At 53.9% G+C, this 114369-nt stretch carries 99 protein-coding genes and 1 pseudogene (1 of these 100 only partly in view); 62 read left to right on the top strand and 38 right to left on the bottom strand.

Going from position 1 to position 114369, the window contains the following annotated elements; translation table 11 throughout:
• Both ACO2Q8_RS11750 and ACO2Q8_RS11745 read left to right on the top strand, forming a co-directional pair.
• A protein-coding gene (locus ACO2Q8_RS11750) for a YjjG family noncanonical pyrimidine nucleotidase (protein ID WP_423345003.1) crosses the window boundary here: on the top strand, window positions 1-136 show its final stretch. It extends 557 nt beyond the left edge of the window; 136 of the gene's 693 nt are visible here — the last part of the coding sequence; the start codon falls outside the window, past its left edge; the stop codon is at window positions 134-136.
• A gap of 8 nt (window positions 137-144) precedes the next feature.
• The gene (locus ACO2Q8_RS11745; protein WP_423345002.1) at window positions 145-924 is read left to right on the top strand and encodes a 3-hydroxyacyl-CoA dehydrogenase; all 780 of its coding nucleotides are present in this window, start codon (window positions 145-147) and stop codon (window positions 922-924) included.
• On the opposite strand, the gene ACO2Q8_RS11740 is transcribed toward ACO2Q8_RS11745, so the two are convergent.
• The 3 genes from ACO2Q8_RS11740 to ACO2Q8_RS11730 all read right to left on the bottom strand — a co-directional run bounded on the left by ACO2Q8_RS11740 (window position 902) and on the right by ACO2Q8_RS11730 (window position 3176).
• The gene (locus ACO2Q8_RS11740; protein WP_423345001.1) at window positions 902-1618 is read right to left on the bottom strand and encodes a DUF3291 domain-containing protein; all 717 of its coding nucleotides are present in this window, start codon (window positions 1616-1618) and stop codon (window positions 902-904) included. The genes ACO2Q8_RS11745 and ACO2Q8_RS11740 overlap by 23 nt on opposite strands.
• Window positions 1619-1867: 249 nt before the next feature.
• Window positions 1868-2389: a hypothetical protein gene (locus ACO2Q8_RS11735; RefSeq protein ID WP_423345000.1), complete on the bottom strand. Its 522-nt coding sequence runs from the start codon at window positions 2387-2389 to the stop codon at window positions 1868-1870.
• Window positions 2390-2546: 157 nt separating this feature from the next.
• On the bottom strand, window positions 2547-3176 hold the full coding sequence (locus tag ACO2Q8_RS11730) for a thioredoxin family protein (RefSeq protein ID WP_423344999.1): 630 nt from the start codon (window positions 3174-3176) through the stop codon (window positions 2547-2549).
• A gap of 280 nt (window positions 3177-3456) precedes the next feature.
• On the opposite strand from ACO2Q8_RS11730, the gene rplU reads away from it, so the two are divergent.
• From rplU to ACO2Q8_RS11705, 5 genes are all read left to right on the top strand, one after another.
• Entirely contained in the window at window positions 3457-3768 is a 312-nt protein-coding gene (gene rplU, locus ACO2Q8_RS11725) for a 50S ribosomal protein L21 (protein ID WP_111626617.1), read from the top strand.
• Window positions 3769-3883: 115 nt separating this feature from the next.
• Window positions 3884-4192, top strand: a complete 309-nt coding sequence (gene rpmA, locus ACO2Q8_RS11720) for a 50S ribosomal protein L27 (RefSeq protein ID WP_423344998.1) — start codon at window positions 3884-3886, stop codon at window positions 4190-4192.
• Between the two features lie 136 nt (window positions 4193-4328).
• Complete coding sequence (locus ACO2Q8_RS11715) at window positions 4329-4931, top strand: NifU family protein (protein ID WP_423344997.1); 603 nt, start codon at window positions 4329-4331, stop codon at window positions 4929-4931.
• Between the two features lie 126 nt (window positions 4932-5057).
• A complete protein-coding gene (locus tag ACO2Q8_RS11710) occupies window positions 5058-6497 on the top strand; it encodes a DUF5723 family protein (protein ID WP_423344996.1) in 1440 nt (479 codons plus the stop codon).
• An 11-nt stretch (window positions 6498-6508) separates the two neighbouring features.
• On the top strand, window positions 6509-7690 hold the full coding sequence (locus tag ACO2Q8_RS11705) for an OmpA family protein (RefSeq protein ID WP_423344995.1): 1182 nt from the start codon (window positions 6509-6511) through the stop codon (window positions 7688-7690).
• Window position 7691: 1 nt separating this feature from the next.
• Here the strand turns inward: ACO2Q8_RS11705 and ACO2Q8_RS11700 are convergent, their stop codons facing one another.
• Together ACO2Q8_RS11700 and ACO2Q8_RS11695 are read right to left on the bottom strand one after the other, a co-directional pair.
• Window positions 7692-8141 carry a response regulator gene (locus tag ACO2Q8_RS11700; protein ID WP_423344994.1) on the bottom strand — a complete coding sequence of 150 codons (450 nt, stop codon included), beginning with the start codon at window positions 8139-8141 and terminating at the stop codon, window positions 7692-7694.
• A 305-nt stretch (window positions 8142-8446) separates the two neighbouring features.
• The gene (locus ACO2Q8_RS11695) at window positions 8447-10846 is read right to left on the bottom strand and encodes a gliding motility-associated C-terminal domain-containing protein (protein WP_423344993.1); all 2400 of its coding nucleotides are present in this window, start codon (window positions 10844-10846) and stop codon (window positions 8447-8449) included.
• A gap of 236 nt (window positions 10847-11082) precedes the next feature.
• Here ACO2Q8_RS11695 and recG point away from each other — a divergent pair, with 236 nt between their 5' ends.
• Window positions 11083-13185 carry an ATP-dependent DNA helicase RecG gene (gene recG / locus ACO2Q8_RS11690; protein ID WP_423344992.1) on the top strand — a complete coding sequence of 701 codons (2103 nt, stop codon included), beginning with the start codon at window positions 11083-11085 and terminating at the stop codon, window positions 13183-13185.
• A gap of 12 nt (window positions 13186-13197) precedes the next feature.
• On the top strand, window positions 13198-14130 hold the full coding sequence (locus ACO2Q8_RS11685) for a sugar phosphate isomerase/epimerase family protein (RefSeq protein WP_423344991.1): 933 nt from the start codon (window positions 13198-13200) through the stop codon (window positions 14128-14130).
• A 6-nt stretch (window positions 14131-14136) separates the two neighbouring features.
• Here the strand turns inward: ACO2Q8_RS11685 and ACO2Q8_RS11680 are convergent, their stop codons facing one another.
• Entirely contained in the window at window positions 14137-14808 is a 672-nt protein-coding gene (locus ACO2Q8_RS11680; RefSeq protein WP_423344990.1) for a DUF4369 domain-containing protein, read from the bottom strand.
• Between the two features lie 198 nt (window positions 14809-15006).
• On the opposite strand from ACO2Q8_RS11680, the gene ACO2Q8_RS11675 reads away from it, so the two are divergent.
• Entirely contained in the window at window positions 15007-16356 is a 1350-nt protein-coding gene (locus ACO2Q8_RS11675) for a DUF418 domain-containing protein (protein ID WP_423344989.1), read from the top strand.
• Window positions 16357-16442: 86 nt separating this feature from the next.
• On the opposite strand, the gene blaOXA is transcribed toward ACO2Q8_RS11675, so the two are convergent.
• Both blaOXA and ACO2Q8_RS11665 read right to left on the bottom strand, forming a co-directional pair.
• Window positions 16443-17237: a class D beta-lactamase gene (blaOXA, locus tag ACO2Q8_RS11670; protein ID WP_423344988.1), complete on the bottom strand. Its 795-nt coding sequence runs from the start codon at window positions 17235-17237 to the stop codon at window positions 16443-16445.
• Window positions 17238-17248: 11 nt separating this feature from the next.
• The gene (locus tag ACO2Q8_RS11665) at window positions 17249-18721 is read right to left on the bottom strand and encodes a hypothetical protein (protein WP_423344987.1); all 1473 of its coding nucleotides are present in this window, start codon (window positions 18719-18721) and stop codon (window positions 17249-17251) included.
• Between the two features lie 145 nt (window positions 18722-18866).
• On the opposite strand from ACO2Q8_RS11665, the gene ACO2Q8_RS11660 reads away from it, so the two are divergent.
• Both ACO2Q8_RS11660 and carB read left to right on the top strand, forming a co-directional pair.
• Window positions 18867-19700, top strand: coding sequence for a methyltransferase domain-containing protein (locus tag ACO2Q8_RS11660; protein WP_423344986.1), 834 nt, complete (start codon window positions 18867-18869; stop codon window positions 19698-19700).
• 283 nt (window positions 19701-19983) lie between these two features.
• The gene (gene carB / locus ACO2Q8_RS11655) at window positions 19984-22878 is read left to right on the top strand and encodes a carbamoyl-phosphate synthase large subunit (protein WP_423344985.1); all 2895 of its coding nucleotides are present in this window, start codon (window positions 19984-19986) and stop codon (window positions 22876-22878) included.
• 86 nt (window positions 22879-22964) lie between these two features.
• Here the strand turns inward: carB and ACO2Q8_RS11650 are convergent, their stop codons facing one another.
• Complete coding sequence (locus ACO2Q8_RS11650) at window positions 22965-24035, bottom strand: winged helix DNA-binding domain-containing protein (RefSeq protein ID WP_423344984.1); 1071 nt, start codon at window positions 24033-24035, stop codon at window positions 22965-22967.
• 292 nt (window positions 24036-24327) lie between these two features.
• Here ACO2Q8_RS11650 and ACO2Q8_RS11645 point away from each other — a divergent pair, with 292 nt between their 5' ends.
• A complete protein-coding gene (locus ACO2Q8_RS11645) occupies window positions 24328-25212 on the top strand; it encodes an arylamine N-acetyltransferase family protein (protein ID WP_423344983.1) in 885 nt (294 codons plus the stop codon).
• Between the two features lie 118 nt (window positions 25213-25330).
• Complete coding sequence (locus ACO2Q8_RS11640; RefSeq protein ID WP_423344982.1) at window positions 25331-25972, top strand: carbonic anhydrase; 642 nt, start codon at window positions 25331-25333, stop codon at window positions 25970-25972.
• 60 nt (window positions 25973-26032) lie between these two features.
• Here the strand turns inward: ACO2Q8_RS11640 and ACO2Q8_RS11635 are convergent, their stop codons facing one another.
• On the bottom strand, window positions 26033-26731 hold the full coding sequence (locus tag ACO2Q8_RS11635) for a hypothetical protein (protein ID WP_423344981.1): 699 nt from the start codon (window positions 26729-26731) through the stop codon (window positions 26033-26035).
• 268 nt (window positions 26732-26999) lie between these two features.
• Between ACO2Q8_RS11635 and ACO2Q8_RS11630 the strand changes: the two genes are divergently transcribed.
• Window positions 27000-31229, top strand: coding sequence for a two-component regulator propeller domain-containing protein (locus ACO2Q8_RS11630; protein WP_423344980.1), 4230 nt, complete (start codon window positions 27000-27002; stop codon window positions 31227-31229).
• A 304-nt stretch (window positions 31230-31533) separates the two neighbouring features.
• On the opposite strand, the gene ACO2Q8_RS11625 is transcribed toward ACO2Q8_RS11630, so the two are convergent.
• Window positions 31534-32790 carry an asparagine synthetase B gene (locus ACO2Q8_RS11625; RefSeq protein WP_423344979.1) on the bottom strand — a complete coding sequence of 419 codons (1257 nt, stop codon included), beginning with the start codon at window positions 32788-32790 and terminating at the stop codon, window positions 31534-31536.
• Window positions 32791-33029: 239 nt separating this feature from the next.
• Here ACO2Q8_RS11625 and ACO2Q8_RS11620 point away from each other — a divergent pair, with 239 nt between their 5' ends.
• Together ACO2Q8_RS11620 and ACO2Q8_RS11615 are read left to right on the top strand one after the other, a co-directional pair.
• A complete protein-coding gene (locus ACO2Q8_RS11620; protein WP_423344978.1) occupies window positions 33030-34031 on the top strand; it encodes an ankyrin repeat domain-containing protein in 1002 nt (333 codons plus the stop codon).
• Window positions 34028-34591: a hypothetical protein gene (locus tag ACO2Q8_RS11615; protein WP_423344977.1), complete on the top strand. Its 564-nt coding sequence runs from the start codon at window positions 34028-34030 to the stop codon at window positions 34589-34591. The genes ACO2Q8_RS11620 and ACO2Q8_RS11615 overlap by 4 nt, the downstream gene beginning before the upstream one ends.
• A gap of 76 nt (window positions 34592-34667) precedes the next feature.
• Here ACO2Q8_RS11615 and ACO2Q8_RS11610 read toward each other — a convergent pair whose 3' ends face one another.
• From ACO2Q8_RS11610 to ACO2Q8_RS11595, 4 genes are all read right to left on the bottom strand, one after another.
• Entirely contained in the window at window positions 34668-34904 is a 237-nt protein-coding gene (locus ACO2Q8_RS11610) for a PspC domain-containing protein (RefSeq protein ID WP_423344976.1), read from the bottom strand.
• A gap of 142 nt (window positions 34905-35046) precedes the next feature.
• Window positions 35047-37197: an FUSC family membrane protein gene (locus ACO2Q8_RS11605; RefSeq protein ID WP_423344975.1), complete on the bottom strand. Its 2151-nt coding sequence runs from the start codon at window positions 37195-37197 to the stop codon at window positions 35047-35049.
• Between the two features lie 73 nt (window positions 37198-37270).
• Entirely contained in the window at window positions 37271-37495 is a 225-nt protein-coding gene (locus tag ACO2Q8_RS11600; RefSeq protein WP_423344974.1) for a hypothetical protein, read from the bottom strand.
• A gap of 498 nt (window positions 37496-37993) precedes the next feature.
• The gene (locus tag ACO2Q8_RS11595; protein WP_423344973.1) at window positions 37994-38350 is read right to left on the bottom strand and encodes a DoxX family protein; all 357 of its coding nucleotides are present in this window, start codon (window positions 38348-38350) and stop codon (window positions 37994-37996) included.
• Window positions 38351-38444: 94 nt separating this feature from the next.
• Here ACO2Q8_RS11595 and ACO2Q8_RS11590 point away from each other — a divergent pair, with 94 nt between their 5' ends.
• From ACO2Q8_RS11590 to ACO2Q8_RS11575, 4 genes are all read left to right on the top strand, one after another.
• Complete coding sequence (locus ACO2Q8_RS11590) at window positions 38445-38792, top strand: winged helix-turn-helix transcriptional regulator (protein WP_423344972.1); 348 nt, start codon at window positions 38445-38447, stop codon at window positions 38790-38792.
• Between the two features lie 79 nt (window positions 38793-38871).
• Window positions 38872-39138: a type II toxin-antitoxin system RelE/ParE family toxin gene (locus ACO2Q8_RS11585; RefSeq protein ID WP_423344971.1), complete on the top strand. Its 267-nt coding sequence runs from the start codon at window positions 38872-38874 to the stop codon at window positions 39136-39138.
• A gap of 9 nt (window positions 39139-39147) precedes the next feature.
• A complete protein-coding gene (locus tag ACO2Q8_RS11580) occupies window positions 39148-39462 on the top strand; it encodes a HigA family addiction module antitoxin (RefSeq protein WP_423344970.1) in 315 nt (104 codons plus the stop codon).
• Between the two features lie 28 nt (window positions 39463-39490).
• Window positions 39491-40333 carry a hypothetical protein gene (locus tag ACO2Q8_RS11575; protein WP_423344969.1) on the top strand — a complete coding sequence of 281 codons (843 nt, stop codon included), beginning with the start codon at window positions 39491-39493 and terminating at the stop codon, window positions 40331-40333.
• Window positions 40334-40392: 59 nt separating this feature from the next.
• Here the strand turns inward: ACO2Q8_RS11575 and ACO2Q8_RS11570 are convergent, their stop codons facing one another.
• On the bottom strand, window positions 40393-40797 hold the full coding sequence (locus tag ACO2Q8_RS11570; protein ID WP_423344968.1) for a hypothetical protein: 405 nt from the start codon (window positions 40795-40797) through the stop codon (window positions 40393-40395).
• Between the two features lie 132 nt (window positions 40798-40929).
• Here ACO2Q8_RS11570 and ACO2Q8_RS11565 point away from each other — a divergent pair, with 132 nt between their 5' ends.
• The 3 genes from ACO2Q8_RS11565 (at window position 40930) to ACO2Q8_RS11555 (ending at window position 44358) form a co-directional block, all read left to right on the top strand.
• A complete protein-coding gene (locus ACO2Q8_RS11565) occupies window positions 40930-41943 on the top strand; it encodes an AraC family transcriptional regulator ligand-binding domain-containing protein (protein WP_423344967.1) in 1014 nt (337 codons plus the stop codon).
• 153 nt (window positions 41944-42096) lie between these two features.
• Complete coding sequence (locus ACO2Q8_RS11560; protein WP_423344966.1) at window positions 42097-43203, top strand: AI-2E family transporter; 1107 nt, start codon at window positions 42097-42099, stop codon at window positions 43201-43203.
• A gap of 30 nt (window positions 43204-43233) precedes the next feature.
• Window positions 43234-44358 (top strand): P1 family peptidase, encoded by a 1125-nt coding sequence (locus ACO2Q8_RS11555; protein WP_423344965.1) that lies wholly within the window; start codon window positions 43234-43236, stop codon window positions 44356-44358.
• A gap of 3 nt (window positions 44359-44361) precedes the next feature.
• Here the strand turns inward: ACO2Q8_RS11555 and ACO2Q8_RS11550 are convergent, their stop codons facing one another.
• Both ACO2Q8_RS11550 and ACO2Q8_RS11545 read right to left on the bottom strand, forming a co-directional pair.
• Window positions 44362-45414, bottom strand: a complete 1053-nt coding sequence (locus ACO2Q8_RS11550) for a methyltransferase (protein ID WP_423344964.1) — start codon at window positions 45412-45414, stop codon at window positions 44362-44364.
• A 79-nt stretch (window positions 45415-45493) separates the two neighbouring features.
• Window positions 45494-46039 (bottom strand): DUF4833 domain-containing protein, encoded by a 546-nt coding sequence (locus ACO2Q8_RS11545; protein WP_423344963.1) that lies wholly within the window; start codon window positions 46037-46039, stop codon window positions 45494-45496.
• Window positions 46040-46192: 153 nt separating this feature from the next.
• On the opposite strand from ACO2Q8_RS11545, the gene gldG reads away from it, so the two are divergent.
• From gldG to ACO2Q8_RS11530, 3 genes are all read left to right on the top strand, one after another.
• On the top strand, window positions 46193-47848 hold the full coding sequence (gene gldG / locus ACO2Q8_RS11540; RefSeq protein ID WP_423344962.1) for a gliding motility-associated ABC transporter substrate-binding protein GldG: 1656 nt from the start codon (window positions 46193-46195) through the stop codon (window positions 47846-47848).
• Between the two features lie 172 nt (window positions 47849-48020).
• On the top strand, window positions 48021-49142 hold the full coding sequence (dnaN, locus tag ACO2Q8_RS11535; RefSeq protein ID WP_423344961.1) for a DNA polymerase III subunit beta: 1122 nt from the start codon (window positions 48021-48023) through the stop codon (window positions 49140-49142).
• A gap of 320 nt (window positions 49143-49462) precedes the next feature.
• Entirely contained in the window at window positions 49463-52468 is a 3006-nt protein-coding gene (locus ACO2Q8_RS11530) for a DEAD/DEAH box helicase (RefSeq protein WP_423344960.1), read from the top strand.
• 3 nt (window positions 52469-52471) lie between these two features.
• Here ACO2Q8_RS11530 and ACO2Q8_RS11525 read toward each other — a convergent pair whose 3' ends face one another.
• Window positions 52472-52960, bottom strand: coding sequence for a GtrA family protein (locus ACO2Q8_RS11525; RefSeq protein ID WP_423344959.1), 489 nt, complete (start codon window positions 52958-52960; stop codon window positions 52472-52474).
• 245 nt (window positions 52961-53205) lie between these two features.
• Between ACO2Q8_RS11525 and ACO2Q8_RS11520 the strand changes: the two genes are divergently transcribed.
• The 4 genes from ACO2Q8_RS11520 (at window position 53206) to ACO2Q8_RS11505 (ending at window position 56217) form a co-directional block, all read left to right on the top strand.
• Window positions 53206-54303 (top strand): 5-(carboxyamino)imidazole ribonucleotide synthase, encoded by a 1098-nt coding sequence (locus ACO2Q8_RS11520; protein WP_423345275.1) that lies wholly within the window; start codon window positions 53206-53208, stop codon window positions 54301-54303.
• Window positions 54304-54395: 92 nt separating this feature from the next.
• Window positions 54396-54878, top strand: coding sequence for a 5-(carboxyamino)imidazole ribonucleotide mutase (gene purE / locus ACO2Q8_RS11515; RefSeq protein ID WP_423344958.1), 483 nt, complete (start codon window positions 54396-54398; stop codon window positions 54876-54878).
• A 101-nt stretch (window positions 54879-54979) separates the two neighbouring features.
• Window positions 54980-55756 (top strand): LysM peptidoglycan-binding domain-containing protein, encoded by a 777-nt coding sequence (locus ACO2Q8_RS11510; RefSeq protein WP_423344957.1) that lies wholly within the window; start codon window positions 54980-54982, stop codon window positions 55754-55756.
• A gap of 74 nt (window positions 55757-55830) precedes the next feature.
• On the top strand, window positions 55831-56217 hold the full coding sequence (locus ACO2Q8_RS11505) for a Dabb family protein (protein WP_423344956.1): 387 nt from the start codon (window positions 55831-55833) through the stop codon (window positions 56215-56217).
• A 69-nt stretch (window positions 56218-56286) separates the two neighbouring features.
• Here ACO2Q8_RS11505 and ACO2Q8_RS11500 read toward each other — a convergent pair whose 3' ends face one another.
• The gene (locus ACO2Q8_RS11500; RefSeq protein ID WP_423344955.1) at window positions 56287-56868 is read right to left on the bottom strand and encodes a YcxB family protein; all 582 of its coding nucleotides are present in this window, start codon (window positions 56866-56868) and stop codon (window positions 56287-56289) included.
• A 180-nt stretch (window positions 56869-57048) separates the two neighbouring features.
• On the opposite strand from ACO2Q8_RS11500, the gene ACO2Q8_RS11495 reads away from it, so the two are divergent.
• The 3 genes from ACO2Q8_RS11495 (at window position 57049) to ACO2Q8_RS11485 (ending at window position 61505) form a co-directional block, all read left to right on the top strand.
• A complete protein-coding gene (locus tag ACO2Q8_RS11495) occupies window positions 57049-57558 on the top strand; it encodes a phosphoribosyltransferase family protein (RefSeq protein WP_423344954.1) in 510 nt (169 codons plus the stop codon).
• 29 nt (window positions 57559-57587) lie between these two features.
• On the top strand, window positions 57588-58523 hold the full coding sequence (locus ACO2Q8_RS11490) for a sugar phosphate isomerase/epimerase family protein (protein WP_423344953.1): 936 nt from the start codon (window positions 57588-57590) through the stop codon (window positions 58521-58523).
• Window positions 58524-58610: 87 nt separating this feature from the next.
• Window positions 58611-61505: a gliding motility-associated C-terminal domain-containing protein gene (locus ACO2Q8_RS11485; protein WP_423344952.1), complete on the top strand. Its 2895-nt coding sequence runs from the start codon at window positions 58611-58613 to the stop codon at window positions 61503-61505.
• A 69-nt stretch (window positions 61506-61574) separates the two neighbouring features.
• Here ACO2Q8_RS11485 and ACO2Q8_RS11480 read toward each other — a convergent pair whose 3' ends face one another.
• Window positions 61575-62816 (bottom strand): ABC transporter permease, encoded by a 1242-nt coding sequence (locus ACO2Q8_RS11480; protein WP_423344951.1) that lies wholly within the window; start codon window positions 62814-62816, stop codon window positions 61575-61577.
• A 199-nt stretch (window positions 62817-63015) separates the two neighbouring features.
• Window positions 63016-63642, bottom strand: coding sequence for an ABC transporter ATP-binding protein (locus ACO2Q8_RS11475; RefSeq protein ID WP_423344950.1), 627 nt, complete (start codon window positions 63640-63642; stop codon window positions 63016-63018).
• A 74-nt stretch (window positions 63643-63716) separates the two neighbouring features.
• Between ACO2Q8_RS11475 and ACO2Q8_RS11470 the strand changes: the two genes are divergently transcribed.
• Both ACO2Q8_RS11470 and ACO2Q8_RS11465 read left to right on the top strand, forming a co-directional pair.
• Window positions 63717-64316, top strand: a complete 600-nt coding sequence (locus tag ACO2Q8_RS11470; protein ID WP_423344949.1) for a phosphoribosylglycinamide formyltransferase — start codon at window positions 63717-63719, stop codon at window positions 64314-64316.
• Window positions 64309-64734: a hypothetical protein gene (locus tag ACO2Q8_RS11465; RefSeq protein ID WP_423344948.1), complete on the top strand. Its 426-nt coding sequence runs from the start codon at window positions 64309-64311 to the stop codon at window positions 64732-64734. The genes ACO2Q8_RS11470 and ACO2Q8_RS11465 overlap by 8 nt, the downstream gene beginning before the upstream one ends.
• Before the next feature lie 4 nt (window positions 64735-64738).
• Here ACO2Q8_RS11465 and ACO2Q8_RS11460 read toward each other — a convergent pair whose 3' ends face one another.
• Entirely contained in the window at window positions 64739-64975 is a 237-nt protein-coding gene (locus ACO2Q8_RS11460) for a DUF4834 domain-containing protein (RefSeq protein ID WP_423344947.1), read from the bottom strand.
• A gap of 327 nt (window positions 64976-65302) precedes the next feature.
• On the opposite strand from ACO2Q8_RS11460, the gene ACO2Q8_RS11455 reads away from it, so the two are divergent.
• From ACO2Q8_RS11455 to ACO2Q8_RS11440, 4 genes and pseudogenes are all read left to right on the top strand, one after another.
• Window positions 65303-66646, top strand: a complete 1344-nt coding sequence (locus tag ACO2Q8_RS11455; RefSeq protein ID WP_423344946.1) for a TolC family protein — start codon at window positions 65303-65305, stop codon at window positions 66644-66646.
• Between the two features lie 114 nt (window positions 66647-66760).
• Window positions 66761-69991, top strand: a pseudogene (locus tag ACO2Q8_RS11450) (efflux RND transporter permease subunit).
• 134 nt (window positions 69992-70125) lie between these two features.
• On the top strand, window positions 70126-70743 hold the full coding sequence (locus ACO2Q8_RS11445) for an efflux RND transporter periplasmic adaptor subunit (protein WP_423344945.1): 618 nt from the start codon (window positions 70126-70128) through the stop codon (window positions 70741-70743).
• 5 nt (window positions 70744-70748) lie between these two features.
• Window positions 70749-71108: an efflux RND transporter periplasmic adaptor subunit gene (locus ACO2Q8_RS11440; RefSeq protein ID WP_423344944.1), complete on the top strand. Its 360-nt coding sequence runs from the start codon at window positions 70749-70751 to the stop codon at window positions 71106-71108.
• Window positions 71109-71130: 22 nt separating this feature from the next.
• Here ACO2Q8_RS11440 and ACO2Q8_RS11435 read toward each other — a convergent pair whose 3' ends face one another.
• Window positions 71131-71268, bottom strand: coding sequence for a hypothetical protein (locus ACO2Q8_RS11435; RefSeq protein ID WP_423344943.1), 138 nt, complete (start codon window positions 71266-71268; stop codon window positions 71131-71133).
• Between ACO2Q8_RS11435 and ACO2Q8_RS11430 the strand changes: the two genes are divergently transcribed.
• A complete protein-coding gene (locus tag ACO2Q8_RS11430) occupies window positions 71268-71675 on the top strand; it encodes a hypothetical protein (RefSeq protein ID WP_423344942.1) in 408 nt (135 codons plus the stop codon). The two genes, ACO2Q8_RS11435 and ACO2Q8_RS11430, sit on opposite strands and share 1 nt — an antisense overlap.
• Before the next feature lie 81 nt (window positions 71676-71756).
• Here ACO2Q8_RS11430 and ACO2Q8_RS11425 read toward each other — a convergent pair whose 3' ends face one another.
• Window positions 71757-72146 carry a VOC family protein gene (locus tag ACO2Q8_RS11425; protein WP_423344941.1) on the bottom strand — a complete coding sequence of 130 codons (390 nt, stop codon included), beginning with the start codon at window positions 72144-72146 and terminating at the stop codon, window positions 71757-71759.
• 427 nt (window positions 72147-72573) lie between these two features.
• Between ACO2Q8_RS11425 and ACO2Q8_RS11420 the strand changes: the two genes are divergently transcribed.
• The 6 genes from ACO2Q8_RS11420 to ACO2Q8_RS11395 all read left to right on the top strand — a co-directional run bounded on the left by ACO2Q8_RS11420 (window position 72574) and on the right by ACO2Q8_RS11395 (window position 80968).
• Complete coding sequence (locus ACO2Q8_RS11420) at window positions 72574-76011, top strand: ThuA domain-containing protein (protein WP_423344940.1); 3438 nt, start codon at window positions 72574-72576, stop codon at window positions 76009-76011.
• A gap of 222 nt (window positions 76012-76233) precedes the next feature.
• Complete coding sequence (locus tag ACO2Q8_RS11415) at window positions 76234-76848, top strand: RNA polymerase sigma factor (protein ID WP_423344939.1); 615 nt, start codon at window positions 76234-76236, stop codon at window positions 76846-76848.
• A gap of 292 nt (window positions 76849-77140) precedes the next feature.
• A complete protein-coding gene (locus ACO2Q8_RS11410) occupies window positions 77141-78442 on the top strand; it encodes a hypothetical protein (RefSeq protein WP_423344938.1) in 1302 nt (433 codons plus the stop codon).
• Between the two features lie 120 nt (window positions 78443-78562).
• Window positions 78563-79240 (top strand): response regulator, encoded by a 678-nt coding sequence (locus tag ACO2Q8_RS11405; RefSeq protein ID WP_423344937.1) that lies wholly within the window; start codon window positions 78563-78565, stop codon window positions 79238-79240.
• A gap of 115 nt (window positions 79241-79355) precedes the next feature.
• Complete coding sequence (locus tag ACO2Q8_RS11400; RefSeq protein ID WP_423344936.1) at window positions 79356-79553, top strand: hypothetical protein; 198 nt, start codon at window positions 79356-79358, stop codon at window positions 79551-79553.
• Window positions 79554-79594: 41 nt separating this feature from the next.
• Window positions 79595-80968 (top strand): sensor histidine kinase, encoded by a 1374-nt coding sequence (locus ACO2Q8_RS11395; RefSeq protein WP_423344935.1) that lies wholly within the window; start codon window positions 79595-79597, stop codon window positions 80966-80968.
• Window positions 80969-80980: 12 nt separating this feature from the next.
• Here the strand turns inward: ACO2Q8_RS11395 and ACO2Q8_RS11390 are convergent, their stop codons facing one another.
• Together ACO2Q8_RS11390 and ACO2Q8_RS11385 are read right to left on the bottom strand one after the other, a co-directional pair.
• The gene (locus ACO2Q8_RS11390) at window positions 80981-81652 is read right to left on the bottom strand and encodes an NAD-dependent epimerase/dehydratase family protein (protein WP_423344934.1); all 672 of its coding nucleotides are present in this window, start codon (window positions 81650-81652) and stop codon (window positions 80981-80983) included.
• Entirely contained in the window at window positions 81649-82221 is a 573-nt protein-coding gene (locus tag ACO2Q8_RS11385; RefSeq protein WP_423344933.1) for a TetR/AcrR family transcriptional regulator, read from the bottom strand. The genes ACO2Q8_RS11390 and ACO2Q8_RS11385 overlap by 4 nt, the downstream gene beginning before the upstream one ends.
• Window positions 82222-82410: 189 nt before the next feature.
• Here ACO2Q8_RS11385 and ACO2Q8_RS11380 point away from each other — a divergent pair, with 189 nt between their 5' ends.
• A complete protein-coding gene (locus tag ACO2Q8_RS11380) occupies window positions 82411-82884 on the top strand; it encodes a cupin domain-containing protein (RefSeq protein ID WP_423344932.1) in 474 nt (157 codons plus the stop codon).
• A 52-nt stretch (window positions 82885-82936) separates the two neighbouring features.
• Here ACO2Q8_RS11380 and ACO2Q8_RS11375 read toward each other — a convergent pair whose 3' ends face one another.
• On the bottom strand, window positions 82937-84331 hold the full coding sequence (locus ACO2Q8_RS11375; protein WP_423344931.1) for a TIGR00341 family protein: 1395 nt from the start codon (window positions 84329-84331) through the stop codon (window positions 82937-82939).
• Between the two features lie 311 nt (window positions 84332-84642).
• Here ACO2Q8_RS11375 and ACO2Q8_RS11370 point away from each other — a divergent pair, with 311 nt between their 5' ends.
• On the top strand, window positions 84643-86046 hold the full coding sequence (locus tag ACO2Q8_RS11370) for a chloride channel protein (RefSeq protein WP_423344930.1): 1404 nt from the start codon (window positions 84643-84645) through the stop codon (window positions 86044-86046).
• A 127-nt stretch (window positions 86047-86173) separates the two neighbouring features.
• Window positions 86174-87898, top strand: a complete 1725-nt coding sequence (locus tag ACO2Q8_RS11365) for a hypothetical protein (protein ID WP_423344929.1) — start codon at window positions 86174-86176, stop codon at window positions 87896-87898.
• A gap of 289 nt (window positions 87899-88187) precedes the next feature.
• Here ACO2Q8_RS11365 and ACO2Q8_RS11360 read toward each other — a convergent pair whose 3' ends face one another.
• The 4 genes from ACO2Q8_RS11360 to ACO2Q8_RS11345 form a co-directional block, all read right to left on the bottom strand.
• Window positions 88188-89705 carry a RagB/SusD family nutrient uptake outer membrane protein gene (locus ACO2Q8_RS11360; protein ID WP_423344928.1) on the bottom strand — a complete coding sequence of 506 codons (1518 nt, stop codon included), beginning with the start codon at window positions 89703-89705 and terminating at the stop codon, window positions 88188-88190.
• Between the two features lie 72 nt (window positions 89706-89777).
• Window positions 89778-93209: a SusC/RagA family TonB-linked outer membrane protein gene (locus ACO2Q8_RS11355; RefSeq protein ID WP_423344927.1), complete on the bottom strand. Its 3432-nt coding sequence runs from the start codon at window positions 93207-93209 to the stop codon at window positions 89778-89780.
• Between the two features lie 51 nt (window positions 93210-93260).
• A complete protein-coding gene (locus ACO2Q8_RS11350) occupies window positions 93261-94265 on the bottom strand; it encodes a FecR family protein (RefSeq protein WP_423344926.1) in 1005 nt (334 codons plus the stop codon).
• Between the two features lie 129 nt (window positions 94266-94394).
• Entirely contained in the window at window positions 94395-94988 is a 594-nt protein-coding gene (locus ACO2Q8_RS11345) for an RNA polymerase sigma factor (protein ID WP_423344925.1), read from the bottom strand.
• Window positions 94989-95280: 292 nt separating this feature from the next.
• On the opposite strand from ACO2Q8_RS11345, the gene ACO2Q8_RS11340 reads away from it, so the two are divergent.
• Window positions 95281-95475 carry a cold-shock protein gene (locus tag ACO2Q8_RS11340; protein WP_134030664.1) on the top strand — a complete coding sequence of 65 codons (195 nt, stop codon included), beginning with the start codon at window positions 95281-95283 and terminating at the stop codon, window positions 95473-95475.
• Window positions 95476-95798: 323 nt separating this feature from the next.
• Here ACO2Q8_RS11340 and ACO2Q8_RS11335 read toward each other — a convergent pair whose 3' ends face one another.
• Window positions 95799-96449 (bottom strand): DedA family protein, encoded by a 651-nt coding sequence (locus ACO2Q8_RS11335; RefSeq protein ID WP_423344924.1) that lies wholly within the window; start codon window positions 96447-96449, stop codon window positions 95799-95801.
• A gap of 21 nt (window positions 96450-96470) precedes the next feature.
• Window positions 96471-97262 carry a phosphosulfolactate synthase gene (locus ACO2Q8_RS11330; RefSeq protein WP_423344923.1) on the bottom strand — a complete coding sequence of 264 codons (792 nt, stop codon included), beginning with the start codon at window positions 97260-97262 and terminating at the stop codon, window positions 96471-96473.
• A gap of 141 nt (window positions 97263-97403) precedes the next feature.
• Between ACO2Q8_RS11330 and ACO2Q8_RS11325 the strand changes: the two genes are divergently transcribed.
• Window positions 97404-97850: a PaaI family thioesterase gene (locus ACO2Q8_RS11325; protein ID WP_423344922.1), complete on the top strand. Its 447-nt coding sequence runs from the start codon at window positions 97404-97406 to the stop codon at window positions 97848-97850.
• A gap of 97 nt (window positions 97851-97947) precedes the next feature.
• On the opposite strand, the gene ACO2Q8_RS11320 is transcribed toward ACO2Q8_RS11325, so the two are convergent.
• Complete coding sequence (locus ACO2Q8_RS11320) at window positions 97948-98973, bottom strand: aldo/keto reductase (RefSeq protein WP_423344921.1); 1026 nt, start codon at window positions 98971-98973, stop codon at window positions 97948-97950.
• Between the two features lie 313 nt (window positions 98974-99286).
• On the opposite strand from ACO2Q8_RS11320, the gene ACO2Q8_RS11315 reads away from it, so the two are divergent.
• From ACO2Q8_RS11315 to ACO2Q8_RS11305, 3 genes are read left to right on the top strand one after another with little or no spacing between them, the layout of a single operon-like run.
• Window positions 99287-100606 carry a sensor histidine kinase gene (locus tag ACO2Q8_RS11315; RefSeq protein ID WP_423344920.1) on the top strand — a complete coding sequence of 440 codons (1320 nt, stop codon included), beginning with the start codon at window positions 99287-99289 and terminating at the stop codon, window positions 100604-100606.
• Between the two features lie 56 nt (window positions 100607-100662).
• On the top strand, window positions 100663-101037 hold the full coding sequence (locus ACO2Q8_RS11310) for a response regulator (protein WP_423344919.1): 375 nt from the start codon (window positions 100663-100665) through the stop codon (window positions 101035-101037).
• Window positions 101034-102080 carry an adenylate/guanylate cyclase domain-containing protein gene (locus tag ACO2Q8_RS11305; protein ID WP_423344918.1) on the top strand — a complete coding sequence of 349 codons (1047 nt, stop codon included), beginning with the start codon at window positions 101034-101036 and terminating at the stop codon, window positions 102078-102080. The genes ACO2Q8_RS11310 and ACO2Q8_RS11305 overlap by 4 nt, the downstream gene beginning before the upstream one ends.
• 137 nt (window positions 102081-102217) lie before the next feature.
• On the opposite strand, the gene ACO2Q8_RS11300 is transcribed toward ACO2Q8_RS11305, so the two are convergent.
• Window positions 102218-103051: an SDR family oxidoreductase gene (locus ACO2Q8_RS11300; RefSeq protein ID WP_423344917.1), complete on the bottom strand. Its 834-nt coding sequence runs from the start codon at window positions 103049-103051 to the stop codon at window positions 102218-102220.
• Between the two features lie 19 nt (window positions 103052-103070).
• Window positions 103071-103877 carry a helix-turn-helix domain-containing protein gene (locus ACO2Q8_RS11295; RefSeq protein WP_423344916.1) on the bottom strand — a complete coding sequence of 269 codons (807 nt, stop codon included), beginning with the start codon at window positions 103875-103877 and terminating at the stop codon, window positions 103071-103073.
• A gap of 354 nt (window positions 103878-104231) precedes the next feature.
• Here ACO2Q8_RS11295 and ACO2Q8_RS11290 point away from each other — a divergent pair, with 354 nt between their 5' ends.
• The 4 genes from ACO2Q8_RS11290 (at window position 104232) to ACO2Q8_RS11275 (ending at window position 110570) form a co-directional block, all read left to right on the top strand.
• Window positions 104232-104849, top strand: a complete 618-nt coding sequence (locus tag ACO2Q8_RS11290) for a TetR/AcrR family transcriptional regulator (RefSeq protein WP_423344915.1) — start codon at window positions 104232-104234, stop codon at window positions 104847-104849.
• A gap of 42 nt (window positions 104850-104891) precedes the next feature.
• Complete coding sequence (locus tag ACO2Q8_RS11285) at window positions 104892-106277, top strand: TolC family protein (protein WP_423344914.1); 1386 nt, start codon at window positions 104892-104894, stop codon at window positions 106275-106277.
• Window positions 106278-106322: 45 nt separating this feature from the next.
• Window positions 106323-107384, top strand: coding sequence for an efflux RND transporter periplasmic adaptor subunit (locus ACO2Q8_RS11280; RefSeq protein ID WP_423344913.1), 1062 nt, complete (start codon window positions 106323-106325; stop codon window positions 107382-107384).
• 111 nt (window positions 107385-107495) lie between these two features.
• Entirely contained in the window at window positions 107496-110570 is a 3075-nt protein-coding gene (locus ACO2Q8_RS11275; protein ID WP_423344912.1) for an efflux RND transporter permease subunit, read from the top strand.
• A 354-nt stretch (window positions 110571-110924) separates the two neighbouring features.
• Here the strand turns inward: ACO2Q8_RS11275 and ACO2Q8_RS11270 are convergent, their stop codons facing one another.
• Window positions 110925-111521, bottom strand: coding sequence for a Crp/Fnr family transcriptional regulator (locus tag ACO2Q8_RS11270; RefSeq protein ID WP_423344911.1), 597 nt, complete (start codon window positions 111519-111521; stop codon window positions 110925-110927).
• 265 nt (window positions 111522-111786) lie between these two features.
• Between ACO2Q8_RS11270 and ACO2Q8_RS11265 the strand changes: the two genes are divergently transcribed.
• The 3 genes from ACO2Q8_RS11265 to ACO2Q8_RS11255 all read left to right on the top strand — a co-directional run bounded on the left by ACO2Q8_RS11265 (window position 111787) and on the right by ACO2Q8_RS11255 (window position 114235).
• Window positions 111787-112197, top strand: a complete 411-nt coding sequence (locus ACO2Q8_RS11265; protein WP_423344910.1) for a DUF2141 domain-containing protein — start codon at window positions 111787-111789, stop codon at window positions 112195-112197.
• 55 nt (window positions 112198-112252) lie between these two features.
• Entirely contained in the window at window positions 112253-113725 is a 1473-nt protein-coding gene (gene guaB / locus ACO2Q8_RS11260) for an IMP dehydrogenase (protein WP_423344909.1), read from the top strand.
• A 174-nt stretch (window positions 113726-113899) separates the two neighbouring features.
• Window positions 113900-114235 (top strand): hypothetical protein, encoded by a 336-nt coding sequence (locus ACO2Q8_RS11255; protein ID WP_423344908.1) that lies wholly within the window; start codon window positions 113900-113902, stop codon window positions 114233-114235.
• The last annotated feature ends 134 nt before the right edge of the window (window positions 114236-114369 follow it).

Raw genomic sequence — 114369 nt, 5'->3', positions numbered from 1 at the left:
TTACGACGCCGATGTGCGCGGGGCGCAGAACGCCGGGATGGACGTCGTTTATTATAACGTCGCTAATCTGCCGATCGACGGACCGGCACCCACCTACGAAATCCGCCATTTGAAAGAGTTGATCGCGATTCTTTAAAAACCGCCATGCAGTTTACCAACACGACAGCCCTCATCACCGGGGGAGCGTCCGGACTGGGCGAAGCGACCACCCGGCTTTTCCACGCGCAAGGTGCCAACGTAGTCATTCTGGACCTCAACGAAGCCAAAGGCGAAGCCCTCGCGGCCGATCTCCGGGATCGCGCCCGGTTTATCCGGACCGATGTTACCAGCGAAGCGGACGTACAGGCCGCCGTTGATCTGGCGGTTCAGGAGTTCGGAAGTTTACAGATTGCCGTCAACTGCGCCGGAATTGGTGAAGCGCGCAAAACCATCGGCAAAGTAGGCGATAGCTATGGGCCACATTCCCTGGCGGTTTTTGAGAAAGTGATCAAAATTAACCTGATCGGGACATTTAATGTGATTCGGCTGGCGGCTTTTGCGATGGAGAAAAATACACCCAATGCCGAAGGTGAACGGGGCGTCATCATCAATACCGCATCCGTTGCAGCTTACGACGGCCAGATCGGGCAGGTAGCTTACGCGGCTTCGAAAGGCGGTATTGCCAGCCTGACACTGCCCGTCGCCCGTGATCTGGCCCGAACCGGCATCCGGGTCATGACCATCGCGCCCGGTTTGTTCGAAACACCGCTGTTGCTGGGTCTACCCGAAGAAGCCCGGCTTTCGCTCGGTCAGCAGGTGCCCTTTCCTTCACGACTGGGCCACCCGCAGGAATATGCCCTCCTCGCCAAAGCCATTGTGGAAAACCCGATGCTGAACGGCGAAGTCATCCGGCTGGATGGCGCTATACGGATGGCACCGAAGTAGAATCGGGCAGCTCCAGCACCAGCGGTTTACCGAAAAAGGTACCTTCACTACCCACAACCGCAAACCGGGCAAACAGCTCTTCCGAGTACCAGCGCCGTTCCCGGGTCAGTCGAACAACCTCTTTATGACCGCTTTGCCGGTAGGCAAACTGGTCAATAATTTTCTCGTTTTTCCAGACACTGACCGTACATTGTTGCACGAGCGGTTTCTCGCCGACGCCCAGGGCCAGCAATAGCTCGTCGGCATGGGCGTTCAGGCGTTGCCGGGCCTGCGGGATGTGTCGCCAGAAATCCGGCAAAGCCGCCGTACGGATAGTCGCGCGGGTGAGTACGGCCACGGGCAGGCCGTTTGAGCGAGCTCCGGCCGAAGGGCCAAATGGGTTTTGCCCATCCCACGACCCGTGCGACCGTAGCGGAGCGAGGTACAGCGAACCGGTTTCGCTGGCCCCCTGGCAGACCTGCCGCCACCGGTCGGATGCAAAGAATTGCCGGGCGGCCTGTTCGTCGGTCCAGACGCCCAGAAATGCGTAAGCTGACAGATCCGGGACCAGGCCGAAGTTTCGTCCGCAACCCATCATTTTTTGAAACTGCAATCCCTGGGCCCGGAAAGGCTGCATCATCCAACGGCCCATGTTGGCAAAGGCCCGGTACCAACCCCGGAGCGGATAGCGTAATAACGTAAATGTAACCAGCACAATGCAAAGAAAGGGAACTGTTAAGTAGATCGTTCTACCTGAATGACTATAATTCCGTCTACTTGTTCAGGATACCGGTCACTTTTGTCCATTAATTTTTTAAAAATAAAAAAATACAGCCGCGCAGCAGACTCTTTCCCCAAGAAGGAGTGTTCAATCCCGCCAACACTTTGTGTACGTTTTTCTACACAACAAAGCCGCCCCGATCAAGGAAGTCGGAGCGGCTTTGCCACATTACCTAACTGAAAACTAATTGTCTTTTCCGTCGTTGTCCAGTTTTTCACCGGCCTTGTCGAACGCATCTCCGATACTTCTACCTGCCTGTTTGAAGCCTTTCTTTACGTCTTTCCAGGCGGCTGCCGTAGCATTCTGAGCGTCTTCCAGGTCTTCACCCAATTCTTTGCGTTCCTGCTCCAGGTCGGCCAGTTTTTCCTGGGTTTTCGCTTTCGCTTCAGCCCCTTCCTGCTTCATATCGGCCTTTAATTTATCAATACGGGCATCCAGCTCACGCTGTTCTTCTTTGATATCCGCCACTACTTTATCGCGTTCTTCGCGAAAATCAGCCGCAGCTTCCTCGCCTTTCGCTTCTATTTTATCACCGGCCGCTTCCGCATCAGCCTCTACAGCTTCGCCGGTATTTTCCATGGCATCTTCGGTGCGGGACTCATTCTTTCCATCATTTTGACACGCCGTCAGTGAAAGCGAAGCCACCACCAGCGCGGCTCCGGCCAGCATCCGGAGTTGTTTGACCGTCATCATTATCTTTTTCATAATAATTACTGTTTGATTGGTTCGTGAAAAGGCCCTTGACAAATCCGGTGCCAAAAAGGAGTTAAGAGTTATGAATTAAGAGTTAAGAGTTGGCTCCGCCGTTTCCTGTAAAGTGGCGGAGCCAACTCTTAACTCTTAATTCATAACTCTTAACTCCTTACATGTTTTTCCACTTGATGCCGCAGCCGATGGCTTTGGTGGTGGTCGTGACGACGGGGCGGCCCGTCAGGAGGTTGTTGACGGCTTCTTCGACAAACCGGCGCTTGACGCCCCCGGCATTTTGCGGACTATCGTCGATGGCTCCGGTGTATTCGACCGTAAAGCGGTCCCCAGCCTGTTTCAGCACGAATACTTCGGGCGTCCGGGTGGCACCGAACGACCGGGCTACCCGCTGGGCATCGTCCAGCAGATACGGAAACGAAAAGTTTTTTTCCTGCGCCCGAAGCTTCATGTTCTCGAACGAGTCTTCGGAATAAGCCGACGGATCGTTCGGCTGAACGGCAATCAGTGGAAAACCCTGAGGAGCATATTTCCGGTCGAGCGCCACCATTCGCTCTTCGTACGCTTTTGAAAAGGGGCAATGGTTCGTCGTAAAGACCAGAATTACTCCTTTACCCCCTTTATAATCAGACAGCGAAACCATCCGGCCGTCTACATTTTTCAGGGTAAAATTCTGAACCACGTCGCCGATGGCGTATACCTTTTTCTCGTCGGAACGGAACGCCGGGGCCACCATCACGACTGTGACGAGCATTAAAATAACCCAACCACTCATTCCTGTTTTCATAAGTTGTTCTGTATCAAGACAAAATTCCCCTTTCCGTAGGATTTTGCAACACCGGCTCCCCTCAACACGTACCGGTAGGTCAATAGCGGTTTTTGGAGCCTACGGGCCAACAAACCACTTTTCTGGAAACTTACACAAAAGTCATGCTAACTCCCAAAAAGCCAGTACGTTTCCACTTAATTTAACATTTCGGACGAATAGAACGTTCGGGTTTCTTTTTTCTAATAAAACACCTATATTTGCACCTCATTTCTGAGAAACAACATTTTCTGTATCAATCATGTACGCAATCGTAGAGATCGCAGGGCAGCAATTTAAAGTTGAGAAGGGCCGTTACGTCTACACCCACCGGTTGGAAGGCGACACGGACGCTGCACTTGTGTTCGACAAGGTTCTGCTTGTCGACAATGACGGTACTATTTCGGTGGGCGCCCCGACCGTCGCAGGCGCTCAGGTTTCCGGTAAAATTCTGGAACACCTGAAAGGCGAAAAAGTGATCGTCTTTAAAAAGAAACGTCGGAAAGGCTACAAGAAGAAAAACGGCCACCGTCAGTACCTGACCAAAGTATTAATCGAAGACATTACAGTATAAAATCGTTTACGGTTTATAGTTTACGGTTTTCGGTTAGTTGACACGCGCTATTGACGGATGCATCGCTAACCATAAACTGTAAACCATAAACCGTAAACCGTAAACTTTCTAAAAAATGGCACACAAGAAAGGTGTAGGTAGTTCCAAGAACGGCCGTGACTCGATCAGCAAACGCCTGGGTGTTAAACTGTTCGGTGGTCAGTCGGCCATTGCCGGTAACATCATCGTTCGTCAGCGCGGTACCCAGCATCACCCGGACAAAAACGTTGGCATCGGCAAAGATCATACGCTGTTCGCGCTCGTGGATGGGTATGTCCACTTCCGGAAAGGCAAAGGCGGTCGCTCGTTCGTAAGCGTCCTTCCGGCCAGCGCTCCGGTTGAAGCCGCTCCGGCCGAAACGGCTCCGGTAGCCGTTGCCGAATAAGGCGTTCGGTTGCTAAATGCATTGATCATGAGACCTGTCTGGCCCGGCCAGGCAGGTTTTTTTGTGTCGGTAAACTAATCTTTTCCGGGTACTGTTTCTTCATTACGATTCAGCATATTCCCTGAAATTCTAGAAAATGACAACTACGTTATATCCCCCGGTCACGCTGTATACTGAAAGCAGCCCGAATCCTAATTCGATGAAGTTCGTGGTCAACTTTCCGCTGACGCCGGAAGGGCTCTCATTCGACTACACGGATGCTTCGGAAGCGCTGCTGAATGGGAAAAATTCGCCCCTGGTGGTGGCCTTGTTTGGTTTCGACTACGTAAAACGGGTGTTTATTGCCAGCAACTTCATCACGGTAACGAAAGATGACGAAACCGAGTGGGAAGATGTGCTGATCGAAGTGAAGCAATTCATCCGGGCTTACTTCAACGAACAACGGCCGGTTTTTGCCCAGCAAACCATCGATTCGAACACCACCAAAGTCGAAGCCGACTCACCGACGGTTCAAAAAATCAAGGCGGTTTTGGACCAATACATCCGCCCCGCCGTGGAGTCCGACGGAGGTGCCATTAGCTTTCATTCGTTTGACGATGAGAACGGTACAGTTAAGGTTCTGCTACAAGGCTCGTGCAGCGGCTGCCCGTCATCAACCCTTACGCTAAAAGCCGGCATTGAAAATCTCCTTACCCGATTGGTCCCCGACGTAAAACAAGTTGAAGCGGAAGGCGTTTAAAGAATTAAGAGTGAAGAGTGAAGAGTGAAGACGGGGCCGCCCGGCGGTTGGCTCCGCCGTTTCCTGTAAAGTGGCAGCGCTTAACTCTTAATTCATCACTCTTAACTCATAACTCTTCATTCTTCTATGCTTTTTCGCTGGTTATACTTCGGACTTCTTTGTCTGATTATTCCCTTAGCATCGGCTCAGAATCTGTTGGGAGTGTCGGCAAGTCCGTACGGCGGTACCCAGAGCCTGTATTTGAATCCGGCCTTTGCGATGGATTCAAAATACGGTTTTTACCTCAATCTGGCCGCCGGCGATGCACACCTCAACAACGATTACTTTCGCTACCAGGCTCCGTATTCGCTGGCTGGCCTGGTGCTGAAACGGGTTCCGGACCAATACAAGCTATCCGACGGCGCTATACTGTTCCGGCCTGAATACCTCGGAGAAGTCCCGAATGGAGAACCCAAATCCATCACCGGCTGGACCGACCTGCGCGGCCCCTCCCTCCTGCTGCGACTCGGCCAGGGAGTCGCCGTCGGTCTGTCAACCCGCCTACGGGCCGTTGCTCAGGTCAGTAATGCCTCCGAATCGCTGCTGTCTGTCGTGCGGGCCGGTCTGGAAGACGACCGGCTGTATAACATCCCGAACCGCGACAACCAGTTTGCGATTAATACCAATACCTATGCTGAAATTGGCCTGAGTCTGGCCGGAGCGATCCTCCAGGACGACTACCAGCAATTGTCCGTCGGCATAACGGTCAAACGATTGCAGGGAATCACCGCCGGTTTTTTGAAAAACAACGGCCTTTCCTACCGCGTTTTGGCCGATACGGCCAGCACCGACAACTATTACCTGCAAGTTGACCAATTTAATGCCGAATTGGGATACACCACGTATTTACAGGATCGGAACCGCTCGGTTTCGCTGCGTCAGCTTTTCGATGGGAACAACCCGGGTCGTGGCTGGGGAGCGGATCTGGGTCTTTCGTACCAGCTTAAATCGGCCGACGATCCGGACCGTTACGCTCTTCGCCTAGGCATTGCCCTGACCGATCTGGGCAGCATCCGGTACCGCAGTGATCAGTATGTGCAACGGTATGCCGTCAATACGACAGGACAGCAATTTACCGCCGACGATTTTAAAGAAACGAAGGGAAGCGAAGAAATTGCGGATGTTATTCGGGATAAACTGGGCCTGACCGAAGCCAGCAACACGGCCCGGTTTACATCCGGACTTCCCACAGCGCTTTCCGTGAATGCCGATGTACACATCGGGAGCGGTTTTTACCTGACCGGTACATTGTTGCAGAACTTGCGGGCAAAAGACGCGATAGCCATTCACCAGCCTTCCCTGATTTCGGTATCACCCCGGCTCGAAACTTCGACATTTGGCGTTGCTTTGCCCCTTACGTTGCTCAACAACTCGTTTATGGTGGGGACATCCATCCGGGTGGGGCCGGTTTTTCTGGGAACCGATAATCTGTTCGGAATGATTGGCAGTAATTCCAACAACTTGCGACCACGCGGAGCCGATATTTATGCCGGTCTGGCGCTGGCCAGCCTGCGCCGAAAGCCGTAGATCGAAGCGACATGAAAGGTTCAAATGCTTTTTGGGTACTGCTCCTGGCGATAGTTCGCATCACCGACTGCGTTGGACAAGCCAATGCGGTTGAGGAGTACACGATTCGGATTGAAACCCGGGAACGCAACGGACGCCCCCTCCCGGCCACCCTCACAATTACGAATGAAAAGACCCGAAAGGTGCAGCGCGGAACCTTGCAATACGGCTCCTACACGGTGGCACTCGCAGCCGGAACGGTTTATCGGCTCGATGCAATTCATACCGGCTACCGTCCGGTCCAGAAAATCCTTCGGCTCGACCGCGTATTCGACCCCAATCAGGCCCGGCAAACCATCGTGCTGGAACTAGATCGGGAGGTTTCAACCGAGTCGCCGGTCAACGTGACGGTTATTGATTTTGAAACCAAACAGCTCATTCGGCAGAAACTGAATGTACAGGTTCAGGAGTTTGATGGCAAGCGCGTCATCATGACCGGTCCACCGCGCGAGGGCCGCTTTACGTTTCTGGCCGAGTTTGGGCAACGCATTCGGTTTACGGTCGAAACAACCGGTTACCAACCCTACGAGTATACCGTCGATGTGCGGGATCAGCACGACATTACCATTCCGCTTCAGCGGTTCCGCAAGCCGGTCGCCGAGGAAGCTCCGGCGATCGAAGCCGCTCCCCAGACGAGTGCGCCACCGGTTGCAGCGACGACGCCCCCTGCCGTGACCCCGACGCCCGAACCCACAAGTCCGCCGACAGCGGCTAAACCGGCTCAGAAGACGTCCCCTTCCGGTGGGGTTGAGACTAAACCGGTGGTTCCGGTGACTCCGATTAATACCGATTTATCGGCCTTAACCGCCGGAAAAACCGTGACACTGGACAATGTTTATTTTGATCAAAGCAGTTACCTGCTCCGACCCGAATCCCATGCGCAACTCAACCAGTTGGTTGCTTTGTTGAAAAGTCGGCCGGAGTTGAAAATTGAAATCTCGGGGCATACCGACAACGTGGGCGATCCACGGCTTAATCTGGCGCTTTCTGAAAACCGGGCCCGCGTGATTAAGTCGTACCTGATAGCCAACGGAATTGCCGAAAACCGCCTGCGCTCCCTGGGTTACGGTCAGAAACGGCCCATTGCGGCCAACGATACAGAAGAAAATAAACGGAAAAACCGGCGGGTTGAAGTGCGGGTGCTACAGGAATAACTTAACGAGTTGCCGAGGGCGATGATACCGAGTCCAGCCAATGCTGGTACACCTGACGAATTAATTCTTTGATGCCATCAAAATAGAGCGGTTTACTGATGCAAATCGTCGCTCCCAGGTCCAGGCACAATTCCATTTCGCCCTGGTTTTGCGTGTTGACAAACAAAACAACCGGAATGCGTTGCCAGTCGGGGTTTTCCTTGATATGCCGCAACGTATCGAATCCGTTCAGGCCCGGCATGTATTTATCGAGGATGATAATCCACGAAGCCAGGTCATCCGACTGCTGCTGCATATAGGACAGCAATCGCTCTCCACTCTCAAACTCCCGAACCGGTGCCCCCATTTCCATCGAATCGAGCGCCATACGCATCAACATTCGATCTTCTTCGTCGTCATCGACCAGTAGAATAGTTGGCTTCCTGTCCGATGTCGTCTCCTTTGTTTCCATGCGATCAGGCTTAACTTATTAACACAAGTATCGAAAGTCAAAAATCGCAATATATGCGCATTGGATAAGGCCATTCGATAGGAAAATGCCAATATTGTTTAACAAATCTTAAACAAACATCCCTAATTCTACGACTTGTGCCAAACTACTTTTCAAGAAAAGACATTCATCATACCTATTTAAAGGTATCCAGACACAAGGGATAAAGCGTTAAGAGACTCGAAGAGAGGCCGGGGCTCTTTTTGAGGTTAAAAACACGTTTCAGCGAGTGCTGGCGAATTTATATAAAAACAACAGATCAACGGTTAGCGGATAATCAACAAACTACCGCTTCGATTCGGGTGCGACCCGCCGGGTTTGATAACATATTGATAGACGGCAGGCGGTAAATCCTGCCCACCACTTTTGCCGTCCCACGGCTGTTGGTATCCCTGCGAAACAAAAACCGGGTTTCCCCAGCGATTATATACCTCAACCCGGCAATCGGGGTAATCATCAAGACCCCGGATCACCCACTGGTCGTTCTGGCCGTCGTTGTTGGGTGTAAAAGCATCCGGAATGTACAAAGCCGTCGTCACCGTCACCGTCATGCGGGTCGTGTATTCGCAGCCCTGGGGTGAAGTAGCCCGGATCTGGTAGGTCGTCGTCGTATCCGGGCTGGCATACGGCCGGGCCACCACCGGACTGCTCAGGCCGACTGAGGGCGTCCAGTAATACCGCAGCGTGTCCGGGCTGGTCGGATTGAGTTGCACCTCACTTCCGCGCCGAACCGTGGCATCGGCCACCTGGATAACCGGAGCCGGCAAAACCGTGACCGTTTGCTGCGCCCGACCCGGACAGGTGTTTCCGGGGTAAGCCAGCGTGTAGGTGATGACATACTGTCCGGGACCTACTTTGGCCGGATCGAAGGCCGTCCCGTTTACGGCGCTGCCCGCCCTGCCGATTCCTGCAAAGACGCCACCCGCCGGTTCCGCATTCAGAAGCACCGGACTGGCCACGTTTTCGCAAACCGGGGGCAGCGGGGCCATGCTGGCCGCCGGAGCCGTATTGAAAACCAGCAACACTTCTGCCGACGTAGCCTGACACTGGTTGGTATCGATAACGGTCAGCACGTAATGACCGGCCTGCGTAGCCGCCAGCAAAGGCTCTCCTGCATGGGCAATCACGGTTCCGGTATTACTCCACCGGTACTGATAGGATGGATTGGTTACCGCATTCAGCCGAATCGTATCGCCGGAGCAGGCCGTCGTACTAGGAGGAGGCACAATGGAAGCCTGCGGTTTGGGATGAACTTTTACCAGCACACTGTCGGTGACCGTACAGCCCGTTGTCGGGCTGAAAATCTGCACTTTATACTCGCCGGTTTCGTGCGATTGGTAGGCAGCCTGATTGGCCCCCGGCAACGTCCGATCATCTCGGAACCAGGCGTAGCTGTAATTGCCTTCGGGCGCTTTCAGCATCACAGATTTGCCGTCGCAAAACGTCGTCGGCCCGCTGGCCGTCAAGGCCAGTTTTTCGGCTTCCGACAGATCCACACGGATGCTGGTTTGGGCCGGACTTGGTTTGCCGCAGGTGGTTCTGAATTGTTTAATGACCGAATAATTGCCCGATACGGTCACAACCAGGCTGGCGGTGGTGTCGCCGGGCAAGTCCAGCCCGTCGCGTTGCCACTGAAACGTCCACTCGGTCGATGACTCGGTCTTGAGCGTGATCGTTTGTCCCTGACAGGCGGATACGCTGGCAATAGCCCCGGTAGCGGTTTTGGTGATCTTGGCATTGACGGGTGCCTGCGCCAGGGTAATCACCGGGGCCGGGGGCGTGTTGGTCGGACAATCGACCACGGCCAGTTGGAAATCCCGCCGGACGGAGCCGATTCGCTTGCCATCCCGAAACTCTTCGCACAACACCGCAAAGACAAACAAACCGACCTGGCTGGCCGTGACGCTCAGTTGACCGGTTTCGGCGTCGATCCGCAGCCCCGGTGCGCCTGGGACGGCGTTGGCCGCGCTGAAACCGGGTTTCCACAGGACGTTCGGGTAGTTGGTACTCGGCTGATTATCAAACGCAACACCTTGGTTTGTAAAGCCTTTATAGGGCGTTACGAGGGAATATTTCAACTGGTCGCCGTCGGCATCGGTCGCCTTAAAGCTAAATGTAAAGGGCTGTCCTTTGCAGGCATATTCGCCGGTCGGAATCGAGAAAGCCGGGGATGAATTCGGCGTTGTTTTGGGAGCCGGAAAGTCGAGGTAAAATACCATCCCCGAATCATCGGCCTGGATGATGTTGTCGATGGAACCGCTGCGGCAACAGACTCCGTGGACGACGTAATACCCATCGGGATCGTCGAAACGGTCGGGGTCCAGGGCAATATCCTGGCTATAAATGATTTCACGGAGTTTCAGCGGGCGCAACTGCGCACAAGCCTGATTGGAAGCGGCCAGGGGCTGCTGGCTGAGTAGCGGCAACTCGAACTCGCCCATTTTCAGGTTGTCACGCCGACGGTAAATGGCCAGTTTCACGGTCGGTTTAATGTCCCCGGCGCGGCTGTTCTGGTCGTCGATAAACAAATGAAGTGACAGCGTATAGGAACCGGCAGCTCCTTTATTCGTCAGCCGAACATTACCCCCAACGATGTGCGAAGCGGAGGCCAGACGGCTGAAACCGAGTAGAATGCAGAGGAAAAAAAAGGTATTCCGTTGAGTCATAGGCTGCTTACTATCCCGGTTGATTCTTACAAAAAGTACGCCATTATTCCTTACTCCCCAAGGATTGTTCATCTATTTTTGAGAAAACCGTCGGAAACGACAATTTTAAGCGGGCCATTCGGTGGCGGCTGCCCCGAAAAACCGTATCTTTTACGAAAATTCGTAGCTTTGATTCATCAGAGAATCTGGCAACAGAACGTTTCCGATTTAGGGAAATTGTTCGATACACGGAGGGTATGACGGAGCGCATCACGTTTTTCGACACAAAAATTGAATACCTGAAGGGCGTAGGCCCGCAACGGGCGTTGTTGCTCAATACCGAACTCAACATTTTCACCTACCGGGACCTACTGCAATACTACCCGTTCCGGCACGAAGATCGCACCCGGTTTTACACCATCGCCGAGTTGTCGGACGTGCTTCCGGCGGTGCAGGTAATCGGCCGCGTCCGCGACTGGACCGTGGTGGGCGAAGGCCCGAAAAAACGGCTCATAGCCACCTTCACCGACCATACCGGCTCGATGGATCTGGTTTGGTTTCAGGGCATTAGCCACTTCGAAAAATTCCTGCGGCCCGGCGCTGAATACATCGCCTACGGCAAAGCCATCGCCTTCGGGGCAACGTACAGCATCACCCATCCGGAACTGGACCCCGTGACGGCGGAGAGCGACCAGAACCTGACGTTCCAGCCGGTATATAATCTGACGGAAAAGCTGCGCCGGATGCGCGTGGACAGCAAGCTGATTGGCCGCATGATGCGTCAGTTGATCGATCTGGCGTATCCGCACATCCACGAAACGCTGCCGGATTCGCTGCTGGAGCAATACCGCCTGATTTCGAAAGCCGACGCCATCGAGAACATCCATTTGCCCCGCAGCCAGGCCTGGCTGAAACAGGCGGAACGGCGGCTGAAGTTTGAGGAGTTGTTTTACAACCAGTTACGGCTGATCAAGAATAAGCTGGTTCACAAAACCGAGTACCCCGGCCAGGTTTTTCGCAGCATGAGCCTGCTGACCCGGTTTTACAAGGAATTTATGCCCTTCGACCTGACCAACGCCCAGAAGCGGGTGCTGCGCGAAATTCACGGCGATCTGGTTAGCGGTAAGCAGATGAACCGGCTGTTGCAGGGCGACGTGGGCAGTGGGAAAACCATCGTGGCCTTTATCACGATGCTGATGGCGATCGACAACGGCGCGCAGGCCTGCATCATGGCCCCGACCGAAATCCTGGCCGACCAGCATTACTACGGCCTGAAAGTGTTTGCCGACCAGCTCGGCCTGACCATCGGGCGGCTCACCGGCTCGACCCGCACCAAAGGCCGCCGGATCATCCATGATCAGTTGCAGACCGGGATGATGCACATCATCGTCGGAACGCACGCGCTGCTGGAGGATTCGGTGCAGTTTAAGAACCTCGGCCTTTGCATCATCGACGAGCAGCACCGGTTTGGCGTGGCCCAGCGCGCGCGGCTCTGGAACAAAAATCAGGACATTTATCCGCACATGATGGTCATGACGGCCACGCCCATTCCGCGCACGCTGGCCATGACGCTCTACGGCAACCTCGACCTCTCGGTAATCGACGAGCTTCCGGCGGGTCGAAAACCGATCAAAACCGTACATCGCTATGACACCCACCGGCTGGAGGTATTCGGTTTTATGCGGCAGCAGATCGAGCAGGGGCGGCAGGTATACGTCGTTTATCCGTTGATCGAGGAGTCGGAGAAGCTGGATTTCAAGGATTTGATGGACGGCCACGAGAGCATTGTCCGGGCGTTTCCCAATTGTCCCGTCGGGATTCTGCACGGGCGGATGACCGGCTACGACAAGGACTTCGAGATGGAGCGGTTTGTGAAGGGCGAAACCAAGATCATGGTCGCGACGACGGTCATCGAGGTCGGCGTCAACGTGCCGAACGCGAGCGTGATGGTGGTCGAGAGCGCCGAGCGGTTTGGGCTGGCGCAGTTGCACCAGTTGCGGGGGCGCGTCGGGCGGGGGGCCGAGCAATCGTACTGCATCCTGATGACCGGTTATAAACTCAGCAAGGAAACCCGCACCCGCATCGAAACGCTGGTCAAAACCAACAACGGCTTTGAGATTGCTGACGTGGACCTACAACTGCGTGGTCCCGGCGACCTGTCAGGCACCCAACAAAGCGGCATTGCTGACCTCGTCCTGGCCGACCTCGCCAAAGACGGTGCCATTCTGACGGCCGCCCGCGAATCGGCCCAGCGGATTCTGGAAGAAGACCCCGGCCTGGTGTTGCCCCAACACGCCCCGGTCCGGAACCAGGTGGAGGTCCAGCGCGAGGGCGAGACTAACTGGAGCCGGATTAGTTAATTGGTAAACCCTATGCAATCCCTCTCCCGTCGTACCTTCCTGCAATCCTCAGCCCTGCTCACGGCCGGGTTGGTGGCCCCGACTCTTCCTGCTTTCAAAACCGCTCCGAAACCGTTGCGGCTGGGTGGGCCGATTTTCCTGAAAAGCGATGATCCGGAGGAATTGGCTCGCGAACACCGACGCCTGAACTACAGTTCGGCTTACGTTCCGGCGGTTAAATTGACAGATAAGACCCGGATTGAAGCGATTCGGAAAGCCTTTTCGGCCCAAAATGTGATCATTGCTGAAGTCGGGGCCTGGGTGAATATGCTGGAGGCCGATGCCGAAAAGCGGGCGAAGAACCTGATGTATGTGTCGGAGCGGCTCGCGCTGGCCGAAGCCGTCGGTGCGCTGACCTGCGTGAACATCGGCGGTTCGTACAACCCGAAGCAATGGGACGGGCCGGATGCCCGCAACCTGACGAAGGAGTACTTTGACGCGACGGTCGAAAACTGCCGGAAGGTGATCGATGCTGTCAAGCCGAAACGGGCCAAATTTGCGCTCGAAATGATGGGCTGGAGCCTGCCCGACGGCCCGGATTCGTACCTCAAGTTTATCCGGGCCATCGACCGTCCGGCCTTTGCCGCCCACATCGACATGGCCAACATCATCAACACGCCCGAACGGTTTTACCAGAATACCGCCCTGATCGACGAAACATTCAAAAAACTGGGCCGCTGGATTGTGTCGGTGCACGCCAAAGACGTACACGGTAAGGATGTGCATTTGGCCGAAACCATGCCCGGACACGGTTCGCTCGACTATCGCACGTATATTCGGAATGTAACGGCCCTGCCGCAGGAAACGCCGTTCCTGCTCGAACACCTGCGGACGCCCGAAGAATACGACGAAGCCCGCAACTACGTCATCCGCAAAGCCGCCGAAGCGGGCGTACCGCTGGCGTAGTAAGCACTACTTCAACTGATTTGTCAGCCGTTTTGCCAGCGAGTGGTTTTTAAACGATGCGTCCAGCTTGTCGTACATGGCCCGGGCTTCGGTTTTCGGAAACTGGTTCCAGTACCAGTTCAGCAGGTAAAGGCTCAACTGCGAGTTGGGATTGTCGCGGATTTGCTGGGCTACTTTTTGGATTTGCTCCTGTTTCAGGCGTTTTTCTTCCCGCGCTACCTGACCGGCCACGGCGGTATCGCTGCCCGAACGCTGGCGGCCGTTGTACAAATCCATCAGCTTATCGCGGTAAGGTCGGTCGACTTCGTTCTGAAATTTCAGCCAGCTATCGGTCAGTGGAGAGCCTTTGATTTCCGATTCACGGAAGGCGTCACGCGTTCCGGCCAGCGTCAGATCACCGTCCCAGATAAACTGCACCTGCCCCGGCAAACCGGCGGCCACCACGTTGTAAAAATCCACTTCGGGAATGCTGCGGCTGAACGAAAACCGCCCCTCTGTGGCCCGGGTCGAATCCACAATGACCGGACGGCTGTTGGAATTGTCGGTCTTTTTCAGGTAAATCATCGTGTTGCCCAGCCCACTGACATTGCCCTCCAGCCGGACATTTTTTTGCGCCTGAACCGACAAAGTAAAGCCCAGACCCGCCAGCCATACAAGAATAGATAAGCGATTTTTCATACTGAAATGGTGTGACTAATTAGGTATACCGAATACTAAAACGTTTTGATTACCAAGCTTTAACCGGTTATCTTACGAGTAAATAACCCGAAAACAACCGTTCTGTTCGGGTTTTCTTTTTGGCAATTGCCGGTAAACTTATCCTCTGGCGAATTCAAATCAAAACCATCTCTTTTTAACCTTTACCTGCATTACTTTATGGATACGCTCTCCTCTTCCGTACCCATTGACTCGCTTCCGGCCCCCGAAACGGCCCAGCCTGTCGCCAAGGCCGACCGCATTCAGACCATCGACCTGATTCGGGGTTTCGCGCTGCTCGGGATTCTGATGATGAACATTCCGTATTTCGGTTTGTCGCACACGGCCATTCCCCGGTTTTTTACGGCCCCGCCCGAATCCGCCGATTTCCGGACGTTTATGACGGTTTCGGTGGTGTTTGAAGGAACCATGCGGGCATTGTTTTCGATGTTGTTCGGAGCGGGCATGTTGCTTTTTATGGCCAAAAAAGACACGCTGGCCGACGGCTACGGCATGGCCGACTACTATTACCGGCGGCTTTTCTGGTTGATCCTGTTCGGCGTTTTCAATGCCTTCGTGCTGCTCTGGCCCGGTGATATTCTTTACACCTACGGCGTCTGCGGATTGTTCCTGTTTCCGTTCCGGAAACTGCGCCCCCGCACCTACCTGCTGATTGCCTTTTTCTGCGTAGCGGTTTTGGGCGTAAAAGGGTTTTTCAGCGCGATGGAAACCAAAGAAAAGCGCGAGGGTTACCTAAAAGCCGTCCAGTTGGAGAACCAAAAAAAACCGCTGACCGACGAGCTAAAAAAGGCCAAAGAAGCCTGGTTAAAGCTGGAGAAAAACGTCAAATACGATAAAAAGAAAGAAGAAGAGATCAATAAGACCATGCGGAGCGATTACGGCACCATCTTTGCCAATTACCTGCCGCTCAATACCAAGTTCGAATCAACGAAATTTTATCAAAACCTGATGTGGGACGCCTGGGCGCTGATGTTTCTGGGCATGGCGCTGTTCAAATGGGGCTTCTTTTCCAACCAGCGATCGACGCGAACGTACCTGATTACGTTACTGGCCGGCTACGGGATTGGTCTGACGTTGGGCTGGTTTGCGTTTCAGGACGGTTTGGCCTGGTTTACCAATCCGGGCAAAACGCTGGATCAGGATTCGTTTCCTTTTCAAGCGTTTTACCACCTCCGCCGGGCCGCCACCGCGATTGGTCATGCGAGCCTGCTGCTGCTGATTTACCGTTCGGGCGTGGTGGCCTGGCTAATGAAAGCGCTGGCGAACGTCGGGCAGATGGCGTTTACCAACTACCTGATGCAGAGCATCATCTGTACCTTGATTTTCTACGGTTACGGCTTGAGCTACTTCGGTAAGCTGGCCTACCACGAACTCTACTACGTCGTAGCCGGGATTTGGCTGTTCCAGATCGTGTTCTCGGCCGTCTGGCTCCGGTTTTTCCGCTTCGGCCCCTTCGAATGGCTCTGGCGCTCGCTCACCTACTGGAAACCGATGAGAATTAAGAGTTAAGAATGAAGAGTTAAGAGTTGGCTCCGCCACTTTCCAGGAAAGTGGCGGAGCCAACTCTTAACTCTTCATTCTTAACTCTTAATTCCTCACATTGCGCCCAGCTCTTTCAGGATCGATTCCGTGATTTCCCGACGGCCGGGGACAAACGTATCGGGGACGGGGCGGGGACTTTCGATGTTCGTGGCGAAGTAATACACTTTGTCGCCTTTCTCGACGTAGCCCACAAACCAGCCAATGTTTGGGTTGGCCGAACCACCCGCCCAGCCGGTTTTGCCGTACAGGTTGGCATCGCCTTTGGCTTCAATGAACATGATTTTTTTCAGGACCGCCAGGTTCTGCTTCGAGAAAGGCACCTTGCCGTCGTGAACCCGGCGCAGGAAATCAATTTGTTCTTCCTGTGAAATGCCGGATTTACCTTCCAGCCAGAATTTGTCCAGGTTATCGGCGTTGATATCCATCCGGCCGTAGCCAGCTTTATCGACCCATTCCCGCATCCGTTTCAGGCCTACCTTCCGGGCTACGGCCTGGTAGCAGGGCACGCAGGAGACTTTGAAGGCGGTTTCGAGGGTGTTGTCGCGGTTCCAGGCATCGATCTCACGCCGGACGCTATCCCACTTCATGAGGGTATTTTCGTCCTTCAACACGCCGGTTTCCAGCCCGATCAGCGTGTTGATAATCTTGTAGGTCGAAGCGGGCAGAAACCGCTGGCGGGTGCGCTCGAACTGGTAGGCCGTATAGTGATCGCGCTGCGGATCATAAAACAGAAACGATCCTTTCAGTTTTTTTTCGGCGAAAAACCGCTCAAAATCCGGCCGTTCCGTGATGGAAGCCGGGCGGTAGCTCATCAGGAGGAATCCCGCCAGTACGGCCCACAATTGCATGGCAATAACAGTTACGGTTTGAATGAAATAGACTGGATTTTGGCAAACTTCCCGGCCCCGCCCTTTTCACCCAGCGCCGGTTCGAAACCGATTTGCAGGATGGTTCCTTTCCAGGTCGGCAGTTTCGTCATATCAATTTCATAGGTACGGTATTGGCCGTCGCCCGTAATGGGAATATCGACCAGGTTGGCCGGAAGGAACTCCGGATCACCCGGAACCCGCCACCGAAGCCGGGCCTGGGTCGCGTCGGTTTTGAAAGCAGCCCGAATGTATAATTTCGGCACGTCTTCGGCCTGCCACATATCGTTCGGTCCGGCCATCAGGAAGCTTCCCTTGTCGAGCGGAATGTCCAGTTCATTCCGGATCGGCCAGCCGCGATCCTCTCCCTGGTAATACCACCACGCCTGACGATCGGCCACGAAGCGATAATCGGGCTTGCCCTGCGGGCGCGGTTGTTCGTAAATGTATTTCCGAATATCACTGAGCGAACCCAAAATCAGCGTATAGTCGTACTGAAACTGGATGTTGTGATCAATCACTTCGTAGCTCGAAGGCGTGATGTAGCCCGTCGTAAAGTCGAATTCGCCACCGGTGGGCGACGTTCCGAACGTTCCGCCAATGAAGTAATAATGGTTGGGCTTATAAACAGCCAGGCCCCAATCCGAACTGTTGACCATCGCCATCCAGTTTTCGGGCGATACCATGACCTTACCACCGAAAATTTCGTTGACCGTCTGGCTACTGGCCCGGGTCAATGCATCATTCGTAAAGGGTTTCGTGCCGGTGTAGGAGACAATCGTGCGGTAGGGTGCGTTCAGGAAAATAGCCGGTAGCTCCTGTGGTTTGGCCGAATACTGCTTGGTGTCCGAGCGGTTGTTGTTCAGCCGGTGGCGCACCTTGACGGTATTGCGGTCGAGTGTAATCCAGGTTTCGATCGTACACTCCGCCGGAATGTTGTCATTAGGCCAGAGCATCGGAGCGGTTTTTACGTAAATCTCCCGCCCGTCGTTGCGCGATTCCAGCACCTTGGAGCGGTTTCCATACACATCACCCGACATAATGGGGTTCCAGCCCAGGTCTTTCCACTCCGGGTGCGGTTGTTGTCCATTCGGCGCGAAGGGCGTCGGGCCGGAGTAAAACGATGCCTGAATTTGCCGCCCCGAATCCCAGTTGTTGACCAGGTTTTGCCCATTGGCCGACGATGCCAGATACGTGATGGCTCCGCCCATGTTCAGATCGACGCTCAGCCGAATAAACCCGTTGTCAATGTAAGAAGGCTTGGCCGGTGGATTCGGCAAACCGGTGATGGGCGATGTCCCGGGGCCGCCCGATCCGGGATTATTCGGAGAACCGGGCGTGCCGGTATTCGAGCCATTACCGGTTTGATTGGAGGGCGCCCGCCAGACGCGTTCCTCGTATTTGTAACAGCCTGCCAACGTCAGACCAACCACCCAAACCAAAATCCATGCTTGTCGACGTCTCATCATATTCATCGGTTGTATTGGGTACTTGTTGTTTTTCCGGTCACGAAATTCTCCTTCTGACAAAACGCCAAAATCGGGATAAGTTTACAAAATAATGCCTTTAATGTTTAACTTGCTGCCTATTTAAACCAAAAGCCTTGCACAAATGGGTCTTAAAAGCTTGATTCCCAACCCGATAAAAACCGCTCTCAAAAACATCATTCCGATTTCGGTGATCGATCAATTGGAGATCATTACCGGCGAACGGGATGCGCTGACGCCCCCGTCCCGGATGATTTTTATTGGAGATGGCGATTTCAAGAAAGTTGGAAAACTGACCATTGATCGCATGCGGGACATCGGGAGCCTCAAACCGACCGACCGCGTTCTGGATGTAGGCAGTGGGATCGGACGGCTGGCGGTTCCGTTGACGGAGTACCTGAAAGCGCCCGGTGGTTACGATGGCATCGAGATTGTCAAAGAAGGGGTCGACTGGTGCAACAAGGAGATTCGGAAGCGGTTTCCGAACTTCAACTTTCATCACCTGAACGTTTATAATAAGATGTACAACCCGAACGGGACCATGCAGGGTCATGAGCTGCGGTTTCCGTTCGAAGGGTCTACTTTTGATTATGTCATTCTGAACTCGGTTTTTACCCACATGCTCGAAGCCGATTTTGAGCGGTACCTGGCCGAAATCGCGCGGGTGCTAAAAAAAGGTGCGCGGGGGTATATCACCATGTTTCTGCTCAATGATGAATCCCGCCGGTTGAATGCCGAAGGCAAAAATAAGTACGAACGGCATCTGACACCGTTTACCGACCGCACAATGGTGTACCTCCAGGACCTTCCCGAAAGCATGATTGCCTTCGACGAAACCTACGCTCGTGAAGCGTTCGCGAAAGTCGGCCTGACGATCCGGGACATTAAGTTTGGGAACTGGTGCGGTCGTGCGAATACCGTTGATTATCAGGATTTGCTCTTCATTACGAAAAAATAGTTTTTTGTCGTTGCCTGCCGCATCCGGCGGGTGACGGCAAAAACATTTAAAAATTTTCTTCCGAATTTGTTGGCATCCACTAATTTTGTGGGATTTTTGACCATACCTAAACAGATTGGCTTCGAAAGCATCTAAAACGGTTCGCCCTGTGTCTGCGTTCCGGCCGCTCTGCCAACCTGTTTTCGCTTCGGGCCAGTACGTTTCAGGGGGTCAGGAATAGTGATTGTTTGTTGCATATCGTCAACATGCATTGTTCAATTCATTATTCATTATCTCCACTATAATGCCCAAAGACTCCTCCATTCGTTCGATTCTTATTATCGGTTCCGGCCCTATTGTCATCGGGCAGGCGTGTGAATTCGACTACGCCGGTTCTCAGGCAGCCCGTTCTCTGCGCGAAGAAGGCATCGAGGTAACACTGATTAACTCGAACCCGGCCACCATCATGACCGATCCCATTAATGCGGATTATGTCTATCTGAAACCGCTTGAGAAAAAATCGATCGTTGAGATTCTCAAAAAACACCAGGAAGAAGGTCATCCCATTGATGCGGTTTTGCCAACGATGGGTGGCCAAACCGCCCTGAACCTGGCCATTGAATGCGACAAAGCCGGTATCTGGACCAAATATGGTGTTCGGATTATCGGTGTGGACATTAAGGCCATCGAAACCACCGAAGACCGCGAGAAATTCCGGCTGAAAATGCTTGAACTCGGCGTTGGCGTCTGCAAAGGCCGTACGGCCCGCTCCTTCCTGGAAGGGAAAGAGATTGCACAGGAAATCGGTTTCCCGCTGGTCATCCGGCCGTCGTTTACACTGGGCGGCACCGGGGGCGGTTTTGTGGATAAACCGGAAGACTTCGACAAAGCCCTCAACAACGGTCTGCACGCTTCGCCCGTTCACGAGGTGTTGATCGAGCAGTCGGTCATGGGCTGGAAAGAATACGAACTGGAGTTGCTGCGCGACGGAGCCGGTAACTTCATCATCATCTGCTCCATCGAAAACTTCGACCCGATGGGCATCCACACGGGCGACAGCATCACGGTGGCCCCCGCCATGACGCTACCCGACACGCTCTACCAGCAAATGCGCGATCTGGCCATCAAAATGATGGACGGCATCGGTAAATTTGCGGGTGGTTGTAACGTGCAGTTCTCGGTCAATCCGGCCACCGACGATATCATTGCCATCGAGATCAACCCGCGCGTGAGCCGGTCGTCGGCCCTGGCGTCGAAAGCAACGGGCTACCCGATTGCCAAAATCGCGGCCAAAATGTCGATTGGGTACAATCTGGACGAACTGATCAACCCGATTACCGGCTCGACCTCGGCCTTCTTCGAACCAGCCATCGATTACGTGATCGTGAAAGTACCACGCTGGAACTTCGACAAATTCCCGGGAGCCGACCGCTCGCTGGGCCTGCAAATGAAGTCGGTCGGCGAAGCCATGGGCATCGGCCGCAATTTCCAGGAAGCGTTGCAGAAAGCCTGCCAGTCGCTCGAAATTCGGCGCAACGGTCTGGGTGCCGACGGCAAGGAACTCACCGATCAGGAAGCCATCAAACAAAGTCTGGCGCATCCGAGCTGGAACCGCCTGTTCCATATCTACGACGCCTTTAAGGCGGGTCTGTCGTTCAAAACCATCCAGAATCTGACAAAGATCGACAAATGGTTTTTGTACCAGATCGAAGAACTGGTCGAACTCGAACGCGAAATTCAGCAGTACGATCTGGAGGATGTTCCGCCCGCTTTGATTCTGAAAGCCAAGCAGAAAGGCTACGCCGACCGCCAGTTGGCGCACCTGCTGGGCGTGAAAGAAAGCAAGGTGTATAACTTCCGGCAGGAACACAACATCCGGCGTGTTTTCAAGTGCGTGGACACTTGTGCCGCCGAATTTGAAGCCCGGACGCCCTACTATTATTCAACCTTCAACAGCCCGCAACTGCCCGTCGAAGGGGCACAGGCTCCCGAAACCGGCGCATTCCCAGTGGGCGTCCTGGAGGGCAACGAATCGGTCGCCACCGAACGCCAGAAGGTGGTTATTCTGGGTTCAGGACCGAACCGGATTGGCCAAGGCATTGAGTTCGACTACTCCTGCGTTCACGGCGTCCTGGCCGCCAAAGAGGCTGGCTACGAGACCGTTATGATCAACTGTAATCCCGAAACCGTCTCGACCGACCCCGATATTGCCGACAAGCTGTACTTCGAACCGGTTTTCTGGGAACACGTTCACGCCATCATCATGCACGAAAAACCGGTGGGCGTTATTGTGCAGTTGGGTGGCCAAACGGCCCTGAAAATGGCCGAAAAACTGACGCGCTACGGCATCAAAATCATCGGAACGGATTTCGAATCGCTCGATTTGGCCGAAGACCGGGGCCGCTTCTCGGCGCTGCTGCGCGACCACAACATTCCGTATCCGAAATTCGGGACGGTGCGTGGGTCCGACGAAGCCGTCGAGCTGTCGCGCGAACTCGGTTTCCCGCTGCTGGTCCGGCCCAGCTACGTGTTGGGTGGTCAGAGCATGAAAATTGTCCTGAACGAGCAGGAACTGGAGCAGCACGTCGTCAAGATTCTGCACGATATTCCGGACAACAACATTCTGCTCGATCACTTCCTGGAAAATGCCATCGAAGCCGAAGCCGACGCGATTTGCGACGGCGAAGACGTCTACATCATCGGCATCATGGAGCACATCGAACCGGCTGGGATTCACTCCGGCGACTCCTACGCCGTGCTCCCAACCTTCGACCTGAGCGAAAACGTCGTCAAACAGATCGAAGCTCATACCCACACGATTGCCAGAGCGCTGAAAACCGTCGGGCTGATCAACATTCAGTTTGCGATCAAGGACGAGGTCGTGTATATCATCGAAGCCAATCCCCGGGCGTCGCGGACAGTACCGTTCATCTGCAAGGCGTACCAGGAACCGTACGTCAATTACGCAACGAAGGTGATGCTGGGTGACAAAAAAGTGAAGGATTTCGACTTCAAACCCGTGAAAAATGGCTATGCCATCAAAATTCCGGTGTTCTCGTTCAGCAAATTCCCAAACGTGAACAAGGAACTGGGGCCGGAAATGAAATCGACTGGTGAAGGCATTTACTTCATTGATGACCTTGAAGACGACTTTTTCCAGAAGGTCTATTCCGAGCGGAATCTGTACCTGAGTCGCTGAGCCGGTTTCTCGGAGAAGCGATTTTGATCCAAACGCAAGGTAATAAAGTGCCTTGCGTTTTTGTTTTCACGAAGAACAAAAAAAGATCATTCGTTGATGCCGAGAAATTGCTGATACCGCTCGGTAGCTTCGTCCAGCGCCCATTGCTGCGCCTTTGTGAGCGTTATAAACAGATTGATGTCCAGTTGCAAGTCGTTCTTTCGGATTTTTCGGCCCCAGGTCCCGACCACCCGCCCGTCGATAACGACTACCGGACTGAAAATACCATTCCCGGTTTTGGCGACCTGTTCGGCCGTCAGCCCGCCGAGCGGAGCACTGCGATCTTTGTAAGCCACCAGGTATTCGTCATAAACCGGCAACAGAAACGCCGTCGATTGGGTCTGATTTACCCGATCCGGCAGGGCTGATGGCATCCAGTACGTTTGTCCGTCGACCATCTTGGCGGTAAAATCCGATTTGACCAGTTCGATACCGGTTTTGACCTCGGCCAGTGTCAGGCTCGACCACCAGCTAAAATCGGCCAGCGTAGCCGGGCCGTGGCTGGAAAAATAGCGCCGGGTGAGTTCGGCCAGGGCTTCGTCGCGGGTTAGCGTTTTCGTGCGGGGAACCCATTCGTCGAGCAAGGCAAATGTAAATTCGTTATCGCAACGGGGGCCGTGGCAAATCAGCCGGTCGTAGGAAGCCCGGCCCAGCAAAATGCCCAGGCGGTTTTCGTGCGTCGGGATGCCCGCCTGATCCAGCACTTGTTTCAACTCACTGCGTTTCAATCGTTTCCTACCTTCCAGCGCGTTTGTCATCACCCGATAGCAGGTTGAAATCACGGTTTCTTCCAACTCGTGCTTCCGCAAATAATTGGTGTACAAAGCCTGCGAGCGGGGGTGAATCAGTTCCAGCAACCAGTGAATGTCGGTTGCTGCCACGAAATGCAGCGTGCCCCGCATCGGCCAGGTCCGGATCACAGTCCGGTCGGCAATGGCTTGTTCGACAGACGCATCGGTACTGCCGGGCAACCGGTTTCCGAGCGCCCACTTACTGGCCGCGTGCTCCTGCGCCTGCACCGCGCCGAACCAGGCCACCATCCCGGCGGGTGTTGCCAGTGTTGTCTGCGTCAGTTGCTGGCTTTGCAGCCGGTAGCGGATCAGGTCGGAAACCGTCATTTTTCCAGGAATAAAGAGAAAGCGGGGGAAAGTTATTCGTTTATTGCTTGTCTTCATTCTTTTCGTAGAAATCTACTTCATTAAAAAATAAAAACCGGAATCGGTCATGAACGACGCTACCGTCAGTTGAGTTTTTCCGGAGAGTACGGGTGCCATGTTGCGTTTGTTTTTTGGTTCGTACAAAGAAACGACCGACCTGTGACAACCCTGTGTCAGCAGCCAAAACCGTTTTATTGGATAATCTGAAAAATTATACCGTATATTTTTCAGCAGAACGCATAGCTTTGTCCTCATGTCCTCACAACGTACTCAGGAACAAGTGTCTGCAACGCTGGCATCTGACCTTGATTTAGACGCTTATTGCCAGCGCATCGGCTACACCGGAGCGCGTACGCCAACGCTTGAAACGCTTCGGAGCCTCCAGCGACTGCATACGGCCACCATCCCGTTCGAAAACCTGAATCCCCTCCTTCGTCTTCCGGTTTTGCTCGATTTGGCGACACTTCAGCAAAAAATGGTGCATCAGGGCCGGGGTGGCTATTGTTTCGAACAAAACCGCTTGTTTAGTCAGGTGTTACAAGCGCTGGGCTTTCGGGTGCGGGAACTGGCGGCCCGCGTGCTCTGGAATGTAGCGGAAGGCGAGATGAAACCGATCACGCACATGCTGCTGCAAGTAGCAATCGTTCAGGAATGGTATATCACCGATGTGGGCTTTGGCGGTTTATCGCCTACGGGACCGATAAAACTTGACCTGAATACCGTACAGACAACTCCGCACGAACCGTTCCGGCTGATCGAAGCCCGCGACGAACTGGAATTGCAGGCTTTCGTAAAGGATGAATGGCGGTCCCTGTACCGTTTTACCCTGCGTGAGCACCATTTGCCTGATTATGAAATGTTTAGCTGGTATTTGTGCACGTACCCTAATAACTATTTTCAGACGAGCCTGGCGGCTGCCCTGTCGATCCCCGACCAGCGGTATGGCCTTCGCAATACGGTTTTGACTACGCATTATCTGGGGGGAGAATCGGAACAGCGCGAACTTCGCAGCGTGGCCGAGGTTCGCGCCGTTCTGGAAACTATCTTCCGATTAACCCTTCCGGAGGTTTCGTATTTTGATGCTACGCTTCAACGGATTATCGACGAAGCCTCTGAAGCGAAAAGAACGACTCCGTAACATCAGATGACGGAAAAGCGAAAGGAGTTGTCGTGTCCATTCCAGCGGAATTATAAGATAATTTTGCTCCGAATGGCCGTGTGTCGTACTTTAATGGCCTACTATTTAACACCTATCCATGACTATTGAGCGCGTTTTTCAGAACAACGAGAAGTGGATTGCCGATAAACTGGCGATTGATGAAAACTACTTCAAGAACTTATCGAAGGGCCAAAGCCCTGAATTTCTGTACATTGGCTGCTCCGACAGCCGCGTGACGGCCGAAGATATCATGGGCGTTCAGCCCGGTGACGTGTTCGTGCACCGCAACATTGCCAACCTGGTCAACAACGTCGATTTGAACGTTATGTCGGTCCTGAATTATGCAGTCCGGCATTTGAAGGTCAACCATGTGGTCGTATGCGGGCATTACAACTGCGGGGGCGTCAAAGCGGCCATGCAGGCCGTCGACATGGGCATTCTGAACCCGTGGCTGCGGAACATCCGGGATGTATACCGGCTGCACAAAGAGGAACTGAACGCGATTGCGGACCTGGATGCGCGGTACAACCGGCTGGTCGAGTTGAACGTCGAAGAACAGTGCTTTAACCTGATCAAAACGGCGGCTATTCAGGAAGCTTTCCGCGATCGGGGTCTTAAAGTACACGGCTGGGTGTTCGACATCTCTACCGGGCGGCTGATCGATCTGAAAATCGATTTCGACAAGAAGCTGGAAGCCGTTCGGGAGATTTACAACCTGTACGCCGAAGAAGTACACTAAAAATCGAATTCTCTGTAACCCCCTGTTTTCGATTCTGGTTTTCCTAGCGAAGGCAGGAGGTTACAATGAACCATGCGGAACGAGCCGAAACCGGTAGCGTAAGGCCATGCTTTGCGTAAGAATATCCGGTAAGGGTTCTTGTTGCTGCTCAGCAGCCGGTTTAACCCAATCCGACCATGCCGTTGATTCTTGCGGACGTTTGGGTAATTTTAGTTGAAAATCGACCGTATAATTGCGAACAAATACGCGCAGTTGCCATTTGTTGACTTCAAGCGGTGTTGTCCCCCACGGCAGAATCATCCAATTCCCTTCTTCTCGGACGTGCATAGGCTGGAGCGATTCGAAATCCTGACCAATATATTGGAATTCTACCAGCGAGTCGATGGCTGCGCCGTTCAGGTATGATTTAGTGAAGCGCACCTCCACATCCAGCTCCGGCCGATGATCCGGATAATTGAGCGTTTTGGGCTGATCCTCCGACCAGATCAGGTAGACCACAACCCAGCCAATAAGGGCTGCGCCATCAAAAATCTGGAGATAACGCAGATACGTACCCGTAACAAACCGCTGGGCCAGCCACCAGACCAGAAAAAACCCAAAAAAAGAGATCAGAAAACCAAACCAGGTTCCGAAGTACGCGACTCCCAGACTGCCCTCGCCCGACCCTTTATGCATCGAAAAAAAGACACCCGCAAAAACAAAGAAAAACAGCGGGGCTATGCACAGGCTGGTAATGAATAAGGTGAGAAATCGTTCCATAATTCCCAAAGTAAAGAATTGGTTATCGGGCATTTAAGCGGGAATGAACTGCAAGTCGGATCGAATAAATAACCGGGCGAAAAAAAATAATACCTCACAAAACGCTGGTCTGGCCGAATTGACGGACTTAGGAGTCTGAATCCGGAACGTCCAACCATTCCGGCTGGATATTATGCACGGTTTTTGATATAAAATAGTGGCATTACCAGACAAGATTATATTTTGCCAGGATTGCCTGGGAGCCGTTAAACCGTTCAATGGGGTTAGTATGAAATTTATAAAGTGCATCGCTTTTGTATTCCCGTTCTTCATTCTGCTGGTTACTGCCCAGGCGAATCCAATCCGGTTCAAATACTTGACAACCGACGATGGTCTTTCCCAAAGCAACGTCACGTGCATATTGCAAGACAAGCGGGGCTTCATGTGGTTTGGTACGCAGGATGGCCTCAACCGCTTCGATGGGTATACGTTTACCGTATATCGGAATGATCCACGAAAAAGCAGGAGCCTGAGTCATAATTTCATTCTGGCCTTGTACGAAGACCGAAAAGGCCGTATCTGGGTGGGTACTGAAGATGGCGGATTGAGCCGGTTCGATTCGGAAACGAACTCTTTTACCAATTACCAGCACACCGAAACCGGTAGCGGTAGTCTGAGTTTCAACCGGGTCAAGAGCTTGACGGAAGACCGGCAGGGACATTTGTGGATTGGTACGGAAGGCGGAGGACTCAACCGCTTCGATCCGGAACGGGAAGTATTTATAGCCTACCGTCATGATCCGGCAAAACCGGGTAGCCTGAGCAGCGATGTGATTAACGACGTGCTGGTGGATGCGCAGGGGCGGGTTTGGGTGGCCACGGCAACCAGCGGGCTGGACGTGCTGGACCAGGTTACGAACACGTTCCGACATTTTACCCACAAGACTGCCGACCCAGCTTCCTTGAGTAACAACCAACTGACGGCCCTTTTGGAAGATTCGCAACACCAGCTTTGGATCGCAACGGAAGGCGGGGGCTTAAACCGACTGAATCCCGATGAACAAACGTTTACCCATTACCGTCATAACCCACGGAATGCCAACACCATCGGCCACGATGATGTCATCTCGCTGGAAGAAGATCAGGCCGGAAACCTGTGGATTGGCACCCGCAACGGGGGAATCAGCGTCCTAAACAAAGTTCGTACCGGTGTAAGCCGGTATTTACACGACGAAAACAACCCGCAGGGCCTGAATAACGGATCGATTTATGCGATTTGCCGGGACCGGCAGGGCAATATGTGGGTGGGAACCTACAGCGGAGGAATTAATTTTTATGATCGGCAACCACCGAAATTTGCCCTGTACCGGAAAGAAAAGAACAACCCCAACAGCCTGGCCAATAACAATGTCCTGTCGGTCCTGGAAGATTACCAGGGACGGATCTGGCTGGGAACGGACGGGGGCGGTCTGAATTGCCTGGATCGAAGCACCAATCGGTTCATAAGCTACCGGTACCGCCCCGGTGATGCGCGCAGCCTGGGCAGCGATTTTGTGATGTGCGTATACGAAGACCGTGACCATAACCTTTGGACCGGTAACTTCAAAGGCGGTTTAAGTCTATGGCAACCGGCGACGGAAACGTTTTCCAATTTTTCCAAAACCAACGATGCCCGGGGAATCAGTCACGAAACCATTTGTGCGATCGTGGAAGACCGGGAGGGCTACCTCTGGCTGGGCACGCTCGGGGCCGGTATCAGTCGCTACGACCGCAAAACCGGCCTGTTTACGCATTACCGGCCAAACCCGAACCAGCCCGGCAACCTCACCCACGGCACTATTCGTGCCCTCTACTGCGACCGTCAGGGCACACTGTGGATCGGTACAGAAGGGGGCGGTTTGCATCGGTATGACCACAAAACCGGCCTGTTTACGGTGTACAAGTACAATCGGAACCGACCCGGTAGCCTCAGCAACAACCTGGTCAATCAGATCTTTGAGGATCGGAATGGAACATTGTGGGTCGGAACCGACAGCGGGCTGAACCGATTCGATGCTCAAAAACAAGTGTTCACCATTTACCGCCAGCCCGAGGGTCTACCCAACGATGTGATTCAGGGTATTGCAGAAGACAACCATAAAAACCTGTGGATCAGCACAAATAAAGGACTTTGTTACTTTAATCCACGAACGAAACAATTCCGGGTCTATGGGGTCAGCGATGGGTTACAGGGCAATTCATTCAACCGCCAGTCGGTATTCGCCAGTCCGCAGAGTGGACTGTGGTTTGGCGGAACCAACGGGTTGAACCGCTTTTATCCGGACAGCCTGCGCGACAACCCCACCGTTCCGCCGGTTTTTATTACGGATTTTCAACTTTTCAACCAACCGGTCGTGATCGGCGCATCAGATTCGCCCCTGCGGAAAAGCATCAGCGAAACCGACGAGTTGACGCTGGACTACCGGCAGTCGATGATTACGTTAAAGTTTGCCGCGTTGAATTATTCACTGCCGGAGAAAAACCAGTATGCCTACAAGCTGGACGGTTTTGACCGGAACTGGATTTATGCGGGGCAGACCCGAACTGCCACGTATACCAACCTCGACCCGGGGGAGTATGTGTTCCGCGTGAAAGCCTCCAACAATGACGGCGTCTGGAACGAACGGGGCACCTCCCTGCGCATCATCATTACGCCCCCCTACTGGCAGACCTGGTGGTTCCGAACGGCACTCGGGCTGCTGATTTTGCTGGTGATTTACGGATTATACCGCTTCCGGATCAAAGCAATCGAAGCACAGAAAAACGCGCTGGAAGAGCTGGTTGGCGAACGGACGGCCGAGGTGCTGGTTCAAAAAGAGGAATTGCAGAGCCAGTCGGAGCACTTGCAGGCACTGTTTGAGGAAATTCACGAACAACGTGCACAGGAACAACTGGCCCGGGAGGAAGCCGAAAAAGCCAACCAGGCCAAAAGTATCTTTCTGGCTACGATGAGCCACGAAATCCGGACACCCATGAATGGCGTGCTGGGGATGACGTATTTGTTGCAGGAAACCGAACTCACCGAAGAACAGCACGAATACGTCGATACGATTCACCAGTGCGGCACCAACCTGCTGGGCGTCATCAACGATATTCTGGATTTTTCAAAGATCGAATCCGGCAGTCTGGAGTTGGAACAGCAGGATGTAGATTTACGGCATTGCGTGGAAGACGTACTTGACCTGTTTGCCAGCAAAGCCGCTCAGATGGAACTGGATCTGCTCTACGAAATTGAACACCCGGTCCCGACGCAAATCATCGGCGATGCGTTGCGGCTCCGGCAGATTCTAATCAACCTGGTCGGGAATGCCATCAAATTTACCGAACGGGGCGAAGTATTTGTCAGCATCGGCGTCCACCAGAAGCTCAGTGAACAGGAATTGGAACTGGAATTTCGGGTGCGGGATACAGGCATCGGCATTCCGGAAGACAAGCTGCAACGGCTTTTCAAGGCCTTCTCGCAGGTCGATTCGTCGATGACCCGCAAATATGGCGGTTCAGGCCTGGGGCTGGCCATCAGCGAACGGCTGGTCAAACTCATGGGCGGCTCCATATGGGTCGATAGCCGGGAAGGAATGGGAACGACGTTCAGCTTTACCATCCGGTGTGCAGTCAGCCAGCAGGCCCAGCGACAGTACATTTTCTTCAATACCGGCGAAAACGAAGGGAAACGAATTTTGCTCGTCGACGACAATGCCACCAACCTGACCATTTTGAAATCCTATTTTGAAGAATGGAAGCTGGTCGTGGTGACGGCTTCATCGGGCAAGCAGGCGCTGAGTATGATGACACACGAATCGCCCTTTCATCTGGTCGTTACCGACATGCAGATGCCCGAAATGAACGGCGTTCAACTGGCGCGGGTGATCCGGAGCCGGAACCTGCCCGTACCGATTATTCTGCTCAGTTCCGTTGGGGAAGAAACCCGTAAAGCCTACCCGGAGCTTTTCTCCGCGGTGTTGACCAAGCCCGTCAAGCAGCAACAACTGTTCGATGTGGTGCAGAAACAGTTGAAACAGTCGGGCGATCCGCAATCGCCTGCGGCCAAAACCGGTCACCGTTCGCTTTCGGATACCTTCGCGAAGGAGTACCCGTTGCAGATTCTGATTGCCGAAGACTATCCGGCCAACCAGCGGCTGGCGCTGAATATTCTCGGCAAACTGGGCTATCAGCCCCATCTGGCCCAAAACGGACGCGAAGTGCTCGATCTGGTGCAACGCCGGTTTTACGATGTGATCCTGATGGATGTGCAGATGCCCGAAATGAACGGCCTGGAAGCGACCGGGTGTATCCGGCAGCAAGCCGGTCCGCAACCGATCATTATTGCCATGACCGCCAACGCCATGGCCGACGACCGCGAAGAGTGCCTGCGTGCCGGGATGGACGATTACATTGCCAAACCCATCGTGGTGGAAGAGTTGAAAAACGCCTTGCAACAGGCTGCCCTCCAACGTCAGGCTCCGACATCTCCCGAAGCCTGACCACCAACGGCTGCAACCCACAAGCCTGAAAGGCTTGCCCGTGGATAACCCCGGGTGCAACCCGGGGCGAGTGCAGGGTGATGGGCTGCTCCGGCATCGCCAGGCTATCCTCCCCCATCCAGTATCCCGTCCTCGCGCCCCGTCTGACGATCCGCCCGCCCACCCGCCCCGGGTTGCACCCGGGGTTATCCACGGGCAGGCCCGCCGGGCCTGGGGCGGGGTAATGAGCTCCCATCCAGCATCCAGCCCGCACCCGGGGTTATCCACAGTCTGGTCCTGCGGATCTGGAGTGTCCGGATATCAATCAGGTTTTTCGTTTTTTCTTTTTGGCGGAGGGAAACAGCACGTTGTTCAGGATCAGCCGATAGCCGGGCGAGTTGGGGTGCAGGTTCAGGTCGGTGGCCATCCGCCAGCCGCCCCCCCGGGTGCCTTCGGGATCGTGGCCGCCGTAGAAGGTCCACTGGCCCATACCCACTTCGCCGTAGATGTACCGGTCGGAGGAAGGGCTGGTACCCATCACGAGCACATTCGGTTTGACGGTACTTTTGCGGAAAGCCGTCGTCTGGCCGTGAAACTCCTTAATGTTCGACTCGTGGTTTTGGACCAGCATGGCCGGAATCATGTCCCATTTAGCCGAAAAGTTGAACAAACTGAAATAGCCCGAAGGCTGATCCCAGCCGCCAAACCGTCCTGCTGAACTATTGATGTCGGAAAACGCCATGCCGCCGTAGCCATTGTCAAGCTCCAGCGTGAAGTTGTGAAAGGCAACGGTTTTGTCGAAATCGAGTTTCGACTGCGCATTCGGATCGACACCATCGCCGTCGTAGGTGCTGCCGACAATATCGACGCCCTCGGCGGCCAGCGCAATGTCGAAGGTTTCGGCCCCCGAACACATCGCGAACAGGTATCCGCCCCCGGCGCAGAAATCCCGGATTTTTTTAGCCACCGCCAGTTTCATCTGCGATACTTTCGGGAAGTTGAATTTTTTGGCAATGTCTTCCTGGGCTTTCACATCTTCAGTCGACATCCGGCGGGTATTCCGGCCATATTGTCCCGTAAAATCCTCGTGGTGCAGGTGCAGCCAGTCGTATTTGACCAAATCGCCTTTCAGAATTTCTTCGTCGTAAACCACCTCGAACGGAATCTCGGCGTATTTCAGCACCAGCAAAACCGCATCGGTATTCTCAAATTCAGACGGGCTGACCTTGATCGGTGAGTAGACTACAATCTTGGCCGCCGACACCAGCTTGACGGACGCCATGTTCAGATCGGGATTGGCAATCTGCTGCTGAATGGTATTGGCTTCGGCATCCGAGATGATGTCGAACGAAATGCCCCGCACCCGGCACTCGGTTTCGACCGTCGGACTGTGTTTGATCAGAAAGCTGCCGCCCCGGTAGTTCAGCAGCCAATCGACCTCCAGCCCGGCTTTCAGTACAAAGTAGGCAATCCCGTAGGATTTAAGGTGGTTTTTCTGGCGGTCGTCCATCGGAATCAGGATGGAGTTGGCACGGGCGGCTATCGACAGAAGGAGCAGCAGGAGCGTGAGAGATCGTTTCATAACGGAATGGTTTTCCTGGAAAGGGCGGAACGTAAAAAACTCACTGTCTTTCAGATACCTAAGTTACTTTAAGTTTGTTCAAAAACCGTCACGCAACTGATTAATTTCTGCCGGAAATCTATTGAATGAGACGTCCCGCCGGTTGGGATTCGTGGGCTAAAACCGGCACTGGTTGGTTGAAGACCGCCCGTTGTTGATTGTCAATAGCTTCGGGCGGTTTTTGTGCGGAGTTTTGAAGCATGAAAACGATCACCATTACCAACTGGATTCTGATCGGGCTATACGGCCTGCTGGTTGTTTATACCCTGATGAACGTAAACCGTTCGGGCAACGATGCGGCCGGTCGGGGCATGGAAACGGGCTTTGCCTTTCTCGGCGCTTTTATTCTGGCGGCCCTTTTCGGATTGAACCTTCTCCCCTATCGGGCGCTCAAAATCATCATTCTGATCGTTCTGGCGCTGCCCTTGCTGATCATCGTCTACAATATCATCAGCAACTACTTCACCATGCAGGAGCAAAACCGGGCGGAGGAAGCCCGCAGCAATGGCTCCTTCTTTTTTGACGACCAGCCGCGCCGGGAAATCGCGGCTGCCATTGCCACTTCCGATACCATTCGGCTTCAGGCGCTTCTTCAGAAACCGGTTCCGCAACTGAACGAATGCGGCTATCAGAACACGACGCTGCTCGATTTTGCCGCCCAGAAAGCCGTCGAAGTCAATGCCTCGACGTCCAGTCTGCGGTGTATGGAAATGCTGCTGGAGAAGGGCGCGACCATTCAGGGACCAGATTCGGTGCATACGCCCACCCATATTTTGATCTGTCAAACCGGGTCTGTGGCGTTGCTGGAGTGGTTTTTGAAAAAAGGAGCCGACCCCAATGCTCAGGCCTACGAGTCGAGTCCGATTCTGTTCGAGGTGATGCAATATGATAAAGACCGACTGGAAAAAGTGAAACTACTGCTGAACTACGGTGCCGACCCGGATGCCCTGTCAGCCAGCACTGGCTACGCCATCAAACCGTTGTATACTCCGCTGATGTACGCAGCCTTCGAACAATTGTGGGATGTCTGTCATCTTCTGCTGGAACGGGGCGCTGATCCCGACTATCGCACCCCGCAGGGCGATGACCTGCCGAAAGTCATGAAAATGCACGAGGAGTTGTACGCCGATGTCAATGATATCCCTGCGACGTTTACATCATTTAAAAACTACCTGGAAACAAATTCAGCCGGAAAATTATGATGCAGAGTCTGATTCTGAGCGGGCTGCTCGGACTGTCCATCTTTGGTTATCGAATGGATACGATGCAACAAAATGCGATTGGCCCGGCCCTATCGGGGAAAGATTCGGTCGTCCGAACGGTGACAGGCTTCCTGAGCTGGTATAAAAGCCATGCTGATTCGATCAGCCGAATTATCCTGGTCGACCAGAAACCGGGTAAAAATTACGCGGTAAATTTCAAAAACGGCGAGAAATACCTGACTTACCTCCGTAGCAGCCAGCGACTGACCGACCGGTACCTGAACGAATGGCGGCTTTATTTTCGGGAACGACAACAGGGCTTTCAGCTCAGCCCGCAGAACGAAGGGCCACCGACCGGTTTTGAATACGATCTGGTGTTGCTTAGCCAGGAAGTCGATACACAACTGGCTTCATTGAACAAGCTAAAAATTGAAAAAGTGACGGTTCGAAAAGACCGGGCCAGCGTTGAAGTTGACTTGCTGGCAAATTATGAATTCAGGCTTGTACGCCAAAACGGCGTCTGGCGAATTGATGAAATTTTGAATCTGAGTGCTGAATAAATAGGGTTATTGTAGGGATAGGATCACAAAAAAACGGGCCTATTGAGCCCGGTTTTTGTATAATCGGTGGGTGATGTTACGAATGATACGGATGCTGGTCGGGTCGGGCCTCGTAATACCGCTGGCCCTTGGGCATCACGATCCACAAAACGATGTAGATCAGAACGATGGGAATAGGGTTCGGGATAATGAGCGTCAATACGAAGAAAAGACGAACCCAAACTTTATCGATACCGAAATATTCGGCCAGTCCGGCGGCTACGCCCCCTAACATGGATTCGGACGGAATGCGGTGCAACTGTTTCGTTGTCATGGCTTTATTAGTTTAGTTGTTTACTGTTTCTGTTATTTCTACTGCGATTGTTGATTCAAAGGTACTAGGTTATACCAAGTAGTCAATTCAGTTTGGGTTAAATGGATACGGGCTTCCATGACAGGACTAAAACCGGGATGGTTCAGGCCAGAATGGTGTCGGTGAGTTTGCTGATATCGTGACTAAGCTTCTGGATAAATTCCAGTTGTTCCTTCAGCGCCCGGTCGTCGAGGGGCAGGCTTTCCGGCTTGTCGGACGACACCGGTTCGGCGGTGGGTGGCCCGAGGGTGGTTTTCGCGGGTTTGGGGTCAAACCGCTTCAGGCTTTCGGTCAGGACCGTTAGCGAGCGCCGGACCGGTTTCAGCATATCGGGTGGGCAGACAACGGGGCGCTCCATTCCCAGCCGGGCCGACGTAATGGTGGCGATGTTGGACGATAAAATGTGGTTTAGCACCACAAATTCATGAATTTCGCTCCGGTGCCACTGTTTGCTCTGTGGCTCCGAGGTCATCCGTTGAAAAGCCGCCGAGAGGTTGGCCGAATTGACATATACCTCCTTCCGGGTCAGTTTGTAGTCGGTCAGGCTGAGCGGTTTTCCCGCCAGGCTGTCGGCCAGCATACGCAGGTAATTGCGGTTGGCTTCCAGCACACCGCGCAGCAAACCCTTGAGTTGTTGCGATTCCCAGCGCGGGAACAGGTAGCTGGCGGCAAAGGCGATGACGCAGCCAATCAGCGTATCGAGCACGCGTTCTTCGGCCAGGTTGAGGCCTCCCAACCCCAGAAACCGGAGTAAGATCAAAATGTAGGGCGTCATCAGAATGACCATGACGATGTAGTTGACCCGCTGGAAACTGTACGCGCCGATCATGAGCACGAGCATCACCCAGAATAAACCGGTCAGGCTCGGAATAAACATAAGCAGCCCCGCGCCGATCAGTCCGCCGATGACGGTGCCGATGATCCGTTCGTAATTGCGTTGTTTGGTCAGGCTGAACGCCGGTTTCAGGATCACCGAAACCGTCAACAAAATCCAGTAGCCGTGATGTCCGTAGGCAATCAGTTTGGCCACCACAAAACCGACCAGACAGGCAATCATGACCCGCAGCGAATGCCGGAAGATGGACGAACTGAGCGTCAGGCTATTCAGGATCAGTTTCGGGTCGATTTCCTGATGTGACACAAACCGGGCGTATTCGGTGACCCGGTTTGGTCCCGGTTTTTCGCTTTCGTCGTGGGGCGAATACGTGTGAATGTCGGAGAGCCGCTGGTTGAGGTTGCGGAGGCTGATCAGGATTTTTTTCAGGACGAAATTGCTGCCGTCTTTATCCTGTTTACCAATCTCATCAATGTTTACTTTCAGCCGTTCGAGGTGCCGCATCAGGTCGGTGCGGCTTTTGTAAGGTCGGTTTGACTGAATGGCCAGCCCGATGTAATCCAGTTCAACCGCCAGTTGCCGGATTAGCCGCGCGATTTCGTCCAGAATACCGGTTTTTCCAAACCGTTCCCGAATCGAGGCATAATCGTAATACATCGCCACGATCTGCTCGTACAGATCGACCACATCGCCGAAGGTCAGCACCAGCAACCGGCCCGTCCGGGTCGATTCTTTTAGGATCACCCGGGTTTTAAACAAGATTTCCCGCACGGCATCCTGTTTCTCGCTAACAAAGGTCTGCTGGGCCACCAGTTTCCGGTAATCCTCCTGCAAATCCGTCCGAACGCTATAAAATTCAGCCTTGATCGTCAGGAATTTGGCAATTTCGTGAATGCATTCCCCCAATGCCTGCTGAGCGGCCCGGTACGGCAGCAAACGCGAAAACGTAAGGCTAATAGCGATGTACCAGCACCCGCCCGCCAGCACCAGCGCGCCGTATTGCCAGATTTCGACCGGTTTGAGTTCGCGGTCCATCATCAAAATCATCGCCAGCAAGCCCGCTGTACCGATAGAGGTGGTCCGGTTGCCATATAGGGCAAACATGGAAAAGAAGAAGCTGAACAGGGCAATTTCCAGGCCCAGCAGCCAGGTATTCATCCGGACAAAACCGGTAATGAGCGACACCAGCACGACGAGCAGCAACCCAGCCAGCATGCCGTTTCGCCGGTGCGTGACGGGACCGGGGGCATCCGTAATGCTGACCCACAAAGCACCCAGCGAAATCGGCAGGCCGGTTTCGAAGTGCCCAAACTGGTAAAAGAGAACGGAAGGAATCAGGATGGCCAGCGTGATTCGCAAACCATCCGAGAAATGCTGACCCGAAAGAAAATACCGGACTTCCCGGATCTGTCTTTTCATGTTGGCAAGGTAGGCGGTATTACCCTTCCAACCAACTCATACCGGGAGAATGAGAACGAAAACCGAATGTGGCTTACCGGACGGCAATGGGATAGCCCGCCCGTTCGAGTTGCTGAACCCACTGGGGTGGCACCACCGCGTAATGCCGTTTGTCCAGCCGGATGATGCTGTGCCGTTGGCCGGTGCGTTTGTCGATGCACTGCCGCCGGTCGAGGGCGTCGGCGATGCAATCGAACTGGGGAAATGATTTCAGGAAATCGGCTGATTCAGCTTGTTGTTGGGTTAATGGCAATGACATACACTCGTAACGAAAAAAGCGGTTACTAACAGCGTTAAAATTCGATTCAGGAATGTTACGGTGAAATCAAACCGGTTGGAGAAACCGTTACTTCTTCAGTTCCATCAAACGTACAAACCGGGAACTGAAACAGTCTTACAAAGTTAACGAAGCTATTGAATAAATACAACAAGTGTGTGCCACTAAATTTTAGATAGCAATGGTACTTTACAAGTATTTTATACCTTTTGCTAACTAAATGCTATAAAAATACATAGTCAGCGAGGCTTGTCAACTCATTTTTATGAAATCCTTATAGACAAAAAATTTACTATTTTCTCTGCGTCTATACTACACAATAAAAAGACCGGTAGTCCGAAAACCCGAATAGTGCCGGGGTGCACTTTTGGTCATACGTACACCCCGGCGCCAGGCAGAAAGATTGCTTTAGAAGACCGTTTACACCGTTTCCTACCTCTAAATGAATGACAACGGTTTTCCTCGTTCGTGAAGAACCGCTTAAAAGCGATACCAGGCCACCGCTGCCGACAGCACAAAAAGAATCGTTAGTACGGGCAGTACCTTGTACTCCTTCTTCTTAAAGTGTACAGCCGTTGCCCCGACCATAACCACGCAGAAACCCAGAGCGGACACCGAGGTCAGAAAAGGCAACACATTGAGCCAGACCGGCAGAACAATGCCGATGCTGCCGAGAATTTCCATCGTGCCGATAAATCGGACAGGTGTGGCTGAGCCCTCCGGCGCAATTTTGTGTTCGGCGATTAACTGTTGTTTTGAGATCCGAAGTTTGTTGATGCCCATCAACAGAAAAAATAAGGCCAATCCGGCCTGTACGATCCAAATGAGAAGTTCCATAATACTTTTTGTTCGTTGGATAGACAAATTACCGTGACTTGGTATAGTTTTGTTATCAGTTACAGAAAGTATACCGGTATCAAAAAGGATAGCGATGACAGAGCATACATTAGAAAGCTGCTCCCGCAGTCGGCGTGCGATTCAGGACACGCTGGAAATCATCCACGGCAAATGGAAACTCCCCATTCTGATCACGTTGGAAAGCCGTCCGTTCCGGTTTAAGGAACTCGCCCGCGAAATCGGCATTACACCCCGGATGTTGTCGAAGGAATTGCAGGAGTTGGAACTGAATCAGTTAGTGAAGCGGACGGTGCTGGAAACTCGCCCCATCAGTGTGGAATACGCCATTACGGACTACGGACTGACGTTCAAAGAAGTGCTGGAAGCCATGCGAAACTGGGGCATGAAACACCGCCGGAGGATTATTCAGGATGGGGAGTGATTGTTGATGATTCAACAAAAGGGACGAAATCATGTATTATCACGCCCGTATTGTGTAATATTACATATTACGTTCTGCTATGATCATAAATTTTCGGCATAAGGGGCTTCAATTTTATTACGAAGAAGGTAATGGCTCAAAGTTGCCAGCAGCGTATTTAAGAATTTTCGACCAATTGGAGGCCATCACATCAGTTAGCGATATTCAACAGATGGGTTCTGGCATTCATAAGCTGACAGGAGATCTGGCAGATTTTTGGTCCGTTACCGTTACGCCAAATTACCGGATCATTTTCCGGTTTGCCGACGGTGACATTTATGACGTTGATTACATCGATTATCATTGAACAAAAACCATGATCAAACGCGGTTTGCCGCCGGTACATCCGGGCGAGATTTTACGGGAAGAATACATTAAAGAGCGAAGCCTGACCATTACAGAAGTAGCGAAAGGCCTGGGCATTGCTCGCGCCAATTTATCGGCTATCGTCAATGAGCGTGCCGGTATCAGCCCCGAATTGGCGGTTAAATTGTCCGAAGCCTTTGGGAATACCGCCCAGTTTTGGGTTAATCTGCAAAAAAATTACGAGCTATGGCACGCTGAGCGTAAGGTTAACCGCGCTCTTATCCAGCATTTCAGCCAGCCGGGGGCGGGGTTACAGTCAACTTAGAAAGATTTTATAGGCTTTTACGGTTGTTATGAAGCGGGATTATTATTCAGTCAGGACGGGCAAACTCCAAATTGATCCTAAACTTAATTTGGATATCCTCAAACGCCTGTTTCTAGTTCTTTATAAGAAGTATGATAATACTGGATATTTTCAAAAATACTTCGGTTACTACTGCGTCGACAGTGAAGATGTACCTGGAGAATTAGGTGCTGATATTGAAGCTGTTCTGTTTCTGCATATTAAAAAGGATTATTTGTGGCCTATTGATAAGAAAATAATTGACTACAGCGAGGGAGATCTTTTTGATATAATTGAGTTCTTGTACGATCATATTTCGAAACCAATCGACGGATATTACCATAGGTTTTCAGGTTGTGGGTGGCACTATCATGAATTCGACGATATAGCTGGACGTCAAGCCCTTAGAGAGGAGATAAACCATATTTTAAAAGACTACGAAGAAGGCTATGAACTTTCAGAGACAGGGGAAGTACTTATTCTACCAGATGCTGGAATGGCCGAATTGCTTAAAGCTGAGATTCCAACAACCGATGAGCAGAACATTAAGAGGTTAATAGAAGGTGCTATTTTAAAATTTCGGAGACACAAATCAACATGGGATGAAAAATTAGATGCAATCCGTGATTTAACGGCCGTACTAGAATTTACCAGGGACGAAGCTAAAAAACATTTAACAAGGGCGGACGAAGCAGACCTATTTAATCTCGCAAATAACTTTGGAATCAGACACCACAACGCTAACCAGAAAACGGACTATGACAAAGCAATCTGGTATCGCTGGATGTTTAACTATTACCTGAATACAATTCATGCATTACTCCGAATTATCAGGAAAGCTGAAAACAATTAGTTTTTGTGTAAAGGCTCGTACTGTATGCTGATTGCAGTACGAGCCTTATTAATAATAAATTACACAGTCAGCGTCACATTCTTCGTTGAAAAAACCGCTCGCAATCCGACCACTTGCGCGACCGCCAGGGCGACTAGGATCGCCGTGTCCAGTAGCAGCAGTTCAAAGGCCAGGACGGAAAGCGTTGGTCCCCAGAACAGCGTCTCCAGGTAAAAACCGGCCAGCAACAGGTTCATCGCCACGATCACCTGAATTAGTCGCCGGGATTGGGCGGGGCGCAGGGCCGCGTAGGTCGCCAGCCCCGACAGAAGCAGTAGCTCAGCACCCAACAGCAGCGGCCGACCACCCGCCATTTCGTCCAAAAACGGCAGTTTATTACCCAGAAACAGAAAGGCAAGGGCGCCCACTTCGGCAAAAATCACATTGGCCCACAGGGCTTTCGACAGCAGGGTTGTCTTTTTCATACATGTATTTGTTTTAGTGATAAGACAAAGGTAGAATCGCTCCGCCGGGCTGGGCTTACCCGAAAGCGCCAATCGGTTACCAGTTGACGACAACCGCATCCGGGCAGCGCAAATCCCGTGTACCTTTACGGCATGGAAAATCCGCAAAACCGACTGGCGCTCAGTTTGCTGGCGTATGCCGCCCAGAAAGACGTAGCCCCCGAAAGACTGGCACAAGTCTCACACATTGATTTACAGGCGCTTCGCACAAATCCGGCCGAAACCTTAACCCCCAAACAATTCGGTGATCTCTGGCTAAACGCCGTCCACCTGACGGGAGACCCGTTGTTTGGGCTGCACTTTGGCGAGTCGCTGCAACTGGCGGCTTTGGGCGTGGTGGGGCAGTTGGTGCAAAGCTGCGCGACGGTCGGCGAGGCTCTGACACACGCGGCTGCCGCCCTGCACCTGATCACGGATGCGGTGCGGATGCAGGTGGCGCAATCCGACCGCTCCTTCACGGTTCGGTTTCTGCCCGATCCGGCGCTGGAAAAAGCACCGGTTTTGCAGCAGATGCTGGAATTGTTCATGGTTTTCACGCTGCACGAAGCCGACGGCCTGGTGCTGAAGAAAATCAGCCCGCTGGCCGTTCGGCTACCGTACGAACTGTCGAATCCCGGCGAGTACGAGCGCGTGTTACGGGGCCGACCGGAGAAAAAACCAGGTGAATATGCCCTGGAGTTTGACCGGCGGTACTGGGACGAACCCATTCTAACTGCCAATTACGAATTGCAGAGCCTGCTGCTGAAGAAGGTCAATGAGCAAAACCGGCACTTCGAGCAGGCGAAGGCCCTGAACGAACGCATCAGTCACTACCTGCTGACGAATGCGTACCTGGGCATTCCGACCCTGGAACAAATGGCGGCCAATTTCAACACCAGCCCGCGCAGCTTGCAGCGGAAATTGCAGGAAGAAGGCGTTACGTATCAGCAGGTGGCCGATTCGATCCGGAAAACGCTGGCCGTCAATTACCTTTCGTCGGGCCGCTATCCGGTGAAAGAGATTTCCTACATTCTGGGGTACAACGAGTTAAGTGCCTTCAGTCGGGCCTTCAAACGCTGGACGGGCACCACACCCGCGCATTACCAGAAAGGACGGTTTTCTGCATAATGAAAAACCGGTTCCGCTTGATCGTTTAGGGCAATCCGTTACATTTGTCAATACCGCCGATCCTTCCGGCCCGATTGCTTCCTGAGTTCGGTTTTTGGTACAGAGAGGGAAAGAAGGAACGGTAATCACAGCACTGTCACAAAACCGCCCACTATGCCATCGGTTACACCCCGACCGTTCTACCACCAGCTTTCGCACAATTTGCTGGCTATTGGCCTGATTCTGACCGGTTTTTACCTGGGCCAGGACATTATCGTGCCGTTTCTGATGGCGGGGCTGCTGGCGGTTTTGCTGCGCCCGGTCGAAGCGTGGCTCATCCGGCGGGGTGTTCCGAAAACCGTTGCGATCAGTCTGGCGCTGTTGCTTGCAATTGTGTTGCTGGCCGGTCTGACCATGCTGCTGTCGATGCAGATTGCCAATTTTACCGACGACTGGCCGAAATTGAAGCGGAACCTGAATGACTTTTACCGCGACACCCGGCGGTGGGTCCGGCGAGAGTACAACGTCAGCTACCGGCAACAAGACCAGTACCTCAAAAAAGCCCAGGACCAGACGATGGATACCCTGCAAGGACCCGGCTCGCTCGATGCCATCACCGGGCCGCTGGGCACGCTGCTGATCCTGCCGATTTACATTTTTCTGCTCCTGTATTACCGGACGATGCTGATTCAGTTTACGATCCGGCTGTTTGCCGACCAGCACACCGAACGGGTGCGCGAAGTGCTGCGCGAAATCCGGGCCGTCATCCAGAGTTACGTGGTTGGGTTGGTGGCCGAAACCGCCTGTGTGGCCGTGCTCAACTCGGTCGGTTTGCTGATCCTGGGTGTTCAGTATGCGGTGTTGCTGGGCGTCATTGCCGCCATCATGAATTTAATTCCGTACATCGGCGGGCTGGTGGCCACAGCGCTGGCGGTGGCCGTCACGTTTGTTAATCACCCCGAACCGGCCACGCTGGCGGGCGTCGTGGCGGTTTTTCTGGTCGTTCAGTTTATCGACAACAACTTTCTGGTGCCGATGATCATCGGCACCAAAGTCCGGATCAACGCGCTGGTGTCCATCGTGGGCGTGCTGCTCGGCGGGGCGCTGGCGGGCGTTTCGGGCATGTTTTTGTCCATTCCGATCATTGCCATTCTGAAAGTCATCTTTGACCGCGTCGAGGGCCTCGAACCCTGGGGCATCCTGCTCGGCGACCAGACCACCGAAGAAGACATCAACAAAATGCTGCGGCTTCGGCGACGAAAAAAGAAGATCCCGCAGTAAATTTGCAGTTCGTTTCCTATCTTGGGAAACATGAAACCAACGTTCCGCCTGCTGATCACGGCCCTTTTTCTGCTGGGCTCGTCTATTCTTTTTGCCCAAACCGCCCAACGTCCCCGCGCCTACGGCATCCGCTTCGGGGTGTTGCCGACGGGACCGCTCAACGCCATCACCGACGTGCCGGGCGTACGGGTCGGGCAGGTGACGTTGCAGGAAGGACAGAGTGTTCGGACGGGCGTGACGGCCATTTTGCCTCATGACGGTAACCTGTTCCAGCAGAAATGCCCGGCGGCTATTTACATTGGTAACGGTTTCGGAAAATTGGCGGGCTACAGCCAGGTCGAAGAACTCGGTACGCTCGAAACGCCGATTGTATTGACCAATACGCTGGGCGTGCCGACAGCCGCCGACGCCCTCATCGACTACACCCTGGCACAACCCGGCAACGGGCAGGTCCGTTCGCTCAACCCGGTCGTGGGCGAAACCAACGACGGCGGCCTGAACGACATCCGGAGCCGCCCGGTTACGAAAATGCACGTGCTGGAAGCCATCCGGCAGGCCAAAACCGGACCGGTGGAAGAAGGCAACGTCGGGGCCGGAACCGGCACGGTTTGCTTCGGCTTCAAGGGCGGAATCGGTACGGCTTCCCGCAAACTCCCGGCTTCGCTCGGCGGCTACACGGTGGGTGTATTGGTCCAGACCAACTTCGGCGGGGTGCTGCAAATCGCCGGGGTGCCGGTCGGCATCGAATTGGGCAAGTTTTCGTTTAAGGAAAAGCTCGATGGTTCCTGCATGATGGTGGTGCTGACGGATGCGCCCCTGGATGCTCGCAACCTGAAACGGCTCGCCAAACGCGCCTTCCTGGGCCTGGCCCGAACAGGTGGCATCGCGTCCAACGGCAGCGGGGATTACGTCATCGCTGTTTCGACCGCCAACCGGATTCCGAACAGCTCCCAATCCTCGTTCGACGAACTGAAAGTCTTGCGGAACGACGACGCGTCGCCCTGCTTTCTGGCCGCCATTGAAGCCACCGAAGAAGCCATCATCAACTCCCTTTTTGCCGCCCGCACCCTGACCGGTCACCGGGGAAGCCGGGTCGAGCAGCTTCCGGTGGATAAAGTGGTCGAAATCATGCGAAAAGCCGGGCAGGCCAAATAACCGCTACGGTTTTCGCGCCCAGATCAGGCCGTAATCCATCTGGGTCGGGATGTTCTCATCGGTCGATTCCAAATCGGCCGCCGAAAACCACTGGCGGTATTCATTTCGGCTGTAGCATCGGCCTTTGGTTCCCCAGAACAACTGAGCCGAATAATCCGTCACGGCCAATGGGCCGTCGAGTTCATCGTTCAAAAAGGCATCATGCACCCAGAGTTGTCCCCCAGGCCGGAGGGCGGCTGCGAAGCGGTGGGCGAGCAACTGGCAGGTATCAGTCGGCCAGTCGTGGAACAAACTGGCGGCCAGCAGTATATCAGTTTTGGGCAATTCATCCGTCAGCATATCGCCGGGGAGAAAGGTGACCCGATCCCGGACGGTTTCGGCCCCCGGACGACCGCTTTGGGAAAACTCGTCGAGCAGTTCAGCGGCCACGGCCAAAACCGCCGGGCGGTCGAGCAGGGTTGCCGTGGCATCCGGATTCAGCAGCAACCATTCGTAAGTGTAAAAACCGGTGCCACCGGCCACGTCGAGCAAGTGACCATCGGTTTTGGGTAGACTGGCAGCCACGATTGGCGACAGCTTTCGGGCGCGTCCGGCCAGGCCGAGCGTAAACATCCGCGACAGTTCAGCGTCGTCCATTGGCGAAGGTTCATCGCCGTCTTTCACGTACGAAATCCCGTGGGGCGTTTCCAGCGGACCGTCGTTCCGGAGTCGAACCGCCATTTCAACCGCGCCCGGATCGTCTTTCTCCAGGCCTACATACCCAATCAGATTTGGCGTCTGTTCCTGCGTCAGATACCGGCCTAACGCGGTGATCTGCAAATCGCCGGTTTCGGAATATTCAAGCATTTCCATCGCACAAAGCGCCGGAAACAATACGCTAGCCGGGCGTTCCTTCAAGCCCAGGCGCTGGCGGAGTTCGGTGATGGAAAGCGGGCCATCGCTGAGTTCTTCAAAAACGTTCAGGTGATGAACGGCGGCAATGAGCAGTCGGGAGCCAAACATGGCCCGCAGGTGGCGGGTAATCGGCGCAAGGTCGAGAGAAGCGGTTTCCGGCATGGTGGTCAGGGTTTCGTTGTTACCAGCAAAGATAGCAAGGGCATCGAAAGCCGCGCCGGTTTCTGCTTTTCCGGTTTCTTTACACCATCATTCGTTCGTAAATCGGTGTACCGGTGACAGGGTCGACGCCAAACAATTCGACGTACCGCACTTTTGGGATTAGCCCCGATTCGGATTCCAGTTGGACAAAAACCTTTTGCAGACAGGCTTTGCGTCCATTGATGGTCGTCAGCGCAACCGGTTTTCCATGTTGAAGGTCCACCCAGATCAGGCGCTTCTTGAAGGCATTGAGTTGAATTTCGAAGCAGTCGGCTTTACAATCCAGGGCCTGGTGCTTGTAACCGTACGCCATTTTCCACTGAAAAAGCGACAGTTTCTCGCGCTGCCCCCGCTCGGCGTACCGAATCCAGTAAACATTCACCGGCTCGTTGGGGTCCAGACGACGACCCGCCAGCATATTTGCTTCGTAAATGACGGTGTTGGCATTGTTGCTCCGCTGGATGTAAAACAGGCGGGTCGGCGAGGACGGCGGCACCGGAAATTCGTTGCCACCGGCAAAAGCCCTGCTGCCGAAACCGGCTAGTTCCAGCAGCAGGACGAGAAGGAGTGCGTGTGCGTAGCGCATGACAAGTAGTTCAGTAGTATGTTGTTTACAGCCCTAAGACCGCTATCATGGTTCTCCCCCCTACGCCGGGAAAGAAAAAATTAGCCGGTAATGAATCTGACTTTTTTCTTCTACTTTCGTACCACTCAACTGCTTTCAGCGTTTTACGCAGATATGAAGTCATTTTTGTTTCGTTTCGGCATCGTGTTGGCTGCCTTAGTGGCGGTTAACCTATTGTCGTCCTTTTTATTTTTCCGGGTCGATTTAACCGAAGAAGGGCGGTATACGCTGTCGGATGCCACGCAGAATTTACTGGCGAATCTCGATGATGACATTCACGTCAATGTCTACCTGACGGGCAACCTGCCCCCCGGTTTTAAAAGGCTGGAAACGAGCATCCGGGAAACGCTGGCGGAGTTCCAGGCCCGAACCGACCAGACGCTAACCTACCGATTTATCGACCCAACCGCTAACCCGAACGAAAAGGAACGGACCGCTTTCCAGACGCAATTGCTGCAAAAGGGCCTGACGCCCACCAACCTGAACTTCAGCAGCGAAGGCAACCAGCGGACCGAGCAACTGATTTACCCGTGGGCCATCGTCTCCTACCAGGGGCGCGAATTACCGGTTTTGCTGCTGCGCGGAAATCGCACGAATTCAGCGGAAGAGCAACTGAATCAGTCGATTGAAAACGTCGAATACGAACTGGCGTCGGCCATCCGGCGACTGACCGTGAAGAAAAAGAAACTCCTTGGCGTGGCGGTTTCGTACACCGATGTCGAACCGCTGCGGATGTCGGACATCCTGGCGACCTTGCAGGAGTTTTACGTCATCAAGCTGATTGATTTACAAGCATCCCGTGATCTGGTTGGCCTCGACGGCCTGATTGTGCCCAAGCCCGACCGGCCGTTTTCGGAAGCCGATAAATACAAAATCGACCAGTTTGTGGTCAACGGTGGCAAGGCGCTGTTTTTTGTCGACGGCCTGAAAATCGACAGCATCGGGCGGGAAGGCACCTACGCCCAACCCCTCAACCTGAACCTGAACGACCTCTTTTTTCGCTGGGGCGTCCGGGTCAACAACGACATTATCAAGGACTTAAGTTGTGCTTTGATTCCGCTGAACGTCGGCAACATGGGCGACAAACCGAACGTGCAACTGCTGCCCTGGCGGTTTTTTCCGTTAATCAACAATTTTGGAAGGAACCCAATAGTCCGGAATCTGGATGCGGTTTACAGCCGGTTCACGAGTACGCTCGATACCGTGCAGGCCGTGGGCGTCGCCAAAACGCCCCTGTTGCTGTCGTCGCAGTACACCAAAATCCTGAAAGCGCCCGCGCTGGTGAGTTACAACGAAGCCCGGCAGCAGCCCGACCCGCGCACGTACGACAGCGGGGTGCAACTCATCGCCTGTCTGCTGGAAGGGCGGTTTCAGTCGTTGTACGCCAACCGCATCCTGCCCGGCGACCCGCGCGCGGCCACGTTCAAGGCGCAGGGCGAACCGTCGAAAATCGTGATCTGCTCCGACGGCGATCTGCTCATCAACGACATTAATTACCGGACAAACACCCCCTACCCGCTCGGCTACGAACGCTTCTCGAAAAACACCTTTGCCAACAAGGATTTCGTGGTGAACGCGGTCAATTACCTGCTGGACGACAACGGCATCATCGCGGCCCGAACCCGGCAAGTGACGCTCCGACCGCTCGATAAAATCCGGCTTCGGGAGGAGCGGTTTTCCTGGCAACTCCTGAACCTGCTGGGGCCGCTGGTTTTGGTTGGTTTTGTGGGCGTTATCTGGCAATTCACCCGCCGGAGGAAGTATGTGTAGAAGATTTGAAGTTGTTACACAGGGTTTATCAGAGAACATCAGAGTTTATCAGAGAAAAACCCTGTGTAACTCTGATATTCTCTGATAAACTCTGTGTAACAACCCTCCTTCATTTCCACAATTTTTCCTACTTTTGTTCTTATTGGACAAACGGCCCCAAACAAAATTGCATATGAAATTTATCGTTTCCTCCTCCGTACTCCTCAAGCAACTTTCAGCCATCAACGGTGTGGTGGCAACGAATCCGATCGTCCCGATTCTGGAGAATTTTCTCTTCAAACTCGACAATGACACCCTGACGGTGACGGCTTCGGATCTGCAAACGACCATGATTACCAACATCACCGTGGAGTCGTCGGAGAAGGGAGCCATTGCCATTCCGGCCAAACTGCTGCTCGATACGCTGCGCGGGTTGCCCGAACAACCGATTACCTTCAACGTCAACACCGAAACGTTCGGGACCGAAATCCTGACCGACAACGGCCGCTATAAACTGTCGGGCGAAAATCCGATTGACTTTCCGAAAATCCCGGCCGTCAACCGCAACCTGGCTGTTGAACTGTCGTCGGACGCCCTGCTGAGCGCCATCAACAACACGGTTTTCGCGACCAGTACCGACGACCTGCGTCCGGCCATGACGGGGGTTTACCTCCAGTTGACCGAAGAAAGCGCCACATTTGTTGCCACCGACGGTCACCGCCTGATCCGCTACCGCCGGACGGACATTAACTCGCCGAGCAGCACCTCGATGATCATTCCGCGCAAGGCGCTGACCCTGCTGAAAGCCTCGCTGCCGGAAGACACCGTCGTGCGGGCGGAATTCAGCCAGTCGAACGCTTCTTTCACATTTGGAAACACGCAAATGATCTGCCGGTTGATCGACGAGCGGTTCCCGGATTTTGAAAACGCCATTCCGGTCAACAACCCGAACATCATGACCATCGGCCGGACGGACATCCTGAACTCGTTGAAGCGGATCATGATCTACGCCAACCGGACGACGCACCAGATACGGCTGTCGCTCAAAAACAACTCGCTGACCATCTCGGCCGAAGATTTGGACTACAGCAACGAAGCGAATGAAAAACTAAGCTGTGATTACGACGGTGATTCGCTGGAAATCGGTTTCAACGCCCGGTTTTTGACGGAAATGCTCAACAACCTGAGCGCCAAGATGCTTTCGTTCGAAATGTCGGCCCCTAACCGCGCCGGTCTGATCATCCCCGCCGACAAGGAAGAACACGAAGACATCCTGATGCTGGTCATGCCGGTGATGCTGAATACGTACGCATAGTCTTGAACCTGGATTACGCGGATTAAAAGATTAACTACGATTGGCTACCGCAATCCTTTTATCTTTTATGTCCCGGTTAATCCTTTAATCCGCGTAATCCCAGTTCAAGAACCCATTGAATCATTTAAAGCCCGGAACGTTCTTTCGGGCTTGTCTTTTTTGCGGGTCTTCGTATATTTGAATTTGTTGCTCAAAGTAACCCGACTGTAAATCGCTCATTTCAGTGGCTTTTCAGGAGCTTCCTGCTTCGGCCGGAAGTGGTGGCTGATTGGTCTTTCGGGTTGGAGGTAGTCAAGAACGAGTGCGGCCCCTTAACGTCTATGAAAGTATCGCCTGCAGAACCGTTTCAATTGGTGTACTCGCTCCTGGAACACGAGTTTCTGGGGTATTTGTTCGAAGCGTTTGTGGTGCAGCTCAACGCCCGGGGGGAGTTGACGTTGCAGAATCAGACATTGTCGGCCAAAAATGCAGAAGAGTTTGCCCGTGAACTGGATGACGCTGATTTTGAACTGGTTCGAATTATCGACGAGATTCAACAGGACGCGATTCTGAAAAAATTTAATCCCAAAAAGTTGCCAGCTGTCGACTTCTTCCTGAAAGTCTACGATACGCAGAAAGGGGATAAAGAGCTACGTGACCGCATCTGCGAATACCTCGAAACCCGCAAGGCGCTGATTCTGGAGCGGCTGGGCGGGAAAAAATTATTCGTGATGGGCAGCGATGGCAATCCAGCCTGGAAAGCCATCGAGCGAATGCCCGAAAAAGCCCGCGTCTATTTCAATTTTGATCGCAAAGAAACCGCCACGGAATATTTCCCGATCATTAAGTACAAAGGTGAACGGATTGACTTTCAGTTTAAGGATGCCCTGCTGATCTGCGACGAACCCGCCTGGCTGATGGTCGGAAACCGGCTGTTTCATTTTGACAAAAACGTTGACGGGAAGAAACTGCGCCCTTTCCTGCAAAAACGGAATATTGTCATTCCAAAAAACATTGAGGATCAGTACTACCACCGCTTCGTAGCCCCGCTCATTGCGTCCTACGACGTATACGCCCGAGGGTTTGAAATTCGCGACGAAGTGCTGCCCCCCGCGCCGGTTCTGACGGTTTCGGAACAGTTGGCGTCTGCCCGGTCCGGTCCATCGCTGTTCGATTCCGTTGGGGCAAATGGGCATACGAACGGGCACGGTCCGGCAGAACGCATGAACAGCGTTCTGGCAGAGATCGCACCGCCCCCTCCCGCCGAGGATTCGCAGGTGGTGTTCGATCTGCTGTTCAAATACGGCCAGTTTACGTTCCGGCACGACGGTTTTGCGGATTCTTTCAACGTGAGCATCGAGAAAAAAGGCGAAGATTATGTCTTTCATAAAATTCGACGGGATATTCGGAAGGAAAAATCGACGCTTTCCTGGCTGAAGCAGTATGGCTTAGAATTGAAAGATAACGGGCATTCGCGGCTCGATAAGTCGACGGCTTTCGAGTGGCTGCAACAAAACCATACCCGGCTGATGGAAGCCGGTTTTCAAGTGTCGCAACACGCAAGCGATGCCAAACGGTATTTTCTGGGCTATTCGTCCATTGTCGTGTCGATCAACGAAACCCGCGACTGGTTCGATATTTACGCCAAGGTGCAGTTCGGCGAATTCGAGATTCCGTTTATCAAGCTCAGGAACCTGATTCTGAACAAGAAACGGGAGTTTACGCTGCCCAACGGCGAGATTGCAGTGATTCCGGAAACCTGGTTTACGAAGTATTCGGAACTGTTCGCGTTCATGGAGCACGAGGTCGACAGCGACCGGATGGTGCTGCACAAACACCATATTGCGCTCGTGCAGGAGTTGCAGGAAGAAAGCCTGGCGTCGGCCGTGATCAGCCGGAAACTGGAAAGTCTGCGGACCTTTGAAGAAATCAATACCCATCCGCTGCCCAGCGGTTTTAAGGGATCGCTGCGGCCTTACCAGCAGGCCGGTTACGACTGGCTGCAATTCCTGAACCAATACCGCTTCGGCGGCTGTCTGGCCGACGACATGGGTTTGGGAAAAACCGTGATGACGCTGGCACTGCTCCAATCGCAGAAGGAAGCCGGACACAAGGAGCCCACGCTGCTCGTGATGCCGACTTCCCTGCTCTACAACTGGGAACTGGAAGCCCGGCGGTTTACGCCCGACCTGCGCGTGATGGTGTATACGGGTACGTACCGCGACAAAAATACCGCCCAGTTCGACGATTACGACCTGATTCTGACCTCCTACGGGATTGTCCGGATCGACATTGACTTGCTGAAACTATACCGGTTTCATTACGTGATTCTGGACGAATCGCAGGCCATCAAAAACCCCTCTTCGCACATTACGCGGGCGGTGATGCAGCTCGACTCGGCCCACCGGCTCATCCTGACCGGTACGCCCTTGGAAAACAGCACGATGGACCTGTGGACGCAGATGACGTTCATCAACCCCGGTTTGCTGGGTAGCCAGACGTTTTTCCGGAACGAATTCCTGATTCCGATCGAGAAAAAGAACGATGATCAGAAAACGCAGCGGCTATACGGCATCATCAAACCGTTCATGCTGCGTCGGCACAAGTCGCAGGTCGCGCGGGATTTGCCCGAAAAAGTAGAGAACATTCACTACAGCGACATGTCGCCGGAGCAGGAAAAGCAGTACGAGGAAGCCAAGTCGTACTACCGAAACCTGATTCTGGAACGGATCGAAGAAGACGGCGTCGCCAAATCGCAGATGGTGGTGTTGCAGGGCCTGACCAAACTCCGGCAGATTGCCAACCACCCGCGCATGATCGACGAAACTTACGAAGGTAACTCCGGCAAGCTCGACGACATGGTGATGCGGCTGGAAGGTGCGATGGCCGACAATCACAAGATATTGGTTTTCAGCCAGTTCATCAAACACCTCGACGTGGTGCAGGAATACCTGAAAGAGCGCGGCATTCAGTATGCCTACCTGGATGGCTCGACGCAGGACCGGCGCGGCCAGGTCAATCTGTTCCAAACCGACGATTCGATCAAGCTGTTCCTGATTTCGTTAAAAGCGGGCGGTTTGGGCCACAACCTGACGGCGGCCGACTATGTGTTCATCCTCGACCCGTGGTGGAACCCCGCCATCGAGGCCCAGGCCATCGACCGCGCGCACCGCATCGGGCAGAAGCGGACGGTTTTTACCTACAAGTTTATTTCCCGCAATACCGTCGAGGAAAAAATCCTGGCCCTGCAACGATCGAAGCAGAAACTCGCCAGCGACCTGATTACGACCGAAGAAAACTTCATGAAATCGCTCACGAAGGAAGACATTATGGCTTTGCTGGATTAATCCTCAGAGGTTCAGCAGCCATTTCAGCTTCTCGTAAAAACCGGTATTCTTGAAGGTAAACGTCTTGTGCAGGATGTAATTCGAGATGAAACTCAGCCCCATGCCGGTAGTGTGCGAAACCAGTTTGTTGACGTTGACGGTTTTGACCGAGAATGGTATCGTCAGCATGTAAATGGACCCCTGCGAGACCGAGAGATTATAGAGTCCGGATGCTCCGTACACCGTAATCAGGCAGGAAATCACCGACACCATCGCGAATTTGGCCATTTCCCGGCGGGTTTTGGCCGAGTTTTTCGCGTTGAAGGCCAGCAGTTTCGTCAGAAAAAAACCGATGAAAAACGAACTGATGTAGCCGATCAGCACCCCGTTTTCGTACGAAACCTGAAACCACTCCTGAAGCAGCGAACTAACGACGATTTGCAGGGAGGCCCCGATGGCAGCAACAATGAAGTACGCAACTAAATCGCGTTGATTGAAAAGCTTATTCGACATAGATATCCGTTCCGATGTGGATAAGACCCGCAAATTAACAGGAAGAGTTGGAATATTCTACGTTTATTGAGTGAGCGATATTTGATGCGCCCAATACGAACGAGTTGAAAAACAGAAAACAACTGAGCTAAAGACTACCATAAAGCCATAAATGGGGCTACTTTTGCGAACGGATTTTTATACCTATGTCTCAATTCAATCCCCACACCCGCATTGGTATTCTGGGCGGAGGCCAACTCGGCCTGATGCTGCTCCAGGCGGGAATCGACTGGAATCTGACCGTTCATATTCTCGACCCGGATGCCGAAGCGCCCTGCCGCCATCTGGCGACATCGTTCACCCAGGGCTCTCTGACCGATTACGATACCGTCTATCAGTTTGGCCAACAGCTTGATTTGCTGACAATTGAGATTGAACGAGTAAACGTCGACGCCTTGGAAGCCCTGGAGCGCGAAGGCAAGCGCGTGTTTCCGCAGCCGTCCGTCATTCGGATCATTCAGGACAAACGGGCACAGAAGCAATTTTACCGCGACCACAACCTGCCCACCGCCGACTTCATCCTGACCGAAAACCGTACGGACGTACCCCGGGCGTTAGCCGATCAACCTGATTTCCTGCCCGCGTTTCACAAACTGGGCCGCGACGGTTACGACGGGCGTGGCGTGCAGCGGATTGCGACACCGGACGACTTCGAAAAAGCCTTCGACGCGCCAGGCGTGCTAGAAAAAGCCGTTGATTTCGAGAAAGAACTGGCCGTAATTGTAGCCCGGAACGAGCAGGGCCAAACCGCCACCTTCCCAACGGTCGAGATGGTGTTTCATCCCGAGCAAAATCTGGTCGAATACCTGTTTGCGCCCGCAGCCATTTCCGCAGCCATCGACCAGCAGGCGCAGGACGTGGCCCGAAAAACCGCCGAAGCCTTCGGCATTGTCGGGTTGCTGGCGGTCGAACTGTTTCTGACCAAAACCGGGCAGGTCATTGTGAACGAGGTAGCGCCCCGGCCCCACAACAGTGGGCACCACACGATCCGGGCGAACGTGACCTCGCAGTTTGAACAGCACTGGCGGGCCATTCTGAATCTGCCGCTGGGCGATACCACCGCCCTGACCCCGGCTGCGATGATCAACCTGCTGGGCGAACCGGGCCATAGCGGCCCGGCCCGGTACGAAGGCATGGAAACCCTGCTGGCGATGCCCGGCGTGTTTCCGTTCCTATACGGTAAAAAAATCACCCGCCCGTTTCGCAAAATGGGCCATATTACCGTTATTAGTCCGGACGTAGACGCCCTCAAAGCCAAAGCCGCAAGCGTTAAAGAAAACATAAAAGTTAAGAGTCAAGAATGAAGAGTTATGAGTTATGAGTTATGAGTTGGCTGACGCATTCCATTGAGGCAGCGCAACTCTTAATTCCTAACTCATAACTCTTAACTAAAATTATGGTTGGAATCATTATGGGCAGCAGCTCGGACCTGAAGGTCATGCAGGAAGCGGCTGATATGTTGACGGAATTGGGCGTCGCCTACGAAATCGACGTGGTGTCGGCCCACCGGACGCCGGAGAAAATGGTCGACTACGGCAAAACCGCCCGGCAGCGGGGCCTGAAAGCCATCATCGCCGGAGCCGGGGGCGCAGCCCATTTGCCGGGTATGGTGGCGTCGTTGACGACCCTCCCGGTGATTGGCGTTCCGGTGAAATCCAGCAACTCCATCGACGGTTGGGACTCGGTATTGTCGATTCTGCAAATGCCGGCCGGGGTGCCGGTAGCCACAGTGGCGCTCAACGGGGCCCGCAACGCCGGGATTCTGGCGGCCCAGATCGTCGGCACGTTCGACGAAGCCGTGGCCGAACGCTTGCAGGCATATAAGGAAGACATGAAAGTAAACGTGGAGAAAATGAGTCAGGAAGTAAAGAATCGTTAATCGCATGGGGCAGAGGGGTAAGGGCATAGGGATGAGATCGAAAGCGCAAACCACCCTATGCCCTTACCCCTCTGCCCCATGCAAACATTATAAACGACCGTATGGAAACCGAAAACGCGAAGCGAAATCCCCGACCGGCAGAAGGCTCCAGTTTGCCCACCATTACGCTGGCGGTCTTGATTCTGACGATTCTGGCCCTGTTGTACGTGGGCTACGAGTACGTGGCGGATGACACACGCGGCTCGGACGAACTGACCAACGTGGCCCTCGACACAACCGTTCAAAAACCGGCCGAATTGCCCATCGAGCCGGAACTGGTGGCACCCATCGAGATCGATACGTCGAGCCGGAACGCACCGGTAGATTTGTCGCAGGCAACCCCACCGCCTGCCGAGGAGGAAAAGAAGGAAGAGGCCAAACAGCCCGCCCTGGATTCAGAAGAACGTCCGGTAGCCGAAAAACCGTCTGAAAAACCGGTCGCCGAGAAAACGACGCCTGTTGCCAAACCAGTTGAGGAGAAACCCAAAGAGGAAAAGAAAGAAACGCCGAAGGTGAACATTCCGGCGGGGGGCGTATCCGTGACGCATACCGTGAAACCCGGCGAGACCATCTACAGCGTGGCGACGAAGTATAACCTGAGTGTGAACACGTTAAAGGCGATGAACCCTGATCTGAAAGACAACGAGGTCAAAGCCGATGTGACGAAACTGAAGGTCAAGGCACGGGCGTACCACACCGTCGGGCCGGGCGACATTCTGCGGGTGGTGGCCGAAAAATACGGCGTGACGGTCGATGCGTTGATGAAAGCCAACGGCAAGACCAAGAACTACGCAGCCCGGGGCGAGAAGCTGATCATCCCCTACGCCGAGAAGCAGTAAACAGTAGTTCCCGTGACGCGTTCACTTTTCCAGCATACCCGGCCCTGGCCGTTTTTTCCCATAAAACCGATTCCATGAAAACTATTTTTGTAACGCTTCTCTTTTTTGGTCTTGCGCTGGGCAGCGCGACCGCCCAAAACAAAATGACAAAACCCGTCCTTCAGCACGTCGTCCTGTTCAAGTTCAAACCGGAAACCACGCCGGAGAAAGTCAACGAGATTGTAGCCGCTTTTGAAGCGCTTCCGTCAAAGATTAAGGAAATCAAAGGATTTCAGTGGGGAACCAACAACAGTCCGGAGAAACTCGACAAGGGCCTAACGCACGCATTTATTCTGACATTCGATAACGAAAAGGACCGCGACACCTACCTGCCGCATCCAGCCCACAAGGAGTTCGGCAAGGTCGTCGGCCCGTGGCTGGCCGACGTAACCGTGGTCGATTTTACGAACAAAGCGAAGTAATTATCAGAAAACCGCAGGAAGAAATGGCCTTAGGCCCGTTCCTTCCTGCGGTTTTGAATTTTTGCTGCATCACTTCTGAACAGTACTTTCCGTTTCGGCCAGGTAGCCTTTGCGCTTCAGCAGAGCATCCATAAACTTCAGTTCATTTTCTGTCGTGAAGATGGAATACGGCAGGTAGATAAACTGCGCATCTTTCATGCCTTTGGCGACGATTTTGGCCAGCCAATTGACTTTCATGCCGTTCATGGCCTGGTCGTTGGAGACCACCAACACATACGCATCCTTATCTTTGGTGACACTCCGGATTTGATCCCACTTCAGAATACCGCCTTCGCGGGCGTTGAGCTTGAGCAAAATCTGGCGGCTGTCAATCTCGTACACATATTTCTGAAACAGCGCCTTGGTCTGTTCCATCTGCGTGATGCCCGTAAACTGCACGGCCCAGAACAGCACGTAGAGAATGGTGAGCAGCACGATGACGAGGTAAATCCACCAGTTCGGGTAAATGCCCGTGATGTTCAGGACGGCATTGGCGAAAATAAGACCCAGCGGCACGAAGCCCCAATACCAATTGTGTTTCACCCACTTACGCATCGCTAGGCTAATGTACGTTTTCTGGTCGAGCGCGTATTTTTTGGTTTTAATGATCATTGAAATGAATGACTTTTTAGACAAGAGACGCCCGACAAGAGAATAAAGAAAAAGAGAGTAGACCTCTTGTGTCTGTTGTCTTATCTCCCTTGTCTGACGAAGTTGCAAAATTACGAAAAGGCTTTGTTTATTTTGTGCCTTCGGCCTTTTCGGTTAATTTTCATTTTTTAAGAACGAGGTATGACTTCCGAGCTAACCCAGATTCTGACGCGCGTACAGGTAGAGCAAAAAATCCGTCGGATTGCGTTTGAGATTTACGAGAACAATTTTGAGGAGTCGGAGGTAATTCTGGCCGGGGTGTCGGGCGAGGGGTATGTGTTGGCCCAACGGCTGGCGGACGTACTCCGGCAGATTGCTCCGCTGGGCGTCACGGTGATGAAAATCAACCTGGACAAAACCATCAAACAACAACCGCCCATTCATCTGGATGCCGACGATGCGGTTTTTACCAGCAAATCCGTCGTGGTCGTGGATGATGTGCTCAATTCGGGCCGGACGCTGGCCTTTGCGCTGCAACCGTTCCTGAGTGTTCCGCTGACCAGCCTGAAAGTGGCCGTGATTGTTGACCGCGATCATAAACGCTACCCCATTGCCGCCGACTACATTGGTTACAAATTATCCACGACATTGACTGAACACGTCGAGGTGGTGCTGAGCGATGCCGAACGCATCGGCGTGTATTTGCGTTAAAACTCCCCAATTAGTCTTCTGTTTTCACCATGACCGCTGATCGCCGTACGTTCTTACAATCGGTCGCCGGGCTGGCCGGTTTACTTCATTTTGCCCGCCTGGATGGGTGGGCGAACGTGAACCTCGAAGCCGCCAAAACCCCGGCCATTGCCTGCAACCAGTACACCTGGCACACCTTTTACCAACGCCAGGGCCGCAACTGGTCGGCGGATCTGGATGCCTCACTGGCTGATTTTGCCCAATCCGGAATTACGGGCTACGAACCATCCGCCAATTCAGCGGACGAGATTCAGGCGCTGGGCCCCTTGCTGAAAAAGCACCGCCTGGAGATGCACTCGCTGTATGTCAACAGCACTCTGCACAAGGCCGACGAAGCCGCCCAAACCCTGGCGACCGCAACGGCCATTGCCGAAGCTGCCCAACCCCTCGGTGCCCGCATCATGGTGACGAACCCCAGCCCGATCAAATGGGGCAGTGGGGAAGACAAAACCGACGAGCAACTGGCGATTCAGGCCGAAAACCTGAACCGGCTGGGCGCAGAACTGAAAAAGCGGGGCCTGACGCTGGCTTACCACACGCATGATATCGAGATGCGGAATGCGGCCCGGGAGTTTCACCACATGATGCTGGCCACCGATCCGGCCAACGTGTCGCTTTGCCTCGATGTGCACTGGATTTACCGGGGTTCGGGCAATTCGCAGGTCGCCCTGTTCGACATCGTGAAGCTCTACGGCAAGCGGATTACGGAGTTGCACCTCCGGCAGTCGAAAAACGGCGTCTGGGCCGAAACGTTCGGCGAAGGCGACATTGATTATGCGCGGCTGGCCCGGGAGTTGAAAACGCTCGGGATTCGCCCGCACCTGGTGCTGGAGCAATGCATCGAGAAGCAGTCACCCAACACGATGGATGCCGTGACGGCCCACCGGCAGGATTTGCAGGCAGTCAAGGTGGTTTTTGGGGTTTAAATTCATTCTGCCAGGCCGCTGTAAATCGAGTAACTGGTTCGCATAAAGAGCAGGCAGAGTCGTTTATATGACATATGACTGTTCTCTATGAAAAGGTATCTATTTCTGTTCGGTATGGCCCTGTTGACGCTGCTGGCGGTTTCGGAGGGATGGGCCACGCACGTCCGGGCCGGCGAAATTACCACGCGCCGGATTTCAGCAACCTCGCTGACCTACGAGATTACCCTGACGGTTTATTTTGACATTCGGCGGGTGCCGGGTGGCGGTTACGAAGCGGCCATCGCCCAACGGGATGTCAACTTCTGTTTTGGCGTCGGACAGCAAATGCGCCGGGTTCCGCGCATCGATGCCGAAACGCGAACTATCAACCCCAACACCACCATCAATATCTACCGCACGACGTATACCTATCCCGGTCCGGGCACCTACGACATTACCTGCACCATTACCAACCGAAACGACAACACCCGGAACATTCCGAATTCGATCAATACCAGCTTTAAATTACGGACCACCATTGTGGTCAATGCCAGTCTGGGCCTCAACAGCACCCCGGTTTTGCTCAATCCGCCCCTGGATTCGGCCCGCGTCGGGCAGAAGTGGTGCCACAACCCGGCGGCTTTCGATGCCGACGGCGACAGCCTGGCCTATCGGCTCTATACGCCCGCCGGACGGCAGAACGAACTGGACGATGCCTCCTGCGACCCGGTTTTTGTGGCCGGTTATGCCGACCCGACCACCATCGGAGTCAACCGCGTCAACGAAGCCGGAACCGGTCCGGCCACGCTCACCGTGAACCCGATTACCGGCGATGTGTGCTGGGATGCGCCCGCCGAGCAGGGCCAATACAACATTGCGTTTATCGTGGAAGAATGGCGCGATGGTGTCAAAATCGGGGAAATCGTCCGGGATGTGCAGATCATCGTGACCGCGTCGCCCAACAAACGCCCGGAGCTTCGGGTGCCCGACGACCTCTGCGTGGAAGCCGGAACGCTCATCAACCAGACCATTACCGCCACCGATCCTGACGGAAACCGGCTCGAACTGACCGGCTACGGTGGCCCGTTCAACCGGGGGCCGGACGGTTCAACGCTGCAACTGGTGGCTCCGGCGGCCGCTACGCTGACGCCTTCGGGCGCGCAGAACAGTCCTCTGACGGGCACGTTTCGCTGGCAGACCAACTGCGCCCATGTGCGCGAAGAACCGTATGATGTGATCTTCCGCGTCATCGACTACCCCAACCGGGTCGGACAAACCCAATTGGCCACGCTGGAAACGTTCCGCATTCGGGTGTATGCCCCAAAACCGCAGAACCTAACCGCCCTCCCTGCCGTCGATGCGGCCGGACGCGCCATTACGCTGAACTGGGCCGCTTATACCTGCGCCAATGCCGCGCCCCCGGCCAACGCGGAAATGGTGATTTATCGCAAAGAAGGCTGCACGACCCTCACACCGGATGCCTGCGAAACCGGAATACCGGCGGGTTCGGGCTATGTGGAGGTAGGGCGCGTACCGATCGGGCAGACGACCTTTACCGACAACAACAACGGCACCGGGCTTCGGCGTGGGGTACAGTACAGCTACCGGATTGTGGTGCAATATCCCGAACCGGCGCGGGGCCAGAGCGTGGTTTCGGAAGAAGTGTGTATCAATCTGCCCCAACAGGTGCCGCTAATCACCAACGTAACCGTTGACACGACCGATGCCAGCCGGGGCGTCATCACGGTTCGCTGGACGCGCCCGCCAGGGGTGAGTCCGCAGGATAATGGCCCGTTCCAATACCGGCTGCTACGCGCCACCGGGCTTGACGGAACCGCGTTTGCCCAGGTTGCGACCATCAACACCACGTTGCAGGCCGGGGTGGCCGATACGGTTTATACGGATCGCGGGTTAAATACGGTGGCAAATGCCTACCGGTACCGAATCGAGTTTTACTTCACCGACCCGGTTTCGGGCCAGTTGCAACGGCTGGATGCTACCGAAAACGCGAGTTCAGTCCGGCTGACGGCGACCGGCGGGGTGCGCCGGGTACAACTGAGCTGGCTGGCCAATGTGCCCTGGAGCAACGACAACCAGACGCACCGGATTTACCGCAGCACAACCGGCCCGAATGGCCCCTTTAACCGCATCGCCGATGTAGCCGTGCAAGGTCCCACCAGCTTTACCTTCACGGATACAGGTGGCGATACGTATGCGGCCGATGGCGTTGTGCCCGCTACGATGTCGATTGACAGCAACTATTGTTACCGGGTCGAAACCGTCGGGCGGTATGCGGCTCCCCTGCCGACGACCCTGCTCTACAACTTCTCACAGGGCGTTTGCGCCGTACCAATCGACACTACCCGTCCGTGCCCACCGGTTTTAAGCATCGACACGCTCAATTGTGCCAGCCTGGCCGATAATGCGTTCTGCAACCAGACGACCTTTACCAATACGCTAACCTGGCAAAACCCGACCACGGGTAGTTGTGACCGCAATGTAACTCAATATAACGTGTACTACACCCCCTGCGAAGGAAGCGACCCGCAGTTGCTGACGACGCTCAACGCCCCCGCCCTGACCTACCGACACGAAAACCTGACCTCGCTGGCGGGTTGTTACTACCTCACGGCGGTTAACCGCAGCGGGCAGGAAAGCGCGCCCAGCAACCGGGTTTGCAAGGATAATTGCCCGCTGTTGAAGATGCCGAACGTATTTACGCCCAACAACGATGGCCGGAACGATGTGTTTCAGCCCGCTCAATGCCCACGGTTTGTGGAATCGGCGGAGTTGATTATCCTGAACCGCTGGGGTGTGAAGGTTTACCAAAGCAGCAACATCAGCCTGCAATGGGATGGCAAAAACAACCGGGGGCAGGAGCTTCCGGGCGGTTTGTACTACTACCAGGTGCGGGCCAACTTCACGCGACTCAACTGCAACGCCCCCGCCGAGATCTACAAAGGCTGGGTCGAACTGCTGCGCGAAACGGGCGGGACGAATTGAATGGAGAGTTTATAGTTTATCGTCTATGGTTCCAACTAGAAACGATAAACCATAAACTCAACAACGAACCTATTCCTCCGCCAGCGTCTGCGAAATGTTCATCCGGTAGACGCCGAGGGCCGGGAGGGCGGCTGCGACGATGCCGATCAAAACCGCTACGCCCAGCACGAGCCACTCTTCCGGCAAAATACTGAGGTTGTTCAGGCTGTAGTGAAAGCTCTGTTCGGCCCGGGTGGAGAGTAGCAGCAAACCGACACGGCTCAGGACCAGGCCCAGCACAAACCCGATCAGCGACAGCACGAGCCCTTCCAGCAGCAGCATTCCGAATAGTTGGGTGCGTCCGGCACCCATCGAAAGCATCAGGGCCATCTCGTACTTGCGCTCTTTCAGCGAATTATACAGCGACACGAAAACGCTGATTCCGGCGATGAGCATGATAGCAACAGCCAGTCCACGCAGCGTGTCAACACCGACGCCCAGCAGCGAAAACAGCCGGTTAATTTCGATCGAGGGCAAAGCCGCCTGCAACTTGGAGTTGTTGTTGATCCCGCGCGCGATCATCATACCCAGCGGATTCCGGAATTTGATCAACATGCTGGTGATTTCGCGGGGCGCTTCGGCCTCGTGCTCGTGTTCATGATCTTCTTCGAGCACTTCAACGCCTTCGCTCTTAGTCTCGCCTTCATGCTCCTCATGGTGCTCGTGAATGGCCCAGACGCTCGAAATCGGCGTCAGAATCAGTTGGTCGATGACGGTATTGCTCGGGTTGAAAATTCCAACCACTTTGTATTTTTTGTCGCCGTGTTCTTCGCCTTCGCCGTCCAGCCCGTGCGAACCGGCAAAGGTGTCGCCCAGTTTCAGACCGGTTACTTCGGCCACGCGCGCGCCGATGGTCACTTCCAGGTCTTTCTGAAACAGCGCGCCCTGATCGACGGTGGCTTCAAAATGGTCGACGTATTTTTTGTTCGTGCCGACAATGCGGAAAGTCTGATAACTATCGCCCATCGACAGCGGAATGGCGGTCTGGATCATCGGGTTGCGGGTCAATCGTTCGGCTTCGTCCAGCGGAATGTTGCCCGTGGGCGCGTCGATCTGGTAAATGCTCGACAGAATGAGTTGCAACGGACTGCCTTTGGCCCCGAGCACCATATCGATGCCCCGGACGTTGCGGGAAAACTGCTCGTCGAGTTGCTTGTTCAGGAGCAGCAAGAGCGAAATAATGGTGATGCCCAGCGTCATCAGCAAACCGCTCAGGAAGCTACTCAGCGGTTTATCTTTCAGGTTCGCCCAACTTATTTTTAGCAGATTCATGGTTGTAGTTAGTCCGTGTTAGAAATACCGGGATCGATTCGATGGATGGCTTGATGCTGGATACTAGATAATTGATGCTAGATACTGGATGCTTGATACTAGATAGTGAGTGGCAGATGATTAGAATTTCTATCTCATTTTCAGTATCCAGTATCCAGTTCCAGCCTATCCAGCATCTTTTATCCACCCAACTGCTCTTTTACAAAATCACCTGATTGGAAAATTCGTCCTTCAGCCGCTGGTCGTGCGTGACCACAATCAGGCTGGCCCCGATCTGCTCGGACTGCTCGCGCAGCAGGGCCACCACCCGGGCGCAGTTGACATCGTCCAGGCTGGAGGTGGGTTCGTCGGCCAGAATGACCCCCGGTTTGTTCATCACGGCCCGGGCGATGCTGACGCGCTGCTGCTCCCCCTGGCTCATCTGGTGGGTTCGCTTGTCCAGATGATCGGCAAAGCCTAGGTGCGCGGCTAGTTCGCGGGCGCGGCCTCTGTCCTGCGTTTTTTTGGCTAAATAATTCGCCATCAGCAGATTGTCCAGAACGGACAACGAGCTGACAAAATGTGGTTTTTGGTAGATAATTCCGACGTGTGCCGCCCGAAACGGAGCCGTTTGAGATGCGGGAAGTTGGGCCAGATCGGTTTTGTCGATGATTACCGACCCGCTTTCGGGGCGCAGCAGCAGGGCCAGCAGGTGGAGCAAGGTGGTTTTGCCCGTGCCCGATTTGCCCAAAATCAAAACCGCTTCGCCATCGTTGCAGCGAATGTCCGGAAACGAGAACCGCTTGGTGGGTGAATACGAAAAGGTCAGTTGACGCGCGTGAAGCATAGGCCTAATATCATCAAATTTTCCGAAAGATACGTAGGTTTGCAGCGTTATTGCGTTTTCCAGTTAATCAATCCATGAAGCGAGTTGCCATTTTTGCGTCCGGCTCCGGAACGAACGCCGAGAAAATTGCCGGTCATCTGGCCGGTCACCCGGACATTGAGGTTACGCTGATTCTGACCAACAACCCCAAAGCCGGGATTATCGACCGCGCCCGCCGGGGGTTCGGGCCGGATCAGCGGCTGCACGTTCCGGTGCTGGTGTTCGATCGGGCGACGTTTTACGAAAGCAACCGCCTGGTGGAACTGCTTCAAAAACAAGAAATTGACCTGGTGGTGCTAGCCGGTTTTATGTGGCTGATTCCCGAAACGCTGGTGCAGGCTTTTCCGCAGCGGATGATCAACATTCACCCGGCGTTATTACCCAACTACGGCGGCAAAGGCATGTACGGGCATTTCGTGCACGAAGCGGTGGTCGCGGCCGGGGAGCGGACCTCGGGCATCACGATTCATTACGTGAACGAGCACTACGATGAAGGAAACATCATTTTCCAGGCTTCCTGCGACCTCGACCCACAGGACACGCCCGAGGATGTGGCCCGAAAAGTGCAGGTGCTGGAACATCGGTTTTATCCGGAAATTGTGGAGAAATTGTTAATTACAATGAATAATGAATAATGAATATCGAATAGCGAAGTGTGGTGCACTGGCCTGGATGGCGGTTTTGGTCCTGATGGCGGGCTGCTTTCGTCCGGCGATTCCGATTGCCATGTCGCCCAATTATCCGGTCGAAGTATTCTACGAAAACCAACAGCCCGATCGGCCGTTCACGGAACTGGAGTGGCTGGAATACAAAGAAGAAGTGCCGCTGGCCAACCAGCAGCAACCGCAGAAGGGAGGCCGAATGGTGAAACGGGGTAACAACGTCGAACAGAAGGAACTAATGCTGGCGCGGCTGACGATGCAGGCCAAAAAGATCGGAGCCGATGCGCTGATTGCCGTTCGGTATCAGTATTATAGCTCGGCGACGGTAAATGGCTACTCGATGCGGGGAATGGCCGTCAAATACCAGAAAGAACGGGAAGTCGGGCAGTAAATCGTTACTTGACTTCGTCGTAATCTACATATTCTCCGCCTTTGATGCGGGAATCGGTGACGCCGGGTGCGGTCGAGTGGACGCGGGTTTCGCCTTCGCGTGTTCCCCGGTTGAATTGCTCATTGGCTTTTCGCTGCTCCTTCGCCAATTGCCGACCGACCAGCAACCAGAAGAAAAACCGCCGTACCGGCGGTACGAACGCAATCAGAAGCAGCAGAACGAATAAGAATTTAAAAATCATGCTGAACGGTAGTCGGTTCGGTTATGGAATACAAGTATAACGCAAAAGGCCCGAAAACAGTTGCTCTACTGACATTAAATTGAATAATACCGATTTGATCGGATAGCCGGACGGGAATTTCCCAACTTGTTGCACTAGAGGCTTCATGGACGGATTTCAGGAATCCGGTCCATATTTCCCAATTGTTTCCAGAATCAGCCGTTTGTTTTGCAGGCACTTGTCACGGTTTTGTCACCATCACCGAAAAGCTAGTCGCCAATGAAACAGTCCACTTCTTGGTTCCGCCCATACCGTATTGGTTTGCTGACGACTACAATCGGGGTTTGGTTGCTAAGGTCCGGCGCCGCTCAGGCGCAAACCCTAACGCTGGCGCAGGCCATCGAGCAGGGCACGCAGGCGTATCCGTTCCTGAAATCCAAACAGGCCGAAATCCACAGCGCCGAAAAACGGATTCAGTCCAGCCGGACCGAGTTTCTGCCGAGCATGATCGTGCAGGATCAGTACACCTACTCGACCAGCAACGCCCTGAACGGCTCGTTTTTTCCCAACGAAGGAACATCCATTTCGACTTCCGGCGGCATCCGGCCCGACAATATTTACCGGGGAACGACCGGTAGTTTCGTCAGCGCGGTCATCGACTGGCGGATCGTCAATTTCGGGCGGGTGAAAGCCAACGTCAAAGCCGCCGAAGCTGATCGGAACCGCTCGCAAACGGACTACGAAAACGAAATTTTTCAGCACCAGATCCGGATCATCGACGCCTATTTAACGCTGCTGGTCAATCAGAAACTGGTGGATGTGCAACGCGCGAACTTCGAACGGGCGCAGACCTTCAAAAACGTGGTCGATGCGGGCGTCAATTCCGGGATGCGGGCGGGCGTTGACAGTTCACTGGCCACCGCCGAACTCGTCCGGGCCCGGCTGCAAGTACTGGAAAGCGAGCAGCGCGAGCAGGTGCAACGGCTGCGGTTGTCGGAACTCGTCGGGCAGGTACAGGCCGGCGTCCGGGTCGATAGCATGCGGTTTTACACGACCTTGCCGCAAACCCATTTCCAGTCCGATTCGATTTCGCCGAAAAACCCGGTTTTGCGGTTTTTCCAGTCCCAGATCAATCTTTCGTCGGCCCGCAGTGTCGCCCTCCAACGGTCTATGTTGCCGTCCATTTCGCTGGTCGGCGCGGGTTGGGCGCGGGGCTCCGGTTTAACCAATGCCGATGAGTCGTTCCGCATGGATTTCAATCAGGGTCTTGGTTATCAGGCCTATAATTACCTGTTCGGCGTCGTTGCCCGCTGGAACCTGACCAATACAATTCGGCTCAAATACGATTACCGCGCGGAGCAATTTCAGGTCGAGCGGTTTCGGCAACTCTACAACGACCAGCAACTGCGGATCACCCGGCAAAACCGGGAGGCCGAAACGCAACTGGCCGTCGGGCTGGAACAGGCCCGGCAGGCTCCCGTCCAACTCCGGGCCGCCCGGCAGGCCTACAACCAGGCGCAGGCCCGCTACCAGAACGGTCTGGCCGACCTGCCCACGCTGCTGCAAAGTTTCGTCACCCTCAACCGGGCCGAAACGGATGGCTACGTCGCCACCAGCAACGTCTGGCGGTTCCTCCTCCTGAAAGCGGCCGCCGAGGGAGACCTGTCGCTGTTTATGAACCAAATTAAATAAGCGGTTTATGGTCTATGGTTCATGTTTTATAGTTGCTGACGCATTCGTATTTGCACTTTAAGCAACATAAACTCTAAACCATAAACTCTAAACCATAAACTATGAACTGAAACTATGTATCAACTCATTCGTTCCGCGCTGCGGAAGCCCATTTCGGTGGTGGTCTTGGTGCTCGGCATTCTGTTTTTCTCGGTGATGTCGCTGTTTACGATCCCGGTGGATATTTTCCCGAACCTGGACTTGCCGACGATCTACGTGGTGCAGCCCTACGGGGGGATGGCCCCCGACCAGATGGACGGTTTTATCGCCACCCGCTACCAGGACCACTTTCTGTACGTGTCCGGGATTCGCGACATCGACGTGAAAACCATCCAGGGCTTGTCGCTCATCAAACTCTCGTTTTACCCGGGTACCGACATGGCCCAGGCGGCTGCGGAGGTCGCCAACAACGTTTCGAGGGCGAAGGCCTACATGCCCGAAGGAACCGTGCCGCCCCAGGTGGTGCGGTTCGACGCCAGTTCGGTGCCGGTGGGGCAGTTGGTGTTCGAAAGCCAGAGTCGCTCGCTGAACGAAATTCAGGATTTTGCCTCCTCGCGGGTGCGGCCGATGTTCTCCCGGATTCCGGGGGTGTCGAGTCCTCCGCCGTTCGGCGGGAACCAGCGGACGGTGATCATCAAAGTTGATCCGCAACGGGTGCGCAGTTACCAGCTGACGCCGGAAGAAGTCATCAAATCGATTGTGATCAACAACCAGCCATCGCCCGCCGGGAACATCCGGATTGGAGACAAGGCGTTGATGACGCCGGTGAACTCGCTGGTCAAAAAACTGGAAGATTTCCTGAACATCCCCATTCGCGTGGGCTCGGGGCCGACGGTTTTTGTGCGGGATATCGGGACGGTGGAAGACGGCGCCGACGTGACGGTGAGTTACGCCCTCGTCAACGGACGCCGGGCGGTCCGGTCGTGAAAAAATCGGATGCTTCGACGCTCGATGTCGTGAACAACATTCGCAAGGCGTTGCCCGAATTGCGGGCCGCTGTACCGGAAGATGTCAAGATTTCCTACGAATTCGACCAGTCGGTGTACGTGACCAACGCCCTGAAGAGTCTGGTGACGGAAGGGATTTTGGGGGCGGTTTTGACCGGTTTGATGGTGTTGCTGTTCCTGCGCGACTGGCGCAGCGTGATCATCGTGGTCGTCACGATTCCGATCTCGATTCTGTCGGCGGTGATTATGCTCAATCTGTTCGGGCAAACCATCAACATCATGACGCTGTCGGGCCTGGCGCTGGCCATCGGGATTCTGGTAAATCAGGCGACGGTGACGATTGAAAACATTCACCAGCACCTGGAAATGGGCCGGGGCACGTCAGCCAAACCGAAAGCCGTTGCGATCTGGGACGCCTGTAAAGAAATCGTTTTCCCGGAATTCCTGATTCTGCTGGCGATTCTGGCGGTTTTTGCCCCGGCCTTCGTGATGAGCGGGGTGCCGCGCTCGATGTTCCTGCCGTTGTCGTTGTCGGTTGGTTTTGCCATGATTGCGTCGTTTTTGCTCTCGCAAACGTTCGTGCCGGTTCTGGCCAACTGGTTACTGAAAAGCCATCCTGAACACGAAGCCGCTACGCTGGCGCTCGATGCGGACGAACGTCATATGATGTTGGACGAAGCCGCGCATCCTGCCAAAAATCCGACCGGTTTTGACAAGTTTAAGCAGCGGTATTCCAACGCACTCGAAAAAATTCTGAACCGACGCGGTCTGGTTGTTGGGGGGTATCTGATTGGTAGTCTGGTGATTATTGTCGTCTGTTTCATGGTGATTGGGACGGATATTCTGCCGCACGGCAATAGCCACCAGTTCCAGATGCGGCTGCGGATTCCCGACGGAACGCGGGTGGAACGCACCGAAACCGCCACGCTGAAAGTGCTGGATATTATTAAAGAAGCCGTTGGGGCCGAGAACGTCGAAATTTCGTCGACATACGTCGGCACGGTGCCGTCCAGCTACGGAACGTCCAACATCTTTGTGTTCAACAGCGGCCCCCACGAAGCGGTTTTGCAGGTCTCACTGAACGAAGAACATCCGGTGAAGATGGATGATTTGAAGGAAGACTTACGGACGCGCATCGCTAAGGCATTGCCCACGGCCAGCATTTCCTTCGAACCCATCGAGCTGACCGAAAAGATTATGAGCCAGGGTGCTTCCACGCCGATTGAGGTGACGGTGGCCGCCAAAGACCTGAACGAAGCCGGGCGGTTTGCCAACAAAATCCGGCAGGAAATGGCGAAAATTGACTTCCTGCGCGATGTGCAGATCGCCCAACCGCTGGCGTATCCCATCCTGAAAGTGACGATGAACCGCGAACGGGCGGGGCAACTCGGCGTTACGTCCACGCAGGTCGCCCGCTCGATGGTGGCCGCGACCTCGTCCAGCCGGTTTACGGACAAAAACCTCTGGCTCGATGAATCGAAAGGGCTGGCCTATCAGGTGCAGGTCCAGATCCCGGAATACAAAATGAGCAGTGCCACCGACATCGGCAATATTCCGTTGAAAAGTGGCGAAATGCACCCACTGCTGTCGGATGTCGCGACGTTTTCGGAAGACACCGCCCCCGGCGAATACGGCCGGGCCGAACCGGCTGGTCACGATTACGGCCAATTTGCAGAAAAAAGACCTGGGCTCGGCGCAAAAAGCCGTGGAGCAGGCCATCAAAAACGCGGGCGAGTCGCCCCGGGGCGTCCTGGTCGAAATGGGGGGGCAAACCAACCTATTGACCGATACGCTGAGCAGTTTGCAAACCGGTTTGTTGGTCGCCATTGTGATCATCTTCCTGTTGTTGGCGGCTAATTACCAGTCATTTAAATTGTCGCTCGTCATTCTGGCGGCTATTCCGGCGGTGGTCGCCGGGGCGCTGCTGATGCTGCTGGCCTGCGGGGCCACGCTGAACCTGCAATCGTACATGGGCCTGATCATGTCCGTGGGCGTGTCGGTCGCGAATGCCATTCTGATGGTGACCAACGCGGAGAATTTACGGCTGGAAACCGGTGACACGCGCAAAGCCGTAGTACTGGCGGCCAACAGCCGGATTCGTCCGATTCTGATGACGAGTATCGCCATGATTGCCGGGATGGTGCCGATGGCGTCCGGAATGGGCGAAGGCGGTGATCAGATTGCCCCGCTCGGTCAGGCCGTCATCGGCGGGCTCATTGCCTCGACCCTGGCCGCCCTATTGATTTTACCCTGCGTGTTCACGCAATTCCAGACCAAAGCCACGCTTCAATCGGTATCCCTCGATCCGGAAGATCCGGACAGCAAATTTTATCACCAACCCCTGCGTACTGTCGCATGAAACCGTTTTTAACCCTCGTTTGGCCCGTTGTTGCCGCAGCCGGTATGGCGGCTTGCACCTCAGCTTCCAGGGAAGAAAAGAAAACCGTGAAAGAGCCTGAAACGCAGTAAGTTGCTACGGCGGAGGTGCAGACGATGCGTCCCAGCAAGCAGATTGTGTTGCCGGGCGAACTGAAACCCTGGAACCGGGTGAGCCTGTATGCCAAAGTGAAAGGATTCATTCGCGATGTGCGCGTGGATCGGGGTTCGGTGGTTCGGAAAGGGCAGGTGTTGGCGGTGCTCGATGCGCCGGAAGTGTTGTCGGAACTGAGCCAGGCGCAGGCCCAGTTGCAGGCCCAGGAAGCCGCCATCAACGAGCAAATGGCCCGTTTTCGCGCCAGTCGGCTGACGTACAACCGGTTGGTACAAACCAGCAAAGTGGAAGGGGCGGTTTCGCTGCACGAACTCGATCAGGCGCAGGCCCGGATGCAGGCCGACAGCGCGACGGTCGCCGTGGCCACGGGAAATATTCAGGCCAGCCGGTCCAATTACCAGACCAAAAAAGAGCTGCGTCAATACCTGACCATCGTTGCCCCATTCGACGGTGTGATTACGGAGCGGAACGTCAGTGCCGGGGCGCTGGTCGGCGCGGGCGACAGCAACGCCAAACCGTTGTTTGTGCTAGAAGACAGCCGGACGCTGCGCCTGACGGTGGGATTCCGGAAACGTTTGCGAACCAGCTTCCGAAGAAAAGTGCGGTTTCGTTCACCGTAAGCGCCATGCCGGAACAACAATTCAATGCGCGGCTGGCCCGGAGCGCCCAGAGCCTGGTGGAAGCCAACCGGGCGATGATGGCCGAGTTCGACGTGGATAATAAAACGCAGCTGCTCAAGCCCGGCATGTACGCCGAGGTTCGGTTGCCGATCGAGCGGACGGCCCCCACGTTGTTTGTGCCGAAAACCGCCGTGGTCAGTTCCAGCGAAAAAACGTTCGTGATTCGGGTCAATAACAACAAAGCCGAGTGGGTAAGCGTCGAAAAAGGCAATACGCTCGACAGCCTGGTCGAAGTATTCGGCGGGCTGCGGGCGAACCCATCGTCCGGATCGCTTCGGAAGAAATCCGCGATGGTCAGGCCATAAACGCCAGCAAGCGATGAAACGGTTATTGATCGGACTTATCGCGGTGCTGTTGCTGGCGCAGGGCTGCCGAACCAGCCAGTCGCATTACCAACTGGTGTACCGCACTGACGCGGGCGGTTATCAGGTGGAAAAACCGGACCTTCGGGCGGTAAAAGTCCATTGGCATCCGTACCAGGTTCAGGTGACGACGGAGGGCAGAAAAAAGCCGCCCCCACCGAACAACTCTGGGGGTACAGGCAAACCGACGGAACCTTGTACCGGCTGTATCTGGGCAATACCTACGAAGTGGTGCAGGAAAAAACGCTGACGCTCTACCGCCAGTCGGAGTTTGGGGAAGGCGCCACGGAACATTATTTCTTCAGCGTGACGCCCGACGAGCCGGTGTTGTCGTTAAACCGGCATAACCTGGAGGCCGCTTTTGCCAACTACCCCTGCATGCAGGGATTGATCCAGCAAACGTCCGCCCGCAACTGGCTCAAAAACCACCAGAAACACAACCGCCTGATCGAAGCTTATCAGTACTGCCGCCAGCAAAGCGCCGGTGCGCAACTCTCGACGGTTCATTAGAAGGCCCCCAACCCCCTGAAGGGGGCTTACAAAACCGGATCAATAAGCCCCCTTCAGGGGGTTGGGGGCAAAAGCCTCTACCTATTCTTCATAAAACTCCAACGGTAATCCATCCGGATCGCTGAAAAACGTAAACCGTCGCCCGGTATGCGCGTCGATCCGGACGGGTTCTACGTCAATACCGTGCCCTTCCAACTCCTTTTTAGCCGCTTCCACGTCCGAAACCGCAAACGCCAGATGCCGTAAGCCCAGTGCTTCGGGCCGGGAGGGCCGTGCGGGCGGATTCGGAAACGAGAACAGCTCGATCACGTACTGGCCGTTCAGTTCCAGATCCAGCTTATAGGAGTTGCGCTCGGCGCGGTGCACTTCCTGAATGATTTGCAGTCCCAGAATTTCGGTGTAAAACCGCTTCGATCGTTCGTAATCGGAACAAATGATGGCAATGTGGTGAATGTGGTTGAGTTGTAACATGTAAAAGCTGGATTGTTCAATAAGAAAATAGTACTATTTTTGGTAATGGATCGAGCAGATTTGTCAAACAATCGGCTTTAACAGTAATCGTTTTTAACGCTTTCGTTCGGAACGGTTTCCTGAACCTATTAACTATGATGAAACATGCAATTGTTTTCCAAAACCCGGCCACTCCCGCCGGGGTTGCCGGGCGTTTCCTGCCTGGCATGCGGTTCCGCTCCGGGCCGGTTTTTCGATCCCCACCCAGCCGCCGGGACCAACGCGCTCAAGGTACAACCGTACCCACGGACTTCAGTCCGTGTTTTTGAGTTTTTTCCATCTGGATGATAAAATTAACTATCACGGACTATTTAGTCCGTGGGTACGATAAAAAAGCAAAATTCCTAAAAACCCGTTAATTGAAAAGAGAATGACCCGGTCATTACTAATGCGCATCAGTTCCCTTTTTATTCTCAGCATCGCCTTTCTGCTGCATTCCAGCCTGACGGTCCGGGTGGCCGACCCGGTGCGTGTGCTGGTGTTTTCGAAAACCAAAGGCTGGAAACACACGTCCATTCCGTTTGGCATCGCGGCCATTCAGAAACTGGGCCGGGAGAATAATTTCCTGGTGGATACGACCAAAAATGCCGCCCTGTTCACCGACGAAAACCTGAAACAGTACGCGGCTGTGATCTTCAACAACACGACCGGCAACGTCCTGAACGGCGACCAACAGGCGGCTTTTGAGCGCTACATCCAGGCCGGGGGTGGCTACGTCGGGATTCACGCGGCTGCCGATACCGAATACGACTGGCCCTGGTACGGCAAGCTGATGGGCGCGCATTTTGCCAGCCATCCGCACAATTCGAACGTTCGGAAAGCCACCGTCGATGTCACCGATCACCAACACGTTTCGACGGTTCAACTCCCGGAACACTGGGAGCGTACCGACGAGTGGTACAATTACCGGTCGTTTTACACGGGCATCAAACCGCTGGCCTACCTCGACGAAAACAGCTACGAGGGCGGCACCAACGGCGCCAATCACCCGATTAGCTGGTACCACGAGTTCGACGGCGGGCGGGCCTTCTACACCGGCAACGGTCACACCGACGAAAGCTACAGCGAACCGCTGTTTCTCAACCACCTGCTGGGCGGCATTAAATACGCCATCGGCGACGGAAAACCGCTGGATTACAAAAAATCCTACGCCAAAGTAACGCCCGAACCGAACCGCTTCGTCAAAACCGTGCTGGTCAACGACCTGGCGTCGCCGATGGAACTGGCCGTCACGCCCGATGGACGGGTGTTTTTTACAGAAATTCAGGGCAATCTGTCGGTCTACGACACCAAAACCCGGAAGCAGTCGCTGGTGCACAAATTTCCGATCACCTACGCGGGCGGAACGGGTTTGATCGGCGTAACGGTGGACCCGAATTTTGCGAAGAATCAGCACATTTTTGTCTATTATGCCCCGGCCGGTCAGACCGAAGAACCGATCAATTTTCAGCTTTCGCGGTTTACGGTATTGGCGAACAACACGCTGAATTTGAAGTCGGAGAAGATTCTGCTGAAAGTGCCGGTGCAGAAAAACAGCGGCTCGCACCACGGCGGCTCGCTGGCCTGGGACAAGGACGGCAACCTCTACCTGTCGACCGGCGACAGTTCCAGCCCGTTTCCGTCCGACGGTTATTCGCCGATGGACGAGCGCCCCGGCCCGGAATTTTACAGCCTGGATGCGCAACGCTCGTCGGCCAATACGAACGATCTGAAAGGAAAAGTACTACGGATTCACCCCGAACCGGATGGCACCTACACGATTCCGAACGGTAATTTATTTGCAAAAGGAACGCCCAAAACGCTGCCGGAAATTTACGTGATGGGTTGCCGGAATCCGTACCGCATTGCCGTCAACCCGAAAACGTCGGTATTGTACTGGGGCGAAATCGGGCCGGATGCGGGCAAAGAAGGGGCGCAGGGACCGCGCGGGTACGACGAGTTTAATCAAGCGAAAAAAGCCGGAAATTTTGGCTGGCCGTTGTTCGTCGGGAACAATTACGCCTACGTCGATTGGGATTTTGCGACCAAAACCGCCGGCCCGAAATTTGATCCGAACGCACCCGTCAACAACTCGCCGAACAACACTGGCCTGAACCAGTTGCCCCCGGCCACGCCCGCGATGATCTGGTATCCGTACGCAGCTTCGGACGAGTTTCCGGAACTCGGCCAGGGCGGTCGCAGCGCGATGGCGGGCAAGTTTTATACGTTTGACAAACAGTCGACATCAACCAGCAAATTCCCGGAGTATTACGACGGCAAGCTGTTTGTCTTCGACTGGATGCGGAACTGGGTGCTGGCGCTCACGTTCGACGAAAACGAAAACTACGTCCGCAACGAACCGTTCATGCCCGGCAACGGTGACTTCCGGCGGCCTATCGATCTGGATTTCGGACCTGATGGCGTGATGTACATGCTCGAATACGGTTCGGTGTACGGCGCTGATAATGAGGATGCCCGGCTGGTCAAAATTGAGTATAACACCGGAAACCGTCCGCCCGTGGCCCAGGCCAGTGTGCAGGATACGGCCATTGAAAACCGCCTGGATCGGACGGTTTTTCTGACGTCCGAACGCCGGAATTTCCCGATCCTGCGCGAAGCCTCCGGTGCCGCTCCGTTGCGGGTGATGTTCTCCGGCCGGGGCAGCCGCGACCTTGACGACGATGACGAGGTCAGCTACCAATGGCTGTTCGACGGAAAAACCGTGGGCGCAACCACGCTGAACGCGACGCATACATACACCAAACCGGGCGTCTATAAAGCCATTTTGCAAGTCAGGGACCGGGCCGGTCTGGTGGGCCGAGACACGGTTATCGTACAGGTTGGGAATACCAAACCGGCCGTTGCGATTGCCAGCACGCAGAACAAGTCGTTTTTCTGGGAAGGTAAACCGTTTGCGTACACGGTGAAGGTGCAGGACAAGGAAGACGGAAAAATCGATCCGAAGCGGATCAAAGTGTCGTATGTCTACAATCCGCAGCCGAGCACGCTCGACGCCAGCGCGGCCAAGTCGCCCACGTCGGTGCTGGTGAGCAACCCGCCCGGCAAGCAATTGATGGACGCCAGCGACTGCAAAGCCTGCCACACGGTGGATAAAGTGTCGGTCGGGCCGTCGCTACTGGCCGTGGCGCAGCGGTACAAAAGCCAACCCGATGCCCTTGATAAACTGGCGACGAAAATCATCAACGGCGGGGGTGGCAACTGGGGAACGACCCACGTCATGAGCGCCCACCCGCAGATTCCGCTGACCGATGCGCAGGAAATGGTTCGCTACATTTTCTCGCTGACCGATAAACCGCATGCGCCGAAAACCGTGCCTTTGCAAGGATCGCTGGCGCTAAATGATCACCAGAAAGACGAACCGAACGGCCAGTACACGCTGCTGGCGTCGTACACCGACAAAGGTGGCCAGGTGGTGGGTCCGTTGACCGGCGCGGAAGCCGTTACACTCCGAAACGCGAAAGTGCTGGCGATTTACGCCGACGCGCACCCGGGTTTTAACCGGTTTGGCAAAAACCTGTCGCAAGGCGGGCACAAGGCGTATATTTTGCTGAAGAACATCGACCTGACCAACATCCGGAAGTTCGTTTACGAATATGCCTCGTCGGAACACGCGGGTGATATTCAGGTGCGCATCGACTCGCAGGCCGGGCCGATCATCAGCACTACGCCTTATCAACCCACCGGCAACGGCAACACGCTGAAAGAACTGACCGGCACGATCAGCAAACCGGTTTCGGGTCGGCACGATGTGTACTTCTTCGCCATCAAACCCACCAAGCCCAACGAATCGATTTTGAAGTTGAACAGCGTTACGTTTCAGGAGTGAAAGAGCAGAGGGCAGAGGGGTAGGGGCAGAGGGTGTTCCGCAGGAATAGAACGCGTCAGCAACCCTCTGCCCCTACCCCTCTGCCCTCTGCTAACACAAATTTTATTCGGCCAATCTGGGATTTTTGCGGCTTTTACTTGCATAAATCGCAAAAGACCGGTCTTTTATTTATGTTTTACCAACTATTGCTGTTATTTTACTTGCTGATAACATTGAGGTACGTTGGATTCCCGCAATCGCATCATCGAAGAAAACACGTATTTGCTGGAGCTCTGGCATCGCTCGAAGGCCGGAGACAAGCTGGCGTTTTGCCAACTGGCCGAATCACAATACCGTTCTCTATTCAGCTACGCGACCAACTTCACGACCGACCGCGAATTCATCAAAGACTCGATCCAGGAAATTTTCATCAACATCTGGGAGAAACGCCAGACGCTGACGATCCAGTTTGTGTCCATTTATTTGTTCAAGTCGCTCCGGAACCAGCTTTTACAGGAGGTTCGGCGGAGCAAGCAGGCGGTTTCGGTACCCTATTTTCAGGAAGTCAGCCAGCTTTCCGACTGGGAAACCATCGAAACCACCATCGAACGCAGCGAAGCCGACACCGAAAGCCAACGCCGAATCCGGGAAGCCATCGACGCGCTACCGAAACGACAACAGGAAGTGGTTTTTCTGAAATTTTACAAAGGGCTCGACAACGAACAAATCGCCGAACTGATGGAAATTAACCGCCAGTCGGTGGCCAACCTGCTGTACAAGGCACTCTCGGCCCTTAAAAACCAGATGGCCTTTTTCAGGTTCTGGCTGGTACTTCTGGGTGGAATTTTTCTGCGATAAATCCAGCAACAAAATAGCCACCGAACTCCCCTTCGGTGGCTATCCACTATTATAGACAAACCTAAAAACGCACTGTACAGTAAGCACACTCTTGTTAGCGTATGTTAGCGTATTGCTATCGCTGGGACAAAACAAAGGCGGTTTTCTTAGGAGCCAATTAAGATCTGCTTAGAATTTGCTTAGTGAAGAGGATGTTTTGTAAGTACGCCGGAGCGTTGCTCCGGTGATTCACGGCTTCTCGTGTAGTTTAACCTGTTTTCACCGATCCTATCCCCGATACTTTTGCGTCGTCATGAAAGCCAACCCGTCTCGCCGAACGTTTCTCAAGTCGTCGCTCCTGACCGGAACCGTTCCGTTTTTACCCACTGCTTCTACCTGGCCTGATGCCTGGAAAACCGTGAATCAGCCGGTTGTACCCGACACTTCAGCAGAAACCAAGAGCCTTATTGGCCCCTACGGCCCCTGGGCTATGTCGCTCCACAGCCAGCCGACGCTTTCATTCCGCAATACCCGGTGGAAAGCGGGGCAGTTGGCCCGCTGGAAACAGGAAGCCCTGAATAAAAGCCGGGAATTGCTGGCAGCGCCTTCGCTACCAGCAATTCCCGGCGTTACCGTAGACCGCACGTTCGAATACGACGGTTTGCACATTGAGGAGCTTTCGTGGCAGCTTCCGTATGGCCGACCGACGAAAGCCCTGCTTTTGAAGCCCAAAAACGCAACCGGACCTTTACCCGCCATTCTAGCCCTGCACGATCACGGCGGAAAGAAATATTTTGGCTACCGAAAAATCGTGAAAACCGGCTCCGATCAACATCCGCTTCTGGCCGAACACCAGCAGGAAGATTACAGCGGCCGGGCCTGGGCCAATGACATCGCAAAAAGAGGGTACGTCGTCCTGGTTCACGATGCCTTTGCCTTCGGAAACCGCCGGGTCCGGTACGAAGAGGTAACCGGACTAACCTACGGCCCGCTGAAAACGGCCGATAAAACGGAGGACGGTTCGGAAAATAGCGAACAGATCGAAACCTATAACCGCTGGGCCGCTGAACACGAGCATGTGATGTCGAAATCCCTGTTTTGTGCCGGAACCACCTGGCCCGGTGTTTTTTTGACGGAAGATCAGGTGGCGCTATCGGTTTTGTGCGCCCGAAACGATGTCGATCCGCAGCGGGTAGGCTGTGGCGGTCTGTCCGGCGGTGGTCTCCGAACGGTGTATCTGGCGGGGCTTGATCCGCGTATTAAATGCTGTGTCTGCGTCGGTTTTATGACGACCTGGAAAGATTTCGCCCTTCATAAATCGTTCACCCACACCTGGATGACGTACGTGCCGGGCCTGCCCCGGTATCTGGACTTCCCGGAGATTCTGGGACTGCGCGTGCCGCTCCCGACGCTGACCCAGAACAACCGACAGGATGAATTGTATACGCTCCCGGAAATGGAGGCCGCCGATCAGCAGCTTCGCGCGATATACGCCAAAGCTGGCGTTCCGGATCGTTACGAGGGCCGATTTTACGACGGTGGACACAAGTTTGACGCCACCATGCAGACCGACGCCTTTGCCTGGTTTGACCGATGGCTCCGAAAAGCCGATTGATCCTTGCCGCAAAAGCAGCCAGGATGCGACCGGTTTAAGGCGTAATCTAAAAGCGCTTTTCGTTTTGCGGAACAAACCGGTTCGCAGGTAGTTCCTTGTAGTAGACCGTTTTTTCTGACAATGAAGATTTTAGTGGTGGAAGATGAGCCCAAAACCCTGCACGCGATCCGGCAGGGGCTGGAAGAAACGCAATATGAGGTAGATATTGCATACGATGGCCTGATCGCCAAACGGCTGGCTCTGAAAAATTCGTACGCGGCCATCATTTCCGACGTGATCATTCCGGGCATCAACGGTTTCGAGCTGGTGCGGCAATTGCGCGCGCAGGGCGTTAATACGCCGATTCTGTTGCTGACGGCCCTGGGCGAAACCAGCGATAAAGTAACGGGTTTCGATGCCGGAACGGACCAGTATTTGACCAAGCCGTTTCAGTTTGCCGAGTTGCTGGCCCGGGTGCGGGCCCTCACCAAGCGTGGTTCGCAGGTGGCCATGACGGCCCAAATGCTGCGGTTTGCGGGTCTGGAAATGAACCTCGATGCCAAAACCGTCAGCCGCGATGGGCAGCCCGTCGACCTGACCGCCCGGGAGTTTGCCCTGCTCGAATACCTGCTCCGAAACCAGGGCCGGGTGCTGTCTAAAGTCGACATTGCCGAACACGTCTGGGACCTGAACTTCGACGCCAGCACCAATGTCGTGGAAGTATATATCAATTATTTGCGCAAGAAAATTGATAAGGACTTTCCAAAAAAGTTGATTCACACCCAGTTTGGAATGGGGTATGTACTGAAAGAAGAATGAATAAATTTATATTTGTTAACCATCAAACCGGTTTTCTAAGTAAATTCTAAGCCATTCCTTAGCCCTGTTTAAGCATTATAAGCCAGTTTTGTTCACGAAGTGATCTTTTGACCTTATGACTAAACTGCGAAACAGCCATCTGTCCGGCCCAATGCCGACCCCGCTGACGCGGCCCCACCGCCGACCAGACGCTTCGGGATTCGACGATCCGGAACCCTGGCGACCCGACTGGCTGATGATTTTGATGGTGAGCCTCTTCATTCTGACGCTGCTCATTGCCTGGCTGGTCGATATTCCAGCGTTGCTGCGGTAAATCGGCCCCGAACTTCCGTCTGGATACGCTGACGCACTCGTATGACCATTCGAACCCGACTGACGCTTCGCTTTACCGGACTGGTTTCGGCCATTCTGGCACTGGCGTTTGCCTGTCTGTACGCGTTTTGCTGGTATTTCATTTCTTCGGATTTTTACCGGCGACTCGATCGGAAAGCCGATACGGTCGGCGAACTGCTGATTCGGCAGCGGATGGAACCCCACCTGCTCGGGCAAATCACCCGCCTGCGCAAAGACCAGCTCCCGGCCCAGAAACTGGCGGTGTACGACGGTCGGAACAGCCCGGTTTTTATCACCAATGAACAGCGGCCACTGGCAGTTTCCACAAAAGACCTGGACGCCATCCGTAAAAAGAAAAGCAAAAAATTCCGGCAGGGCGCGGCTTACGTCACCGGGATTCGGTACGAAACCGACGCGGAGCAGTACGTGGTGCTGGCCAGCGCCGAAAATCACTATGGCGATCAGTTTCTGCGCCGGATGCTGGTTGTGCTGATTGGGTTATTCGGGGTTATTGTCGCCATTGTCGCCTTTTCGGGCTGGCTTTACGCCGGTGAAGTGCTTCGGCCCATCCAGCGCATGGAGCAGCAACTAAATCATATTTTTCCGAACACCCTCCAGAAACGCCTGCCCGTCCGGGCCGATAACGACGAAATCAGCCGCCTGTCAACCACCATCAACCGGCTCCTCGACCGCATCGACGAATCGTTTCGGCTTCAGCGCATGTTTGTCGCCAACGTTTCGCACGAACTCAAGAACCCGCTGACACAAATCAGTTCCCAACTGGAAGTGGCCCTGCTCAATCGGCGCGAGTCGGCGGTTTATGAGCAAACCATCCGCTCGGTGCTCGACGATGTAGGCGATTTATCGACCCTGACGCGGGAGTTGTTGCAGCTTTCGCAGGTCAGCCAGGCGTCGGCAGTTAACCTGCTGACGGATTCGGTGCGGCTGGACGAAGTGATCTGGGATATCCGGGACGAAGTTGGCGCAACCAATCCGCGCTACGAAGTCAGTGTCTATTTTGACGAACTGCCCGACGATTTTAACCAACTCGCGGTACCTGGTAACACCGCTCTGCTCCGAATTGCCCTGAAAAACCTGACCGAAAATGCCTGCAAGTTCTCAGACGACGGCAAAGCCCGGATTCAGGTTCGTTTCAACGAAACCACCGTCCTGATCAGTGTGGAAAATACAGGTGTGCCCATTCCGGCGGAGGATTTGCCGTACATTTTTGAACCGTTTTACCGCAGTCGAAAAACCGCCGAAACCCGGGGCTACGGCGTCGGCCTGTCGCTGGTCGAACGGATCGTACGGCTTCATCAGGGCAAAATAACCGTTCAATCCAGCGACGGACAGACGATTTTCCGGCTCGAACTGGTACGGACTTTTACCGCCTAGCCGCCCCCGGTTTTACCGGTTGGCCAGTTCAATAATGTCTTTCCCTTCCAGAATTTGTTTTTCGTAACCGATCCCGGTCGCCTTGATCATGGCCGTTCCGAGTTCTTTCAACGTACAAAAACCGGCCGGATACAGCGCCCGCCCAATCGGAAACAGCCAGCCGACATACCGGTACATCGTCAGCGTGTTCTTCAAGCCTTCGGTCGGTTTGATGAAACCGGGCCGGAAGTTGAAAACCCGTTTAAACGGCAGTTTCGCCAGGTCATTTTCGGTTTTGCCCTTCACCCGCGCCCACATCGAACGGCCTTTTTCCGTGCTGTCGGTTCCGGCTCCCGAGATGTAGCAGAACGTCATCTCCGGATTCTGGCGGCTTAGCGTGGTGGCTACGTGCATCGTCAGGGTGTAGGTCAGCTTGTAATAATCGCCTTCGTTCATGCCCACCGACGAGACGCCCAGGCAGAAAAAACAGGCGTTGTAGCCGGTCAGTTGGCTTTCGATGGCCGACAGGTTGTAGAAATCGGCATGCACAATTTCTTTTAGCTTCGGATGGGCCAATCCGGTCGGCTTCCGGTTGATGATCAAAACCGCTTCGACCGCCGGATGCAGCAGGCATTCGTGCAACACGCCCTCGCCCACCATGCCGGTGGCGCCCGTAATAATGGCCCGGATTTTTGGTGTGTTCATGGCTGTTCGGGATTGGCGACCATTTTCCAGGTCAGTTCAAAAACGTTCTTGATCAAGGATTGCCGGTCAACAGCTTCGGGTTGTTTCACCAGGTACTGATGCAGACCGTAAAGCTGGTTGTCGATCAACGCGGCCAGTAAGTCCGGCGGGAGCGGTTTCAGTATGTTGGCCTGAATCGCTTCCCGAAGCAGCCGGTTGTGCAGCTCGGTTTGTCGATGCCTGTCTTCCTCCGAAATCAGGCTCAGGTGCGGGGAAAACCGGAACTGCTGGAGGAAGTAGAAAGCCTCCCGGTTGTCCAGCGACCACTCCACCGACCCGATAAACAAACGTCGGAATTTCTCCTTCACCGGAGCCGTGTCGTCGGTTTGGCGGGCCAGAAACTGGTTCAACTCTTCTTTGATTGTGTTGTACAGCGCCACTACCAGTTCGTCCTTGGTTTTGAAATAGTGAAACAGCGTTCCGTTCGAGACGCCTGCTTCACTGGCAATCCGGCTGGTGGGTGTTCCGTGAAAACCGTATTCGACAAAAAGTTTCAGGGCGGTTTCCAGTATTCTGGCTGTCTTATCCATGCTGACCGACTAATCACTTCATAAACCTACACCGAAAAAAAGACAGATCCAACGACCGGCCGGGCAAGCCGTTTGGCAGCCGTTGTTACCGGTTCACCGGCCTTTTATACCGGTTGGTTTGACTGACCGCCGGTATCCCGGTTTTCGCCCATCAATTTTACAGCGTTAGTCACATTACTACTTATTTTCATGATCACCACACACACCAAAACCGCCGTTCAGGCTGGCGACGTTCGCAATCACCACGGCCATCTGATGACCTTCCGCGTCACCAACGAACAAACCAATGGGACTTTTGCCCTGATCGACATTATCCTGCGCCGGGGCTGCGAGCCGCCGAAGCACCTTCACGAGCGCGAAGACGAACTTTTCTTTATTCAGGAGGGGGTTATGCGCTTCACCATCGGCGAACGGATTATCGATGCAAAGGCAGGCGATACGGTTTTTCTGCCCCGGATGATTCCGCACGCATTTGAAGTTGTCACTCCGACCGCGAAGGCGCTGTTGTATCTGACGCCCGGGCAGTTTGAAGGCTTTTTCTATGAGTTGAGTGAGGAAGCTCCCGAAGGCGTTCTGCCGCCCGCTCCGCAAGGGCCGCCCCCGGCCGAAGCGGTTCAGGCAATCATGGAAGCCTCCGCCCGGTACGGAATTCAGTACGCGTAAGATTGAGCAACCACCGGGCAGATCATCAATCTGCCCGGTGGTTGCAACACTATCACTCCACAATCAGCTTGATCTTCCGGCTTTTGGTCCGGCTCCGGAGCCAGTTTTCAATCCGTTTTTTCTCGGCTGACGTATGCCGTCGACTGAATTTGGCGTAGACCAGCAAAACCGTGTCGGGTCGGGTGCCGGTGCGTCCCATCACCATCGAGCGGGCCGCCGTAAAGGTCTGCACATCAGGCATCAGCGTTTTGAGTTCATCACGCAGATCAGCGACCGGCAACGAGCCGGTTTGCGCCGACTCGATGTGCTGCCGCAGCGAATCGATGACCTGGTCTTTGCGGGAGATGGTACTCTGGCTGTATTTGATGATCTGATCAGTAACCGTGGATGTGATCGCGTTGACATCCACCTCCGAGTCCTTCAGAGCGCCCTGTTTGATGATCAATTTCGTGTTGGGCAGCCCGTAGGCCGGGAGTTTGGCTTCGAGCGCCCGGATGGAATCGGCGGGCATCGGTTCGCCCACCACCATAAGTTCGATACGGCTCTGACCCCGCTGGTAACGCGCCGTGTAATTGACCACCTGCCGGTACTGAAAATTGCCTTCGTTGTTCACAAACCGCTTGGCGGCCTGTTCAAAAATGGTTTTCCGCACAATCTGATAGCCCAGGTAGGTACTGGGAACGAGCACAATCAACACCGCGACCAGAATGGTATTTTTCACCCGATGTTCAATGACCGGGTTCTCGTACTCCTTCTGGTGATACCCCAAAAACCGCACGATCAGAAAGGTGGCCAGGCTGATGCAAACGCTGTTGATTAGAAAAAGGTAAAACGCGCCCACAAAATACGCCAAATTTCCGTTGGCGATGCCGTAACCCGCCGTACACAAAGGCGGCATCAAGGCCGTGGCAATGGCAACGCCCGGAATCACGTTGCTAACCTTATCCCGGCGCGACCCGGCCACAATCCCGGCCAGACCGCCAAAGAAAGCAATGAACGTGTCCCAGACCGTCGGCGAGGTTCGGGCCAGCAGTTCCGACTGCGCAATATGAAGCGGACTGACCAGAAAATAAAGCGTGGACGTAATCAGGCTAATAATCACCGCAATCGACAAGTTCTTGAATGCGCGTTGAATCAGGGCCAGGTCGTTGATACCCACGCCCAGGCCAATGCCCATGATCGGCCCCATCAAGGGAGATATCAGCATGGCCCCGATAATGACGGCCGTCGAGTTGACATCCAGCCCAATGGAGGCAATGAAAATGGCAAAAATCAGCACCCAGAGGTTAGTGCCCCGAAATTCGATGCCCCGGCTGATCGACAGAATGATTTCGGCTTCGTCGGCTTTGTCTTCTTCCAGGCTAAATCGCTCGCTGAGAAACCGGCGGATGGTGGTCCCGACGGATTCGCGTCGCTTCTGGGGTTGATTTCGTTCTTCAACTATCATGATTTTGGTAAGGTATCCAGGAAAATTAATCCATCTCCCGGTCGAATGGCGTACTCTAGAGGCTTAAAGACGCTAATTTTATTAAATCAACTCAATATAAGTCCTAAATAGCTACCTTTAATAAATTTCTAATGTCGATCCAAGAAGGCTCTAAGTCCTGCAAGATACTTTGCCGCCAAGCCTTCCGGCAAATCAGTCAGGCCTTAACAAATCCGGAAAACGTACGCTGTATCCAACTAATTGCACCTAAACCGGTTTAATCTTCAGGTTATTCCGCACCAATTCCGGCCGGTCGAACTTCTTACGCATTAATGAAAAACAAGTTCTTACTCTACCAGAGACTATTAACTCGTTTCGACAACCGCTTTGTTCGATCCATTTACAACGAGCGAGTCCGGCGGACCACCCTGCAATCCATTCCGTTCTGGATAGCTTCGTTGATGACCGGCCTGGTTACCGTCGGCTACGAGCGGCTGTTTGCCTGGGCTGAATCCACTTTTCAGACCTGGTTCAGCGCCCGGCCGGAATGGATTTTTCTGTTCACCCCGGTTTGCTTTGTGGCTTCGTGGGGCCTGGTCCGGTGGCTGGCCCCGGCAGCTCGGGGCAGTGGAATTCCGCAACTCATGGCAGCCATCGAACTGGCAACGCCCGCCCAACACACCAAAATTTCGTACTTACTCAGTCTGCGCATTGCTTTAGTAAAAATCCTGAGCAGCGGCATTCTGCTGCTCGGCGGAGGGGCCATCGGGCGCGAAGGACCCACCATCCAGATTTCGGCCTCGCTGTTTCAGCTTATCAACCGGCTGCAACCCAAAGGCTGGCCCCAGCTCTCGCGGCAGATTGTGCTCGTTACGGGCGGAGCTGCCGGGCTGGCTGCGGCCTTTAACACGCCCCTGGGTGGTATCGTATTCGTGGTGGAGGAACTGACCCAGACGCACATCACGCTGTACCGCACCGCCGTTTTTACCGCCGTCATCATCGCCGGAATGACGGCTCAGGCCCTCCTCGGATCGTATCTTTATCTGGGCTATCCGGTTATTCCGGCCACCGGTCTGCCGTTTCTGGGTGTGGCTTTCATCACGGCCCTGACCGCCGGTTTGGCAGGAGCGCTCTTCGGGAAGTTGCTGGTCATGATCAACCAATACCGCAAACGCTGGCAAACCGGTTGGCAACGGTTGCTGTGGGTGGTCGGTTGCGGGCTGCTCTTTGCTGGTTTGCTATACGGCATCGGGCTGGATGCGGCCGGAACCGGAAAACCGCTCATCAATCACCTGCTGTTTAACCATCCGGGCGAGGTGCCCTGGTACGTTTTTCCGGCACGCATCGGCGGCATGATGCTGAGCTACAGCAGCGGGGGCGCGGGGGGTATTTTTGCCACGTCCCTGAGTGCCGGGGCCGTGCTGGGCGATCTGGTCGCCCATGTGCTGGCCATCGGTCCGCATGAAACCACTGTGGTCATCCTGGTGGGTATGGTAAGCTTCCTGACCGGCGTGGTTCGTTCCCCGTTTACGGCGGCTATTCTGGTACTGGAAATGACCGACCGCCATTCCGCCATCTTTCCGCTGCTGCTCGGCGGCCTGACAGCCCAACTTGTCGCGTCGTTGATCGATTCGCGGTCGATGTACGAACACCTGAAAGAAGGCTTCCTGGCCGAAGCCGTTCTGCATGCTTCGCCGGAAAACCGCCCCACCAAAGCTTCTGATTTGAACAAATAACTCGTTTTTACCGCTCTAAGGCAATTTTAAGGTTATCTTAAGTCCATTCTTAGCTTTCCGTTGCTATTTGCTGATCATCCCGTCGGGATTTACCCGATGGGAACTGTCCACGCAAACCATCAACGGCATGAAAACTTACAGCCTTTTTTCCATACTGGCGTTGGGAACCGTCCTGATTCCTGCCAGCGCTTCAGCCCAAACCGTCGATGCGGTTACCCGCGAAGCCATGACTCATTTTCAGTCCAACCGGCCGCAACAGGCTGGCCAACTGCTCCGGCAACAAGCCACCAGCCAGCCCTCACCCGATTCTTATTTCTTTCTGGGCCGGTATTACCTGCAAACCAACCAGCCCGATTCGGCCCAGATGGCCTTTCAGAAGGGCGTTGATCTGAATAAAAAAGATTACCTGAACAAGATCGGCCTGGGCGGAGTGGCGCTGCTGCGCGGCCAGACCGACGAAGCCAAAAACCGCTGGGCCGAAGCGGAGAAAAAAGCCAAACGCAAGCATCCCGACTGGTTACACCGCTTGGCTGACCTGAACATTCTGATCGACGGCAAACGCAACCCCGACGAAGCCCTGCGCCTGATCGACAAGGTGTTGAGCAACGAAAAAGTGGATAAAAAAGCCGATTATTACGTTACCAAAGGCGATGCCCTGCGGCTGAAAAACCAGGGGGGTGATGCGGTTTCGGCCTACGAGTCGGCCCTGCTGATCGACTCACAACGGCCTTACGCCCTGACGCAGATCGGTTATATTTTCAAAGGTTCCAAAAACTACAATACTGCCCGCGATTATTTCGTGAAAGCCCTCGGCGTCGATTCCACCTATACACCGGCTTATGAAAACCTGGGGGATCTGTATTCATTGAGCCGCAATTACCGGTCGGCGGCTTTCAACTACAAAAAGATGGTCGATAATTCCGAGCCATCGGACTCAACCATTCTGCGCTACACCAAGCTGGCCTTTCTGAGCGAAGATTACAAAAACATGATGGATTATCTGGCGAAAATCAAAGACCAGTCGCTCCTGGAAAACAGCAACGCCATCCGGCGCATGTATGCATATGCTTACGTAACCGACGACTTCAAGAAGTACGACGAAGCCCTGGAACTGATGCAACAAGTCCTGAACTCATCGAAAGAAGACGAACTGTTTACGATGGACTATGCCGCCCTGGGCCGGGCCTACGCCAACCGCGCCGACACCACCACCATCAGCGATTCGCTGGCCGTGGAGTACCTCACCAAAGCCACGACCGATAGTTCAAAAAACTATTATGACGAAATTGCGCTGATTGAGTACAAGGACCTGAAAGATTACCGGGACGCTGCTTTGGCTTACGAAAAAAGCATCCAGTGGAAAGAAGACCACAAGCAGCGGGTGCTGGGACAGGATTATTACAACGTCGGGCGAAGCGCCTATTTTGGCTTTTCGATCAACAAAGACAGCACCATGCTGCCAAAAGCCGACTCGGCGTTTGCCAAACTGACGGAGGTCAATCCGACCTACGACCGGGGACCGTTCTGGCGGGCGCGGGTCAATCGGTACATGCAGGACGACAGCGCTGGTCGGCGGGCGATTGCCTATTACCAGGCCTTTCTGGAAAATGCCGATTCGACCAAAGTGTCTAAAAAGGACCTGATCGAAGCCAATAGTTACATCGGCTACCAGCTCTACCGCGAAAAAGACATTGCCCAAGCCGTGCCGTATCTGGAAAAAACGCGGGAACTGGACCCCGCCAACAAGAACGTGCAGCAACTGCTGGAATACATCGAAAAGCGCGATCTGGTAGCTGATACGAAAAAGGAAGAGGAAACTCCGGAAGCCCAGGTTTCGGATACGGATAATTAGATAGTCGGTTAAAAGTTTATGGTTCATAGTTTATCGTTTTCTGCGCTAACCGATTGGTAGTGAACAACAATTAGTTAGCTGCACGAAACTATAAACCGTAAACTTAAAACTGATAAACCACTTAGTGTTGAGTGTGTTTGAGTAAGATGGTAGCTGGTAACCCTGCCGGAGCGGTTTAGACTCGGGCAGGGTTTTTCTTTTAAAACCGCCCTCCCTTCATTCCCGAAAAAGAAAACCCCGCCGGACGAACCGGGCGGGGCTGGGTTTAGGAATGGAAAGGTAAGGGCATTTAAAAACCGGGATTCTGCGTCAGGTTGCGGTTGTTGTCGATTTCCCGCTTCGGAATGGGTAGCAACAACTGCTTCTCCGTAAAGGTTTTTCCGTAAATGGTCGTGTGCCCGACAAAATCGTCCCAGCGTTTGGTTACGTCGTTGCGCACCTTGCGCGTCCGGATCATGTCGAACCAGATTTTGCTCTCAAACGCCAGTTCAAAATACCGCTCGGCCCAAACCGCCTGCTCGAAGGCATCGACGCTGGTGGCCGTCACCGGGGCCAGTTTGGCCCGCGCCCGGATGTCGTTGAGCGCCTTCCGCGCCTGGGCATTGGGGCCGCCTTCGGCCCGGTTCGAAGCCTCCGCGTATAGCAGCATCACATCGGCCAGCCGATAAATCGTGTAATTGATGTTGGCTTTGGCGTCGTTGTCGATGGCCTGTTTGTCGAAAAACTTGTAGATGTAATACCCGCCCAGATCGAGCCGGTCCCGGCGCGGGTCGCCCAGCGGGTAATCCGAAGGGTGGCCTTTGTAGAAGGTGTAGTAAAACTGCTTTTCCTCCACCCGTTTGTCGCCTTTCTCATAGCTTTCGACAAACTCCTTCCGGGGTGTCAAACCGCCGTATTCATCGGAATACTGGGCAATCCCGCGCAGGGTCGGCAGGGTCACGGGTGTCATGCCGTTGTTGCGGATATCCTTCTCGTGCTGCACCTGGAGAATAAATTCCTTCTGGTTGCGGTTAGCCGGAAGGATCATGTCCGTGTATTCCGGAAACAGGGTGTACGAGCCATTATCCAGCACCTCCTTCGAGCGTTTGGCCGACTCGGCATACGCCTGATTGCCCCCGCGAACCGGAAAACCGGCGTAGGTCAGGTACACATCTGCCAGAATCGACTTGATGGCTCCTTTTGAAATCCGCCCGTCGGTATCGCGCCAAGGCAGGGTCGATTTTTCGGCTTCCAGCAGGTCCGGGATGATAATCTCGTCGTAAATCTCCTTCACCGGCGAGCGGGGAGTCTGGACATCGCCCAGTTCGGAAATGAGCGTCGTAATTTTCGGTACATCCCCGAACATCCGCACCAACTGAAAGTAATACAACGCCCGTAGCGTTTTGGCTTCGGCAATCATGTTGGTTTTGGTAGCAGCCGGGAGCGTCGTAATCTCGCCGATTTTCTGAATCGCCAGGTTGGCCCGGGCAATGCCGGAGTACATGCCTGACCACCAGTTGTCGATGTAAAACGCCCGCGCATCGTACTCAAGGTTGTAAAATTTGAAGGCTTCGGTCTGGGAGTTGCCGTCGGCCTTGCCGGTCAGGTATTCGAGCAACGACGCGTTGTTGCCACCCCAGCCGCCCCCGCCGTTGTTCCAGGTGGTGAGGTTGGAATACACCCCGTCGACAAAGGCGCGCGCAATTTCCGGACTCGATACATTCGACGAGGTCGTCAGCGAGCCGGTCGGGTTTTCTTTCAGAAAATCCTCGCAGGACGTCAGCGTCAGACCAACGGCCACGAGCGTATAAATGATTTGCTTTTTCATAAAGGAAAGTTTGCCATTTAACGCAAGGCGGTTTTTGGGGCCTTAAACGTTAAACCTCAAACGTTAAACGGTTTAAAATTGCAAATTCAGCCCCAGGCTAAACGTCCGTGGTCGGGGATACTGGAAGAACTCGATGTTCTGGATCAGTTGCCCCGCAAAACCCGTAATGGCTTCCGGATCGTAACCCGAATACTTCGAAATCAGGAAGAAATTCTGCGCGCTGGCGTACACCCGCAGCCGCTGGAGGTTGATTCGGCTTCCGATTTTCGTGGGCAGCGAATAGCCCAGTACGATGTTCTGCCCCCGCACGAACGAACCGTCTTCCATCCACCAGTCGTCCATCGCCGTGTCGTACCCGGCATTGTAATGGCGAATTTCGGCAATCATGCTGTTCTGGTTTTCGGGCGTCCAGGCCCCGAGCACACTCCGCGAGCTGCTGGCGATGGCCTGCCGGTCTTCCACGGAGTGCTTCGTGGCATTGACCGTATTGACGCCCATCACCAACCGGATGTCGAACGAAAGGTCGAACTTGCCCAACTGGAAGGTGTTGCCCACGTTCAGGTTCCACTTCGGATACGCCCGCCCGATGATGGTTTCGTCGGAGCCGTCGATCTTGCCGTCGTCGTTCAGATCGGCCCATTTGATGTCGCCCGGCAGGCGGTTGTACTTGGCCGCCAGATCGGCCTCGGCTGTGCTGAACGTGCCGAGCCGCTTACGGCCCCAGAACGTCCCGATGGGCTGGCCCACGCGCAGAATGTTCGTCTGGCCGAGGAACCACGGGCCGGGGAAAATGTCGTCGTTGTTGACGCCCAGCTTCAGAATCTTGTTGCGGTTGGTCGAGAAAGCCAGGTTGGTCGTCCACGAGAAGTTACTGGTGGCGATGTTCCGGCTGTTAATCCCGACTTCCAGCCCTTTGTTTTCGACCGAACCGATGTTCTGCGTGACCCCGCTCAAGCCGGTCGACCAGGGGATGGGAGCATCCAGCAACAGGTCTTTGGTGATTTTGTGGTAGTAGTCGATGGTCAGGTCGATGCGGTTATTCAGCAAACCGATGTCGGCCCCGATGTCCAACTGGTTGGTGAATTCCCAGCGCAAATCCGGGTTCCCGAACGAACTCCGCCAGATGCCGGTTTGCCGCGCGCCCCCGAGCAGCACATCGCCCGTGCCAAGAAACTGCTGCGAGCGGTATTGCCCGATTTCCTGGTTCCCGGTTTTTCCGTAGCTCGCCCGCAGTTTCAGGTTCGACAGCCACGAAACCGACTTCAGAAACTCTTCCTGACTAACGTTCCAGGCCACGGCGGCTGAGGGGAAAAAGGCGTATTTGTTGTTGGCCCCGAACTTCGACGCCCCATCGTACCGGCCCGTAAAGGTGACCAGGTACTTGTCCTTGAAGTTGTAGTTCAGCCGGGCAAAATAGGAGTTCAGCGACCACTCCTGATCTTCCGAAGACGGTTTTTGCAGGCTCGTTCCCACGCCGAGGTTATGCCAGCCCCAGAAGTCGTCGATGAAGTTCTGCGCTGCGGCCAAATACCGCTCCCACGACCGTTTCTGCCACGAAAGCCCCAGCAATCCGGTAATGGTGTGGTCGGTACCGATGGTTTTGTTGTAGTTCAGGTAATTCTCAAACTGCCAGTAATATTCCTGGTTGCTCCAGATGTCGGCCACGCCTTTCTGGTCGGCCGACAAGGCATTCAGGTCACGACCGGAGTAGTAATTATTTTTCTCGAATTTCAGTTCGTAGCCAAAATTGCTCCGCAGCGACAGTTCCGGCGTGAAGGTCAGCAACGAATAAATCTGCCCCAGAATCTGGTTTTTGGGGTTGATGCGCTGCCGTTGTTCCGTAATCCGAACCGGGTTTTCGCCCCCTTCCATGCCCGGCCAGTCTTTGTTCCGGCCCCAGCTTCCGTCGGGGTACTGAATCGGCAGAATCGGCAGCCCTTCCATCACCATCCGGGGCACGTTCAAACCGCCGGAGGCATCGTCGACTTCGCGCTGGTTGGTCCGGTTCAAGAAAATACTCCCGCCCAGTTTCAGCCACTTCCGCACGTCATTGTCCAGCGTGAACTTGGCCGAATACCGCTTAAACCAGGAGTTTCGCATCAAACCGCCCTGATCGGTGTAGCCCAGCGAAAAGCTGTAAGAAGTCTTTTCGCTTCCACCCCGAACCCCCAACTCGTGGTTTTGCGACCAGGCGGGCCGGTAAATCTCCCGTTCCCAATCGGTATTATACAACGGGTTTCCGTTCGCATCGAACAGATTCGGGAAGTCTTTCGGATCGTTTCGAACGTATTTACCGTCGGCAAAGCCCTGGGGGTCGTATTTCTGCGCGTTGTCGAACGCCTTGTTGTATACGTACATGAATTCTTCCGACGACAGCGTTCCCAAGTATTTCGCCGGAGTCACGTACGAACCCCAGGTGTCGTAGGAAACTTGCGTCTGCCCTGATTTGCCGCGTTTGGTCGTGATGATGATGACGCCGTTGGCCCCCCGTGCGCCGTAAATGGCCGTGGCCGACGCATCTTTCAGCACTTCCAGCGACTCGATGTCGTTCGGGTTGATCAGGTTGGCGTTGGTGACGCCGATGATGCCGTCGACGACGTACAGCGGTTCCAGGCTGGAGTTGATCGAGCCGACCCCCCGAATCCGGACGCGCGGCTGATAACCGGGTGCCGACGACATCACGGCCACATCGACGCCCGGAATCCGGCCCTGAAGCGCCTGGCCGATGTTCGTCGCCTGCCGGTCGAGCAGTTTTTCACCTTTGATGGCCCCCACCGACCCGGTCAGGTCACTTTTCTTGACGGTTCCGTACCCGATCACGACCACCTCCTCCAGGCTGCGGTCGTCGGAGGTCATGTTTACCTCCAGCGAACTCCGGTTACCGACGGCTACCTCCTGCCGGGCGTACCCGATCGAACTGAACACCAGCGTGGCGTTGCCGTCGGTAACATCGAGTTGAAACGCGCCGTTGGCATCAGTATTGGTGCCCCGGGTCGTCCCTTTTTCGACGACGTTCACGCCCGGCAACGGCGTTCCGTTGGCTTCTTTCACGACACCACGAACCGTAAACACCACGACCTGTGGTTGGCTCACCGACGCCATTTCGGTACCCGGTGAAGCCGCCGGTTCGGTAGCCGACGTATCTTTCCGGGACAAGACAATCTGATTATCAATCAATTCATACGAAATACCGAGGGGCAGCAGCAACTTGTCCAGCACCTCGGACAACCGGCCGCCTTGCGCCTGGAAGCTAACGCGCTGATCCTGAACGATTCGGCTACTGAACACAAACTTGATGTTCACCTTCCGTTCGAGTTGCATCAGGGCTTCCCGCAGCGTTACATTCTCCACTTTCAGGGCCACTTTTCGGCTCAGTTCATCCTGTCCGGGCCGATGACCGGCCAGGGACGCCGACGAAAGCACCGTCACCAGCAGCAGTTGGACAAGCGTCAACCGGAACGGTGATCGAATGCCGCCCGGCGGGGCGTAGGGTAGATTTTTCATAACAGCAAGTAGTGAAACAGGTTAGATAGTTGGGTATTGAAACGAAAGCACTTACGGACAACCCGGTCCATCGAGTTCGATTTGCCGCCCGTTGATGGTATAGGAAGCATCGGTTGTTTTGCAGAGTATATTCAGGATAACCGGCAATCGGAGGTTGGTGAAGTCTGCCCGGAGTTTGCAGTGTTGCAAGGCCGGATTCCGGAAATGAACCTGGATGCCGAACGTTTCCTCCAGCGCATCGGCCACCTGCCGGAGTGAGGCCCACTCAAACGCAATCGTGGTCGGCTCCCAGAGTTTGGGCTTGGCCAGGCGGGGCAAGCCGGTTTTTGCCAGCGATTCGGCCTGGGGATTGAAAACCGCCTGTTGCCGGGCCGTCAGCAGAATTTTCTTCTCGTTGGCCACACTAACCGCTACTTTGCCGGTCACGACCGAGACTTCAAAGCGCGGGCTGTTGCGGTAGGCCCGGACGTTGAAGGTCGTTCCCAGCACTTCGGTTTTTAACTTCCCGGTCTGGATGACAAAAGGGCGGGCCGTATCCCGGCGAACTTCAAAAAAAGCTTCCCCCTCCAACTGCACGGCCCGAACCGAGGCCGCAAACTGCCGGGGATACCGGAGCCGCGTGGCCGGACTCAGCCAGACCACACTGCCGTCGGTCAGTTCGTGACGTCGAATCGTTTTGCCGGTGTTTTCCAGCGTAGCCAGAGCAGGCACCTCAACCGGTCTCTTCGCTCGTTGGGGTGGTTGAAAGGGCCAGATTCCCAGCACCAGCACAACGGCTGCGACAGCCGCCACACCACTCAAGGCCCACAACCCGCTGTTGCCGGGCCACAACCGACGAACGGGCCGGTGCTCGGCGGCTTCTTCGATTCGCTGCCGGAGTTGTTGCAACCGGTCCCGGGCATAGGCCGGGTCCTGCGTTTCCGGATGCCGTTCGGTCAAGTCGGGGCGGTTGTCGAACGAATCATACCAGGCTTCGACCTGACGCGCTTCCTCGGGCGAGCAGCGACCGGCCAGGTATTTTTCCAGCAGTTCGGGGGAAGGGTAGCGGTTTTCCATGCTGACCGGAATACTAGATTATGATGGTAAAATCCAATCCATACCCCTAAGACGAACAAGTCCGGCGAAAACCTTAGTCGAGACGATTAATTTTTAAATTTTTTAATTGATCCATCACCCCTCGGCTCCCTAAACAAGCAGCCAGTTAAACAGCGCAACGGTGACGGCCGAGTAGTCTTTCAGCAGATGCCGCAAGGTCGTGTGGGCTTTCAACAGATGGCTTTCTACGGTTTTAGGGGCAATGTGAAGCTGTTCAGCAATCTCGGCTACGGACTGCCCCTGCTGGTGGAGCCGGTAAACCTGGCGGCATTTATCCGGTAATTGCCCAACAGTGGATTCGTAAGCGCTTTGCAAGTCAGCGTAGAAAATTTGCTGTTCGGTCGCATTCGCGATCTGGTAGTCCGGCTGGGCCAGCCATTCGGCGGCCAGCGTGCCTTGCCGGGTTTGGCTCCGGAACCAGTCGATGACGGCGTTGCGCAACAGGGTTTGCAGGTAACTTTCGGGGTTTTTCAGTTCGGGAAACCGGTGCCGTTTCAGCCAGAGATTCACAAACAGCTCCTGAACAATTTCTTCGGTGACTTCTCGGTTCTGTAGTCGTTTGAAAGCCGTATTGGATAATTTCAGAAAGTAGCGGTAATAAATTTCTTCAAACGCCTGCTGGTCATCCCGTTGTAAGCGCTGAAACAAGCCAACATCCTCTTCCGTCTGGTAATACCGTTTCATCGTTGAGTTCTTAGTATAGGTTGGTATGTCACTGAATCCGTGCACAAAGTATCATTTTTTGCAGTAATACTACGACCATTTTAATAAGAAAAGAGCAAGGTCCGATACCAAAACGGTTCCAACAAAGGGTGACTACAGAACGAAATTACTGATTGACAAGCGCTAACTTGTCTGTAAGAAGATGGAGACCGTTCCGGCCATTTGGGGTTCCTCAGCATAATTTTTTGGCCCAACTGCACCAACTACCGGGAAGAAACAGTACCTTACAGCTTAATCTTATTTTTTTGAAATCATGCCAACGGGTACCGTTAAGTTTTTTAATGAAAACAAAGGATTCGGGTTCATCGTACCCGATGACGCCAGTGGAGACATCTTCGTTCACGTATCAGCCTGCCAGGATCAACTGCGGGAGCGTGACAAAGTCACCTACGAGGTCGAACGTGGTCCAAAAGGATTGAATGCCAAGAACGTGAAACTGGTTCGCTAGGCATTGGGAGCCGGTTAGCCGGGCAGAATTCCCTGATTTCTCCGGCCGACCGGCTTTTTCCCCGTCTGAACATTACACGACTTGCCGGACGCCCTGTTGCGCCTGAAAACCGCCCTCTCTTTCTGCCGATTGATGAAACCGATCCTGTAAAAAGGATGGGCCGGAATTGCATGTGCCTACCTGGTTGCGATAAGTCGTAAAACGAGTCGTTGCATCGCCAGAAAGCTTAGTTGATTCAGAAGGATTTCAACGTACGCAAAAAAACGGGCGGATCGATCAGCATCCTGAACAACCCGCCCGATAAAGTTTTCATCCAAACAGGATTAAGCCGTAACCCGGCGCAGTTTGGTTTTGAGGTATTGGAAGATGATCGGGGCAATCGACAGACCGATGATTCCGAAAATCACCAGTTCGAAGTTATTTTTGATAATAGGCAGATTGCCAAAGAGATAGCCAAGCATCGTGACGCCTACGACCCACAAAATAGCCCCGGCCACGCAGTAGCCGATGTACTTCGTGTAATTCATGCTTCCGGCTCCGGCGACAAAGGGCGCGATGGTCCGGACAATCGGGATAAAGCGCGCCATAATGACGGTTTTACCGCCGTGTTTCTGGTAGAAGTTTTCGGTTTCGGTAATGTATTCCCGCTTGAAAAACAGAATCCGCTCCCGCATCTTGATCTGATTTCCCAGAAATTTCCCCACGAAGTAGTTCACATTGTCGCCCATCAAAGCTGCCAGAATCAGCAATGGAATCATGAGTTTGACGTCCAGCGCCCCGGTGGAAGCCGCCAGCGCTCCGGCCGCAAACAGCAGCGAGTCGCCAGGCAACAGCGGCATGACAATCAGGCCCGTTTCCACGAAGATGATCAGGAACAGAATCGCATATGTCAGCGTCCCGTATTCGTTGATGATGTCGGCCAGGTGCCTGTCGAGGTGCAAAAAGAAGTCGAGAACCGACTGAAGAAATTCCATGAGTATGAGTGGCTTGGTTAATTAATGGTGTGTTCCAAAACCGTTCAGTCCCAGGTCGCTCAGGAAGTGGGTGAACGTATCCCCGCGAAGCCCTAACCGAATGGTTTCCAGCGGAATGGCCTCGTTGGGTGAAATATTGCCCAGGTTGACATTGGCACCCAGCAGTTTGACAAACCAGACCTGCTGTTCCTTCTGGGGGGCTTCCCAGATGATTTTTTCGGACGGAATCTGCGTCAGAATCTCTTCAACCAGTCCCTGCCGGACTTCCCCGCTCGACCGGAACAACCCGACGGTGCCGCCCTCACGGGCTTCGCCGATGATCTTCCAGGCCCCGGCTTCCAGTTCGGCTTTCATCAACTGAATCCATTTATACGGCGGGATAATCTTGGCCTCGTCTTTTGAACCTACTTCCGACAGCACGGTAACCTGCTGGGCCAACTGACGAATGTAGTCGCATTTAACGTCCTGTTTCATCTCGATGGACCCATCCGATACCTCGGCAAACGCCAGGCCGTAAGTATCGAGCAGCCGTCGGTAGTCGTCAAATTGATTGCGAACGACAAAAGCTTCAAACAACGTCCCGCCGAAGTAGGCCGGTATACCCGCATCTTTGTAAACAGCCAGTTTTTCTTTCAGATTGGGGGTGACGAAGGAAGTAGCCCAGCCCAGTTTTACCAAATCGACATGTTCGGCCGATGTCGACAGAAAATCCTCGACCTGCCGGATACTGAGTCCCTTGTCCATCACCATCGTCAGGCCGTGCTGACGCGGTTTGACGGTCCGTTCCGGAATGTGGGAAAGCGTATAATTCATTTGTGGGGGTAGCGTATTAGGCACAAAAACGCTCAAAAGTAACACTTGTCCGGCTACCTCCCAAGAAAATCCACAGATTCTACTTCATTGGGCGGTTTTCGGCTTGGTTAAATGCTATTTTTGCCAAAAACTCTATCGGCTATGTCTCCTTCTGAAACCAATCCCCGGCTGGAATTTTTCCGTTCCCTGATCGACCAGGATCTCCGGGAAAGTCCATCGCCCCTGGGGCGCTGGCTCAACGGCACGGTTCGGGCTGCCGAGGAAGGTTCGCTGACCGTCGAGTATGTGGTTCGGGAGGATATGACCAACCCGATGGGCATGCTGCACGGCGGCTCCGCAGCCGCCATCATGGACGATCTGATCGGCTCGACGGTGTATGCACTGGGCCGCGATTTTGTTTACACCTCGGTCAATCTGACCATTGATTTTCTGCACAGCGCCCGGCTGGGCGAGGTGCTGACGGCCCAGTCGCGGATTGTACGGGCGGGACGAAACATCATTCACGCCGAATGCATCATCTTGGCAGCCGACGAAAAGATCATCGCCAAAGCCGCTTCGAATCTGGTCCAGACGTCGCTGCGGCATTAATTTTCCAGTTTGGAGTTTACAGTTTATAGTGGCTGGCGCGTGCTTGTCGAATGCGCCAGCCACTGTAAACTGTAAACTAACAACCGTAAACCGTACATCACACCGGAAGCGGATTCAGATCCGGGTTTTTGCGCTGGTGCCAGTAGGGATAAATCGGGTATTTATCGCTGGCGGCATCCAGGTGGGCCACCTGCTCCGGCGACAGACTCCAGCCCACCGCGCCCAGGTTTTCAACCAGTTGTTCTTCGGTCCGGGCTCCGATAACCAGACTCGACACCGTGGGCCGTTGCAGGAGCCAGTTCAGAGCCACCTGCGCGACGGTTTTGCCGGTTTCGGCGGCCAGTTCATCCAGCACATCTACAATGCCGAACCAATAATCTTCCGGAATTACCGGCCCTTCGCCCCCACCCTGCGCAATCCGGCTGTCGGTGGGTGCCGGGTTGTTCCGGCGGTATTTGCCCCCCAGCCGTCCGGCCGACAATGGGCTCCAGACCACCGTGCCGACCTTCTGATCGAGTCCCAGCGGCATCAACTCCCACTCGAACTCCCGGCTGAGCAGCGAATAATACGCCTGATGCGCCACATACCGCGACCAGCCATACCGCTCCGACACCGACAGCGATTTCATCAAATGCCAGCCCGAAAAGTTCGAACAGCCGATGTACCGGATTTTTCCGCTCTGCACCAGGTCGTTCAGCGCGCTCAGGGTTTCCTCCACGGGCGTGTTGCCGTCGAAACCGTGCATGTAATACAGGTCGATGTAATCGGTTTTCAACCGGCGCAGGCTGTCTTCGCAGGATTTGATCAACCGAAACCGCGAAGAACCGTAGTCGTTCGGGCCATCGCCCATTCGAAACGTTGCTTTGGTCGAAATCAATGCCTTGTCGCGCCGACCCGCCAGCGCCTGCCCCAGAATTTCTTCCGATAACCCTTTGGAGTACACATCCGCCGTATCGAACAGCGTTAGCCCGGCATCCAGGCAGTGATCGACCATCCGAGTGGCTTCATCAACCTGCGTCGTTCCCCAGGCTTTAAAAAATTCGGTTCCGCCCCCAAACGTCCCCGTTCCAAAACTCAGTACCGGGACTTTCAGCCCCGAAGCACCTAATTGTCTGTATTCCATAGCTTTGTTTTTGTAATCAACTTTCAACTTCGTTATTCGACATTCAGCGTTCAATATTCGATATTCGCTCCAAAACTGCAATCCTTCCTGCCGGAAATCTTAACCGTACCCACGGACTTTAGTCCGTGTAAGCTAGAGTTACCTTTAAGTTGGTATCAACTATTGGACTAGCTAAGCTCACACGGACTAAAGTCCGTGGGTACATGATTGTAAGTCTACCGGGTAAACCGTAATTTGAACCACCAAACCGTACAGTACAAACCGGCTTTTCGGCATATCCATGGAAATAGGGTCGTTTCTGATTGCTTTCTTTATGATTCGGTACATTCGTACCGCGCTCCAGACCGCCGTGCGGTTTCCGGAATGGGACCGGATTCTGGTTATCGTCCAGTATGTGGCTACGGGCTTGCTGGTGGCCGATACCGTAACCGACACCGGATTCATCAAATGGCTCTGGCACCTGCTGCTGCTGGGGCTGGTCGGAGCGGCTTATTTGTTGAAAGACTTCCGGCCGGTTCGGAACGTCTGGCTGGCCGTCGGCCCCTACATTGCGATTTCGCTGTTCGGCGACATCGCGCGGCTGATCAGCCGGGATTTTTACAACTCCATCAACGAGATCGTCGAGATTGCCGAGATTTTTGCCTTCGTCTGGCTTTTTGCCACTTGGCTCAGCAGCCAGAAACAACAGAAAGCCCTCGAAAAAGAACGCCAGAAACGCCAGCAGGAAGAAGAGCAAAACCGGATCATTGCCAGCCAGAACGTCATGCTCGAACAGATCGTGGCCGAACGCACCGCCGAACTGACCCGCCAGAAAGAGGAATTGGAGCAAACGCTGGCCGAACTGAAAACCACGCAGGATCAGCTCATTCAGCGCGAGAAGATGGCCTCACTCGGTGAACTGACCGCCGGAATTGCCCACGAAATCCAGAACCCACTCAATTTTGTCAATAACTTTTCGGAAGTGTCGGTCGAACTGGTGGAAGAATTGAGGGAAGAACGAAAAAAAAACGATCGGGATCTGGAACTCGAAGACGAAATTCTGACCGACATTGCCCAGAATCTGCAAAAAATCACGCACCACGGCAAACGGGCCGACTCGATCGTGAAAGGGATGCTGCAACACTCCCGCAGCAGCACCTCCCAGCCCGAACCCACCGACCTCAACAACCTGGCCGACGAATACCTGCGGCTGGCGTACCACGGGCTGCGGGCCAGCGACAAATCCTTCAACGCGACGATGGTCATGGATTTTGACGAGAAACTCGGCCGCGTTTCGGTGGTCCCGCAGGATTTGGGGCGCGTCTTGCTAAACCTGTTCACCAACGCCTTTTACGCCACCGAACAGAAACGAAAAACCGGTCTGGAAGGTTACCAGCCAACGGTGCAGGTCAGTACGCGACGCCTGGACGCCACGGCCATCGAAATCCGGGTACGCGACAACGGTTGCGGCATCCCCCAATCGGTGCTGACTAAAATCTTCCAGCCTTTTTTCACCACCAAGCCGACCGGGCAGGGCACCGGCCTGGGGTTGTCGCTTAGTTACGACATTATTACGAAAGGCCACGGTGGCGAACTAACCGTCGAGACGGCGGAAGGTGAATTTACCGAGTTCATCATCCGGTTACCGACATAAAAGACAACATTCCGTATATTTGATAGAATAAGCTATTTTACCCCTAATCCGCAGCGATGAAAGTACTGGTTGTCGACGACGAAACGGACGTACAAACGCTCTTTGAACAACGCTTCCGGCGCGAGATTCGCGCGGGAGAAGTTCAGTTTGCCTTTGCCCACTCGGGCGAAAAAGCCCTGACTTATCTGAACGATCACACGTCTGAATATGTCTTGATTTTATCGGATATCAACATGCCCGGCATGAGCGGACTGGAACTGCTGCGGCAGATTCGGACCACCTACCCGGCCCGTCCCCCGGCCGTGATGATGATTACAGCTTACGGTGATGCCGATAGTTACAACCAGGCGATGCAGTTGGGCGCCGATGCGTTTCTGACCAAACCGCTCGATTTTAGCAACCTGAAAGAAAAACTCAAGAGCGCGCTATGAAGTCCAAAATTCTGGTCGTGGACGACGAAACTGACCTGGAACTCCTGATCCGGCAAAAGTTTCGGCGGCAGATCCGCGAACAGTCGTACGAGTTTGTGTTTGCCTACAATGGCGTCGAGGCCCTGGCGAAACTTCAGCAACAGCCCGACATCGATATTGTGCTGAGCGATATCAACATGCCCGAAATGGACGGCCTGACGTTGCTGAGCAAACTGAGCGAAGTAAGCCCGCTGACCAAAACCGTGATTGTCTCGGCCTACGGCGATATGACCAACATCCGCACAGCCATGAACCGGGGCGCGTTTGATTTCGTCTGTAAACCGATCAACTTCGAGGACCTGGACGTGACAATGCAGAAAACACTGCAACACGTCACGCACCTGCGCGAGACGCTCCAGGCCATCAAGGAAAACAACATTTTGCGGATGTACGTCGACGAATCGGTGCTCAACTTCATGGGGCACCGGGAGTTCGAATCATCGCTGATGATGAACGAAACCGTTAATGCCACGGCGGTTTTTATCGACATTTGCGGTTTTACGGCCATCACGGAACGCGAAAGCGCCGATACCGTGGTGAAGCTCATCAACCGCTACTTCGACGTGATGGTGAAGGAAATCATCGCCCAGGGCGGTTTTGTCGACAAGTTCATGGGCGATGCCGTCATGGCGGTTTTCCGGGGCGAATACCACCTCGACCGGGCCATCGAAGCCGCGCTGGCGGTTCGTAATCACATCGAGTCGCTGGGCAAAGCGCAGCCTGACGAACCGGTTTATACCCCCAAAGTTGCCATCGGCATCAATACCGGCGAAATGATTTCCGGCAACATCGGCTCCGTCACGCTGCGTCGGCTCGATTACACGGTGATCGGTGACGTGGTCAATACCGCCCAGCGGCTGCAATCCGTAGCAAAAGAAGGTCAGATCATTATCAGCGATGCGGCTTACCAGTTAGTCAAAAATTCATTCCAGTGTGAGCCGCTGGGCGAAGTACTGCTGAAAAACAAGGCCAATCCGGTGGCGATTTACGCGGTGATTGAATAAACACAAGTGGATGCGGCCCGTAAATCCACGCCAGCAACGATCGGGAGCGGCCAACCAGCGCCGTACCACTCCTGATCATCACAAGTCAAGGCTGGTCCTTCCACTTTATACCGGCCCGCAATCCCATAGGTTTATGGTTATTGAAAGGAATTGGGCCGAAATAGCTTCCGCATAAATTCAACGTACTCCTGGTCGGGTTTGCTGTTTCGGATGGTCAGCAGAGGTTCCACATCCGGACCGGCCACATAACGCAATTGGTGCGAATCGTCGGTAATGGCCGTAAAAATCACCTGGGCCACCTCGTTAGCCGTGAAATTGTTTCCGCCCGCAAACGATTCGAAAAAGGCTTCCATTTCTTTATTGAAAGTGCTGTAATCGGTCAGGGACGGGTCATGGGCAAAATCGGATACCGTCCGCTGGTAAAAGGAGGTGGCAATATAACCGGGTTCGACCAGTTTAACTTTAATGCCCTGCGATTCCAGTTCATACGCCAGCGATTCGGTAAAGCCTTCCACCGCAAATTTGGAAGCGCAGTAAATAGAAATCAGCGGAGTAGTGACCCGGCCCGCCCCGGACGAAACGGTAAGAACCGTTCCGGCTTTTCGGCTCCTGAAATGCGGAAGAATCGCCCGGGTGACGTTCATCATCCCGAAGACATTGACTTCAAACTGGGCCCGTATTTTTTCCGGGGATATGGCTTCAAAAAGCCCCTGTTGGCCATAGCCCGCATTGTTGACCAACGCATCAATCTGACCGAATTTGTCAATTCCCTGCTGAATAGCGATTTGAATGGAGTCCGGATCCGTCACTTCCAGTCTTGTTACCAACATATGGGAATCATTGATCAGCTCCGTTTCGTTTTCCGGACTGCGCATAGTGGCAATGACATTCCAGCCTTGTTGGGCAAAATACAGGGACGTAGCTTTCCCGATCCCGGAAGAAGCTCCGGTAATTAAAACTGTTTTTTTCATGGAAATTAGTAGTTGCTAGTTAGTGAAGAGCCGACGGGTTGACGCCATAGAGTTGCTTGAAGGAATATGAGAAATGAGAAAGACTTTCGAAGCCCACTTCGTAATAGACATCCGACGGACGCCTGTTTTTTTCTTTGATCAGATAATGAGCTTCTTCCAGCCGCCTTTGCTGCAACCACCGGTTCGGTGAGGTGTGGAAAATCTTTTCAAAATCGCGCTTGAAGGTAGCCAGGCTGCGGCCCGTTAGGTAAGCAAATTTTTTCAACGTCACATTGAAGCGAAAGTTCTGTTGCATAAAAGCCTCCAGATCGATTTTGTGCGGTTGGCCGAAGTTGAACAACACATTTTTAAGCACCGGGTTGATCTGCAACAACAGCATCAAGGCTTCCTGGCGTTTCAGGTTAATCAGGTCAGTGGGCAGCGGTGCCTCAAAATAAGGAAGGAGCGTTTCAAAGTAGTTTTTCAGCAGAACATTGTCCGCAATTTTCAGCACCGCGTTTTTAGCCAGGAAGGGAGCCTCATCAGCAATCCCGTACTGCTGGCTAAACGCTTGTAAACTATCCTGATCGAACAAAACGGTGATCGATTTGAACGCACAGTGTTCGTCGGGCTGCTTGATAAATTTGGCCAGGAAGTTTTTTCGGTAAAACACCAGCTCGCCCGCGTTAAACGTCCGGATTTCACCCGCATCGGCTACCTTCAAATAACCAGAAACGATGTAACACAGCCCGTGGGTAGCGATAAATTGCTCCCCAATCCTTCGCTGGGTTTCCAGATGCGAATAAACCACTTCGGGGAGTTGCGTTCCTACCGATTCCTTTTTCATCTTTCTGCGGTTTCAATTGACCCTGCAAAGTTGATTATTGAAATACAAACCCGTTTTCGTGTGCGGCTCAAAGTTTGTTTCCTAAAAAGTCCATGCAGGAATTGTCTCAAAGGCACCCGCAGACCTGCTGTCCAAGGTTTGTAGTGTTGCACAAACTTGTTGTTGATTTGTGATCGGCACCTTTTTGCCGCTTAATTTAGGTATGGATTTAGGCATTGACCCATTTTTTCATTGCCTTTTGCTGACGGTTTACACCCCGGTTCTGTCTATTCACTCCCCATTTTTGACATTTTCTCTAAACGCCACTTGTTTACTAAACACTGTTCATTACATTTGTAACGTTAATTAACAAGTATGGGAATTGTAGAACGAAAAGAGCGCGAGAAAGAGGAAATGCGGAAACGGATTCTGGAAGCAGCCCAAAAGCTGTTTCTCGAGAACGGTTTTGAAAAGGTGAGTATTCGCAACATTGCCGATGCCATTGAGTACAGTCCGGCGACGATTTATCTGTATTACAAGGATAAAAACGACTTGCTGTACGCCATCCATCAGATCGCTTTTCTCAAAATGATTCAGGAGTTTCAGCCGGCGCTCCAGCTCGAAAAGCCCTTTGACCGACTGGTTGAGATGGGTCGCCGGTATTTTCGGTTTGCGTTCGAAAACCCGGAAATGTTTGACCTGATGTTTATTATGACAGCTCCGATGGACGCCCTGGCTTGCCGCGACGACATTTGGGACGAAGGCAAATCTGCCTTTAACCTATTGGTGAACTGCGTGCAGGACTGCATTGATGCGGGGGTCTTCCGGCCCCAGGATGCCGAGGTGGCCGCCATGATGATCTGGAGCTCGGTGCATGGTTACACGGCCCTTTTCCTGCGGAAACGGCTGGAGATGTTCGAGGAAAACCGCCGGAAAGAAATGATGGAGCAGGCATTCGACCTTTTTGTTGAAACGATTCGCCGGGGGCTTTAAAAAATTTTCGCCATTTACTGAACACTGTTTACTTTCTTACATATGGTTACGTATCTAAAAAACAGCTTCGTGCTGGCCATTCCCCTGCTTATGCTTCGATTGGTGGCTGTGGCCCAATCGGTAGAAGCTCCTTCGGCAATTTTAACCGATTACATTCAGGAAGGCCTACAAAGTAACCTCGCTCTCCGGCAAGAATCCCTGGAGATCAAGCGCGTTACGGAGTCGATTACGCAGGCAAAAGCCATGTTTTATCCCCAAATGACGTTCAACCCGACGTATTCGGTGGCGGCTGGCGGTCGGCGGTTGCAGTTTCCGGTGGGCGATCTGCTCAACCCGGCCTACGCAACGCTCAATCAACTGACGGGGGCAGAACGTTTTCCAACCAACATTCAGAATGTCAATGAATTATTGGCACCCAATAATTTCCACGACACGAAGCTGAACATTCAGTACAGCCTTTTCAACACCGATATTCAATATAACCTGCTTATTCAGAAAGATCTACTCTCTTCGCAGGAAGCCCGCAAACGGGTGGTCGAGAACGAATTACGCTACACCATTGCTACGGCCTATTACCAGTATCTGCAAACGCTCGACGCCATCCGGATTTACGAAAACGCCCGGAACGTGCTGCGGGAACTGGCCAAACTGAACGAAAAGCTGGTCAGCAACAACGTCGCTACGAAGGAGGTCATTACCTCGACCCGCTTCGAAATCAGCCAGCTCGACCAGCAACTGGCCGTGGCCGAGAAAAACCGCCAGAGCGCCAAGGCCTACTTCAACTTCCTGCTCAACCGCGAGCTGGATGCCGAGATTCGCGTCGACTCGCTGCTCACCAAAACCCTGCCCACGGCCCCACCTACCCTTTCGGAATTGCAGCAAACCGCCCTGCGCAGCCGCCAGGAGCTAAAACAACTCGGCGGTTCGTTGCGAGCTGCTCAGAATGCCGTGAAACTCAACGAAGCTTCGATAAAGCTGCCCAATGTCTACGTCGGCGGTAGCACTGGTTTTCAGGGATTTGGCTATACGTTCAGCAACCAGGCTTACGTGCTGGGGCAGGTCGGTTTATCGTGGGATGTTTTCAAGGGCTATCAAAAACGCTCCAAAGTGCAGCAGGCTAAGATTCAGACCGAACTCGTTCAGACCCGGATGACGGAAGTGGAGCGGCAGATTCAGTTGCAGGTTTTGCAGGCTTACTACGAACTGAATGCCGCCAACGAAAGCCTGGCCGCCACCCAAACCGGCCTGGCCAATGCCGAACAGACCTTCCGGCTCATCGACAGCAAATACCGCAACGGACAGGCCCTACTGGTCGAGTACCTCCGCTACCAGAACGACCGGCAAACCGCCCAGATTCAACAGGTTCTGATGCGCTACGATGTGCTGGTAAAACGGGCCGCGCTCGACCGGGCTACGGCCATTCAATAACGACACTCTCTCTCAAATTACACTGATTACAAGCTTCTTACGATCATGAAAACGCTTCAATTTATCCTCATCGTATTGGTGACCGGCGGGATGTGGGCCTGTGGCACCAAAGCAGAAGAAAGCCCCAAAACCGCCCCGGCCGACCAAACTGACGACACCTCGGTGCCCGTCAAACTGACCAACGTCGAGTCGGTGGTTCGCTCCGAACCCGTCGTGGCCTCTGGGCTGGTGTCGTCGTCGGAAGAAGCCAAACTCTCTTTCAAAGTGGGCGGAATCATTGAGAAGCTCTACGTCGACGAAGGGCAGACGGTCCGGAAAGGGCAACTCCTGGCGACGCTGAATCTCACTGAAATCAACGCCCAGGTCAGTCAGGCGCAGTTTGCCAGCGAAAAAGCCGAGCGCGACCTCAACCGGGTCAAAGCCCTCTACGCCGATACAGCCGCGACGCTCGAGCAGTTGCAAAACGCAACGACCGGTTTTGATGTAGCCAAGCAGAACCTGACCATTGCCCGGTTTAATCAGAATTACGCCCAGATCCGTTCGACGGTCGATGGCACCGTTACGCGGAGACTGATGAACGAAGGCGAACTGGCCTCGGCAGGCTCGGCGGTTTTTGTGATTTCATCAACCCGTCAAAGCGACTGGATTGTCCGGGTGGGCGTCTCCGACAAAGACTGGGCACGATTGAAAGTCGGCAATTCGGCAACCATCGCGCTGGAAGCTTATCCCGGCAAAACGTTTACGGGAACCGTTAAGGAATTAGCCCAGGCCGCCGATCCGATGAACAAACTTTACGATGTCGAAATCCGGATCAATCCCGGAGCGGTGAAGCTGGCCCCCGGTCTGTTTGCCAAAGTAAGCCTGAAACCGGCCCAAAACCGCAGCTATACGATGGTGCCGATCGAGGCCATTGTCGAAGGAGACGGCAAAGACGGTTTCGTGTTCGTGTTGTCCGACGACAAAAAACACGTCCGCAAACTCCCGGTTCAAATCGGCTTCATCGACAACGATAAAGTCCTGCTCACGAACGGTTTAGCCAATACGCCCAGTGTCGTCACGGCCGGTTCTGCCTACCTCACAGAAACATCCACCGTCGTCCTCCAATAACCCCTGATTGACTCTGATTCCCTCTGATTAACCCTGTGTAACAATCTAGAATGTTATTACCCAGAGTTGATCAGAGAACATCAGAGTCAATCAGAGAAACAATTTCCCTCTATGAATCTCTCCGAGTTTTCCGTCAAGAACTGGCAGTTCATGCTGGTTGTCTTCATCGCGGTGGTGGCGCTGGGCGTCAATTCGCTGCTGAACATGCCCCGGGGCGAGGACCCCGAGTTTACGGCTCCTTCCTTCGCGGTCATCATTGTCTATCCGGGCACCGACGCGCAGGATATGGAAGAACTGGTGGTCGATCCGGCCGAAGCCCGTTTCAACGCGCTGGACGACATGAATCACGTGATTACCAACATTGACGACGGCCTGGCCGTGTTGCGCATTGAATATGACTACAGCGCGGACCCCGACGAAAAATACCAGGAAATGGTGCGGGAAGTCAATGCCCTCCGGGCGCAACTGCCGTCGGATATTTTCAACATCCAAATCCAAAAGTTCTCCCCTACCGACGTAAACATTGTGCAGGTGGCGTTGCAGTCGGAGGTCGCGTCTAACAAGGAACTAGGCGATTACGCCGATGCGTTGAAAGAACGACTGGAGAAAATAAAAAGCCTGAAAGGCGTCGAAGACTGGGGCTACCCCGCCAGCACCGTCCGGATTTCGCTGAACATTGAGCGCATGGCGCAGGAAGGCATTGCCCTCAACCGGGTCGTGGGGGCGCTACAGGCCGAAAACCTCAACATTCCGGGCGGCAGCATCCAGGCCGGAACCCGCAAGTTCAACGTCAAAACCAGCGGAGACTATCAGTCGCTCGACGAAATTCGCAACACCATCGTCTCGACCAACGGCCAAAAAATCATCTACCTCCGCGACGTGGCCGAGGTCGATTTCAACTATGAAGAAGAGACGCACATCACCCGGCTGAACGGCCACCGGGCGGTGTTGGTGACGGCCGGCCAGAAGGTGGGGGAAAACATCGCTAAAGTCGGCGAGCAGATTAACCCGGTGGTTGAAGAATTTGCCAAAACGCTGCCCCCCCATATCAAGCTTGTCAAAAATTTCGACCAGGCGGCCAGCGTCAACGTCCGGCTGAGCCGGTTTGCCAAGGATTTCGGGATTGCCATTCTGCTGGTCGCCCTGACGCTCCTGCCCCTCGGCATGCGGGCTGCCGTGGTCGTGATGATCTCAATCCCGCTTTCGCTCTCCATCGGGCTTTCACTCCTGAACGTATTCGGCTTCAGTATCAACCAGTTGAGCATTGTCGGCTTGATTGTCGCATTGGGCATACTGGTCGATGACTCGATTGTGGTGGTTGAAAACATCGAGCGATATCTGCGCGAGGGTTTTTCGAAACGCGACGCGGCCGTTCGGGCCACGAAGCAAATCACCCTGGCCGTGATCGGTTGTACGGTCACGCTGATTTTGGCCTTCCTGCCGCTGATGTTCCTGCCCGAAGCCTCCGGCGATTTCATTCGGTCACTGCCGACCGCCGTTGTGACCACTATCCTGGCTTCGCTGCTGGTTTCGCTGACCATTGTGCCGTTTCTGTCGAGCCGGATTTTGAAGGAAGAGCACAATCCGGAAGGCAACATCTTCATGCGGGCTTTGAAACGACTCATCAGCGGTTCGTACAGCCGTCTGTTGCACACGGCTTTGCGCTATCCGGTTGTTACGTTACTGGGTGCACTGGCTATCTTCGGGGGTTCCCTTTCGCTGGTGCCGAAAGTCGGTTTTGCCCTGTTCCCGGCTTCCGAAAAACCGCAGTTTCTGATCAACATCGAAACGCCCGAAGGTACCAGTTTGCAGGAAACCAACCGCGTGGCCCGCTACGTCGAAAGCCAGCTTGGCCGCGAACCGGAGGTGAAATACTTTACCACCAATGTTGGGAAAGGCAATCCCCGGATTTATTACAACATCATCCAGCGGAACGAGGCCACCAATTTTTCGCAGTTCTTCGTGCAGTTGAACGACATGCCACCCGCGCAGAAGCGCAAACTGATTGATAAACTGCGGGAGACGTTCAAATTTTATCCCAACGCCAAGATAGAGGTGAAAGATTTTGAGCAGGGCCCCGACCAGGAAGCACCCGTGGCCATTCGCGTCTTCGGAGAAAACCTGGATACGCTGCGAACGATGGCTGCCAGCGTGGAAAAAATCCTGAAAACCACGCCTGGTCTGATCTACGTTAACAATCCGCTGGCGACCCGAAAAACCGACCTGCGCATCAAAATCAACAAAGAAAAAGCCGGGTTGCTGGGCCTGTCGGTGGCCGACATCAACCGCACCATCCGGCTCGCCATTGCCGGATTAAACGTGGGGACGTTTAAAGATCAGGCGGGTGACGACTACCTGCTCAACGTGACGCTGCCGAAAGGCAAAGTTGCCGACCTGCGCGTATTGAACAACCTGTACGTCAATACGCTGGCGGGCGGCTCAGTTCCGCTGCGGCAAGTCGCTGATCTTCAGTTTGAGACGACCACCAACCAGATCCGGCACTACGACAAAGACCGGTACGTAACCGTGACCGGTTTTGTGAAAAGCGATTACCTGGTCGATAATGTGTATCAGGACGTTATCCGGAAGCTTGATGTGCTGAAATTTCCGGACGGTTTTCGGTACAAAGCCGCCGGAGAGTTGGAAAGCCGCGAAAAATCGTTTGGCGGACTGGGCACCATCATCCTGATTACGGTTTTCGGCTTTCTGGCCGTGCTGATCCTGGAATTCGGCACGTTCAAAAGTACGCTGATTGTGCTGTCGGTGATTCCGCTGGGGATTATCGGGGCCATTGCCGCGCTGCTGCTGTCAGGCAATCCATTCTCATTCGTGGCTGTCATCGGGTTGATTGCCCTAATCGGAATTGAGGTCAAAAACTCCATCCTGCTCGTCGATTTCACGAACCAGCTCCGGGAAACCGGGATGCCGCTGGTTGAAGCCATTGAGCAAGCCGGTGAGATCCGTTTCGTCCCGATTGTCCTGACTTCATTGACAGCAATCGGTGGACTGATCCCCCTGGCGATTGAAGGGAACCCACTTTATTCTCCCTTAGCGCTCGTGTTAATCGGTGGGCTGATCAGTTCGACGCTTCTCTCCCGTATTGTGACTCCGGTTTTGTATAAACTATTACCCCCGCGAGTTGAAGTAAAAGCACCAGCGTTTGAACAAGAGCCTGAACTGGTTTAAGTGCACCACTATTTACAGAATGTAATAATTGTATACTTAAAGTTTAATCATTATTCCATTCTGTAAATAGTGATGACAAGAATTCTTACTAATCACATAAATTTTAGGAAATTTTTTTTGCAAACTGTTGTAGATTAATTTACAAATAATAACCTTTGTCTATCAAAATAAAAATAAAGGTTACCGCTAAAAGCAATAACCTTTATAGTGATTTGTAGTTATAACTTTAATGACACCAGTAGTAAGCTACGTAAGGCTGTATCCGCAGGCTATCAAGTGCATTGCAAACTTAATACCAAATAGCAAAACTATAGTTGCTAAATAGCAATTCTATGGTTACTAAAGAGCAATTTTTTATATTAAATCCATCTTGAACTTATATCCTCTTAAACGGCTAAGCGTATACCGGGATAAGCCAAGGTAAGAAGCGATATGTTTCAGGGGTGTACGGTCACATAGTTCCGGATATTGCTGGCAAAAAATATAATACCGCTCCTCGGCGTTTAGCATCCGTAACGAACGGATGCGTTCTTCTGCCGACAACAGATATTTTTCCATAAGGACTCTGCCAATGAAATTTAATGAAGGGTGGGTTTGATAAAGGTGTTGTAAATCCGAATAGGAGATAAACAACAGTTCGGCATCTTCCAACAACTCAACACTTTCAAAAGAGGGCTCCTGTTTAAAAAAACTATAGGAAGAAACTGCGAAATCATCCTCAGCGGCAAGCCAAGAAGTCACCTCTTTGCCATCAATGAAATAATAACTTCTCACCAATCCTTTTGCGATAAAATACAACTTATCAGCAACATCCCCAATGGTTATTAACTGTGACCCTTTTGGTAACCTCCTCAGCGTTAAGGAGTCCTTGATAACCTCAACAATATCCTTATTTATCGGACATAAACCAATCAAGACTTCGATCAGTTTATCATCTAAATTATTGTTCATCGGGGTAGGGTTTTAGAAGTGAAAGGCAACGCCTTATCCCATAGACGGAGAAGCTTAAGCGAAGTCACAATTTTTGGGGTTTTTCATCCGAGATTAGCCCGTCCACAAGCTTTGGCTTCTTTTTAAAAAGCCTGCGCCTGGCTACAGATAACTCAAAAAACACTGGAATACAATCCAGAGAGGCATCATTCCGTTCTGGAAACATCCACCCCGGAAACAATTGCCAGTGGGTTTGGTTGTATTGGAAAAAGTGGATTAACCGTTTATGCTTGTCTTTCTTACCTGGCTGTCGTGGTTTCTGAACCCGGCTCCTGCCGAATCCGTGCTCACTGTTGAAATTCAGAACATCAAACAACCAACCGGCCAGCTCCGGATCGGGCTTTACACGCCCTGCAACGACTTTCCGACGGGCTGTCAGCCGGCTTCCAGCCAGATCGTCAATGTGAAAGCAAATACCGTTCGGGTAACATTTCAGGTAAACCCGGGCGATTATGCCGTGGCACTGTTTCATGATGTAAACGGCAATGGCGAACTGGACAAGAAACTATTCGGCATTCCCAAGGAACCGTATGGTTTTAGTAATAACTTCCGCCCGAAGGTTTCGGGACCTTCCTTCAACGACTGCCGGGTGTCGGTTCAGGCCGCTGGAAAAACAATTTCGATTAAATTGATCTGAATCCGGAGATTTTTAGTAACTTTGCCCGGCAAATAACATATCCTGTTTATTTGCCATGAGCTTAGACTCCTCCAAATTCCTCTACGAAGCGCTTACTTACGACGACGTTCTGCTTTTGCCTGCCTTTTCGGAGGTTCTTCCCCGCGATACACAAACCGGTACCCAACTTACCCGCAACATCCGGCTGAACATTCCATTGATTTCGGCAGCAATGGACACAGTGACGGAGTCGGAACTGGCCATTGCGATGGCCCAGGAAGGCGGAATCGGCATTATCCATAAGAACATGAGTGTTGAAGCCCAGGCCGCGCAGGTCCGGAAGGTGAAACGCTCCGAGAGCGGCATGATCATCGACCCCATTACGCTCACCGAAGGCGCTACGCTGGCCGACGCGCATCAGATCATGCGCGAATCCAAAATCGGCGGCATTCCGGTGGTCGATGCCTCCAACAAACTCATCGGCATTCTGACCAACCGTGACCTTCGTTTCCAAACCGAGCTATCAAAACCGGTGACGGAGATCATGACCCGCACGAACCTGATCACGGCCCGCGAACGCATCACCCTCGAAGAAGCCGAAAGCATCCTTCAACAGTATAAAATTGAAAAATTGCCCATCGTCGACGATCAGAACCATCTCGTGGGCCTGATCACGTACAAGGACATTCTCAAGAAGAAAAACCACCCCAATGCCTGCAAAGACGCCCTCGGACGGCTGCGGGTGGGCGCGGCTGTGGGCGTCACACCCGATCTGTTCCGCCGGATCGAAGCCCTGGTCAAAGCCGGTGTCGACGTGATTAGTGTGGATACGGCCCACGGTCACTCGCAGGGTGTTATCGATGCGGTTCGGGGTATCAAGGAACGGTTTCCGAAGCTGGATGTCATTGCCGGAAACGTGGCCACGGGCGAAGGCGCCAAAGCCTTGGCCGACGCCGGAGCCGATGCCGTGAAAGTGGGCGTCGGGCCGGGTAGTATCTGCACAACCCGGATCATTGCCGGAATCGGGATGCCGCAGTTGACGGCCGTTTATGAATCGGCTAAGGCACTGAAAGGCACTGGCGTTCCGGTGATTGCCGATGGCGGTATCCGGTTTTCGGGCGACATTACCAAAGCCATTGCAGGTGGAGCCTACACGGTGATGGTCGGTTCGCTGCTGGCCGGAACCGAGGAAGCACCGGGCGAAGTGGTTCTCTACGAAGGCCGGCGGTTTAAGACGTACCGGGGCATGGGCTCCGTCGAAGCGATGGAAGAAGGGTCGAAAGACCGGTATTTCCAGGATGCCGAAGACGATATCAAGAAGCTGGTGCCGGAAGGCATCGTCGGGCGGGTGCCCATCAAAGGCCGGGTGGCCGAGATTATCTACCAACTGGTTGGTGGTCTGAAAGCCGGGATGGGCTATTGCGGAGCGAAAGACATCGAGACACTGCAAGACGCTAAATTCGTGAAAATTACGTCCGCCGGTGTGCGCGAAAGCCACCCGCACGATATTCAGATCCAGAAAGAAGCGCCGAATTATTCGTCCCGGTAAAACCGCCCGTACCCACGGACTTTAGTCCGTGTGAGTTAGTGTATCCAAAAGTTGATACCAATTTAAAAGGTATACTGGCTCACACGGACTTTAGTTCGTGGGTACGGATGAAATTTCCTGGTAAATTACCCGGCATTTTTTCAGTTCACACACTAAATGCCGGGTTTACCCGCTATGAGAAAACAGTCGTTGACCATCTACGAAGTTACCATCCAGTACATTGGCTCGCTCAACGCGCTGCGCCAGCGCGAACCGTTCATCGTTTTTTTCTCGAATCTGAAGAAAGCCGTTGAAACCATCATCGGTCAGTTGGCCTTGAACGGATGGCCCATCAAGGTGAACTACACGGCAGTCTATCGGAGTCTAAAACAACGCGGTAGCTATCAGTGTGATTTTGATGTAGCCGGAGCCAAGGTTTTCCGCATCCGCATTGTCCCCCAAATTCTGAACCCGGTTTTAACTACGATGGGGATTGACGAAAAACCGGCCGAACCGACGCGTAAGAAGTAATTCTTCAATAAGAAGCTGTCTAAAGTTTTAGCTTGATTGAATGCAAAACGGACCACAGAGGTTGATTGGGTGTCGAATCCATTTTCCTACTGTAGCCCGTGCAATTGCTCAGCGAAGATAGTATACGCGTGTGG

It is taken from the genome of Larkinella sp. VNQ87, assembly GCF_049445795.1.
In the GTDB taxonomy this organism is placed as follows: domain Bacteria; phylum Bacteroidota; class Bacteroidia; order Cytophagales; family Spirosomataceae; genus Larkinella.
The sequence above is the reverse complement of the archived record's forward strand: the minus strand, read 5'-3'. Positions and strand labels throughout refer to the sequence as shown.

What these genes read in the sequence shown, in the direction of transcription:
- ACO2Q8_RS11465 (WP_423344948.1), top strand. Translation starts at nt 64,309, where the DNA reads ATGAATAATGAATATCGAATAGCGAAGTGTGGTGCACTGGCCTGGATG.
- ACO2Q8_RS11510 (WP_423344957.1), top strand. Translation starts at nt 54,980, where the DNA reads ATGGAAACCGAAAACGCGAAGCGAAATCCCCGACCGGCAGAAGGCTCC.
- ACO2Q8_RS11680 (WP_423344990.1), bottom strand. Translation starts at nt 14,808, where the DNA reads ATGAAAAATCGCTTATCTATTCTTGTATGGCTGGCGGGTCTGGGCTTT.
- ACO2Q8_RS11480 (WP_423344951.1), bottom strand. Translation starts at nt 62,816, where the DNA reads ATGAATCTGCTAAAAATAAGTTGGGCGAACCTGAAAGATAAACCGCTG.
- ACO2Q8_RS11505 (WP_423344956.1), top strand. Translation starts at nt 55,831, where the DNA reads ATGAAAACTATTTTTGTAACGCTTCTCTTTTTTGGTCTTGCGCTGGGC.
- rpmA (WP_423344998.1), top strand. Translation starts at nt 3,884, where the DNA reads ATGGCACACAAGAAAGGTGTAGGTAGTTCCAAGAACGGCCGTGACTCG.
- guaB (WP_423344909.1), top strand. Translation starts at nt 112,253, where the DNA reads ATGAGCTTAGACTCCTCCAAATTCCTCTACGAAGCGCTTACTTACGAC.
- ACO2Q8_RS11495 (WP_423344954.1), top strand. Translation starts at nt 57,049, where the DNA reads ATGACTTCCGAGCTAACCCAGATTCTGACGCGCGTACAGGTAGAGCAA.
- ACO2Q8_RS11595 (WP_423344973.1), bottom strand. Translation starts at nt 38,350, where the DNA reads ATGGAACTTCTCATTTGGATCGTACAGGCCGGATTGGCCTTATTTTTT.
- ACO2Q8_RS11355 (WP_423344927.1), bottom strand. Translation starts at nt 93,209, where the DNA reads ATGAAAAATCTACCCTACGCCCCGCCGGGCGGCATTCGATCACCGTTC.
- ACO2Q8_RS11705 (WP_423344995.1), top strand. Translation starts at nt 6,509, where the DNA reads ATGAAAGGTTCAAATGCTTTTTGGGTACTGCTCCTGGCGATAGTTCGC.
- ACO2Q8_RS11660 (WP_423344986.1), top strand. Translation starts at nt 18,867, where the DNA reads ATGGGTCTTAAAAGCTTGATTCCCAACCCGATAAAAACCGCTCTCAAA.
- ACO2Q8_RS11530 (WP_423344960.1), top strand. Translation starts at nt 49,463, where the DNA reads ATGAAAGTATCGCCTGCAGAACCGTTTCAATTGGTGTACTCGCTCCTG.
- ACO2Q8_RS11405 (WP_423344937.1), top strand. Translation starts at nt 78,563, where the DNA reads ATGAAGATTTTAGTGGTGGAAGATGAGCCCAAAACCCTGCACGCGATC.
- ACO2Q8_RS11335 (WP_423344924.1), bottom strand. Translation starts at nt 96,449, where the DNA reads ATGGAATTTCTTCAGTCGGTTCTCGACTTCTTTTTGCACCTCGACAGG.
- ACO2Q8_RS11485 (WP_423344952.1), top strand. Translation starts at nt 58,611, where the DNA reads ATGAAAAGGTATCTATTTCTGTTCGGTATGGCCCTGTTGACGCTGCTG.
- ACO2Q8_RS11560 (WP_423344966.1), top strand. Translation starts at nt 42,097, where the DNA reads ATGCCATCGGTTACACCCCGACCGTTCTACCACCAGCTTTCGCACAAT.
- ACO2Q8_RS11555 (WP_423344965.1), top strand. Translation starts at nt 43,234, where the DNA reads ATGAAACCAACGTTCCGCCTGCTGATCACGGCCCTTTTTCTGCTGGGC.
- recG (WP_423344992.1), top strand. Translation starts at nt 11,083, where the DNA reads ATGACGGAGCGCATCACGTTTTTCGACACAAAAATTGAATACCTGAAG.
- ACO2Q8_RS11685 (WP_423344991.1), top strand. Translation starts at nt 13,198, where the DNA reads ATGCAATCCCTCTCCCGTCGTACCTTCCTGCAATCCTCAGCCCTGCTC.
- ACO2Q8_RS11300 (WP_423344917.1), bottom strand. Translation starts at nt 103,051, where the DNA reads ATGAAAAAAACAGTTTTAATTACCGGAGCTTCTTCCGGGATCGGGAAA.
- ACO2Q8_RS11315 (WP_423344920.1), top strand. Translation starts at nt 99,287, where the DNA reads ATGATTCGGTACATTCGTACCGCGCTCCAGACCGCCGTGCGGTTTCCG.
- ACO2Q8_RS11270 (WP_423344911.1), bottom strand. Translation starts at nt 111,521, where the DNA reads ATGAACAATAATTTAGATGATAAACTGATCGAAGTCTTGATTGGTTTA.
- ACO2Q8_RS11420 (WP_423344940.1), top strand. Translation starts at nt 72,574, where the DNA reads ATGCGCATCAGTTCCCTTTTTATTCTCAGCATCGCCTTTCTGCTGCAT.
- ACO2Q8_RS11735 (WP_423345000.1), bottom strand. Translation starts at nt 2,389, where the DNA reads ATGAAAAAGATAATGATGACGGTCAAACAACTCCGGATGCTGGCCGGA.
- ACO2Q8_RS11475 (WP_423344950.1), bottom strand. Translation starts at nt 63,642, where the DNA reads ATGCTTCACGCGCGTCAACTGACCTTTTCGTATTCACCCACCAAGCGG.
- ACO2Q8_RS11710 (WP_423344996.1), top strand. Translation starts at nt 5,058, where the DNA reads ATGCTTTTTCGCTGGTTATACTTCGGACTTCTTTGTCTGATTATTCCC.
- ACO2Q8_RS11545 (WP_423344963.1), bottom strand. Translation starts at nt 46,039, where the DNA reads ATGCGCTACGCACACGCACTCCTTCTCGTCCTGCTGCTGGAACTAGCC.
- ACO2Q8_RS11395 (WP_423344935.1), top strand. Translation starts at nt 79,595, where the DNA reads ATGACCATTCGAACCCGACTGACGCTTCGCTTTACCGGACTGGTTTCG.
- ACO2Q8_RS11460 (WP_423344947.1), bottom strand. Translation starts at nt 64,975, where the DNA reads ATGATTTTTAAATTCTTATTCGTTCTGCTGCTTCTGATTGCGTTCGTA.
- ACO2Q8_RS11665 (WP_423344987.1), bottom strand. Translation starts at nt 18,721, where the DNA reads ATGAGACGTCGACAAGCATGGATTTTGGTTTGGGTGGTTGGTCTGACG.
- ACO2Q8_RS11310 (WP_423344919.1), top strand. Translation starts at nt 100,663, where the DNA reads ATGAAAGTACTGGTTGTCGACGACGAAACGGACGTACAAACGCTCTTT.
- ACO2Q8_RS11265 (WP_423344910.1), top strand. Translation starts at nt 111,787, where the DNA reads ATGCTTGTCTTTCTTACCTGGCTGTCGTGGTTTCTGAACCCGGCTCCT.
- ACO2Q8_RS11500 (WP_423344955.1), bottom strand. Translation starts at nt 56,868, where the DNA reads ATGATCATTAAAACCAAAAAATACGCGCTCGACCAGAAAACGTACATT.
- ACO2Q8_RS11645 (WP_423344983.1), top strand. Translation starts at nt 24,328, where the DNA reads ATGTCCTCACAACGTACTCAGGAACAAGTGTCTGCAACGCTGGCATCT.
- ACO2Q8_RS11275 (WP_423344912.1), top strand. Translation starts at nt 107,496, where the DNA reads ATGAATCTCTCCGAGTTTTCCGTCAAGAACTGGCAGTTCATGCTGGTT.
- ACO2Q8_RS11675 (WP_423344989.1), top strand. Translation starts at nt 15,007, where the DNA reads ATGGATACGCTCTCCTCTTCCGTACCCATTGACTCGCTTCCGGCCCCC.
- ACO2Q8_RS11585 (WP_423344971.1), top strand. Translation starts at nt 38,872, where the DNA reads ATGATCATAAATTTTCGGCATAAGGGGCTTCAATTTTATTACGAAGAA.
- ACO2Q8_RS11615 (WP_423344977.1), top strand. Translation starts at nt 34,028, where the DNA reads ATGATGCAGAGTCTGATTCTGAGCGGGCTGCTCGGACTGTCCATCTTT.
- ACO2Q8_RS11440 (WP_423344944.1), top strand. Translation starts at nt 70,749, where the DNA reads ATGCCGGAACAACAATTCAATGCGCGGCTGGCCCGGAGCGCCCAGAGC.
- ACO2Q8_RS11565 (WP_423344967.1), top strand. Translation starts at nt 40,930, where the DNA reads ATGGAAAATCCGCAAAACCGACTGGCGCTCAGTTTGCTGGCGTATGCC.
- ACO2Q8_RS11350 (WP_423344926.1), bottom strand. Translation starts at nt 94,265, where the DNA reads ATGGAAAACCGCTACCCTTCCCCCGAACTGCTGGAAAAATACCTGGCC.
- ACO2Q8_RS11695 (WP_423344993.1), bottom strand. Translation starts at nt 10,846, where the DNA reads ATGACTCAACGGAATACCTTTTTTTTCCTCTGCATTCTACTCGGTTTC.
- dnaN (WP_423344961.1), top strand. Translation starts at nt 48,021, where the DNA reads ATGAAATTTATCGTTTCCTCCTCCGTACTCCTCAAGCAACTTTCAGCC.
- ACO2Q8_RS11385 (WP_423344933.1), bottom strand. Translation starts at nt 82,221, where the DNA reads ATGGATAAGACAGCCAGAATACTGGAAACCGCCCTGAAACTTTTTGTC.
- ACO2Q8_RS11370 (WP_423344930.1), top strand. Translation starts at nt 84,643, where the DNA reads ATGAAAAACAAGTTCTTACTCTACCAGAGACTATTAACTCGTTTCGAC.
- ACO2Q8_RS11610 (WP_423344976.1), bottom strand. Translation starts at nt 34,904, where the DNA reads ATGACAACGAAACAGTTGCACCGCATTCCGTCCGAATCCATGTTAGGG.
- ACO2Q8_RS11650 (WP_423344984.1), bottom strand. Translation starts at nt 24,035, where the DNA reads ATGACGGTTTCCGACCTGATCCGCTACCGGCTGCAAAGCCAGCAACTG.
- rplU (WP_111626617.1), top strand. Translation starts at nt 3,457, where the DNA reads ATGTACGCAATCGTAGAGATCGCAGGGCAGCAATTTAAAGTTGAGAAG.
- ACO2Q8_RS11620 (WP_423344978.1), top strand. Translation starts at nt 33,030, where the DNA reads ATGAAAACGATCACCATTACCAACTGGATTCTGATCGGGCTATACGGC.
- ACO2Q8_RS11325 (WP_423344922.1), top strand. Translation starts at nt 97,404, where the DNA reads ATGTCTCCTTCTGAAACCAATCCCCGGCTGGAATTTTTCCGTTCCCTG.
- ACO2Q8_RS11380 (WP_423344932.1), top strand. Translation starts at nt 82,411, where the DNA reads ATGATCACCACACACACCAAAACCGCCGTTCAGGCTGGCGACGTTCGC.
- ACO2Q8_RS11375 (WP_423344931.1), bottom strand. Translation starts at nt 84,331, where the DNA reads ATGATAGTTGAAGAACGAAATCAACCCCAGAAGCGACGCGAATCCGTC.
- ACO2Q8_RS11520 (WP_423345275.1), top strand. Translation starts at nt 53,206, where the DNA reads ATGCTGCTCCAGGCGGGAATCGACTGGAATCTGACCGTTCATATTCTC.
- ACO2Q8_RS11625 (WP_423344979.1), bottom strand. Translation starts at nt 32,790, where the DNA reads ATGAAACGATCTCTCACGCTCCTGCTGCTCCTTCTGTCGATAGCCGCC.
- ACO2Q8_RS11575 (WP_423344969.1), top strand. Translation starts at nt 39,491, where the DNA reads ATGAAGCGGGATTATTATTCAGTCAGGACGGGCAAACTCCAAATTGAT.
- ACO2Q8_RS11360 (WP_423344928.1), bottom strand. Translation starts at nt 89,705, where the DNA reads ATGAAAAAGCAAATCATTTATACGCTCGTGGCCGTTGGTCTGACGCTG.
- ACO2Q8_RS11600 (WP_423344974.1), bottom strand. Translation starts at nt 37,495, where the DNA reads ATGTCATTGCCATTAACCCAACAACAAGCTGAATCAGCCGATTTCCTG.
- ACO2Q8_RS11330 (WP_423344923.1), bottom strand. Translation starts at nt 97,262, where the DNA reads ATGAATTATACGCTTTCCCACATTCCGGAACGGACCGTCAAACCGCGT.
- ACO2Q8_RS11255 (WP_423344908.1), top strand. Translation starts at nt 113,900, where the DNA reads ATGAGAAAACAGTCGTTGACCATCTACGAAGTTACCATCCAGTACATT.
- ACO2Q8_RS11605 (WP_423344975.1), bottom strand. Translation starts at nt 37,197, where the DNA reads ATGAAAAGACAGATCCGGGAAGTCCGGTATTTTCTTTCGGGTCAGCAT.
- ACO2Q8_RS11410 (WP_423344938.1), top strand. Translation starts at nt 77,141, where the DNA reads ATGAAAGCCAACCCGTCTCGCCGAACGTTTCTCAAGTCGTCGCTCCTG.
- ACO2Q8_RS11630 (WP_423344980.1), top strand. Translation starts at nt 27,000, where the DNA reads ATGAAATTTATAAAGTGCATCGCTTTTGTATTCCCGTTCTTCATTCTG.
- ACO2Q8_RS11525 (WP_423344959.1), bottom strand. Translation starts at nt 52,960, where the DNA reads ATGTCGAATAAGCTTTTCAATCAACGCGATTTAGTTGCGTACTTCATT.
- ACO2Q8_RS11745 (WP_423345002.1), top strand. Translation starts at nt 145, where the DNA reads ATGCAGTTTACCAACACGACAGCCCTCATCACCGGGGGAGCGTCCGGA.
- ACO2Q8_RS11365 (WP_423344929.1), top strand. Translation starts at nt 86,174, where the DNA reads ATGAAAACTTACAGCCTTTTTTCCATACTGGCGTTGGGAACCGTCCTG.
- ACO2Q8_RS11295 (WP_423344916.1), bottom strand. Translation starts at nt 103,877, where the DNA reads ATGAAAAAGGAATCGGTAGGAACGCAACTCCCCGAAGTGGTTTATTCG.
- ACO2Q8_RS11590 (WP_423344972.1), top strand. Translation starts at nt 38,445, where the DNA reads ATGACAGAGCATACATTAGAAAGCTGCTCCCGCAGTCGGCGTGCGATT.
- ACO2Q8_RS11570 (WP_423344968.1), bottom strand. Translation starts at nt 40,797, where the DNA reads ATGAAAAAGACAACCCTGCTGTCGAAAGCCCTGTGGGCCAATGTGATT.
- ACO2Q8_RS11490 (WP_423344953.1), top strand. Translation starts at nt 57,588, where the DNA reads ATGACCGCTGATCGCCGTACGTTCTTACAATCGGTCGCCGGGCTGGCC.
- blaOXA (WP_423344988.1), bottom strand. Translation starts at nt 17,237, where the DNA reads ATGCAATTGTGGGCCGTACTGGCGGGATTCCTCCTGATGAGCTACCGC.
- ACO2Q8_RS11425 (WP_423344941.1), bottom strand. Translation starts at nt 72,146, where the DNA reads ATGTTACAACTCAACCACATTCACCACATTGCCATCATTTGTTCCGAT.
- ACO2Q8_RS11285 (WP_423344914.1), top strand. Translation starts at nt 104,892, where the DNA reads ATGGTTACGTATCTAAAAAACAGCTTCGTGCTGGCCATTCCCCTGCTT.
- ACO2Q8_RS11470 (WP_423344949.1), top strand. Translation starts at nt 63,717, where the DNA reads ATGAAGCGAGTTGCCATTTTTGCGTCCGGCTCCGGAACGAACGCCGAG.
- ACO2Q8_RS11305 (WP_423344918.1), top strand. Translation starts at nt 101,034, where the DNA reads ATGAAGTCCAAAATTCTGGTCGTGGACGACGAAACTGACCTGGAACTC.
- ACO2Q8_RS11715 (WP_423344997.1), top strand. Translation starts at nt 4,329, where the DNA reads ATGACAACTACGTTATATCCCCCGGTCACGCTGTATACTGAAAGCAGC.
- ACO2Q8_RS11635 (WP_423344981.1), bottom strand. Translation starts at nt 26,731, where the DNA reads ATGGAACGATTTCTCACCTTATTCATTACCAGCCTGTGCATAGCCCCG.
- ACO2Q8_RS11290 (WP_423344915.1), top strand. Translation starts at nt 104,232, where the DNA reads ATGGGAATTGTAGAACGAAAAGAGCGCGAGAAAGAGGAAATGCGGAAA.
- ACO2Q8_RS11340 (WP_134030664.1), top strand. Translation starts at nt 95,281, where the DNA reads ATGCCAACGGGTACCGTTAAGTTTTTTAATGAAAACAAAGGATTCGGG.
- ACO2Q8_RS11280 (WP_423344913.1), top strand. Translation starts at nt 106,323, where the DNA reads ATGAAAACGCTTCAATTTATCCTCATCGTATTGGTGACCGGCGGGATG.
- carB (WP_423344985.1), top strand. Translation starts at nt 19,984, where the DNA reads ATGCCCAAAGACTCCTCCATTCGTTCGATTCTTATTATCGGTTCCGGC.
- ACO2Q8_RS11730 (WP_423344999.1), bottom strand. Translation starts at nt 3,176, where the DNA reads ATGAAAACAGGAATGAGTGGTTGGGTTATTTTAATGCTCGTCACAGTC.
- ACO2Q8_RS11320 (WP_423344921.1), bottom strand. Translation starts at nt 98,973, where the DNA reads ATGGAATACAGACAATTAGGTGCTTCGGGGCTGAAAGTCCCGGTACTG.
- ACO2Q8_RS11580 (WP_423344970.1), top strand. Translation starts at nt 39,148, where the DNA reads ATGATCAAACGCGGTTTGCCGCCGGTACATCCGGGCGAGATTTTACGG.
- ACO2Q8_RS11700 (WP_423344994.1), bottom strand. Translation starts at nt 8,141, where the DNA reads ATGGAAACAAAGGAGACGACATCGGACAGGAAGCCAACTATTCTACTG.
- ACO2Q8_RS11400 (WP_423344936.1), top strand. Translation starts at nt 79,356, where the DNA reads ATGACTAAACTGCGAAACAGCCATCTGTCCGGCCCAATGCCGACCCCG.
- purE (WP_423344958.1), top strand. Translation starts at nt 54,396, where the DNA reads ATGGTTGGAATCATTATGGGCAGCAGCTCGGACCTGAAGGTCATGCAG.
- ACO2Q8_RS11435 (WP_423344943.1), bottom strand. Translation starts at nt 71,268, where the DNA reads ATGGACTTTTACCGCCCGAAGGTCCGGTTTTTCCACCTGATAACCGCC.
- ACO2Q8_RS11390 (WP_423344934.1), bottom strand. Translation starts at nt 81,652, where the DNA reads ATGAACACACCAAAAATCCGGGCCATTATTACGGGCGCCACCGGCATG.
- ACO2Q8_RS11640 (WP_423344982.1), top strand. Translation starts at nt 25,331, where the DNA reads ATGACTATTGAGCGCGTTTTTCAGAACAACGAGAAGTGGATTGCCGAT.
- ACO2Q8_RS11445 (WP_423344945.1), top strand. Translation starts at nt 70,126, where the DNA reads ATGCGTCCCAGCAAGCAGATTGTGTTGCCGGGCGAACTGAAACCCTGG.
- gldG (WP_423344962.1), top strand. Translation starts at nt 46,193, where the DNA reads ATGAAGTCATTTTTGTTTCGTTTCGGCATCGTGTTGGCTGCCTTAGTG.
- ACO2Q8_RS11550 (WP_423344964.1), bottom strand. Translation starts at nt 45,414, where the DNA reads ATGCCGGAAACCGCTTCTCTCGACCTTGCGCCGATTACCCGCCACCTG.
- ACO2Q8_RS11345 (WP_423344925.1), bottom strand. Translation starts at nt 94,988, where the DNA reads ATGAAACGGTATTACCAGACGGAAGAGGATGTTGGCTTGTTTCAGCGC.